The organism is Brachybacterium sacelli, from assembly GCF_017876545.1.
Classification (GTDB): domain Bacteria; phylum Actinomycetota; class Actinomycetes; order Actinomycetales; family Dermabacteraceae; genus Brachybacterium; species Brachybacterium sacelli.
Window position 1 is genome coordinate 508,105 of sequence record NZ_JAGIOD010000002.1, and the last position, 113,670, is coordinate 621,774.

At 71.2% G+C, this 113,670-nt stretch carries 102 protein-coding genes (1 of these 102 only partly in view); 57 read left to right on the forward strand and 45 right to left on the reverse strand.

Going from position 1 to position 113,670, the window contains the following annotated elements; genetic code table 11:
- Positions 1–40: 40 nt before the first annotated feature.
- The 3 genes from JOF43_RS16545 to JOF43_RS16555 form a co-directional block, all read right to left on the reverse strand.
- Positions 41–1,459 carry a sodium:solute symporter family protein gene (locus JOF43_RS16545; RefSeq protein WP_209904056.1) on the reverse strand — a complete coding sequence of 473 codons (1,419 nt, stop codon included), beginning with the start codon at positions 1,457–1,459 and terminating at the stop codon, positions 41–43.
- Positions 1,460–1,492: 33 nt separating this feature from the next.
- Entirely contained in the window at positions 1,493–2,731 is a 1,239-nt protein-coding gene (locus JOF43_RS16550; RefSeq protein ID WP_342592217.1) for a metal-dependent hydrolase family protein, read from the reverse strand.
- A gap of 106 nt (positions 2,732–2,837) precedes the next feature.
- A complete protein-coding gene (locus JOF43_RS16555; RefSeq protein ID WP_209904060.1) occupies positions 2,838–3,461 on the reverse strand; it encodes a TetR/AcrR family transcriptional regulator in 624 nt (207 codons plus the stop codon).
- A gap of 90 nt (positions 3,462–3,551) precedes the next feature.
- On the opposite strand from JOF43_RS16555, the gene JOF43_RS16560 reads away from it, so the two are divergent.
- Positions 3,552–4,514 carry a zinc-binding dehydrogenase gene (locus JOF43_RS16560; protein WP_209904062.1) on the forward strand — a complete coding sequence of 321 codons (963 nt, stop codon included), beginning with the start codon at positions 3,552–3,554 and terminating at the stop codon, positions 4,512–4,514.
- Entirely contained in the window at positions 4,511–5,764 is a 1,254-nt protein-coding gene (locus JOF43_RS16565; RefSeq protein WP_209904064.1) for an NAD(P)H-binding protein, read from the forward strand. Before JOF43_RS16560 ends, JOF43_RS16565 begins: the two co-directional genes overlap by 4 nt.
- Positions 5,765–5,893: 129 nt before the next feature.
- On the opposite strand, the gene JOF43_RS16570 is transcribed toward JOF43_RS16565, so the two are convergent.
- Positions 5,894–6,739 (reverse strand): SDR family oxidoreductase, encoded by an 846-nt coding sequence (locus tag JOF43_RS16570; protein WP_209904066.1) that lies wholly within the window; start codon positions 6,737–6,739, stop codon positions 5,894–5,896.
- Between the two features lie 273 nt (positions 6,740–7,012).
- Here JOF43_RS16570 and JOF43_RS16575 point away from each other — a divergent pair, with 273 nt between their 5' ends.
- The gene (locus JOF43_RS16575; RefSeq protein WP_342592218.1) at positions 7,013–7,927 is read left to right on the forward strand and encodes an NADP-dependent oxidoreductase; all 915 of its coding nucleotides are present in this window, start codon (positions 7,013–7,015) and stop codon (positions 7,925–7,927) included.
- Positions 7,928–8,076: 149 nt separating this feature from the next.
- On the opposite strand, the gene JOF43_RS16580 is transcribed toward JOF43_RS16575, so the two are convergent.
- The 3 genes from JOF43_RS16580 to betT all read right to left on the reverse strand — a co-directional run bounded on the left by JOF43_RS16580 (position 8,077) and on the right by betT (position 13,524).
- Positions 8,077–9,669 carry a GMC family oxidoreductase gene (locus JOF43_RS16580; RefSeq protein ID WP_209904070.1) on the reverse strand — a complete coding sequence of 531 codons (1,593 nt, stop codon included), beginning with the start codon at positions 9,667–9,669 and terminating at the stop codon, positions 8,077–8,079.
- A gap of 77 nt (positions 9,670–9,746) precedes the next feature.
- On the reverse strand, positions 9,747–11,231 hold the full coding sequence (locus JOF43_RS16585; protein WP_209904072.1) for an aldehyde dehydrogenase family protein: 1,485 nt from the start codon (positions 11,229–11,231) through the stop codon (positions 9,747–9,749).
- A complete protein-coding gene (betT, locus tag JOF43_RS16590; RefSeq protein WP_209904074.1) occupies positions 11,224–13,524 on the reverse strand; it encodes a choline BCCT transporter BetT in 2,301 nt (766 codons plus the stop codon). The genes JOF43_RS16585 and betT overlap by 8 nt, the downstream gene beginning before the upstream one ends.
- A gap of 315 nt (positions 13,525–13,839) precedes the next feature.
- On the opposite strand from betT, the gene JOF43_RS16595 reads away from it, so the two are divergent.
- On the forward strand, positions 13,840–14,214 hold the full coding sequence (locus JOF43_RS16595; RefSeq protein ID WP_209904076.1) for a hypothetical protein: 375 nt from the start codon (positions 13,840–13,842) through the stop codon (positions 14,212–14,214).
- Between the two features lie 199 nt (positions 14,215–14,413).
- Here JOF43_RS16595 and JOF43_RS16600 read toward each other — a convergent pair whose 3' ends face one another.
- Positions 14,414–15,913 carry a DHA2 family efflux MFS transporter permease subunit gene (locus JOF43_RS16600; protein WP_245354584.1) on the reverse strand — a complete coding sequence of 500 codons (1,500 nt, stop codon included), beginning with the start codon at positions 15,911–15,913 and terminating at the stop codon, positions 14,414–14,416.
- A gap of 250 nt (positions 15,914–16,163) precedes the next feature.
- Here JOF43_RS16600 and JOF43_RS16605 point away from each other — a divergent pair, with 250 nt between their 5' ends.
- The 4 genes from JOF43_RS16605 to JOF43_RS16620 all read left to right on the forward strand — a co-directional run bounded on the left by JOF43_RS16605 (position 16,164) and on the right by JOF43_RS16620 (position 19,038).
- Positions 16,164–17,216 carry a tellurite resistance/C4-dicarboxylate transporter family protein gene (locus tag JOF43_RS16605; protein WP_342592219.1) on the forward strand — a complete coding sequence of 351 codons (1,053 nt, stop codon included), beginning with the start codon at positions 16,164–16,166 and terminating at the stop codon, positions 17,214–17,216.
- Positions 17,217–17,308: 92 nt separating this feature from the next.
- On the forward strand, positions 17,309–17,935 hold the full coding sequence (locus tag JOF43_RS16610) for a dihydrofolate reductase family protein (RefSeq protein ID WP_209904079.1): 627 nt from the start codon (positions 17,309–17,311) through the stop codon (positions 17,933–17,935).
- Complete coding sequence (locus JOF43_RS16615) at positions 17,932–18,327, forward strand: cupin domain-containing protein (protein WP_209904081.1); 396 nt, start codon at positions 17,932–17,934, stop codon at positions 18,325–18,327. The genes JOF43_RS16610 and JOF43_RS16615 overlap by 4 nt, the downstream gene beginning before the upstream one ends.
- A 75-nt stretch (positions 18,328–18,402) precedes the next feature.
- A complete protein-coding gene (locus JOF43_RS16620; protein ID WP_209904082.1) occupies positions 18,403–19,038 on the forward strand; it encodes an HhH-GDP family DNA glycosylase in 636 nt (211 codons plus the stop codon).
- Between the two features lie 60 nt (positions 19,039–19,098).
- On the opposite strand, the gene JOF43_RS16625 is transcribed toward JOF43_RS16620, so the two are convergent.
- Positions 19,099–19,419, reverse strand: a complete 321-nt coding sequence (locus JOF43_RS16625; protein ID WP_209904083.1) for a putative quinol monooxygenase — start codon at positions 19,417–19,419, stop codon at positions 19,099–19,101.
- A 128-nt stretch (positions 19,420–19,547) separates the two neighbouring features.
- On the opposite strand from JOF43_RS16625, the gene JOF43_RS16630 reads away from it, so the two are divergent.
- The 3 genes from JOF43_RS16630 (at position 19,548) to JOF43_RS16640 (ending at position 22,598) form a co-directional block, all read left to right on the forward strand.
- Positions 19,548–20,339, forward strand: coding sequence for an IclR family transcriptional regulator (locus tag JOF43_RS16630; RefSeq protein WP_209904084.1), 792 nt, complete (start codon positions 19,548–19,550; stop codon positions 20,337–20,339).
- A gap of 106 nt (positions 20,340–20,445) precedes the next feature.
- Complete coding sequence (locus JOF43_RS16635) at positions 20,446–21,036, forward strand: hypothetical protein (RefSeq protein WP_209904085.1); 591 nt, start codon at positions 20,446–20,448, stop codon at positions 21,034–21,036.
- Entirely contained in the window at positions 21,033–22,598 is a 1,566-nt protein-coding gene (locus tag JOF43_RS16640) for a GMC family oxidoreductase (protein WP_209904086.1), read from the forward strand. Before JOF43_RS16635 ends, JOF43_RS16640 begins: the two co-directional genes overlap by 4 nt.
- Before the next feature lie 91 nt (positions 22,599–22,689).
- Here the strand turns inward: JOF43_RS16640 and JOF43_RS16645 are convergent, their stop codons facing one another.
- Complete coding sequence (locus tag JOF43_RS16645) at positions 22,690–23,034, reverse strand: universal stress protein (RefSeq protein ID WP_209904087.1); 345 nt, start codon at positions 23,032–23,034, stop codon at positions 22,690–22,692.
- Positions 23,035–23,187: 153 nt separating this feature from the next.
- On the opposite strand from JOF43_RS16645, the gene JOF43_RS16650 reads away from it, so the two are divergent.
- The 3 genes from JOF43_RS16650 to JOF43_RS16660 are packed head-to-tail and all read left to right on the forward strand — an operon-like array spanning position 23,188 to position 26,272.
- A complete protein-coding gene (locus JOF43_RS16650) occupies positions 23,188–24,204 on the forward strand; it encodes a tripartite tricarboxylate transporter substrate binding protein (protein WP_209904089.1) in 1,017 nt (338 codons plus the stop codon).
- Positions 24,201–24,764 carry a tripartite tricarboxylate transporter TctB family protein gene (locus tag JOF43_RS16655; protein WP_209904092.1) on the forward strand — a complete coding sequence of 188 codons (564 nt, stop codon included), beginning with the start codon at positions 24,201–24,203 and terminating at the stop codon, positions 24,762–24,764. Before JOF43_RS16650 ends, JOF43_RS16655 begins: the two co-directional genes overlap by 4 nt.
- Positions 24,764–26,272 (forward strand): tripartite tricarboxylate transporter permease, encoded by a 1,509-nt coding sequence (locus JOF43_RS16660; protein ID WP_209904093.1) that lies wholly within the window; start codon positions 24,764–24,766, stop codon positions 26,270–26,272. The genes JOF43_RS16655 and JOF43_RS16660 overlap by 1 nt, the downstream gene beginning before the upstream one ends.
- Positions 26,273–26,392: 120 nt before the next feature.
- Here JOF43_RS16660 and JOF43_RS16665 read toward each other — a convergent pair whose 3' ends face one another.
- Together JOF43_RS16665 and JOF43_RS16670 are read right to left on the reverse strand one after the other, a co-directional pair.
- The gene (locus tag JOF43_RS16665) at positions 26,393–27,184 is read right to left on the reverse strand and encodes a SurA N-terminal domain-containing protein (RefSeq protein WP_209904095.1); all 792 of its coding nucleotides are present in this window, start codon (positions 27,182–27,184) and stop codon (positions 26,393–26,395) included.
- A 190-nt stretch (positions 27,185–27,374) separates the two neighbouring features.
- Entirely contained in the window at positions 27,375–28,145 is a 771-nt protein-coding gene (locus JOF43_RS16670; protein ID WP_209904097.1) for a MerR family transcriptional regulator, read from the reverse strand.
- Between the two features lie 186 nt (positions 28,146–28,331).
- Between JOF43_RS16670 and JOF43_RS16675 the strand changes: the two genes are divergently transcribed.
- Positions 28,332–28,703, forward strand: coding sequence for a nuclear transport factor 2-like protein (locus JOF43_RS16675; RefSeq protein ID WP_209904099.1), 372 nt, complete (start codon positions 28,332–28,334; stop codon positions 28,701–28,703).
- A 173-nt stretch (positions 28,704–28,876) separates the two neighbouring features.
- Here the strand turns inward: JOF43_RS16675 and JOF43_RS16680 are convergent, their stop codons facing one another.
- The 5 genes from JOF43_RS16680 to JOF43_RS16700 all read right to left on the reverse strand — a co-directional run bounded on the left by JOF43_RS16680 (position 28,877) and on the right by JOF43_RS16700 (position 35,261).
- Positions 28,877–29,725 (reverse strand): sugar phosphate isomerase/epimerase family protein, encoded by an 849-nt coding sequence (locus JOF43_RS16680; RefSeq protein WP_209904101.1) that lies wholly within the window; start codon positions 29,723–29,725, stop codon positions 28,877–28,879.
- Between the two features lie 85 nt (positions 29,726–29,810).
- Entirely contained in the window at positions 29,811–30,992 is a 1,182-nt protein-coding gene (locus JOF43_RS16685; protein ID WP_209904103.1) for a Gfo/Idh/MocA family protein, read from the reverse strand.
- Between the two features lie 129 nt (positions 30,993–31,121).
- Positions 31,122–32,570, reverse strand: coding sequence for an MFS transporter (locus JOF43_RS16690; RefSeq protein ID WP_209904105.1), 1,449 nt, complete (start codon positions 32,568–32,570; stop codon positions 31,122–31,124).
- 446 nt (positions 32,571–33,016) lie between these two features.
- Positions 33,017–34,009: a transglycosylase family protein gene (locus JOF43_RS16695; RefSeq protein WP_245354585.1), complete on the reverse strand. Its 993-nt coding sequence runs from the start codon at positions 34,007–34,009 to the stop codon at positions 33,017–33,019.
- Positions 34,010–34,349: 340 nt separating this feature from the next.
- Positions 34,350–35,261 carry a macrolide 2'-phosphotransferase gene (locus JOF43_RS16700; RefSeq protein WP_209904109.1) on the reverse strand — a complete coding sequence of 304 codons (912 nt, stop codon included), beginning with the start codon at positions 35,259–35,261 and terminating at the stop codon, positions 34,350–34,352.
- A gap of 81 nt (positions 35,262–35,342) precedes the next feature.
- Between JOF43_RS16700 and JOF43_RS16705 the strand changes: the two genes are divergently transcribed.
- Together JOF43_RS16705 and JOF43_RS16710 are read left to right on the forward strand one after the other, a co-directional pair.
- Complete coding sequence (locus JOF43_RS16705; RefSeq protein ID WP_209904110.1) at positions 35,343–35,798, forward strand: globin domain-containing protein; 456 nt, start codon at positions 35,343–35,345, stop codon at positions 35,796–35,798.
- Entirely contained in the window at positions 35,795–36,490 is a 696-nt protein-coding gene (locus tag JOF43_RS16710; protein WP_209904112.1) for a lysoplasmalogenase family protein, read from the forward strand. Before JOF43_RS16705 ends, JOF43_RS16710 begins: the two co-directional genes overlap by 4 nt.
- A gap of 105 nt (positions 36,491–36,595) precedes the next feature.
- On the opposite strand, the gene JOF43_RS16715 is transcribed toward JOF43_RS16710, so the two are convergent.
- The 3 genes from JOF43_RS16715 to JOF43_RS16725 all read right to left on the reverse strand — a co-directional run bounded on the left by JOF43_RS16715 (position 36,596) and on the right by JOF43_RS16725 (position 39,873).
- Positions 36,596–37,987 carry a TerC family protein gene (locus tag JOF43_RS16715; RefSeq protein ID WP_209904113.1) on the reverse strand — a complete coding sequence of 464 codons (1,392 nt, stop codon included), beginning with the start codon at positions 37,985–37,987 and terminating at the stop codon, positions 36,596–36,598.
- A gap of 264 nt (positions 37,988–38,251) precedes the next feature.
- Positions 38,252–38,578, reverse strand: a complete 327-nt coding sequence (locus JOF43_RS16720; RefSeq protein WP_209904115.1) for a plasmid stabilization protein — start codon at positions 38,576–38,578, stop codon at positions 38,252–38,254.
- Between the two features lie 188 nt (positions 38,579–38,766).
- Positions 38,767–39,873, reverse strand: a complete 1,107-nt coding sequence (locus JOF43_RS16725) for a baeRF2 domain-containing protein (RefSeq protein ID WP_209904117.1) — start codon at positions 39,871–39,873, stop codon at positions 38,767–38,769.
- A gap of 326 nt (positions 39,874–40,199) precedes the next feature.
- Between JOF43_RS16725 and JOF43_RS16730 the strand changes: the two genes are divergently transcribed.
- The 3 genes from JOF43_RS16730 to JOF43_RS16740 all read left to right on the forward strand — a co-directional run bounded on the left by JOF43_RS16730 (position 40,200) and on the right by JOF43_RS16740 (position 45,804).
- Positions 40,200–41,783 carry a pyridoxal phosphate-dependent decarboxylase family protein gene (locus tag JOF43_RS16730; protein WP_209904118.1) on the forward strand — a complete coding sequence of 528 codons (1,584 nt, stop codon included), beginning with the start codon at positions 40,200–40,202 and terminating at the stop codon, positions 41,781–41,783.
- Positions 41,780–43,252, forward strand: coding sequence for a lysine N(6)-hydroxylase/L-ornithine N(5)-oxygenase family protein (locus JOF43_RS16735; RefSeq protein ID WP_209904120.1), 1,473 nt, complete (start codon positions 41,780–41,782; stop codon positions 43,250–43,252). The genes JOF43_RS16730 and JOF43_RS16735 overlap by 4 nt, the downstream gene beginning before the upstream one ends.
- A 173-nt stretch (positions 43,253–43,425) precedes the next feature.
- On the forward strand, positions 43,426–45,804 hold the full coding sequence (locus JOF43_RS16740; RefSeq protein ID WP_209904122.1) for a GNAT family N-acetyltransferase: 2,379 nt from the start codon (positions 43,426–43,428) through the stop codon (positions 45,802–45,804).
- A gap of 74 nt (positions 45,805–45,878) precedes the next feature.
- Here the strand turns inward: JOF43_RS16740 and JOF43_RS16745 are convergent, their stop codons facing one another.
- From JOF43_RS16745 to JOF43_RS16770, 6 genes are all read right to left on the reverse strand, one after another.
- Entirely contained in the window at positions 45,879–46,916 is a 1,038-nt protein-coding gene (locus JOF43_RS16745; protein WP_245354586.1) for an ATP-grasp domain-containing protein, read from the reverse strand.
- A 75-nt stretch (positions 46,917–46,991) separates the two neighbouring features.
- Complete coding sequence (locus tag JOF43_RS16750; protein ID WP_209904124.1) at positions 46,992–47,807, reverse strand: ABC transporter ATP-binding protein; 816 nt, start codon at positions 47,805–47,807, stop codon at positions 46,992–46,994.
- Positions 47,804–48,814 (reverse strand): FecCD family ABC transporter permease, encoded by a 1,011-nt coding sequence (locus JOF43_RS16755; protein WP_342592265.1) that lies wholly within the window; start codon positions 48,812–48,814, stop codon positions 47,804–47,806. The genes JOF43_RS16750 and JOF43_RS16755 overlap by 4 nt, the downstream gene beginning before the upstream one ends.
- Before the next feature lie 131 nt (positions 48,815–48,945).
- Positions 48,946–49,992, reverse strand: a complete 1,047-nt coding sequence (locus JOF43_RS16760; RefSeq protein ID WP_209904126.1) for a FecCD family ABC transporter permease — start codon at positions 49,990–49,992, stop codon at positions 48,946–48,948.
- A 19-nt stretch (positions 49,993–50,011) separates the two neighbouring features.
- On the reverse strand, positions 50,012–51,052 hold the full coding sequence (locus tag JOF43_RS16765; protein ID WP_209904127.1) for an ABC transporter substrate-binding protein: 1,041 nt from the start codon (positions 51,050–51,052) through the stop codon (positions 50,012–50,014).
- A gap of 364 nt (positions 51,053–51,416) precedes the next feature.
- The gene (locus JOF43_RS16770; RefSeq protein ID WP_209904129.1) at positions 51,417–52,775 is read right to left on the reverse strand and encodes an NtaA/DmoA family FMN-dependent monooxygenase; all 1,359 of its coding nucleotides are present in this window, start codon (positions 52,773–52,775) and stop codon (positions 51,417–51,419) included.
- Positions 52,776–53,003: 228 nt separating this feature from the next.
- On the opposite strand from JOF43_RS16770, the gene JOF43_RS16775 reads away from it, so the two are divergent.
- The 5 genes from JOF43_RS16775 to JOF43_RS16795 are packed head-to-tail and all read left to right on the forward strand — an operon-like array spanning position 53,004 to position 59,484.
- Positions 53,004–54,659 (forward strand): ABC transporter substrate-binding protein, encoded by a 1,656-nt coding sequence (locus JOF43_RS16775; RefSeq protein ID WP_342592220.1) that lies wholly within the window; start codon positions 53,004–53,006, stop codon positions 54,657–54,659.
- A gap of 1 nt (position 54,660) precedes the next feature.
- Complete coding sequence (locus JOF43_RS16780) at positions 54,661–55,710, forward strand: ABC transporter permease (RefSeq protein ID WP_209904131.1); 1,050 nt, start codon at positions 54,661–54,663, stop codon at positions 55,708–55,710.
- Entirely contained in the window at positions 55,707–56,597 is an 891-nt protein-coding gene (locus tag JOF43_RS16785; RefSeq protein WP_209904133.1) for an ABC transporter permease, read from the forward strand. The genes JOF43_RS16780 and JOF43_RS16785 overlap by 4 nt, the downstream gene beginning before the upstream one ends.
- Positions 56,594–58,210, forward strand: a complete 1,617-nt coding sequence (locus JOF43_RS16790; protein ID WP_209904135.1) for a dipeptide ABC transporter ATP-binding protein — start codon at positions 56,594–56,596, stop codon at positions 58,208–58,210. The genes JOF43_RS16785 and JOF43_RS16790 overlap by 4 nt, the downstream gene beginning before the upstream one ends.
- A complete protein-coding gene (locus JOF43_RS16795) occupies positions 58,207–59,484 on the forward strand; it encodes an acyl-CoA dehydrogenase family protein (protein ID WP_209904137.1) in 1,278 nt (425 codons plus the stop codon). The genes JOF43_RS16790 and JOF43_RS16795 overlap by 4 nt, the downstream gene beginning before the upstream one ends.
- Positions 59,485–59,527: 43 nt before the next feature.
- Here JOF43_RS16795 and JOF43_RS16800 read toward each other — a convergent pair whose 3' ends face one another.
- Entirely contained in the window at positions 59,528–60,190 is a 663-nt protein-coding gene (locus tag JOF43_RS16800; RefSeq protein ID WP_209904139.1) for a mismatch-specific DNA-glycosylase, read from the reverse strand.
- A gap of 284 nt (positions 60,191–60,474) precedes the next feature.
- On the opposite strand from JOF43_RS16800, the gene JOF43_RS16805 reads away from it, so the two are divergent.
- The 5 genes from JOF43_RS16805 (at position 60,475) to JOF43_RS16825 (ending at position 65,947) form a co-directional block, all read left to right on the forward strand.
- Complete coding sequence (locus JOF43_RS16805) at positions 60,475–60,810, forward strand: hypothetical protein (RefSeq protein WP_209904140.1); 336 nt, start codon at positions 60,475–60,477, stop codon at positions 60,808–60,810.
- Positions 60,807–61,136, forward strand: a complete 330-nt coding sequence (locus tag JOF43_RS16810; protein ID WP_209904142.1) for a hypothetical protein — start codon at positions 60,807–60,809, stop codon at positions 61,134–61,136. Before JOF43_RS16805 ends, JOF43_RS16810 begins: the two co-directional genes overlap by 4 nt.
- Before the next feature lie 408 nt (positions 61,137–61,544).
- Positions 61,545–62,075 carry an O-acetyl-ADP-ribose deacetylase gene (locus tag JOF43_RS16815; RefSeq protein ID WP_209904144.1) on the forward strand — a complete coding sequence of 177 codons (531 nt, stop codon included), beginning with the start codon at positions 61,545–61,547 and terminating at the stop codon, positions 62,073–62,075.
- 36 nt (positions 62,076–62,111) lie between these two features.
- Positions 62,112–62,720, forward strand: a complete 609-nt coding sequence (locus JOF43_RS16820; protein WP_209904145.1) for a thymidine kinase — start codon at positions 62,112–62,114, stop codon at positions 62,718–62,720.
- Complete coding sequence (locus JOF43_RS16825; protein ID WP_209904147.1) at positions 62,717–65,947, forward strand: GH92 family glycosyl hydrolase; 3,231 nt, start codon at positions 62,717–62,719, stop codon at positions 65,945–65,947. Before JOF43_RS16820 ends, JOF43_RS16825 begins: the two co-directional genes overlap by 4 nt.
- A 10-nt stretch (positions 65,948–65,957) precedes the next feature.
- Here the strand turns inward: JOF43_RS16825 and JOF43_RS16830 are convergent, their stop codons facing one another.
- From JOF43_RS16830 to JOF43_RS16845, 4 genes are all read right to left on the reverse strand, one after another.
- Positions 65,958–66,794 carry a YwaF family protein gene (locus JOF43_RS16830; RefSeq protein WP_245354587.1) on the reverse strand — a complete coding sequence of 279 codons (837 nt, stop codon included), beginning with the start codon at positions 66,792–66,794 and terminating at the stop codon, positions 65,958–65,960.
- A gap of 235 nt (positions 66,795–67,029) precedes the next feature.
- The gene (locus JOF43_RS16835) at positions 67,030–69,195 is read right to left on the reverse strand and encodes a PTS fructose transporter subunit IIABC (RefSeq protein ID WP_209904149.1); all 2,166 of its coding nucleotides are present in this window, start codon (positions 69,193–69,195) and stop codon (positions 67,030–67,032) included.
- Between the two features lie 61 nt (positions 69,196–69,256).
- Complete coding sequence (locus tag JOF43_RS16840) at positions 69,257–70,213, reverse strand: 1-phosphofructokinase family hexose kinase (protein ID WP_209904151.1); 957 nt, start codon at positions 70,211–70,213, stop codon at positions 69,257–69,259.
- Entirely contained in the window at positions 70,210–70,971 is a 762-nt protein-coding gene (locus JOF43_RS16845; RefSeq protein ID WP_209904153.1) for a DeoR/GlpR family DNA-binding transcription regulator, read from the reverse strand. Before JOF43_RS16845 ends, JOF43_RS16840 begins: the two co-directional genes overlap by 4 nt.
- Positions 70,972–71,317: 346 nt before the next feature.
- Here JOF43_RS16845 and JOF43_RS16850 point away from each other — a divergent pair, with 346 nt between their 5' ends.
- Positions 71,318–71,827, forward strand: coding sequence for a phosphoribosyltransferase (locus tag JOF43_RS16850; RefSeq protein WP_209904154.1), 510 nt, complete (start codon positions 71,318–71,320; stop codon positions 71,825–71,827).
- 41 nt (positions 71,828–71,868) lie between these two features.
- On the opposite strand, the gene JOF43_RS16855 is transcribed toward JOF43_RS16850, so the two are convergent.
- On the reverse strand, positions 71,869–72,876 hold the full coding sequence (locus JOF43_RS16855; RefSeq protein WP_209904156.1) for a DUF808 domain-containing protein: 1,008 nt from the start codon (positions 72,874–72,876) through the stop codon (positions 71,869–71,871).
- 235 nt (positions 72,877–73,111) lie between these two features.
- Here JOF43_RS16855 and JOF43_RS16860 point away from each other — a divergent pair, with 235 nt between their 5' ends.
- Together JOF43_RS16860 and JOF43_RS16865 are read left to right on the forward strand one after the other, a co-directional pair.
- Positions 73,112–73,759, forward strand: a complete 648-nt coding sequence (locus JOF43_RS16860) for an SDR family oxidoreductase (RefSeq protein ID WP_209904158.1) — start codon at positions 73,112–73,114, stop codon at positions 73,757–73,759.
- Between the two features lie 117 nt (positions 73,760–73,876).
- Positions 73,877–75,046: an MFS transporter gene (locus JOF43_RS16865; RefSeq protein WP_209904159.1), complete on the forward strand. Its 1,170-nt coding sequence runs from the start codon at positions 73,877–73,879 to the stop codon at positions 75,044–75,046.
- Positions 75,047–75,092: 46 nt separating this feature from the next.
- On the opposite strand, the gene JOF43_RS16870 is transcribed toward JOF43_RS16865, so the two are convergent.
- Positions 75,093–75,440: an acylphosphatase gene (locus tag JOF43_RS16870; RefSeq protein WP_209904161.1), complete on the reverse strand. Its 348-nt coding sequence runs from the start codon at positions 75,438–75,440 to the stop codon at positions 75,093–75,095.
- Positions 75,441–75,726: 286 nt separating this feature from the next.
- Between JOF43_RS16870 and JOF43_RS16875 the strand changes: the two genes are divergently transcribed.
- The gene (locus JOF43_RS16875) at positions 75,727–75,936 is read left to right on the forward strand and encodes a hypervirulence associated TUDOR domain-containing protein (protein ID WP_209904163.1); all 210 of its coding nucleotides are present in this window, start codon (positions 75,727–75,729) and stop codon (positions 75,934–75,936) included.
- A gap of 124 nt (positions 75,937–76,060) precedes the next feature.
- Positions 76,061–76,933, forward strand: coding sequence for a GNAT family N-acetyltransferase (locus tag JOF43_RS16880; protein ID WP_209904165.1), 873 nt, complete (start codon positions 76,061–76,063; stop codon positions 76,931–76,933).
- An 84-nt stretch (positions 76,934–77,017) separates the two neighbouring features.
- Here JOF43_RS16880 and JOF43_RS16885 read toward each other — a convergent pair whose 3' ends face one another.
- On the reverse strand, positions 77,018–79,483 hold the full coding sequence (locus JOF43_RS16885) for a phosphoketolase family protein (RefSeq protein ID WP_209904166.1): 2,466 nt from the start codon (positions 79,481–79,483) through the stop codon (positions 77,018–77,020).
- A 247-nt stretch (positions 79,484–79,730) separates the two neighbouring features.
- On the opposite strand from JOF43_RS16885, the gene JOF43_RS16890 reads away from it, so the two are divergent.
- Positions 79,731–80,456 carry a PepSY domain-containing protein gene (locus tag JOF43_RS16890; protein ID WP_209904168.1) on the forward strand — a complete coding sequence of 242 codons (726 nt, stop codon included), beginning with the start codon at positions 79,731–79,733 and terminating at the stop codon, positions 80,454–80,456.
- A gap of 33 nt (positions 80,457–80,489) precedes the next feature.
- On the opposite strand, the gene JOF43_RS16895 is transcribed toward JOF43_RS16890, so the two are convergent.
- Positions 80,490–81,662 carry an amidohydrolase gene (locus JOF43_RS16895; RefSeq protein ID WP_209904170.1) on the reverse strand — a complete coding sequence of 391 codons (1,173 nt, stop codon included), beginning with the start codon at positions 81,660–81,662 and terminating at the stop codon, positions 80,490–80,492.
- Between the two features lie 84 nt (positions 81,663–81,746).
- On the opposite strand from JOF43_RS16895, the gene JOF43_RS16900 reads away from it, so the two are divergent.
- The 4 genes from JOF43_RS16900 to JOF43_RS16915 all read left to right on the forward strand — a co-directional run bounded on the left by JOF43_RS16900 (position 81,747) and on the right by JOF43_RS16915 (position 84,621).
- Positions 81,747–82,616 carry a polyphosphate kinase 2 family protein gene (locus JOF43_RS16900; RefSeq protein WP_209904172.1) on the forward strand — a complete coding sequence of 290 codons (870 nt, stop codon included), beginning with the start codon at positions 81,747–81,749 and terminating at the stop codon, positions 82,614–82,616.
- Positions 82,617–82,669: 53 nt separating this feature from the next.
- Positions 82,670–83,167, forward strand: coding sequence for a thiol peroxidase (tpx, locus tag JOF43_RS16905; protein ID WP_209904174.1), 498 nt, complete (start codon positions 82,670–82,672; stop codon positions 83,165–83,167).
- Positions 83,168–83,270: 103 nt separating this feature from the next.
- Positions 83,271–83,651, forward strand: a complete 381-nt coding sequence (locus tag JOF43_RS16910) for a DUF488 domain-containing protein (protein ID WP_209904176.1) — start codon at positions 83,271–83,273, stop codon at positions 83,649–83,651.
- 67 nt (positions 83,652–83,718) lie between these two features.
- Complete coding sequence (locus JOF43_RS16915) at positions 83,719–84,621, forward strand: sulfite exporter TauE/SafE family protein (RefSeq protein ID WP_209904178.1); 903 nt, start codon at positions 83,719–83,721, stop codon at positions 84,619–84,621.
- A gap of 28 nt (positions 84,622–84,649) precedes the next feature.
- On the opposite strand, the gene JOF43_RS16920 is transcribed toward JOF43_RS16915, so the two are convergent.
- The 4 genes from JOF43_RS16920 to zupT all read right to left on the reverse strand — a co-directional run bounded on the left by JOF43_RS16920 (position 84,650) and on the right by zupT (position 90,088).
- Entirely contained in the window at positions 84,650–85,438 is a 789-nt protein-coding gene (locus JOF43_RS16920; RefSeq protein ID WP_209904179.1) for an alpha/beta fold hydrolase, read from the reverse strand.
- Between the two features lie 103 nt (positions 85,439–85,541).
- Entirely contained in the window at positions 85,542–87,770 is a 2,229-nt protein-coding gene (locus JOF43_RS16925; RefSeq protein WP_209904181.1) for an NADP-dependent isocitrate dehydrogenase, read from the reverse strand.
- Positions 87,771–87,959: 189 nt separating this feature from the next.
- Positions 87,960–89,180 (reverse strand): hypothetical protein, encoded by a 1,221-nt coding sequence (locus JOF43_RS16930; protein WP_209904183.1) that lies wholly within the window; start codon positions 89,178–89,180, stop codon positions 87,960–87,962.
- 77 nt (positions 89,181–89,257) lie between these two features.
- Complete coding sequence (zupT, locus tag JOF43_RS16935; RefSeq protein WP_209904185.1) at positions 89,258–90,088, reverse strand: zinc transporter ZupT; 831 nt, start codon at positions 90,086–90,088, stop codon at positions 89,258–89,260.
- Between the two features lie 103 nt (positions 90,089–90,191).
- On the opposite strand from zupT, the gene hisD reads away from it, so the two are divergent.
- Complete coding sequence (gene hisD, locus JOF43_RS16940; protein ID WP_209904187.1) at positions 90,192–91,526, forward strand: histidinol dehydrogenase; 1,335 nt, start codon at positions 90,192–90,194, stop codon at positions 91,524–91,526.
- 117 nt (positions 91,527–91,643) lie between these two features.
- Here the strand turns inward: hisD and JOF43_RS16945 are convergent, their stop codons facing one another.
- The gene (locus tag JOF43_RS16945; RefSeq protein WP_209904189.1) at positions 91,644–92,171 is read right to left on the reverse strand and encodes a DUF3054 domain-containing protein; all 528 of its coding nucleotides are present in this window, start codon (positions 92,169–92,171) and stop codon (positions 91,644–91,646) included.
- Between the two features lie 151 nt (positions 92,172–92,322).
- Between JOF43_RS16945 and JOF43_RS16950 the strand changes: the two genes are divergently transcribed.
- From JOF43_RS16950 to JOF43_RS16980, 7 genes are all read left to right on the forward strand, one after another.
- Positions 92,323–93,456: a histidinol-phosphate transaminase gene (locus tag JOF43_RS16950; protein ID WP_209904191.1), complete on the forward strand. Its 1,134-nt coding sequence runs from the start codon at positions 92,323–92,325 to the stop codon at positions 93,454–93,456.
- Positions 93,453–94,088 (forward strand): imidazoleglycerol-phosphate dehydratase HisB, encoded by a 636-nt coding sequence (gene hisB / locus JOF43_RS16955; RefSeq protein WP_209904193.1) that lies wholly within the window; start codon positions 93,453–93,455, stop codon positions 94,086–94,088. The genes JOF43_RS16950 and hisB overlap by 4 nt, the downstream gene beginning before the upstream one ends.
- Complete coding sequence (locus JOF43_RS16960) at positions 94,085–94,720, forward strand: hypothetical protein (protein ID WP_245354588.1); 636 nt, start codon at positions 94,085–94,087, stop codon at positions 94,718–94,720. Before hisB ends, JOF43_RS16960 begins: the two co-directional genes overlap by 4 nt.
- Positions 94,717–95,418 carry an imidazole glycerol phosphate synthase subunit HisH gene (gene hisH, locus JOF43_RS16965; RefSeq protein WP_209904194.1) on the forward strand — a complete coding sequence of 234 codons (702 nt, stop codon included), beginning with the start codon at positions 94,717–94,719 and terminating at the stop codon, positions 95,416–95,418. The genes JOF43_RS16960 and hisH overlap by 4 nt, the downstream gene beginning before the upstream one ends.
- On the forward strand, positions 95,415–95,573 hold the full coding sequence (locus JOF43_RS16970; RefSeq protein ID WP_209904196.1) for a hypothetical protein: 159 nt from the start codon (positions 95,415–95,417) through the stop codon (positions 95,571–95,573). The genes hisH and JOF43_RS16970 overlap by 4 nt, the downstream gene beginning before the upstream one ends.
- A gap of 180 nt (positions 95,574–95,753) precedes the next feature.
- Positions 95,754–96,488, forward strand: coding sequence for a bifunctional 1-(5-phosphoribosyl)-5-((5-phosphoribosylamino)methylideneamino)imidazole-4-carboxamide isomerase/phosphoribosylanthranilate isomerase PriA (gene priA, locus JOF43_RS16975; RefSeq protein WP_209904197.1), 735 nt, complete (start codon positions 95,754–95,756; stop codon positions 96,486–96,488).
- Entirely contained in the window at positions 96,485–97,495 is a 1,011-nt protein-coding gene (locus tag JOF43_RS16980; RefSeq protein ID WP_342592221.1) for an SseB family protein, read from the forward strand. The genes priA and JOF43_RS16980 overlap by 4 nt, the downstream gene beginning before the upstream one ends.
- A 66-nt stretch (positions 97,496–97,561) precedes the next feature.
- Here the strand turns inward: JOF43_RS16980 and JOF43_RS16985 are convergent, their stop codons facing one another.
- On the reverse strand, positions 97,562–97,936 hold the full coding sequence (locus tag JOF43_RS16985) for a DUF1844 domain-containing protein (protein WP_209904199.1): 375 nt from the start codon (positions 97,934–97,936) through the stop codon (positions 97,562–97,564).
- Between the two features lie 102 nt (positions 97,937–98,038).
- Complete coding sequence (locus JOF43_RS16990) at positions 98,039–99,109, reverse strand: DUF4352 domain-containing protein (protein ID WP_209904201.1); 1,071 nt, start codon at positions 99,107–99,109, stop codon at positions 98,039–98,041.
- A gap of 370 nt (positions 99,110–99,479) precedes the next feature.
- Between JOF43_RS16990 and infC the strand changes: the two genes are divergently transcribed.
- The 5 genes from infC to JOF43_RS17015 are packed head-to-tail and all read left to right on the forward strand — an operon-like array spanning position 99,480 to position 103,747.
- The gene (gene infC, locus JOF43_RS16995) at positions 99,480–100,058 is read left to right on the forward strand and encodes a translation initiation factor IF-3 (RefSeq protein ID WP_245354758.1); all 579 of its coding nucleotides are present in this window, start codon (positions 99,480–99,482) and stop codon (positions 100,056–100,058) included.
- A gap of 22 nt (positions 100,059–100,080) precedes the next feature.
- Positions 100,081–100,275, forward strand: a complete 195-nt coding sequence (gene rpmI, locus JOF43_RS17000) for a 50S ribosomal protein L35 (RefSeq protein ID WP_209904202.1) — start codon at positions 100,081–100,083, stop codon at positions 100,273–100,275.
- 58 nt (positions 100,276–100,333) lie between these two features.
- Positions 100,334–100,714 carry a 50S ribosomal protein L20 gene (gene rplT / locus JOF43_RS17005; RefSeq protein ID WP_209904204.1) on the forward strand — a complete coding sequence of 127 codons (381 nt, stop codon included), beginning with the start codon at positions 100,334–100,336 and terminating at the stop codon, positions 100,712–100,714.
- 19 nt (positions 100,715–100,733) lie between these two features.
- Positions 100,734–101,618 carry a TrmH family RNA methyltransferase gene (locus JOF43_RS17010; protein ID WP_209904206.1) on the forward strand — a complete coding sequence of 295 codons (885 nt, stop codon included), beginning with the start codon at positions 100,734–100,736 and terminating at the stop codon, positions 101,616–101,618.
- 14 nt (positions 101,619–101,632) lie between these two features.
- Positions 101,633–103,747: a bifunctional copper resistance protein CopD/cytochrome c oxidase assembly protein gene (locus tag JOF43_RS17015; RefSeq protein WP_209904208.1), complete on the forward strand. Its 2,115-nt coding sequence runs from the start codon at positions 101,633–101,635 to the stop codon at positions 103,745–103,747.
- Between the two features lie 93 nt (positions 103,748–103,840).
- Here the strand turns inward: JOF43_RS17015 and JOF43_RS17020 are convergent, their stop codons facing one another.
- The 3 genes from JOF43_RS17020 to JOF43_RS17030 form a co-directional block, all read right to left on the reverse strand.
- Entirely contained in the window at positions 103,841–105,433 is a 1,593-nt protein-coding gene (locus tag JOF43_RS17020) for an HNH endonuclease signature motif containing protein (RefSeq protein ID WP_209904209.1), read from the reverse strand.
- A 311-nt stretch (positions 105,434–105,744) separates the two neighbouring features.
- Positions 105,745–106,365, reverse strand: a complete 621-nt coding sequence (locus JOF43_RS17025) for an MBL fold metallo-hydrolase (protein ID WP_209904211.1) — start codon at positions 106,363–106,365, stop codon at positions 105,745–105,747.
- Entirely contained in the window at positions 106,362–107,462 is a 1,101-nt protein-coding gene (locus JOF43_RS17030; protein WP_209904213.1) for an S-(hydroxymethyl)mycothiol dehydrogenase, read from the reverse strand. The genes JOF43_RS17025 and JOF43_RS17030 overlap by 4 nt, the downstream gene beginning before the upstream one ends.
- A 225-nt stretch (positions 107,463–107,687) precedes the next feature.
- Between JOF43_RS17030 and pheS the strand changes: the two genes are divergently transcribed.
- The 4 genes from pheS to argJ form a co-directional block, all read left to right on the forward strand.
- On the forward strand, positions 107,688–108,794 hold the full coding sequence (gene pheS / locus JOF43_RS17035) for a phenylalanine--tRNA ligase subunit alpha (protein ID WP_209904215.1): 1,107 nt from the start codon (positions 107,688–107,690) through the stop codon (positions 108,792–108,794).
- 1 nt (position 108,795) lies between these two features.
- Positions 108,796–111,396 carry a phenylalanine--tRNA ligase subunit beta gene (gene pheT / locus JOF43_RS17040; protein WP_209904217.1) on the forward strand — a complete coding sequence of 867 codons (2,601 nt, stop codon included), beginning with the start codon at positions 108,796–108,798 and terminating at the stop codon, positions 111,394–111,396.
- A 78-nt stretch (positions 111,397–111,474) separates the two neighbouring features.
- Positions 111,475–112,599, forward strand: a complete 1,125-nt coding sequence (gene argC / locus JOF43_RS17045; protein WP_209904218.1) for an N-acetyl-gamma-glutamyl-phosphate reductase — start codon at positions 111,475–111,477, stop codon at positions 112,597–112,599.
- A gap of 101 nt (positions 112,600–112,700) precedes the next feature.
- Positions 112,701–113,670, forward strand: the 5' portion of a protein-coding gene (argJ, locus tag JOF43_RS17050; protein WP_209904220.1) for a bifunctional glutamate N-acetyltransferase/amino-acid acetyltransferase ArgJ. 200 nt of this gene lie beyond the right edge of the window; only the first 970 of its 1,170 coding nucleotides appear in the window; it begins with the start codon at positions 112,701–112,703; its stop codon lies beyond the right edge, outside the window.

Here is a 113,670-nt window from a genome sequence, read left to right on the forward strand (position 1 = left end):
GGCGCGCCTGGCCGACCGATCGGGCGGGCCGGCGAGGAGGTCAGCGGCTTGGCGCCGCCATGGACTCCGGCTCATCCACCCGTCCTCGAGTGGTCAGCAGTGACACCCCGACCAGGGAGAGGACGGCGAGCGGCAGGGCGACCAGGACCGAGTTCAGCTCGTCGGAGCGACCGGTCACCTCCCAGACGATCGTCGCGAGAGCTCCGACCGCCATCGCGCTCAGCGCACCGGCCGCCGTGGCGCGCTTCCAGAACAGACCGGCGAACAGCACGGGCGTGATGGTCGCGCCGTACATCGTGTAGGCGTACATCTGCAGGGCGAGCACGCTGGGGAAGAAGCTCACCATCACGAATCCGAGCGTCGCGACGACCAGCACCGCGATCCGGCCGATCCAGAGGTTCTGCCGGTCCGTCGGGGGCTGTGAGCGTCGCACCTGCCCCACGAGATCGTGGACCACGTTGGCCGAGCAGGTCAGCAGGTAGGACGAACCCGTGGTGACGATCAGGGCGAAGGCACCGGCCAGCAGCGCCCCGCCGATCACTCCGGGGGTGAACGCCCCGTCCGAGAGGGACAGGACGGCCATGTCGGGCTCGATGCCGGGCTGCAGGACCGAGCTTGCGACGCCGAGCACGGCGATCGGGATGATCATGACGACGGCGCCGAGGATGAAGACCACCGCCCCCTGGAATGCGGCCTTCGGGCTCTTGGCCGCTGCCAGGCGCTGGTACATGTTCTGGTCCCCGAGCAGCAGCACGAAGGCGGGCAGCGCGAACCCGAGCATCTGCAGGGCGCTCAGGCCCCCGAGCGGGCCGAGGTCCGTGCGGGCGCGGGAGATCTCCCCGGCGTCCGATCCCATGTCCACGCCGACGACGAAGAAGACGGTGACCCACAGGGCGAACACGATCATCACGGACGAGAGGAAGTCGGTCCAGGCCACCGACTTCAGCCCACCCGAGAGGGCGAGGAAGGTGATCAGCACCGCGGCGAGGACGGCTCCGGACTGTTCACCGAGCGGGGTGATGAGGCTGATGATGTAGCCCGCCCCCGTGAACTGGTAGGCGGTGATGCCGATGAAGGCGATCAGGATCGTCACGGTCCCGGCGACCCGCACCGCCTTGCCGTAGCGCCTGTCGAACAGCTCGGGGACGGTGTGCCCGGCGCGCTCGCGCACCCGCCGGGCCAGGAACACCAGGATCAGGGAGCCGGTGACGGTGCCGGAGAAGAACAGCAGCCCGGCCGTGAGCCCGTAGGTGTAGGCGAAGTTCGCGGCGCCGATGATCGACCCGGAGCCGACGAACGTCGCGAGCATGGTCCCGCCGAGGACCGGGGCGGGCAGCGAGCGGCCGGCGAGGACGAAGTCCTCCCCCGAGGAGGTCTCCTTGGCGCGACCGAACCAGGCGCCGACGGCGACCATCACGATGACGTAGCAGATGAGGACGGCGATGTGCGCAATGTTCATGCGGATGCTCCGGGAGCGTCGGGGGAGTCGTGGTCAGCTCTCGCCGCGACGCGAGACGATGTGGCCGCCCTGGACGACCATCACGGGATCAGGGTCGGAGAGGAGAGCGATGTCCTGCAACGGGTCACCGTCCAGGACCACGAGGTCCGCGCAGGCGTCCTCTCGGATCACCCCGAGCTCGCCGTCGCGCTGCAGCAGCTTCGCGGCGGTGACCGTCGCGGCGCGCAGGATCGCCAGCGGCTCCTGGTGGCGGGCCCGGATCTCGAACTCCTTCGACTGGTGGACCTGCATGCCGCCCAGCAGGTCCGTGCCGAAGCACAGCTGGAGCTCCTCCTCGTCGGCGATCCGCAGGGCGTTCTCCCCGGCGGTCAGCACGTCGTCGACCTTCCGCTGGCTGGCCTCGGGCAGTCCCATGGACGCTCCGAACTCCTTCAGCGCCCAGTAGGTCACCAGGTTCATGGTGACGAAGGCGCCGGCCTCCCGGATCTTCCGTGCAGTCGGGCGGTCCATGAGGTTCGCGTGCTCGATCGAGCGGACCCCGGCCTCGAGGGCGCGGGAGATCGCTCCCGGGGTGTAGGCGTGGGCGGCGACGTAGCGGTTGGCGTCGTGCGCCTCCTCGACGGCCGCGCGCATCTCGGCCGGGGAGTACTGGATGGAGTCCACCCGGTCGGTGGGGGAGGCGACACCGCCGCCGGCCATGATCTTCAGGTGATGGGAGCCGGTGCGCAGCTGATCACGCGCCGCCCGTCGCACGGCGTCGGGGCCGTCGGCGAGGAGCCCGAGACCTGTGCAGCACGATGCCCCGAGGGACTTCTGCTGGCCGGGACGTCGGTTGTCCGCGTGTCCGCCGGTCTGGGAGAGCGACTTGCCGCCGTAGAACAGGCGTGGTCCGCGCAGCAGGCCCTCGCTCTGGGCGGCGGCCAGGCCGTGGTCGGCGCCGCCGGTGTCCCGCACGGTGGTGAAGCCGCGGTCCAGCATGTCGCCCATCAGCCGCGCCGCCTGGAGAGCCGCGTAGGACGGCGCCTCGGTCTCGAGCTCCGCGAGGTTCGCCGTCATCGCGTACACGTGGACGTGACAGTCGATGAGGCCAGGGATCACGTGGCGGCCGGAGAGGTCCACGACGTCGACGTCCTCACCGGCGCTGCGGGCGGCGCGTTCCGCACCGTCGATCCGTGCGAAGCGGCCGTCGGCGACCTCGAGATCTCCGGTGCGCCACACCCCGCTGTCGACATCCAGATACCGGGCGTTGGTGAAGACCGTCGAGGGGGTCACGCAGATTCTCCTGAGCGTCGGGGGTCGCGCGGTGCATGCCACGGTATACGCTCTCCTGCCCCCTGGGGGAACCGTGCGATATCCGGCCCGCTGCGGGCTGCGCGGCTCAGCGGCCCTCGCGCCAGGGCGCCTCGAGCTCGGCGGCGTCGGGCGCGGGTCCGGCCAGTGCGGGCGCGTCGGTCGACGCCAGCGCGTGCAGGGCGAGGTCGACATACCGTCGCCGCAGCGTCGCGGCGCGATCGGGATCGGCGGCCTCCACCCCGGCCACCATGGTCGCGATCAGGGTGAGGTCCGCGCCGGTGATGTCCGCGCGCGCCCGATGCGATGCGATGGCACGGTCCACGAGCTCCTGCATGGCCACGTTCCCCCGGTGCGCGACCTCGAAGAGCTCCTCGGGCGGGTCGAAGGTGCCCAGCAGACCGCCGGTCCGGAGGGTGCCGGAGCTCGCGTACCAGGCGAGGAATCCCGCCAGTCCGTCCCAGGGGTCCGGGACCGACAGGGCCGAGCACGCTTCGTCGGCGATCGAGGTCAGGGCGTGCTGCGCCACGGCCACCAGCAGGGCGTCCTTGGAGGGATAGCGCCGGTAGAGCGTCGCCTGACCGACACCCGCCCTGCGCGCGACGGCCGACATCGCAGCGGCGGGGTCGTGGCTGAACACGTCGAGGGCGGCATCGAGCACCAGGGTGTCGTTGCGGCGGGCTTCTGCCTGTCGTCCACGGGGAGCGGTCATCCTCGAATCGTATCGGACAGAGTCAGTCCGGTTGTGGTACGTTCAAACGGACAAAGTGAGTCCGATCAAAATTCCCAGGAGTGATGCACCATGCGCAGCGTCGAGGTGACGGCCTTCGGCAGCCCGGAGGTCCTGCAGGTCCGCGAGTCCCCACGGCCGGACCCGGGGCCCGGCGAGGTGGTGATCGCGGTCGAGGCGGCGGAGATCCTCTTCCTCGACACCCAGCTGCGAAGCGGCTGGGGCCGTGAGTACTTCACGGTCGAACCGCCCTTCGTCCCCGGCGTCGGGATCGCCGGCACCGTGATCGAGCTCGGGGACGGGGTCGACGCGGCCTGGCAGGGTGCCCGGGTGGCGGCGAGCACCTCCTCCGTCGGCCACTACCGTGGCGGCGGCTACGCCGAGTTCGCCCTCGCCGGGGTCGATCGTGCCCTGCGGGTCCCTGCCGGAGTCGAGCCCGCCGAGGCGCTGGCCGCTCTCAGCGACGGCGCCATGGGCGTCAGTCGAATCGAGCGCTCCGGGCTGTCGGCCGGGGACCGGGCTCTGGTGACGGCCGCCAGCGGCGGCATCGGCATCTGGCTGATCCCGCTGCTGGCCGCCGCCGGCGTCGAGGTGATCGCGGCGGCCCACGGCCGGCAGAAGGTCGAGCTCGCACGCGAGCGGGGAGCGACCGTGGCGGTCGATTACGGGCAGGAGGGCTGGGCCGACGGGCTGGACGAGGTCGACGTCGTCTTCGACGGCGCCGGCGGCCGGCTCGGCGAGCAGGCGGCGAGCCTGCTGCGCCACGGCGGTCGCTTCTTCGCCTACGGAGCCGCCTCCGGCGAGTTCGTCGACACCGATCGCCTCGCCGCCGAGCGGGGAGCGCAGGTGATCGGGCTGCACGAGGAGTTCACGGACGAGGACGCACACCGCTACGCCGGCCAGGCGCTGCACCTCCTGGCCGCGGGCACGGTGGCGCCGGTGATCGGCCAGAAGCTGCCCCTCGAGAGCGCCGCGGAGGCGCATGCGGCGATCGAGGATCGCCGCATCGTCGGGAAGTCGGTGCTGGTCCCATGAGCACACGCGAGCGCACCGGGCCGCGGACCGTTCTGGTCATCGGCGCGACCGGCCGGACCGGCCGACAGGTGGTGGACGGGCTCCTCGCAGCAGGCGTGGCGGTCCGCGCGCTGGTCCGGCATCCTCTGACGGCGGGCCTGCCTGCCGAGGTGACCATGATCGAGGGCACGCTGCAGGATCCCGGCGCCGTGCGGCAGGCCGCCACCGGGGCCGACTCCGCCTTCCTGCTCTGGATCGGCGACGACCCGGCGGAGATCCCGCCCGTGATCGATGCGCTGACCTCGTCCGTGCGGCACGTCGTCTACCTGTCGGCCGCGGACCTCCGCAGCGGGCTCGGTGCCGGCAGCGCCGTGCAACCGGGGATCCATGCCGAGGTCGAGCGTGTGCTCGAGGCGTCCCCGAGCACGTGGACCTTCCTGCGCGGCGGCGGGTTCGCCGCCAACACCTTGGAGTGGGCCGGGCAGATCCGAGCCGGTGACACCGTGAGCGTGGTCCATCCAGGGGCCGGCCGGTCCCTCGTGGACGAGCGAGATCTCGGGGAGGCCGCGGTCCGGGCGCTGAGGGATCCCTCGCTGGTCGGCCGTGCCCTCTCCCTCACCGGCCCGGAGACCCTCACCCAGGAGGAGCAGATCGCCGTCCTCGGTGACGTCCTCGACAGGGACCTGACGGTCCAGGAGCGGGACACCGACGAGGCGCGCGCGGAGTACGCGACGCTCATGGGCGTCGATCTCGCCGACCGGGCCCTCTCCTACTGGGCGACGCTGATCGAGGATCCCGAACCGGTCACCAGCGGCATCGACGAGATCCTGGGCCGACCACCGCGGTCCTACCAGGACTGGGCGCGCCTGCACCGCCTCGACTTCGAGTCCCTCACCACCGCAGAAGTGGCTCACCGGTACGCCGAGGCCTTCCGCAGCGGCCGGATCGCGGACGCCACGCGGATGCTGGACCCGGACGTCGTGCGCGTCGCGCCCCTGGAGGAGGGCGGCGTGGAACGGGAGGTGCGGGGGCTCGCGGCGATCATGGAGAACGCCGCGCGCCAGACCGAGGACGGCGACATGGAATCCGTCGAGGTCGGCGACCCCCTGGTCGGCGACGACAGCTTCGCGATCCGCTTCACCTTCGGCATGCGCGCCCACGGGACGGGGGAACGCTTCCGCACCGTGAAGCTCTCGCTCTGCGCGGTGGCCGCTGGTCGGATCGTCCGTGAAGAGGTCTTCTACCACCTCAATCCCTCGATGAATCCGTAGGATCCCCGCAGGCCGGACCCTCTTCCGGAGCCGGGACCACCGGCGCGCTCCCGGCTCCGGAGGGGTCTGCGGTCCGCTGTCTGGGTCCTCCGGATCAGGATCGCAGCGGCGCCGGCCCGCCGGGGCGGCTCAGCTGAACTGGATCCCGCCGTCGACGAGCATCGTCTGGCCGGTGACGTAGTCCGAGTCCTCGCTCGCGAGGTAGGAGACCATCTTGGCGACGTCGGCGGGGACGGAGACCCTGCCGAGGTGGATCGAGGCCGCGTTCTCCGCGAGGGCCTCGCCGCGCTGCTGGCCGTTCTTCGCGGCGAGCTTCTCGTCGATGAGATCCCACATCGCCGTGCCGACGATGCCGGGGCCGTAGGCGTTGACCGTGATCCCGTGCTCGGCCCACTCCATCGCCGCGGCCTGGGTGAGTCCGCGCACGGCCCACTTCGTGGCCGAGTACGCCCCGAGGAACGCGAAGGGGCGGAAGGCGACGATCGAGGCGGCGCCGATGATCTTGCCGCCGTGACCCTGCGCGACCATCTGCTTCGCGGCCTGGCGGTACGAGTTGAACACGCCGGTGATGTTCACGTCGAGGATCTTCTGGAAGTCCTCCGCGTTGTAGTCCAGGAGCTCCTGGACCTGGGCGATCCCGGCGTTGGCGACGAACACGTCGAGGTGCCCGCCGGCCTCGACCGCCGCGGCGACCAGGGCCGCGACCGAGTCCTCCTCGGTGACGTCGACGCTCACCCCGGTGGCAGTGCCCCCGGCGAGGATGATCTCGTCGACCGTGGAATCGATCCCCTCCTGCGTGATCGGCAGGTCGGCGACGATCACGTGCAGGCCGTCGCGTGCGAGACGCCGGGCGATGCCCTCGCCGATGCCGCGTGCCGCGCCGGTGACGACGGCGACGCGCTGCCCCTGCGGTGCTGACCGCCGGGCCGCCTCGACCGTCGAGGGGCTCTCGGTTCCGGTGCTCGTGGTGTTCATGGCTACTCCTCATCGAGTGACGACATCGGTGACCCGTGGTTCAGGTCACGGATTCAGCACAGCAGTGGATCGGCAGCAGCGGCAACGCCCCTTCTCGCGGACCGAGAACTGCAGGTAGGCCGCCTCCTGCTCCGGGCACGGGGCACTCCAGGACGGTGCCTGCGTCGGTCGGCGGCCCCGGGGCGGACCGGCGCCGCGGGGAACGGATCCGGGGCCCACACCGGTGGCGGGAATGTTCGCGCGGCGTGGCGTGTTGTCCCGGACATGCGAGCGATGACCTACGCCGAGTACGGCGACCCCAGCACCCTCGAGCTCACCGATGCCCCGACCCCCAAGGTCAGCCCGGGAGCCGTGCTGATCCGCGTGGAGCGGGCGTCCGTGAACCCCGTCGACTGGAAGGTGATGGCCGGCGGTCTCGACGGGCTCATCGAGACCGTCTTCCCCGTGATCCCCGGCTGGGACGTGGCCGGCGTCGTCGAGGCGGTCGGCCCCGACACCCCGGAGTTCACGCCCGGTGACCGCGTCGCCTCCTACGGCCGCACCGACGTCATCCATGGAGGGACCTACGCCGAGTTCGTGGCGCTGCCGGTCACCTCCGTGGCGGCGATCCCGGAGAGTGTGGACGTCGAGGCCGCGGCGGGACTGCCGCTGGCGGGCCTGACCGCGCTGCGCAGCCTCGAGACCCTGGAGCTGACCGGTGACGACACGCTACTGATCCACGCCGCCTCGGGCGGAGTCGGCCACCTCGCCGCACAGCTGGCCCGCGAGACCGGCGCCCGCGTCATCGGCACCGCCTCGACCGGCAACCACTCGGCGCTGCAGGCCATCGGCGTCACGCCGGTGAGCTACGGCGACGGCCTGGTCGAGCGCGTGCGCGAGATCGCGCCCGATGGCGTCACCGCGGTCGCCGACTTCGTGGGCGGTGTCCGGGAGGACACCCTCGCCCTGCTGGCCCGAGGCGGGCGCCACGTCTCGATCGCCGATCCCTCCGTCGAGGAGGCCGGCGGGCGCTGGGTGTGGGTGCGCCCGGACGGCCCGCGACTGCGGACGCTGCTGGAGAAGGTCGCCGTCGGCAGCCTGCAGGTCGAGATCGATCGCTCCTTCGCACTCGCAGACGCCGCCGAGGCCCTCGAGGTCAGCAAGGCGGGGAAGGCGAACGGGAAGCTCCTGGTCGACGCGACCCGCTGAGCGATCGGGCCCGCGGGTCCTCATGGAGCTGTGCCAAGATCTCAGCCACTTTCGCGCCAGAAATGGCTGAGATCGAAGCTATCTCTCGCGACCCGCGGGAACGCGGGGGTGGGGGCGGGCGCCGCGGGTCGCTGGCCGTTGGCCGCGGGTCAGGCGCCGCGCGCCTCGCGGATCAGGTCGGCCGCGCGCTCGCCGATCAGCATCGTGGTGATGTTCGGGTTCACCGCGACCAGCTGCGGCATCACAGAGCCGTCGACCACGCGCAGACCCGTCACGCCCTTGACCCGCAGCTGCGGGTCCAGCGGAGACATCGGATCGTCGACCGCGCCCATCCGGCAGGACCCGGCAGGGTGGTAGACGGTGTTGTGGGTCCGGGCGACGTAGTCGGCGATCTCCTCGTCGGACTGCACGTTCTCCCCGGGGAACAGCTCGCGGCCCCGGTAGGCGTCCATCCCGGGCTGCGCGACGATCTCGCGGGCCCGGCGGATCCCGGCGACGGCGACGGCCATGTCGTGGCCCTCCTCGTCGGTGAAGTAGCGCGGATCGACCCGCGGCTTGTCGCGGTAGTCGATCGTGCGCAGCCGCACGGTGCCGCGCGAGCGGGCGTGGGTGACGTTCGGGGTCAGCGCGAAGGACTCCGGGGAGGTCGGGTAGCCCTGCCGGCGGGTGTGCATATCGAAGGGCACCGAGCCGTAGTGCATCATCAGGTCCGGCAGGTCCAGGTCCTCCTGGGTGGGGGAGAAGATCCCGATCTCCCACCACTGGGTGGAATCGCGGGTCATCGGCTGCGCGGACTCCCAGGAGATCACCGCCTCCGGGTGGTCCTGCAGGTTCGAGCCGACGCCGGGGGAGTCGACCCGCACGTCGAGTCCGATCTCGCGCAGGTGATCGGCAGGGCCGATGCCCGAGAGCATCAGCAGCTTCGGGGAGTCGATCGCCCCGGCCGAGAGGATGACCTCGCGACGCGCCTGCATGATCGAGGAGCGGTCGAAGGCGTTGTCGACGTACTCGACGCCCGTGGCCCGCTGGTCCTCGTCGAACAGGACCCGCATTACCTGCAGACCCGTGAGGACGTGCAGGTTCTCGCGCTCCAGGTTCGGATGCAGGTAGGACACCGACGAGGAGGCGCGGGTGCCGTCGGCCTGGCGGTTGACCTGGAACCAGTTGGCCCCGTTGACGACGGTCTCGAAGTCGTTGAACGTGGCCTTCGGGATCCCGGCCTGCTCGCAGGCCTCCAGCAGGGCGACGCCCACCGGGTCCTCGGCCGGGACGTCCATCAGGTGCACGGGCCCGTCGGCGCCGTGGCCCTTCCCCGTGCGGTCCTTGTTCGTCTCCAGCCGCGCGATGAGCGGGAGGATCGTCTCGGAGTTCCAGCTCTCAGCGCCGAGGCGCTCCCACAGGTCCATGTCCTCCGCCGGCGGGTGGAAGGCGATGCAGGAATTGTGGGAGGAGCAGCCGCCGAGCACCCTCGCCCGGGCATGGCGCATGAAGGAGTTGCCGTTCTCCTGGGGCTCGATCGGATAGTCCCAGTCCAGTCCGGATTCCAGCAGCTCGGGCCAGCGCTTGAGCTGGAGCACCTCCTGGTGCTCGAGGTCGGAGGGGCCGGCCTCGAGCAGGGCGACGTCGACGCTCGGGTCCTCGCTGAGGCGCGAGGCCAGCGCGGCACCGGCGGAGCCGCCGCCGACGACGACGTAGTCGAATGCGGCCAAGGGGTTCTCGGACGTGAGGTCCTGCGTGGACATGTCTCCTGCTTCCAGTCGAGGGGTGGGGGAGGGGTCGTCCCGTCGGCGTGGGACGGGGCGACCCCGGAACGGCACGGTCAGGACGTGCGCGGGAACCAGCCGGTCACGGCGGGCTCTGTGTTCTCGTAGATGTGCTTGGCCTCGGTGTACTCCTCGAGACCGGTGGCGCCCAGTTCACGGCCGACGCCGGACATCTTGAAGCCGCCCCATTCCGCCTGTGGAAGGTAGGGGTGGTAGTCGTTGACCCAGATCGTGCCGTGGCGCAGACGCCGCGAGACGCGGTTCGCGGTCCCGGAGTCCGAGGTCCACACGCCGCCGGCCAGGCCGTACTCGGTGTCGTTGGCGATCGCGATCGCCTCGGCCTCGGTGGAGAACGTCTCCACGGTGATCACCGGGCCGAAGCCCTCTTCGACCACGGCCGGGTTCTCGGAGGTGCAGCGGTCCAGCACGGTCGGGGCGTAGAAGAAACCCTGCTCGTGCTCCGGACCGCCCCAATGACCCCCGATGCGCAGCCGCGCCCCGGCCTCGACCCCGCGCCTCACGTAGTCGGTGACCTTGTCACGGTGCTGCTGGGAGATCAGCGGGCCGGTCTCGGCCTTCTGGTCGAAGGGACCGCCCATGACGATGCCCTCGGCGCGGGCGACCAGGTCGTCGACGAAGCGCTCGGCGATGGTGTCCTGCACGATCAGACGGGTGCCGGCCGAGCACAGCAGGCCTGAGTCCATGAAGCCGGCGTTGAGCGCGTTGTCGAGCGCCGCCTCGTAGTCGGCATCGGCGAAGACCACGTTCGGGTTCTTCCCGCCGAGCTCGAGGGCGACCTTCTTGATGCCCTGCGCGGCTGCCCCTGCGATCTTGCGACCGGTGACCAGTCCACCGGTGAACGAGACCAGGTCGATCTCCGGGTGCGAGGAGAGCGGGGCGCCGACCACGCCGCCGTCCCCGAGCACCAGGTTCGCGACCCCTGCGGGCAGGCCCAGACGGTCCAGCACGTCGATGATCAAGACGGTGGTGTGCGGGGTGAGCTCCGCCGGCTTGATGACGAAGGAGTTGCCCGCGGCGATGGCCGGAGCGATCTTCCAGGACGCCTGCAGCAGGGGGAAGTTCCAGGGCGTGATCATGCCGCACACGCCGATCGGCTCGTGCACCACGCGCGAGATCACGCTGTCGTCGCCGGCATCGATCAGGCGGCCGGGATGCTGGTCGGCGATCTTGCCGAAGTAGCGGAAGCAGGCGGTGATGTCGTCCATGTCGCCCTCGGCCTCGACCAGGCGCTTGCCGGTGTCGAGCGCCTCGGCGCGGGCGAACTCGTCCTTGCGCTCCTGCAGCTGGTCGGCGACCTTCAGCAGGAGATCTCCGCGGGCGGAGGCGGGTTCGTCGGCCCACACGCGCGACTCGAACGCGCGACGGGCCGCGAGGATCGCCCGCTCGACGTCCTCGCCGCTGGCCTCGGAGACGACGCCGACCTCGCGCTGATCGGCCGGGCAGGTGACGGTGCGGGTCTCGCCCGTGGACGAGGGCACCCAGGCGCCGTCGATGTACAGGGTGGCGGTCGGGTCAGTCATGACGCTCCTTCGACTCGTGGGTCTTGGTGTTCTTGGTGGGCTCGGTGTCCTCCGCGGTCCTGGGGGACTCCGCCGGCGGGGTCGATCCGGCCTCGTGCAGGGCGGCGGCTGCCTGACCCGTGCGCTGGTCGGGAGCCTGATCGGTGTCGATCCAGGTCTCGGGCGCGGTGACCGGGATGGTCCCGGTCGCGGTGCCGAGCTCCTGGCTCATCGTCAGATACATGATGTGGGCGTCGTAGGCGTCCAGGACATCGGTGATGACCTGTTCCTTCGTGAAGCCCATGATGTCGCGGCCGCGGGACCCGAGCAGCGAGAAGATCTCGATGCGGTAGTAGACGTCCCGCACGGTGGAGAGGTTCGCGGCGAAGCTCGGCACCGAATAGGCCACGGGATAGGCCTGGTACTTGAAGTCCTCGGCGTCCGGGAACGAGACGACGAGGTCCACGAAGGGGACCGAGCTGTCCGGGTGGGCCCCACGATGGCAGGAGACCTCGGCCCCGAGGGTGGTGAGCTCGGCGGCGACCTCCTCGACCGCCGGTGCGGCGACGGTGTCCACGAAGGTTCGCGCCCGCTCCTCGTCGGCGTAGGACATCCGCTTGTGCAGCCGCTGGCGCCAGGAGCCGCGCTCCCCGCCTTCGCGCACCCGGCTGGTCAGCAGTGCGGGCAGCGCAGCCTGCCGGGACTCCAGACCCGCCTTCTCGGTCCGCAGCACCTTCCAGAGGCTGAACATCACCAGGTAGACCAGCACTGACAGCGGCAGGCCGATCATGACCGTCGCCGCCTGCAGGGTGTACACGCCGTCGATGAACAGCATCACCAGCGTCAGCGCACCGGTGATCACGGCCCAGACGATGCGCAGCCACGGCGCCCCGTCGGAGTCGGTCCGCGAGGGCTTCGAGGTCATGTTCGCCATCACCAGCGAACCGGAGTCGGCGGAGGTGACGTAGAAGAACAGTCCGGTCAGCAGCGCGAGGGAGACGGTGAAGATCGCTCCGGGGTACTGCTCGAGCAGATTGAAGAACCCGGACTCGGGCTGGTTCACGGCGAGGTTCAGGAACTTCTCGTCGTCGAAGAAGCTCATCGCCGCGTTCCCGAAGATCGAGACCCACAGCAGGATGAACGCGAAGGGGATCAGCAGCACGCCGACGACGAACTGACGCAGGGTGCGACCGCGGGAGATGCGCGCCAGGAAGAGGCTCACGAAGGGTGACCAGGCGATCCACCAGGCCCAGAAGAAGAGCGTCCAGTCGGCCATCCACTGGTCCGAGGCGTACCCCAGCTCGGCGGCACCGTCGGTGTAGGCGAAGGTGTTCATCATCATCGACGGGAAGCGCGAGAAGAAGTCGCCGATGTTCTGGACCAGGGCGTTGAGCAGGTGGTGGGTCTGACCGGAGAACAGCACCCAGAGCATGAGGATCAGAGCGAGGACGACGTTGAGCTCGGAGAGCCGACGGATGCCCTTGTCGACGCCGGAGACCGTCGAGAGGATCGTGATGAACACGGCCAGCGCCATCAGTGCGATCTGCACGGCCATCGAGTTCGGGATGCCGAACAGCGCCGAGAGCCCGAAGTTGAGGAAGACGACCCCGATGCCGAGGGAGACCGAGATGCCGAAGATGGTGCCGATGGTGGCGCCGATCTCGGCCACGTGGCCGACGGCGCCGTGGATCCGCCTGCCGAAGATCGGGGCCAGCGCCGAGCGGATCGACAGCGGCAGGTGGTAGCGGTAGGCGAACAGACCGAAAGCCATGCCCATCAGCGCGTACATCGCCCAGCCGGGAATACCGTAGTGGAAGATCGTCCAGATGGTGGCCATCCGCGCGGCCTCGTCGGAACCGGCCGGGACGTCCGGTGGGGTGAGGTAGTTCGTGGCCGGGCCGGAGATCCCGAAGAACATCAGGTCCACGCCGATGCCCGCCGCGAACAGCATCGCCGCCCAGGTGAACAGGTTGTACTTCGGCAGCGAATGGTCCGGGCCCATCTTGGTCCGCCCGACCGTGGAGAACGCGACGATCAGCACGAACACCACCACGATGGTGGCAGTCAGGACGTAGTACCAGCCGAAGTTCGCCGCCACCCAGGCCATGGCACCGAAGATCACGGTCTCCGCGGTGCTCGGCCAGATCGCGGCGAACAGCACGAACGCGACGATGAGTGCTGCGGTGCCGCCGAAGACCGGCCAGTTCACGGGGGAGGGGGACGCGCTGGTCTCCGAGGCCGAACCGCCGCCGCCGGGGTCCCTCCCGGGGTCGGGAGTCTCAGCAGGGCGAGGGATCGGGGTGGCCTCGGCCATCAGGGTCCTTTCGGTCGACGGACGGACGGGCCGCGTCCGAGCGCGAGGCGATCGGACCCGGCCAGGGCACATGCCCACAGCCGCGCATACCGAGGAGCCGCAGGCAGTACTCGACCTTAGAGTTACTTGGCTCTAGGGTCCACTATGTCCTGAAGGGGCGTGACGTACCCGTCAGGTGGAGCATACCTGTGCCGTGCGTCACACTGTGGGTGACGGGGTGCGGAGCCGCCGGACCCCGCGGCGAACGCACCGGAGGATATCCATGGCCGCAGACCGAGTTCGAGCCGGAGACCGCGCCCACACCGGAGGGCGACCGTGACCGCAGCCCGTGTGCGCCCCGGAGGCCGAGGTCGAGCGCGCACCGGGGCCTTCGTCGCGGGGCTGCTGTGCGCCAACAGCCTGCCGCACCTGGCGACCGCCGCGGCGGGAAGGTGCCACCTCACGCCGATCGGTGGGGCAGAGTCCTCCCGTGGGATCAATGCCGCCTGGGGCGCCGCCAACCTGATCGGCGGTCTCGCGCTCATCGCCCACAGCGCTCGCGGTGAGGGGCTCTCCGCCGGCAGCGTCCGCGGTGAGGAGCGGTGGGACTCCCGCCTGGTGGCCTTCGATCTCGGAGCCGCCGTGTTCGCGGCGTGGATGGCGGCCAGCGAAGCCACCCTGCAGGTGAACTGGAGCCCACCGGAAGACTGACAGCTGCGCGCCGGGCGGGCGACGCCGCGCCACGTCCGAGTCGAGCGCCGCCCCGACCGATGCTGATCGCAACATCGGTCGAGGCGGCCCGGAACTTCATGTGCCATCCCGCGGGCGCACGGCTGCCGTGCGGAGATGCGGCACGGGCTGCCGTGCGGAGATGCGGCACGGGCACGCAGCCCGGGGGTGGGCGGAGCGCTCAGGAGGCGGCAGCGCCCTCCACGGCCGACGGCACGGTCTCGACCTTCGGTGGCTTGGTGCCCCGCAGGAAGAGCGCTCCGATGACGCCGAGCGCACCGATCGCGCCTGCCACGAGGAAGGCCACGTTCACCCCATGGATCTGGCCGGCCATCCCGTACTTCTCGGGGTCCCGGGCGGCCTCCGCCATGACCGTGACGAGCACCGCGGTGCCGACCGAAGCGGCGACCTGGCGCAGCGTGTTGTTCAGCGCCGTGCCGTGAGGGATCAGGTGCGGTGGCAGCTGGTTGAGCGCTGCCGTGGTCACCGGCATGATCACCATCGCCGTGCCGAACATCCGCACGGCGTTGACCACGGCGATGTAGACCAGCGACGTCTCGGTGCTGAGCACCGCGAACATGAACGTCGTGACGGTGACCAGGGTGAAGCCGACCGTCGCGAGCACCGTGGCGCCGAAGCGATCGAAGATCCGCCCGGTCACGGGGGACATCAGGCCCATCACGACCGCGCCGGGCAGGAGCACCAGCCCGGACTCCATCGCGGTGTAGCCGACCATGTTCTGCATGTACAGCGGGATCAGGAGCATTCCGCCGATCATCGCCATGAAGACGAGCATGCCCAGGACGGTGCCGAGGGTGAACATGCGGTAGCGCAGCACGCGGAACTCGAGGATCGGCTCCGGGAGGCGCAGCTGGCGATGCACGAACCACACCAGGGTCAGCGCGCCGATCACGAGAGGCGCGAGGGCCTGCGCGCTCGTCCACCCGGAGTTGCCGGCGTTGCCCAGCCCGAACAGCAGGCCGCCGAAGGCGAAGGTGGACAGGATGATGGAGAGCACGTCCAGGCGCGGGAACGTGCGCTCGGTGACGTTCCGGAGGATGAAGAAGGCGACGATCATGTCGATCACGGCGATCGGCAGCATCATCAGGAAGAGGGTCTGCCACGGGAGGTGGTCGACGATCCAGCCCGAGAGGCTGGGGCCGATCGCCGGGGCGAAGGCGATGACCAGTCCGAAGGTGCCCATCGCGGTGCCGCGCTTGTCGACGGGGAACACCGCGAACAGGATGGTCTGCATGAGCGGCATGATGATCCCGCCGCCGGCGGCCTGGATCACGCGGCCCAGCAGCAGCACCGGGTAGACGGGCGCGACGGCGCACACCAGCGTTCCGACCGTGAACAGCCCCATCGCTGTGAAGAACAGGGTCCTGGTGGAGAACTTCTGGATGAGGAACGCCGTCACCGGGATCATGATCCCGTTGACCAGCATGAAGGTCGTGGTCACCCACTGTGCGGAGATCGCTGTGATGCCGAATTCGCGCATGAACGCCGGCAGCGCCGTGTTCAGCAGCGTCTGGTTCAGGATGACGATGAAGGCTCCGGAGACCAGGGTCGCCAGGACGACATTGCGATTGACGGCCTGCGGTGTGCGGTGCTCGGAAGCCCCCTCGGTCGCCTCGTGTGCGGTCGTTCGGTCCGTCGTGTCCGTGGTCTCGCTGGTCAAGCGACCTGGCCCCTCTCGTGCGTCATGGGTTCCGGCTCTCGCGCGCCATGGATCCCGGCTCTCGTGCGTGATGGATTCCGGCCGCTCGTGGCTGCGGGCATGACTCAGCGCCCCCGACGGTCGTCCGTGTACGACAGTAGGCCTGAAGTTGCAGTGAGTGCAAACAAATGTCCGGGGTCTCACGGTCGGAGAAGCACGGGGGAACCGCGCTCTGCTCGTGCCGCCACGGGGTCGAGGTGACAATGGGGTCGTGACCAGTGCCCCCACCACCCTCGCCGCCCGCACGGACCAGGCCCTCGCCGGACTGTCCCCGGGATACTTCGCGCTGGTGATGGGCACGGGCATCGTCTCCATCGGCCTGCACGAGGCGGGCGCCTCGACGGTCGCGGTCATCCCCCTGGTGCTCGCGGCGATCGCCTTCGTCGTCCTGGTGGTCCTCCTCGTGGCCCGCGGGTTCCGTCACGGCGACCGCCTGCGTGCCGATGCCCGCAACCCCGAGACGGCCTTCGCCTTCTTCACCGTCGTGGCCGGTACCGACGTGCTCGCCGTCGGACTGCACCAGCACGGCCTCGGCACGGTCGCCACGGGGCTGCTGGCCACGGCCGCGGCGATCTGGCTGGTGCTCGGGTACGTGCTGCCGTGGCAGGTGCTGATGACCCGCGACGGCGAACCGATCCTCGCCCGCACCAACGGGACCTGGTTCATCTGGTCGGTGGCCTCCCAGTCCCTCGCCGTCGGCCTGTCCGGTCTGCACCCGGCGACCCCGCGCCTGGCCGATCTGCTCGGCGTGCTCACGGTGCTGTCCTGGTCGGTGGGGACCATCCTCTACGTCGGGATCGCCGTGCTGGTGATCCTGCGGATCCTCCACCACGGGATCACGCCCGAGCAGTTCGAGCCGACGTACTGGGTCGCGATGGGGGCGCTGGCGATCTCGGTGGTCGCCGGGGCGAGCATCGTGGACATGGCGTCGGTGCCGATGGTCGATGCGGCCCGGGGCCTCATCGGCGGGACCGTCGTGGTGTTCTGGTGCTTCGCTGCCTGGCTCGTCCCACTGCTGGCGGGCGCCGGTTTCTGGCGTCATCGCCTCCACCGCGTGCCGCTGCGGTACTCCCCGTCGCAGTGGTCGATGGTCTTCCCCCTGGGGATGTTCGCCGTGGCCTCGATGCGGTTGGGTCGGGTCGAGCACCTGCCCATGGTCGAGGCGGTCGGCGTCGGCTTCCTCGGCGTCGCCCTGCTGGTCTGGGCCCTGGTCGGTGCCGGACTCGTGCTCACCCTCGTGCGCCTGGCCCGCGGCAGCGCCTGAATGATCTGCGCCGAGGGGTGGCCGGAGCTCCCTCCTCGTCGTAATGTGGCACAGGCACGCACACGAACCGATCTCGACGACGAGGACGACGCATGAGTGCCACGCCATCACCCTCCGCGGCCCAACCGCTGCTGGTCGACTTCATCCTCTCGCTGGACGGCTGCGCCGCCGGGGAGGGCTGGCCTGGCTGGTGGGGGCTGCAGAGCCCCGAATACCTCGACTGGCTGGGGCAGGAGCCCGAATACCTCACGCTGATGGGCGCGACCACCTACCGGCTCATGTCCCAGATGGCCGAGCACGCTGAAGGGGTCGATGTCACCGAGGAGGAGAAGGCGAGCTTCGCCGAGATGGCCCAGATGCCGAAGGTGGTCTTCTCCTCGACCCTCGAGGAACCGCTGAGCTGGGCCAACACCACACTGGTCAGCACCGATGCGGTCGAGGCCGTGCGGGAGCTGAAGCAGACCTCGACCCGCGCGCTGACCACCACCGGCAGCATCCGGCTCAGCAACTCACTGATGAAGGCCGGTCTCGTCGACCGCTTCCGCGTCATCCTGTTCCCGGTGATCACCGGGCGTACGGGCCTCGAACGCATCTGGGAGCAGTTCGCCGACTACGGTCTCGAGCTGACCGCCTCCCGCACCTTCGAGGGCGGACTCCAGCTGCTCGAGTACGTGCCGACGTATCTGCCGCGGCCGCCCGGGACGGAGTGGGAGCGATGAGCGCGAGCGGCTCGGTGGGCGGCGCCGGACCCGACGGGGGGACCGCGGCGGCTGATCTGGTGATCAGCCGGTCCGACGGTCGTGAGGACGGCGAGGACTGGGCAGAGAACTACGAGCATCTGCCGGGCGCTGCCGGGGTCTCGCTGATCCTCGAGTCCACGACCCGGGAGGGGCAGGGGCCGCGCCTGCACCTCCACCCCTATGCCGAGACCTTCCTGATCCGGCGCGGCAGCGCGACCTTCACCCTCGGCGACGACACCGTGGTCGGGCGGGCAGGGCAGGTGCTCATCGCCCCTGCGCGCATGCCGCACACGTTCCGCACCGGACCCGACGGCTATGAGGCCGTCCACATCCATCCCGCCGAGGCCATCGAGACCGAATGGCTCGAATGACGGGGCACCCGCTAGGAGCATCTGGGTGGGCCGGCCCGCCCGGCACCGACTAGGCGACTCCGGAAGGAGGCACTGATGGCCCGATCGCACCGTGAGATCGCCGCGGCCCTGCTGGACGCCCACGGCACCACCTACGCCGCCCAGGCCGGCATCGACCTCGCGGACAAGCCCTCCCCGCTGTACCGCCTGCTGGTGCTGGCGACCCTGCTGTCCACCCGCATCGGCGCCGACATCGCCGTGGCGGCGGCGCGGGAGCTGTCCGCGGCCGGGTTCCGCACCCCGCAGCGGATGGTCGACTCGACCTGGCAGGAACGGGTCGACGCGCTGGGCCGGGGTCACTACCGCCGCTACGACGAGTCCACCGCGACCCGCCTGGGAGACGGAGCCCGCCTGCTGCTCGACACCTACCGCGGGGACCTGCGACGACTTCGCGACGCCGCCGAGGATCCCGAGGACGTGCGAGAACGACTGCAGGACTTCCCGGGCATCGGCCCCACCGGCGCGGCGATCTTCGTGCGCGAGGTGCAGAGCATCTGGCCGGGCGTCGCACCCTTCGTCGACCGCAAGGCGCTCGACGGCGCACGACGCCTCGGCCTGCCCCGGGACCCGGAGGAGCTCGACGGGCTCGTCGACCCTGCGGACCGCGCCCGGCTCGCCGCGGCGCTGGTCCGTGCAGAGCTGGGCGGCCTGGACCGTACCGATCTGTCGTGAGACGGTCACGGCGCCCGAGCGGGCGCTCTCGGGAGCGGCGGGCCCGCTGACCCGAGCGGCTCAGTCCACCTGCACCTCGCCCATCGGGCCCCAGCCGTCGCCCTCGACCTGGTGGGAGACGATCTGCGGGGTCGCGGAGAGGTACTGCGGGAACTCCTCCTGCATCGCGGCGAAGTGCGGGGAGTTCACGTGCGGGCCGGCCCCCTCGTCGGTGAAGGCCTCGATCAGCACGTAGGTGTTGGGCTCCTTCACGCTGCGCGACCACTCGAACCAGAGGTTGCCGGGCTCCGCCAGCGTGGTCTCGGTGAACTCGCGGGAGATCTCCGGCCAGCGGTCGGCGTACTCGGGCTTCACAGGGAACTTCACGTTGATGAGGATCATCGTCGGGTCCTTTCTCCTCGTGCGGGTGGGCACAGCCTGCCCCGCCCGCGACATGTGCGGTAGGGCGATTCTCGCAAGGCAAGAACGGATCCTGCTGCACAATGGGAGCGAACCGTGGGAGGGGATGCATGACCACTACGCAGGACCGGGGCGACGAGGCCCCGACCGGGCAGATCGCCCGCGCGCTCGCCGTGCTCGAGGCCGTCGCCGCCGGCGGCAGCAGCACCGCCCGCACCATCGCCGACGCCACGGCGATACCGCTGCCCACCGTGTACCGGATCGCACAGGAGCTGATCCGCGCCGGATACTTGGTCCACCTGCGCGACGAGCAGCGCTTCGCCCTCGGCTACCAGCTGCACCTCCTCGCGGTCGGCCTCCACGAGGATCTCGGGATCCCTCGCGCGGTGCGCGAGGAGGTCCACGCGATGCACCGGGATCTCGGGATGGCCTCCTACCTCGCCATCCACCGCGGCACCGACTTCGTGGTCGTCCACGTCTCGGACTCCCCGCAGAGCCCGCGGCTGTCGCCGATGGGGTTCGGCTTCCACGAGAGCCCGCACGCGACGGCCTTCGGCAAGGTGGGGCTCAGCGCGCTCGGGCTCGAGGAGCGAGATGCCTACCTCGACGGCCGTGTGCTGCGCGCCCACACCCCGAACACGCTCACCGATGCCCTCGAGCTGCGTCGCCAGCTCGAAGAGATCGCGGAGCGCGGTATCGCCTGGGAGCACGAGGAGTTCCGGGCCGGCACGGACTGTCTGGCGGCGTCGATCAAGGCCGACGACGGGATGCTCATCGGCTCGGTCGCGGTCTCGGCGCCGGTCACCGCCTATGCCGGCAGGGTGCGGCACGTCGAGGACCGGGTGCGCGCCTGCGCCTCCCGGGCCGGTCGCGCCTACCGTCTCGGGGCGCATCATGCCTGAGCCCCCTCGTGCTTCTCGTCCGGCGATAACGCGGATTGTGGGCACCCCGCGCCACTCCTAGGTTGTGCTCCAGGTCACTGGCGAGGACGCCAGGGAAGGAGAAGTCATGAGTGCAATGCACGGCAGCGACGCCGTCAATGACGTCGAGGGCACACCGGAGGCGCAGAGCACCCTGGTCGCCCTGATCAAAGCCGCATTCCCGCACGAGACGGTCCCGGACTCCGCTTACGAGCGGACCGCGGACATCGTGCAGAAGCAGGCCGAGGAGAGCGCCTGGTTGCGGCTCAAGCTCGCGCAGGGGCTGGATTCCCTGCAGGCGCTGGCAGGAGGGCGGTTCCACGAGCTGACGACACTGGAGGCGCTGCCGCTGCTGCTGCGCATCCAGCACACCACCTACTTCGGTTTCGTCCGGCAGACGGTGGTGGTCACCCTCTACGAGGACGAGGAGGTGTGGGAGGCGCTCGGCTACGAGGGCCCGTCCTTCGACAAGGGCGGTTACATCGACCGCGGCTTCGACGACCTCGACTGGTTGCCCGAGCCGCGGATCGAGGAGTACGACGGCGAGCCGCTGCAGGAGGTCGTCTCCGACCTGCCGGCCTCCGCCAGCACGTCCAGCACCCGCGGCGCCGCGGTGCCTGCCGGACAGAGCAGCGCGCGAGCAGGGCGCGTCGGGAACCGCAGGAAGGGCCAGGCATGAAGACCATCGACCACGACACCGAGACCGTCGTCATCATCGGCTCCGGCGCGGGCGGCGGCACCCTCGCCTACGAGCTCACCCGCCAGGGCATCGAATGCGTCGTCCTCGAAGCAGGCCCGTACCTGCACAGCGAGGACTACATGAACCTCGAGTGGGAGGCCTTCAACCAGATGGCCTGGACGGATGCCCGCACCACGTCCGGCAGCTGGCGGGTCGCGCGGGACTTCCCGAACCTGCCCGCCTGGATCGTCAAGGCAGTCGGCGGCACCACCACGCACTGGTCCGGCGCGACCCCGCGGCTGAAGGCCCACGAATTCGCGGCCCGCAGCACCTACGGCCGCATCGACGGGGCGAACCTGCTGGACTGGCCGATCACCCTCGAGGAGCTGGAGCCCTATTACACCCGCGCGGAGGACGCGATCGGCTCGACCCACCGCGGGGGACGCCCGCCGCTGCCGGCGAACAACAACTACAAGGTGCTCGCCGCGGGGGCCGAGAAGCTCGGCTATCGCCACTACGCGACGGGCCCCTACGGCACCAATGCGGAGCCCTACGACGGCCGCCCGGCCTCCATCCAGGACGGCTTCAACTTCCAGGGGGACAAGAACGAGTCGAAATGGTCGACGAAGGTGCGGGAGATCCCCCGTGCGCTGGAGACCGGCCTGCTCGATCTGCGCCCCGAGTCGCACGTCGTCCAGATCATGCATGACCGGGCCGGCCGGGTGGACGCGGTGATCTACCTGGACAAGGACGGGAACTTGCACCGTCAGGCCGCGAAGGTGGCGTGCGTGGCCGGCAACTCGATCGAGACGCCGCGCCTGCTGCATCTCAGCTCGTCCTCGATGTTCCCCGACGGGCTCGCGAACTCCTCCGGGCAGGTGGGGCGCAACTACATGCGCCACATGACCGGCAGCGTGTACGCGCAGTTCGACAAGCCGGTGACCATGTACCGGGGCGAGACGATGGCGGGGAACATCTCCGACGAATCGGTGCACAACCCCGCCCGCGGATTCGCCGGTGGCTACTACATCCAGACGATCTCGCTGGGGCCGGCCTTCCTGGCCAGCTTCGCCGAGCCCGGCGCCTGGGGGCCGAGCTTCACCAAGCTGCTGGACGCCTACCAGAACACGGCGGGCTGCTGGCTGGTGGGCGAGGACATGCCGCAGGAGTCCAACGCCATCACGCTGAACTCCACGGTCACCGACCAGCACGGGCTGCCGGTGGCGAACGTCCACTTCGATGACCACGCCAACGACCAGGCGATGCGGGAGCACGCCTATTCGACGGCCGAGCGGCTGTACAGCGCCGTCGGCGCGGTCGGCACCCATCGCACCACGCCGTACCCGTCCACGCACAACCTCGGCACCTGCCGCATGAGCGAACGGCCCGAGGACGGCGTGGTCGACAAGTGGGGCAGGGCGCACGACGTGCCGAACCTGTTCGTCTCCGACGGTTCGCAGTTCACCTCCGGCGCCGCGGCGAACCCGACGCTGACGATCGTGGCGCTCGCGATCCGTCAGGCGGAGTACCTCGCCGAGCAGCTGAAGAAGGGCGAGATCTGACCGCCCGGCCCCACTGACCGGACGCACGGCGGCCCCGCTCGCAGATCGCGAGCGGGGCCGCCTTCGTGAATGCGGCGTGAGGTCCGCCGCGTCAGGCCTTGATGCAGAGGACCGGTTTGTTCGCCTCGAGGATGATCTGCTGGGCGGAGGAGCCGAGGAAGAGCTTCGCGACCGCCGTGCGGTGCCGCACGCCGATGACGACCGCCGAGATGTCGTCCCGTTCCGCCCGGTCGATGAGGTCGCCGGTGGGGGAGTGGGTGCGGTCGTCGGGGTGCTCGAGAGTCTCGCCCACCTCACCGAGATCGGAGGCGGGGGTGTGCTCGCCCTCCATCAGGAACACGATCAGGTCCTCGCCGCGCCGGCGGGCCTCCTCGATCCCGAAGCGGTACGCGGCCTGACCGGCGGGAGTGGGGGTACCGGCGACGAGAACAGACATGGGCGCTCCTTTGCGGGGGTCGATTGCGGGAACCCTAACCGATGCGCGGACCGATGGCGCAAGCAGCCTCCGGGACGTGTTTCCATTGACGGGTCAATCGCATCGGTGCGCAGACCTGCGCTGTGCTGCGCCCCCGACGAAGGAGTCGTCCCCATGGCACACGCGGAAGAAGCAGAGCCGCCGGCGCCGAACCCGAGCCGCCGCCGCGCGCTGAGCATCGGGTTCGGCGTCCTCGCGGTCCCCGTCATCGGGGCCGCGTCCTACCAATCGATCCGCACGGCGGCCGGTGGGTCCAACGTGCGGGCGAACCTGACCCTGATCGCGCCGGCGGCCGCCGGCGGCGGCTGGGACGCCTTCCAGCGCGAGATGCAGCAGACGATGCGCACCAACGGCCTGGTCGGCAACGTGCAGGTGCTCAACATCCCCGGCGCCGGCGGAACCATCGCCATCGGCAGCCTCAGCCAGCAGAACGAAGCGAACAACCTCATGGTCGGAGGCACCGGACAGATCGCCGCGCAGATCCAGTTCGACACCGCCTCCGTGGTCTCCGACGTCACGCCCGTCGCCCGCGTGGTCGAGGAGTACGCCCTGGTCACGGTGCCTGCGGACTCCCCGCACCAGGACCTCGACTCCTTGGTCGCCGCGTGGCGGGAGGACCCGGAGGCGTTGCCCTGGACCGGAGGCGGATCCTTCGACCAGCTGGTGATGACCGATCTGGCCCTGAGCGCCGGCATCAGCCCGAAGGAGACCACCTACATCCCCTCCGACGGCGGCGGCGAGGCGATCCAGGCCCTGCTGAACGGCACCGCCCAGGCGACGGCCGGAGGGTTCGCGGACATGTATCCGCAGATCGAGGCCGGGCGTCTGCGGGGACTCGGGGTGGTGGCGCCGGAGCGCCTGGACGGCATCGACATGCCCACCCTCGTCGAGCTCGGCTACGACGTGACCCTCACCAACTGGCGGGCGATGTTCGCCCCGCCTGTGGTGACCGACGAGGAGATCGCCGAGCTCGAGCAGCTCATCGCCGAGGCGGTCGCGACCCCCGAATGGAAGGACGCCGTGAAGCGGTACTACTGGAAGGAAGTCCCCCTGGGCAGCGAGGAGCTCGTCCAGTACGTCGCGGACGAGACCGAGCGGATCAGCGCTCTGTTCGAGGAGATCCGAGGATGACCGGCGCCGGCACCACCGACGATCCCCGACGCCCCGAGGAGACCGGGGAGGGAGCCGTGGCCACGGACGAGCAGGATCACGGGTTCTGGCACGGCCGCTCGGCGTTGCTGATGCCGGCCCTGCTGGCCGCCTTCAGCCTGTTCCTGCTCCTCGGAGCGGGTCTCCTCGAAGCCGGTGACACCGAGTTCCCCGGCCCCCGTTTCGTCCCGATGATCCTCGGCGCGGTCGGGCTCGTCCTGGCCGTCCTCCTGGCCCTCGGCGTGCTGCGCACCCCCGAACCGGTCAGCGAGACCTCGGGCCGCCCCTATCGCACTCACTCCGACTTCGTGGCCCTGGCCTGGGTCGCCGGCGGCTTCCTCGCCTTCGCGCTGCTGCTGCCCTGGCTCGGCTGGATCCTCGCCGGCGCTCTGCTGTTCTGGTGCGCCGCGCACGGGTTCGGCTCGCGTCGTCCGCTCTTCGACATCCTGATCGCGCTGTTCCTCAGCTCGGTCGTCTACCTGATCTTCGGCACGGGGCTGGGCCTGATCCTGCCCTCCGGCATCCTGGGAGGAGGATTCTGATGGAACAGCTCGACCTGCTCGTGCAGGGCTTCGCAGGAGCCCTGTCCCCGATCAACCTGCTCTGGGTCGTCGTCGGCTGCCTCCTGGGCACCGCCGTCGGCGTGCTGCCCGGCCTCGGCTCCTCCATGGCGGTGGCGCTGCTGCTCCCCATGACCTTCGCGCTCGACCCCACCGGCGCGTTCATCCTGTTCGCCGGGGTGTACTTCGGCGGCCTGTTCGGCGACTCGACCATGGCGATCCTGCTGAACACTCCCGGTCAGGCCTCGGCCATCGCGTCCACCTTCGAGGGCCACAAGATGGCGAACGACGGCCGTGCCCCGCAGGCGCTGGCCACCGCCGCGATCGGCGCATTCGTCGGCGGCATGGTCGCCACGATCCTGGTGGTCTTCGTCTCGCCCACCCTGGTGAAGCTCTCCTCGAGCTTCGGGCCCGCCGAGTTCTTCGCGCTGGCCCTGTTCGCCTTCGTCGCCACCTCCTCGGTGGTGGCGGACAACGTGCTCAAGGGGTTGTCCTCCCTGGTGGTCGGCATCGGCATCACGCTGGTGGGGACCGACGGCATCTCCGGCCTGACCCGCTTCACCCTGGGCTCCCCTCAGCTGTTCGACGGGATCTCGCTGGTCACGGTGACCGTCGCCGTGCTCGCCCTCGGCGAGGTGCTGTTCGTGGCCTCCCGAGTGCGTCGCGACCGGGAGGACCTCCGGGTCCGCGGCGGGGGCGGGCGTCCCTTCCTCAACCGGCGGGAGCTCGCCGAAGCCGCCCCGGCCTGGGGGCGCGGCACCCTGATCGGTCTGCCGTTCGGCGTGATCCCCGCCGGAGGCGCCGAGGTCCCCACCTTCCTCGCCTACGAGGCGGAGCGTCGGCTGGACCGGCGCCGACGCATCCCGAAGTTCGGCAAGGGGGCGATCCGCGGTCTCGCCGCTCCTGAGGCCGCGGGCAATGCCACCACGGGCATGGCCATGGGTGCGCTGCTGGCGCTCGGCCTGCCGGTGTCCTCGACCGCGGCGATCATGCTCGCCGCGTTCGGGCAGTACGGTCTGCAGCCCGGGCCGCTGCTGTTCGAGAACAGCGCTGACCTGGTGTGGCCGCTGCTGGCGAGCTTCTTCCTGGCCATGATCGTGCTGCTGGTGATCAACCTGCCGTTCGCCCAGCTGTGGGCGAAGCTGCTGCTGATCCCCAAGCCGTACCTGTACGCCGGGATCACGCTGTTCTGCGGGCTGGGGATCTGGGCGACCTCGGCAGCCGTCTTCGATCTGGTGCTGCTGCTGGCGATCGCCGTGCTCGGCTTCCTCATGCGCCGGTACGACTACCCGGTGGCGCCGCTGATGATCGGCATGGTGCTGGGACCGCTCGCGGAGACCTCGCTGCGCGATGCCCTGCTGTCCTCCGTCGGGGATCCGCGGGTGCTCGTCTCGAGCCCGATCACACTGGTGATCTACGGCCTGTTGCTGGTGGTCATCGCCCTGTCGGTGCGCAGCGCCGTGCGCAAGCGCACCAGGCGGGACCTCTGAGGGGACGTCCTCGACAGCGACAGGCCCCGCCGGCCGAAGCCGACGGGGCCTGTCGCTGTCCGCGGCCGGAGCGTCAGCAGGGGAAGGGGATCCTCATGAACGGCCGGGCCGGGACGGTGCTCAGAGGTTGACCGTCACATCGCCCTGCTCGCGCAGCTCCGTGACCATCTGCATGGCCGCCTCGTTCTGCTGCTTCGAGACCGCTTCCTGGGCGAGCTGCTCCTTGGAGTCCTCGAAGGACGGCGTCTCGCCCTGCTGGCCGCCGGCCTGGGACTGCTGCTCGACGGCCTGGTCGTACTGCTTCTTCAGCTCCTCGTCGCTGGGCTCCTCGACGTCGGCCTCCTGCTCGACGTACGCGGTCAGGGCGTACTGATCGGCGGCGTCCTGGCGCACGTCCTCCTCGCTCATGCCCTGCTGCTCGAGCGCGGCGACGACCTCGTCGGCCGATTGGAGATCGTTCTGCTTGGCGACGTCCTCGAGGATCGAGTCGACCTGCTTCGTGGTCGGTTCGATGCCGGAGTCATGGGCCGCCTGCAGGAGCAGCTCGTTGCCGACCAGCTGATCCGCGACCTGCTTCTTCAGCTCGGTCTGGTCGAGCTCCTGACCCGAGCCCTGCTGCTGTTGCTGCTGCATCGCCTGCTGGAACTGCGATTCGTAGTTGGTGACGAACTCGTCCTTGGAGATCTCCTGGCCGTTGACCTCGGCGACCACGTCCGGGACGTCCGAGGTGTCGGGCTCGGGCATCGCCTGCTCGCCGCCACCATCGCTGGCCGCGGGCTGCTGCTGCTCACCGCCGGCGTCGCTGGCGCCCGAAGCGCCCTGATCGTCGCTGCATCCGGTCAGCGCCACGATCGCGGCGAACGAGACGGCGGCGACCGTGGTGCGGAGCGCCTTGGTGCTGGGGACCTTCACTGTGCCTCCTGAGGTTGACGGCGCGGGCGACGCTACGCCCCGAATCCTGGAATCGCGTTGCAGAAGCGTCCAGGAAGCGACCAGGACATCGGATTCCGTGGGCCGTATCACGAAACGATAACAGTGACGAGTGGGGGTGCGGGATGCCCGCGCGCGTCGGCAGGCGGGCATCCCGCCGGACCGTGCCCGATCACTCGAGGTGATCGAGGGCGTAGACGGTCATGGCATCACGCACATAGGTCGCGAAGGCCCGGCCGTCGGCGAAGAACGTGGCCCCGAAGCGCGGGTCGGCGACGTACATGTCGCCGAGGCCCACGAAGGCGTCCGCTCCCGGCGCGGTCCCGCCCCATCCGGCGCCCACCCAGGTGTGCAGGCGGCCGGTCAGGGCCTGGACCTCCTCGCCGCCGACCGGCAGCTCGCGCGCCGAGGCATCGGCGTAGCCTGCCACCAGCGCGTCGATCTCCGCACGGAAGTCCAGCTTGTCGGCGTCGCTGAGCGAACGCCACCAGCGATCGGCGTCGGCGTACGCCTGGGCGCCCCACCGCTGCTCGACCTCCTCCTGGTACTGCGTGTGGTCGAATCCGTTGAACATCGTGTCCGTCATCAGTTCTCCTCCTGTCTCGATCATCGAAAGGGTGGCGCGCACCGAGGCGGCGACCCGGGCGAGGCGTTCGCGCTCGCGCTCCAGCTGCTCGGCGTGCTCTCGCAGCGCGGTCGCGGTGGCCACCGACTCCTCGAGCACCTGGCTGATCTGCGGCAGTCCGAGACCGAGCTCCCGGAGCACGAGGATCCGCTGCAGCCGCAGCAGGCCGTCGCGGTCGTAGAACCGCTGCCCACCGTGACCCGTCCGGGACGGCAGGAGCAGCCCCACCTGCTGGTAGTGCCGCAGGGTGCGGCTGGTCGCGCCGGTGATCCGGACGATCTCCTGCATCGGCCATTCGTCGCGGGTTCCGACGTCCATGGCATCTCCTTTCCGTCGTCGCGATCGGTGCATGGACCACTGTGGCGCTTGACGCTGCGTCAAGCGCAAGGACTTCCTCGCCCTGATTTCCGAGATGGCGATCCGGGGTCGCTGCCGGGCCCTGCTCTCGAGCGCGCAGGCACTGGCGGGTGCGTACGTGCGAGCGTGGGCCTAGGGTGTCGAGCCATGGAAATGACGATTCCGGAGGACTGCGGCAACTCCCCGCGGATGGCGATCGTCGCCGATTTCGTGACGGCCTGGGCCGCCGGGGAGGCGGAGACCGTCCGCGAGTGGTTGCGTGAGGGTGCCGGCTGGGAACTGGTCGGTGATGGTCAGGACGCGGTGATCGAGGGCGTCGTGCCGCCGCCCTTCGCCGCCGAACGCGGAGAGATCCTCACCGTCCTGAGCCACGGTCGCCTCGCGGCGTGCGACGGCTACCTCGTGCGCGGCGGGCAGCGGGTGGACTTCTGCCACGTCCTGCGCTTCGCCGGCACCACGAAGACCGCGAGGATCCGCGAGATCCGCACCTATCTGCAGCCCGACGCGGCGCAGGACTGACCACAGTGGGAGGGCCGGCGGTCGCTCGACCGCCGGCCGCACTCTGGTCCCGACGCTCAGGGCTGGACGCACGCCAGCCGACGCCCGCCGGCCTGGCGCCCCGGCGCCCGCCGCCCTGTGCTGCGGCAGGGGACGGCGGGCGCCGGGGGAGGAGACGGTGGTGGCGTCGGCTCTCAGTAGCCGATGGACCTCAGGTACTGACGGGACTCGCGGATGCAGTCGATCGGATCGCGGCCGTAGGTGTCGTCCTGTTCGATGAGGAAGTACTCGGCGCCTGCCTTCTCGGCGGCGGGGAGCAGCGCGGGCCAGTTCATGTTGCCCTGGCCGACCTCGGCGAACTGGGCGAGCGACAGGAAGACCCCGAAGAACTCCTGCATGTCCATCTCCTTCGCCGCGAGCTTCCGAGAGGCCTCCTCCGGGAGCGGGGCGATGCGGAAGTCCTTGACGTGGATGAGCTTGCAGGCCCCCTCGTAGGCGGCCAGCATGTCCAGCGGGGCCATGCCGCCGCGCTGGACCCAGTGCAGGTCCACCTCGAACAGCAGCGAGGGGGCGACGCGGCGCACGATGTCGAAGATCCGCTCGCCGTCGAACTGGATGAGGTCGACGTGATGGTTGTGGTAGCACAGCGTGATGCCCTGCTCGGCCAGGCGGGCGGCATAGGGCTCCACCGAGGCGGCCCACGCCTCGCAGGCCTCCTTCGAGGTCATGGCGTCGAACGGCATCATGCCGATGCGCAGGAAGCGGGTGCCGGTGCGGGTGGAGGCCTCGACGGCGCGGTCGAACTCGGTCTCCAGGGCGAATCCGTTGCCGCCCGGAGCGATCGAAGCGCTCATCGCGGCGATCTCGACCCCGAAATCCTCCTTGCCGCGCACGAGGTCCTCGATCAGCTCATCGGTCATCTCCACCTGGGAGACCTCGACGGCGTCGAGGTCGAGCTCGCGCACCTGGCGCAGCACCTCGTACATCCCCTCCTTCTCGATCCGGTCCTTCAGCATCATCAATTGCAGTCCGAGAACGGGCATGCCTGTCTCCTTCGAGTGGTCAGCAGGGTGGTCGGGAGCCGGGGACGGGCGCGGTGCGCGCAGGTCCCCGGCTCCCGGGCAGGGATCAGGAGCGCACGGGGTAGGTGCCTTCGGCCTCGATGCGGGCGTTCAGCTCGGCGAGGTACTCCTCGGCCGGATAGTCGACGAGGTCGATCTCCCGCCCCGTCCAGGCCGAGAGCTGCATGCCCGAGGCCAGGCGCACGCCGTTGATGCCCTCGGCGCCGTCGGCGATCAGCTCGGTGCCGTCGTTGATGTGCGCCGCGAAGTTGGTGAGCACGGCGACGTGCTGTGAGCCCCACGCCGAGTCGTAGTCCTTGACCTCGGTGGTGTAGACGTCGGAGGGGTCCCCCTCGCCGCGGAACAGCTTGCCGACGTCCTGCATGCTCATCTTCGCGCTCAGATCGCGCTCGGGCTCCGTGAGGCGGGTGATGGTGACCGTCCTGGAGGCGTCGACGACGACCTTGCCCTGGTCGAACAGCATCTCCAGGCGGTCGGTGCCGACGATGTCGTTGGTGGAGGTCATGAAGTGGCCGGTGGCGCCGTCGCCGAAGTCGACGAGCGCATTGACCTCGTCCTCGGTGGCGATCTCGCGCTGGAAGCCGAAGGCGAGCTTCGCGAAGACCTTCTTCGGGGTGCCGCACAGCCACTGCCACAGGTCCAGCTGGTGGGGGGCCTGATTGACCAGGACGCCGCCGCCCTCGCCGCCCCAGGTCGCACGCCACGCCGACTGGTCGTAGTACCCCTGCGGGCGCCACCAGGTGGTGATGATCCAGGAGGTGTGGCGCAGCGCGCCGAGCTCACCGGAGTCGATGAGCTCCTTGAGGTCGGTGTAGACCGGGTTGGTGCGCTGGTTGAACATGATGGCGAAGGTGGTCTCGGGATGCTCGGCCGCGAAGGAGTTCATCTCCTCGACCTGCTTCGTGTACACGCCGGCCGGCTTCTCGGTGAGCGCGTGGATCCCCTTGCTGATCGCCGTGATCGTCATCTCCGCATGCAGGAAGTGCGGCACCGTGGTGACCACCGCGTCGACGTCGCCGGAGTCCAGCATCGCGAGGTAGTCGTCGTAGAAGGGCACGCCCGGGTGCTTCTCGGCAGCGAGCTCCTGCTTGGCGGGGTCGACGTCGGCGATGGCGCCGAGCGTCATGCCTGCGACCTCGCCGGCGGCGATGACGCGTGCGTACATGCCGCCCTGGGCTCCCAGCCCGATGATCCCGAGTCGTACGGTCTTCTCTGGCTTCTCTGACATGGTGTCTCCTGTCTGCGGTGAGAGGTGCCGGCCCGCGGTGCGGGCCGGGTGCCGAGGGCGGTGCACGGTGGCGTCCCGCCGAGGCGCGGGTGTCGGCGGGCCCTTGGGCGGAGCCGCCGACCTCCCGGGTCAGTCCTGGATGTCCTGCGCGGAGCGCTTCCGCTCAAGTGTCGCAATATTCTCGTCGACGCGCTTCTTGGACAGCGGATACCACAGGAGCAGCGCCAGCAGCGACAGCAGCAACAGCGTCGCCGGGAGCAGGGTCGCGAGGGTGTAGATCCCCTCGAGCACGTCGTCCGTCTGGACGGTGTGACCGCCGGCAGCGGACTCGTAGCCGATCCATCCGAGCGCCCAGCCGGTGAGTCCGCCGGCGATGGCCTGTCCGAGCTTGCGGGCCCAGGAGTAGGTGGCGTAGACGGTCGCGTCGTTCCGCTCGCCGGTGCGGATCTCCTGGAAGTCGATCACATCGGTGATGAATGCCCAGATGAGGATGTTGAGGCAGGCGACTCCGAACATCAGCACCGCGTAGCCGACCATGAACAGGACCGGGCTGTCGGTGCGCACGACGAACAGCACCAACCCGGCGACGACGGCCAGCAGCAGGCCGGCCGCACCGATCTCCTTCTTGCCGACGGTCTTCGCGAGCGTGGACGCCACGGGGACCAGCAGCAGGGTCGGCGCGAGGCCCACGAAGTTCACGACGCTGAGCAGCTGACCGTTGTTGAAGTACTCGTTGAAGAGGTACGGCATCATGCCGCCCATCAGCATGAAGGCGATCAGCATGAACAGTGAGCTGGCGATCATGCCGGTCAGGGCGCGGTTGGTGACCAGGGTGGACATCGTCTGCGCGAAGCCCATGCGCTCCGCCTTGGGGGTCGGGGTGGTCGCGACACGCTCCTGGACGTTCGCGAAGCACAGGAGGTAGCAGAGGACGGCGAGGATCCCGCAGCCGCCCGCCGCCAGCATCATCCGGGTGCCCGAGAGCTCGGAGCTGCCATCGATCTGGACGAAGACGATCAGCGGCAGGATCACGGAGATGCCGATGTTCGCCAGGGTGGCGCCGAGCGAGCGGAACACGGACAGCGAGGCACGGTCGCCGGCGCGGTGGGAGATGACCGAGGCCATCGAGCCGTAGGGGGTGTTGATCAGGGTGTAGAAGACCGAGCCCCACAGGATGTAGGTGACGACCATCCAGGCCAGCCGTGCACCGTAGCTGCCGTCCTGGAGGAACGGCGAGAACATCAGGAAGGCGGCGCCGGCGACCGGGATCATGATGCGCAGCAGCCAGGGCTTGAAGCGTCCGCTCCGACCGGGCTTCAGGACGTCGATGAGGCGCCCGGCGCCGACATCGGTGAAGGCATCGAGGAGGCGCGCGGTGAACATCAGGGTGCCGACGTGGGCGGCGCTGATCCCCATCACGTTGGTGTAGAAGATCAGGAAGAAGGTGGACTGCAGGATGAATGTGAAGTCGTTCCCGAAGTCGCCGAACATGTAGCCGATCTTGTCGCGCCGGCCGAACGGGCGAGTCGACGGTCTCGAGTCCTGCGTGGGAGCAGGCGCTCCGATGGTGCTCAACATTGTGCTCCTTGCGTCTCATCCTTGAGTGGCACAGGCCGGCCCGGTGCGGGTGTGGTGCGGGCCGCTGCGTCGCCCTCGTCGCGACGGCGGGTGGCGGCCGGGCGGAACGGGTGGCCCGAGTCTGGCCGGGGCGTCTCCTCGTCGAACCTTCTTGCCACCTGTTGCACGAAAGCGGGGTGCGCGACGTTGGTGGCGGTGAAGGAAGCGTTGTCGGCGACAGCTCTGTCACCTGGGCTGTCGAGGTCGCCCTCGTGCACGGATCCCTCGGTCGTGTTGCGGAACGCGTCACAGGGGCCAGCGTGTTGCCATCTGTTGCCGTGCTGGGAGCAGGGATGTGCCGGCGCCGGAGCGGTGGCACGAGGAACGGCCGGGCCACCTCGGGGGTGGCCCGGCCGTCCGGGTGATGCGGTGCGTGACCGCGGGTGCGGCGTGTGGCCGCGTGAGGATCAGTAGAGGTTGAGGAAGGTCTGCAGGACCTCCACGGTGTCCGCGTCCTCGATGCTGTCGGAGCCGTTCTGCTGAGCGCCGATCTCGTGCTGGAGGCCGGCGACGGTGTTCTCGCCGATCTCGCCGTCCTCAGCGGTGTTCGCCCAGCCCTGCAGCGCGTGGGTGGTCTCCTCGTTCAGCTCGCCGGTCTGCTCCACGCCCAGCCAGTCCTGGAGAGCGGTGATGGTGTCCGGGCCCAGCTCGCCGTCCACGGCGAGGGTGCCGGCGACCGCGAGGTCACCGGTGGCCTGGGAGCCGGCCTGCTCGGCGGGCTGCTCGGAGGGCTGCTCGGTCTCGGGCTGCGGCGACTGCTCCGGAGCGGGCTGCGAGTCCTGCTCGTCCTGCTCCTGCTGGTCGTCCTGCTCGGTCTCCTTGGTGAAGCCGTTGTCCGTGCAGTTGTCGGCGATGCCGTCTCCGTCGCAGCTCCAGTCGCCCTGCTCCTCGGCGGGCTGACGCTGCGAGGAGCGGTCGGCCTGCTGCTCGGGCTCACGGGCGGCGGTGGAGTCGTTGCCACCGGAGGAGTCCTGCTCGCTCTGCTGCGAGTCGGACTCCTGCTGATCCGAGCTGTCCTCCTCGGCGGGGGCGCCGGAGGTGTCGGCACCGCCGGAGAGGGGGCCGCCGCAGTTCGGCCAGGCACCCTGGCCCTGCTGGGCGAGCACCTTCTCGGCGACGGCGATCTGCTGGCTCTTCGAGGCCTGATCGGCGCTCGAGGCGTACTCCGAGCCGCCGAAGGCGTCCCAGGTCTGCTGGGAGAACTGCAGGCCGCCGTAATAGCCGTTGCCGGTGTTGGTCGACCAGTTGCCGCCGGACTCGCAGGCGGCGACCTCGTCCCAGCCCGTGGCGGCGTTGGCCGCGGTACCGGTGGCGAGCATGCCGGTGGCGACGACGGCGCCTCCGGCGAGGGTGACAGCAGTACGGGCGAGGCCGCGGCGTGCGGCTGTCCGGGTTCTCATGGCGTGCGTGTTGTGCCGGGGCATGAACACGTCCTTTCGCATTTCGCGGTTCTCGCGACCCGTGGGGCCACGGGGCGCACGTCGCGTATCTCGCGTCTCGAACGGCCGCCACGCTAGGGGCGCACTCCCCCCACGGGGCAAGGGGCATGGTGGAGGAGTGGCAGGACCTTTACGTCGTCCTGCCCGATCGATGACGAGCGACCGTCTCCTGGGTGACCCGGTGACCTGCAACGATGTGGTCGCTCAGGCGTGCACGTGCAGGTCGTGTGAGCTACGGCGCTCGTGTTCCTCAGGTCACGGAACGATTACGCGGTGCGTGACCCACGCCTCCGGGCGCGGGTCACGCCTCCGACGACGGATTCAGGGCGGCCGCAGCCGCCTCCCGGTGGGCGCTCTCGCCGGTCTCCATCGCGTAGAGGCCGTAGCCGACGGCGCCTGCGGAATACATCTGCGCGCAGTGCTCCGCCAGACGCGGCCACACCTGGCCCCCGCCGCGCACATAGTGGTCCACGGCGATCTCGAACGCCTGTGGCGGGGCGCTGACCTGCTGAAACATCAGATCTTTGGCGGGGTCCCCGACGGAAGCCGTGGTCCAGTCGAGGATCGCGGAGATCCGCTCGCCCTCGACCAGCGTGTGGCCCGGGTAGATCTCCCCGTGGGTGAGCACGGTGCGGGAGGGCCAGTAGCTGTCCTCGTCCACCCAGGCGTTCCAGCGGTCCCACAGGTCCGGCGCGATCCGGAAGGAGTCCGCCACGCGGTCGAGGTCACGACGCCAGGCCTCCCGCACCTGCTCGGGGCTGCGGACGTCGATACCGGTCTCGGCCGCCGCGTCGGCGTCGATCCGGTGCAGCTGGGCGACGGCATCCCCGAGGGACGCCGCATAGGCGGCGGAGGACATGTCGATGTTCCAGGTGAGATCGCCGTCGGCCTCGACCGAGAGGCCGGGGACGCCCGGCAGCAGGGGATAGGCGATGAGCTCGGGGGAGTGGACTCGCCAGTCGGGCACCGCCACGTCGAGTCGAGGGGCGACGAGCGCGAGCAGGCGCCCTTCGACGTCGGCCCGGGAGAGCACGTCCTCGCGGCGCGGGATCCGCAGCACCCAGTCGGTCCCGTCGGCCTCCCTCCCGAAGGCGACGCGGAAGTCCAGACCGATCTCCTCGGTGCGGAGCGAGGAGCGCTCGAGGTCGAGGCCGTGCGCGGCGGCCAGTCCGAGGAGATCGTCGAGATCGGCGGGCGGGGTCGTCGAGGCCATGGCGGCAGTCTCGCATCGCGGCGGCGGGCCCGGCCAGGGGATTCCTGCACGGGACCGGAGGTGCCCGCGTACGATCCCGGCATGGACCGCAGCATCTACGAGGTCGCCGGCGGGATGGACGCGATGAGGCGTGTCGCCCGGTGCTGGCATGACCTCGCCCTCGTCGATCCCGTGGTCGCACATGCGTTCTCCCATGGCTACGCCGAGGACCACGAGGAGCGTCTGGCGGCCTATCTCGCCCAGGGGCTCGGCGGGCCGCCCGCGTACACCTCGCGCTTCGGCTCCGCGGCGCACGTGGATCGGATCCATGCGGGGAACAGGGTCCACGAGGACTTCGACCGTGCCGGGATCGCGGTGTTCGCTCGTGCCGTCGATGACGCGATGATCCCCGAACCCGCCGCCGGTGCCCTCAAGGACTACTGGGCGTGGGCGACGACGACGGTGGTGAACGCGTTCCCGGAGTCGGCCGACGACGTCCCCGCGCAGCGCCCCGTGCACACCTACGACTGGGACGGACCCGTCGGGTCCGAGCAGTGACGGGCCGAGGCCGCCGCCCGCGCACCGAGGCGGGGCACCGACGTCGGACGCTGCTGATCCTCGTCGTGGTCTGGGCTGCGCACCTGGCGGCGCAGCTGGGCGACGTCGCCGTCCTGGCCGGCTTCACCCAGACGCTGGCGATGCCGGCTCTCGCCGCGGTTCTGTGGACCTCCACCAGCTCGCCGCGCGGGCCCCTGGTGCGCCTCGCCCTGGGCGCCCTGGGTCTGTCCTGGCTCGGGGACTCGGCGCCGCGCCTGGCACCGGAGAGCCTCTCCTTCCTGGTGATGGTCGCGTTCTTCCTGGGTGCGCAGGTGGTCTACGCCCTCGCGTTCTGGCCGTACCGGCACCGCTGCCTGCTCACCCGCCCGGTGCTGGCGACGCCCTACCTGCTCGCCGCGGCGGCGATCGTCCTGGTGTGCGCGCCGAGCGCAGGCGTGCTGCTGCCTGCGATCGCCGTCTATTCGGCGGCGATCGTGATGATGGCCGTGCTCGCATCCGGGCTCGGCCGTCTCGGCACGGTCGGGGGAGCGGTCTTCGTCGTCTCGGATTCGCTCATCGCGCTGGACGTCTTCGGCGTGCTCACGCTCCCGGCCCAGGGATTCTGGGTGATGATCACCTACCTCCTGGCCCAGCTGCTGCTGATGCTCGCGGTGCGAGGGGCCGCCGCGGAGGACCGCATACCTCGGGGCTGAGCTGACTGCGGCGGTCACGGCCGACGCGGAACGGGAACGGCGCCCCTCGGAGATTCGAGGGGCGCCGTCCTTCCGGTGCGAGGGGCCGGTCCGTCCTCCGGCGTTTCAGCCCTTGCGCGCCACCGAGTGCGCGGCACGGGCCTCCTCGCGCTCGCGGCGCTTGGCCTGCGACCTGGCGAGAGCGGCCTCCTCCTCGGAGACGGTCACGACGTTGCCGTTGGGGTCCGTCGCGATGGTGCCATCGGTCCGGGTGACGATCAGGCCCTCGGGCTGCTCGTCGGAGCGTTCGCCGCGGTCGTTGAACCCGACGCGCATCTCGTGGATCCGGTGCGCATCGGCGAGCAGCTCACGCACGTTCTGCTCGGAGACCACGATGTCCTGGAACCTCGCGGGCAGGCCCTGGAGGGTCTTCTCGTCCTCGAGCATGCGTTCGTACATCGCGTCCCGCCGCGCCTCGAAGCCTGCATAGGTCATCTCCACGTAGGCGACGGCCTCGCGGTGGGCGTTGTTGACGGCCGCCTGTGCGCGCCCCTTCGGGGACAGCAGCGACACCAGCACGGTGACGACGAGGACGGAGATGATCACGGTGAGGGACAGTCCGGTGGTGACCTCGGGGACGTCCAGCGGCTCACCTCCGTTGACGAAGAAGAGCTCATTGGTGTGCAGTGCGTGCAGCACCAGCTTCACGCCGATGAAGGCGAGGATGATCGACAGCCCATAGGACAGGTACACGAGGCGATCGAGCAGTCCGTCGATGAGGAAGTACAGCTGCCGCAGGCCCAGCAGCGAGAAGGCCGTCGCGGTGAACACGATGTACGTGTTCTGGGTGAGGCCGAAGATCGCCGGGATGGAGTCGAGGGCGAACAGCAGATCGGTGCCGGCGATGGCGATCATGACCAGCAGCATGGGGGTGAGGACGCGCTTGCCGTTCTCGATCGTGAACAGCTTGTCGCCGTCGTACTCGTCGGTGGCCGGCAGGACCTTCTTGACCAGGCGGACGAAGAAGCTGTCCTTCTCCTCTGCGTCGGGGTCGCCCTCCTTGGCCTCGTCGCGGATCATCTTGACGGCCGTGTACAGCAGGATCGCCCCGAAGATGTAGAAGGCGAAGGAGAGGCGATCGATCGCGACCGCGCCGATCGCGATCATGCCCGAGCGGGAGATGATCGCGAAGGTGATGCCGAACAGCAGCACTTTCTGCTGGTCCTTGCGGGGTACGGCGAAAGCCCCCATGATCACGAGGAACACGAAGAGGTTGTCGACCGAGAGTGCCTTCTCGGTGACGTAGCCGGCGAAGTACTCGGCACCCATGGTGGTTCCGCCGAGAGCGAAGACGCCGACGCCGAACACGAGGGCGATACCCACGTAGATCGCGGACCACACAGCGGCCTCGCCGATGGTGGGGATGTGCGCCTTGCGCACGTGGAAGATGTAGTCGAAGGCGAGGAGCCCGACGATCGCGATGATCGTGAGCAGCCAGATGAGGGGAGAGACTGTCATTGAGCTTTCCTGGGTCGCGTGGTGGACCCGGGTCTCTCCGCCCATCGAATCACTCGATGGGCCGACGCGCCCGGAGGACTACTCGTGAATCCTCGTGGTGACGTGCGCGGCGTGGCGGATACTCCCCCGTCGTCATTCCAGATCGTACACAACGTCCCTGGGTACGGGGGAAGTCTGCCGTCACCGGGGGTGGGCGGGATCACGTCCGTCGACGTGCCCCGGGCGGCTCGAGCGCTCGGTGGCCGTCCGCGGTGAGCACGGGCCTCAGCGGTCCTCGACGGCGTCCTTCAGCTCGTCCTTGTCCATCGTCGAGCGGCCCTCGACGCCCTCTCGCTTGGCGTCCTGGTAGAGCTGGTCCTTGGTGCGGCCCTGGGGACCGGAGCCCGAGCGCTCACCGCCGCGCTCGGAGGGGGACTTGTCCTGTGTGGAGGTCTTGCTGGCCTCCTCGGACTCGCCCTCCTGGGCCCGGGCCTTGTTGACGGTGCGAGCGGCGATCTCCTCCGCCTCGTCCTCCGAGCGGCCTTCGTCCAGCTGGCTCTTCTTCACGTGGTCGTACTGCCGTTCGCGCTTGGCGCTCCATGCCTCGGGCACGATGCCTCACCTCTCTCGACGACGTTCGTGTGCACTTTCTCGTGCCTCTCCATCGTGGGCACGGGCACCGGTCCTGTCGAGGGCGCGGACCGTCCGGTCCCGGGCGTGACAGGCCGGCGATCCCGGGCCCGTCGTCCGATCCCGGTAGCCCTCCGGTCCCTGTGGCCCGTGCCGTGTGGCCCGCGCCGTCACTCGCGCCGGGAGTCTCCGGTCATGCTGCCGATGCTGTTGGACGGGGTGGTCCCGTCCCGCCAGCGCAGCAGGGCACCGACACCCTCGGGGATGCCCTCGGCGTCCTCCGGCAGGGCGGAGACCGCGGCGTCGGTGAGCAGGGCCTGGCGCAGCAGGTGCTCGATGGAGTCCGGGACGTTCGCGGTGACGAACATCAGCTCCTCGACCTGCCCGCGGGTCAGGGCCTGCGAGACCTCGGCGGCTCCTCCCACCGAGGCACCGTCGCGGGCCTGGCTCTCGCGGAAGCGCTCCGCCAGGTCCTGTTGACGCCGGGCGACGAATTCTTCCGTGACGCGCACCAGCTCCTCGCGGAACGGTCCGCGGTCGAAGGCCACGCCGCGGGTTCCGCCGGGCACCTCGATCACTCGCTCCCGCGCGTCCTGGCCGAGCGCCTCCTTCAGCAGACCGATGGCGCGCACGTCGCCGCTGAGCATCAGCATGTCGGGGTCCTTCTCGCGCAGGATCCGCTCGACCGTGCCCGCCACGGCATCGGCGTTGCGGTCCCAGGAGTCCTCGACGCGGGCTTCGAAGTTGCTGCCGCGCCACCCGTGCTGGGTGCCGCCCCCGGCGTGCGCCTTGTGGAGCTCGTCGTGGCCGCCCTCGACGCTCGCGTCCTCGCCCAGGTCGTTGGGGCCGTGCGCGATCGAGGGATTGTCGGGGGCGCGCAGGTGGAGATCGGCCCCGGCGCGGTCGACGACGATCAACAGCTGGGTGACGGCGAAGGGCGTCAACTGCAGGAGCGGGAGCAGCTGCGGATGCTCCCCGCGCCGGGCGGACTCCGTCAGTGGGGGAGCGGGCAGCACCCGGTCCACGAGGATCTCGGTGTCGCTCGCCAGGAGGGTCCGGCCGTGCCGTCCGCCGATCGGGGAAGGGCTCAGCACCGTCTCCTCGATCCGGTCCAGCAGCGGGGCCGGAGCGCCGTCGACCGTGAGGGTGGAGCGCATCCGTCCCCATCGCGCCTCGAGCTCGCCTGCGGCGTGCGGATCGGTCCGGGTGGTGTCGATGTGGACCGACGTGAGCGGACCGGGGACCTCGAGGGCGGGCTTCAGCCAGGGCAGTTTCACGGATGACCTCCTGCGTGCTCGACGTGCGGGGGACCGAGCTCCCAGCTCGGCCTCGGTGCACCGCGTGGGTCACCTCACCTTTCCACGCGGACGGGGCCACCGCAAGCAAAGTCCCGGACCTCGACCTCGGGGCGCATGCGGTCGGCAGGACGAGGAGACCACCGGAGATTCTGGACATCTGACCTGCTCAGGAAGGGGTGGCCTATCTCATGTGCGGCCCGGGGAGGGGTTGCGCTCGGCGGAATCAGCGTACTTAGGGTAGGCATGCCTAAATACGGAGAGGGTGTACCGCGGTGCGCCCCACGAGCCAGGAAGGTCCTTCCTTCATGTCAGATCTGCTGCCCCTCCCCTCGGGGACCGAGGACACCGCGAACTCTGCAGGCGCGCGCACCGCCCTCCTCGGCGGCGCGAGCGCCGACGAGTACGCCGCCCTCCTCCACGAGGTCGTCGACGCGGTCGCCGATCGCTTCCGCACCGTCACCTCGCCGTCGGTCGGCCCCGATCGTCAGAGCCTGCGGGCCATGGTCGAGGAGGTAGAGCTCGACACCGCCGGGATCGGTTCCCGTGATGCGCTGCGCGAGGCGGACCGGCTCTACGCGGGGCACGCGGTGTGGTTCCACCACCCGGCGTACACGGCGCACCTGAACTGCCCCGTGGTGGTGCCGGCCGTGGCCGCCGAGACGATGCTCGCCGCGATCAACACCTCCGTCGACACCTACGACCAGTCCCTCGTCGCGACCTACATGGAGCGCCGGCTCATCGACTGGACCGCACAGCGGATCGGTCTGCCCGGGGGCGACGGTGTCTTCACCTCCGGCGGCACCCAGTCGAACCTGCAGGGTCTCTTCCTGGCGCGGGAGCGGGCGCTGCGTGGTCTCGACGGGCCCCGGCGGGAGAACCTCCCGCGGCTGCGCCTGCTCGCGGGGGCTGCCGGGCACTTCTCCGTGGCGCGCTCCGCGCTGCTGCTGGGCCTGGACGAGGACGCGGTGGTCACCGTGGCCGACGACGAGGACGGCCGGCTCGACCCGGCGGCGCTGGAGCAGGAGATGGCCCGCCTGGACGCGGCGGGTGACGTGGTCATGGCCGTCTCGGTCACCGCCGGCACCACCGATCGCGGGGTCATCGACCCGCTCGGGCCGGTCGCACGGCTCTGCGCGGAGCGCGGCGTGTGGCTGCACGTGGATGCGGCCTACGGGGGAGGTCTCCTCCTCTCACCGAGTCGTCGCCACCTGCTCGCCGGCATCGAGCACGCCGACTCCGTCACCGTCGACTTCCACAAGACCTTCTTCCAGCCGGTCTCCTCGAGCGCCCTGCTCGTGCGCGACGGGGCGGACCTCGCCGCGGCCGCCTGGCACGCCGACTACCTCAACCCCGCGGCCGAGGCGGGCGGCGAGGAGGCCGAGCCCAACCAGGTCGACAAGTCCCTGCAGACCACGCGTCGCTTCGACGCGCTCAAGCTCTGGACGACGCTGCGCTCCCTCGGCCCCGACCGGCTCGGGACGATGGTCGACCAGGTCTGCGACCTCGCCGCCGAAGTGACCACGCTGCTCGAGTGCGACCCGGATTTCACCGTGCTCGGGCGCAGCGATCTGAGCACCGTCCTGTTCCGCTTCCACCCCGCTGCGATCCCGGCCGCGCGTGCGGATCGTCTGGTGCCGCTGATCCGCCGGGTGCTGTTCGACTCGGGGCGGGCCATGGTCGCCCGCACCACCATCGACGGCACGCCCTGGCTGAAGCTCACCCTGCTCAATCCCGGCGCCACGCTCGCGGACATCACCGCCGTGCTCGACCTGGTCCGCGCCACCGGTCGCGGGCTGCTGGCCGGTGTCGACCTCGCTGCCTCCGCCCCCGCTCCCGCGACCGCCCCCGAGCCGGTCGCGACCGCGGACGCCGCAGGGGTGCAGCGATGAGCGCCCCGGACACGACGGGCACCACGGGCACGGGGGACGCCGCGGCCGCCGCGGCCACGAGAGCCACGTCAGGCGCGAACGTCGCCACGGAGACCCCCGCCCCGGAGGTCGTCCACGACCTGGTCGGGATCGGGATCGGCCCCTTCGGCCTCGGCATGGCGGCCCTCGCCGAACCCCTCGAGGACGTCGATGCGCTCTTCCTCGACCAGGCCGAGGAGTTCCGCTGGCACCCCGGGATGATGCTCGAGAGCGCCACCATCCAGGTGCCCTTCCTCGCCGACCTGGTCACCCTCGCGGACCCCACCTCGCCGTACTCCTTCCTCGCCTTCCTCAAGGCCACCGGTCGGCTCTACCCCTTCTACATCCGCGAATCGTTCTACCCGCTGCGGTCCGAGTACGACGCCTACTGCCGCTGGGTCGCCGAGCAGCTGGACTGCCTGCGGTGGCGACGCCGTGTGATCGCCGTCGAGCCGGCGTACGACGACCAGGGCCGCGAGCACTTCGCGGCCACGGCGGAGATCCTCGACGCACAGGGCGAGGTCACCGGCCACGAGGTGCATCGCGGACGGCACCTGGTCCTCGGCGTCGGCACGCAGCCGACCCTGCCGCCGGCCCTGGCGTCCCTCGCCGGGAGCGCGGCCGAGGACCCGGCACCAGCGCCCGTGATCCACAGCGCCCGATACCGCTTCCATCGCGAGCAGCTCCTGGAGCACGAGGCGATCACCGTGGTCGGCAGCGGCCAGTCCGCCGCCGAGATCTACCGCGATCTGCTCGAGGACGCCGTCGCGCGGGGCGTCCGGCTGGACTGGATCACCCGTTCCCCGAGGTTCTTCCCGATGGAGTACACCAAGCTCACCCTCGAGATGACCTCCCCGGAGTACACCGACCACCATCGCAGCCTGCCCGAGGAGCTGCGCGACGAGCTGGGCCGTACCCAGCGCGCCCTGCACAAGGGCATCAGCAGCGATCTGCTCGATGACATCCACGAGACGCTCTACCGCCTCAGCCAGGGAGGGCGGGAGCTGCCGACGACGCTGCTGACCGACGTCGCCGTCACCTCGGCCCATCGGGATCCCACCACCGCGGAGATCGTCCTCGGCCTCCGGCACGGCCAGCTCGGCACCGAGCGCGCGCACCGCACCGGCGCCGTCGTGGCCGCGACCGGCTATCGCTCCGGCGTGCCCGGCTTCCTCGCCCCGCTCGGGGACCGGATCCGGCGCGACCGCGCGGGACGGCTCGACGTCAGCCGCGAGTACACCGTCGATGTCGACGAGCGCATCCATGTGCTCGGCACCGAGGTCCACACCCATGGCGTCACCGCCCCGGACCTCGGCTTCGGCCCGTGGCGGGCGAGCGTCGTCCTCGCCGCGCTGACCGGACGCGAGCCCTATCCGATCGAGCGCCGCATCGCCTTCCAGACCTTCGGACTGCCACCCCAGGACGTCGCATCGGCGGGAGCGGACACGTGAGCCTCTGGCCCGCCGTGCCGACGCGTGACGTCCCGCACCGCCCGGCCCCGATCCGGCCGGCGTCGACCAGACCGGCCTCGACGCGGCCGGCGTCGGTCCACGCGGCCTCGATCCGGCCGGCCTCGACCCGACAGTCCCCGTCCACCCAGTCCCCGTCCACCAGGAGCTCCGCCATGCCCACCCTCACCCTCGAGCCCGTCGACCCGGCCCGCGACGCCCCCGACGTCCACCGCTGGCTCACCCATCCCCGCGCGCACTACTGGAACCTGCTCACGAGCACCGAGAACCAGATCCGCGACCACCTCACCGTGCTCGCCAGGGACGAGCGCCAGGATGCCTGGCTGGGACGCGCCGACGGCGTCCCGGCGTTCTACGTCGAGACCTACCGCCCCGAGGTCCTGCTGGAGCCGACGCAGTTCGCGACCCGGGCCGGGGACCTGGGCATGCACCTGCTCGTCGCCCCGCCGGAGTCCGAGGGCAGCCACGGCTTCACCACCGCCGTCATGGCAGAGACGGTCTCCTTCTGCCTGCGGGAGGACGACGGGCTCGGCGCGCTGCGCCTGGTGGTCGAGCCCGACTCGGCCAACACGCCGATCCTGGCCAAGAACGCCGCGGCCGGGTTCCGCGTGCTGCGGGAGATCGACCTGACCGCGGACGGGCACACCAAGCGCGCCGCCCTGAGCGTCTGCACCCGCGAGGACTTCGCCACCAGCCCCCTCGGCGCCCGGCACCTCGTGCGCACCGACCCCACCTCCCACCTCGAGGCCGACCTCGGCGCCGCCGCACACCGCCGCCTCGTCACCAAGGCCATCTCCGAGTTTTCCCACGAACGCCTGATCACCCCGGAACAGGCCGGCGAGCACATCTGGGAACTGACCGCGGGACCGTCACGCTACACCTTCCGGGCCGGCGTGCTGCCGCTGGAGCACTGGGTGCTCGAGGAGGATTCGCTTCAGCGCACTGTCGACGGGACCCCGCGAGACCTCGACGTCCAGGAGCTCGTCCTGGAGCTGCAGGAGGCGCTCGGCCTGCCCGACGCCCTCGTGGCCACCTACCTCGAGGAACTCGCCTCGACCTTCGCCGCCCGCACGGCCACCCTCGAGCAGGCACGCCGCGGCGCGCGACCCACCTCCGCCGAGCTGCTCACGTCGGGCCTGCAGAGCGTCGAAGCGGCCATGACCGAGGGGCATCCCGGCTTCCTGGCCAACAACGGCCGCATCGGTTACTCGCTGTCCGACTACCGCGCCTACGCCCCCGAGTCCGGTCGCACCACCCGCCTGGTCTGGGTCGCGGCCCGCCGGGAACTCAGCCACCTGTCCCTGGGAGAGGGGATGGACGAGACCGCTCATCTCGAGCTCGCACTCAGCCCCGAGGAACGCGACGCCTTCGCCGGCCGCCTCTCCGGGAGTGGCCTGGACCCCGCCGACTATCACCTGCTGCCCCTGCATCCGTGGCAGGCCGAGCACCGGCTGCCCATCACCTTCGCCCCGGACGTGGCCCGCGGTGACCTCGTGGTGCTCGGGCAGGGTGGGGACGAGCACCAGCCGCAGCAGTCCCTGCGCACCTTCTTCAATCGCACCCGGCCCGGCGCCCCGTACGTCAAGGTCGCCCTCGCGATCCAGAACATGGGCTTCCTGCGCGGCCTGTCCCCGCACTACATGCGTGACACCCCGGCCGTGAACGACTGGATCCAGGATCTCGTCACGCACGATCCCGAGTTCGCCGCCTGCGGCTTCTCCCTGCTGCGGGAGCGCTCGGCGCTCGGCTACACGGGCGATGCCTACCATCGCACCGCCGCGACCAACCCCCAGCGCAAGATGCTCGCGGCGCTGTGGCGGGAGAACCCGCTGCCGCACCTCGGGGAGGGCGAGCAGGCCGTGACCATGGCCGCCCTCCTGCACCGAGATCACGAGGGAACCGCCTTCGCCTCCGCCGCGATCCGTGCCTCAGGACTCGAGCCGCGCACGTGGCTGACCGGCTACCTGCACGCCTACCTGCGCCCCCTGGTGCACGCCCTGCTCGCCCACGACGTGGTGGTCATGCCCCACGGCGAGAACCTCATCCTGCGGATGCGGGGCCACGCGGTGGTCGGCGCCTTCCTCAAGGACATCGGCGAGGAGATGGCCGTGGTCGGGCCACGCGCGCTGCCCGCGGGGGTCGAACGGGTCCGGGCCCGCGTGGACGGGGACGAGAAGGCGCTGTCGATCTTCACCGACGTCTTCGACGGGGTCCTGCGGCACCTCAGCGGGATCCTCGCGGCCGACGGGCTGCTGTCGGCCGGGACCTTCTGGCAGGTCGTCGCCGAGGTGCTGGACGGCTACGAGGCCGAGCATCCCGGCACCGCGCGGGGACTGGCCGGCGACGTCGACCTGCGCGCGGAGAGCTTCGCGCACTCCTGCCTGAACCGGCTTCAGCTGCGCAACACGCTGCAGATGGTCGATCTCGGCGACCAGGCCTCCTCGCTGCTGTACGCAGGGCGGATGGACAACCCGGTCGCTCGGGAGGCGACGCCCGTCGAGCTCGCCGCACCTCCGATCGCCCGCACCGCCTGAGCCGCGCCGCGACCCGACCGGACTGCCCGCCTGAACCGTCTCGCGACCGGGCCGTCCGCCGCCCGGTCGCGGCGTCAGGCTCCGTCGGCCGCCTGCTCCTCGCGCAGCAGGGTCCCCAGATAACGGGCGATGCGGCGGGCGGCGGGGACCTCCAGCGAATCCTCGACGTCGGGGTTGTAGTTGGTGTTCGTGTTGAGGTCGTAGGTGACGGTGCGTCCGTCGACGGTGGTCATGTACTCGATCCCGGCGATCTCGATACCGAGCTCCGCCAACAGCGCCCGGTACCGGCCGATCAGCGGGGTCCGCGCCGTCACCTCGGGGCGGATCCGGAACATCGGCTCCGCCGCGTCGTCCTCGCCGGGCACGGCGCAGGCCTCCGCGGGGCACAGTTCGAAGGCCCCGCCGGAGGTGTCCACCCGCACCGCGTAGACGAACTCGCCGCCGACGAACTCGGCGCGGGTGATGGCGGGCTCATCCGCCACCAGCAGCTCCTGCAGCAGGGTGATCCCGTCGGCGGCGTCCTCGAAGTCGTCCCCGCTCACGTAGGCGGCGAAGGCCGCGTGGTCGTCGAAACGGCGCACGCCGAGACCCTTGCCGCCCTGGTTGTGCTTGGTGAGGAAGGGGGCTCGGAAGCCCTCGGCCGCCTCGACCAGACCCTCGCGGCCGAAGACGGCGAGGGTGCGGGGCACGTCGAAGCCGGCGCGGCGCAGTTGGGCGTGCTGGAGCACCTTGGAGACCTCGAGGTCCGCGACGTGCTGGCCGTTCACCACTCGCCGGCCCCAGGAGGCGGCCCAGGCAGTGATCGAACGGGCGGCGTCCTTCGCCAGCGGAGCGCTGCGAGTGTGCGAGGAAGCGCTCAGACGCGACCAGATCACCCCGCGGGGCGGCTGCGCGTCCAGGTCGAGAGAGCCTTCGCCGAGGCGCCATTCGACCAGCGGCACCCCCTCCGCCTCGAAGGCCCGTCGGAAGGGCGGCAGCCACTCGGGATTGTCGTGCAGCACGTGCACGGCGTGGTCGACCGGGCGCTCCCGGGGCGACGGAGCCGCGGGGGCGTCGGGAGCCAGGCGCACGGCGGGCACCACCGAGACAGGAGGGACGGGCGAGGCAGACATCAGCAGCTCCTGGGAGGGTGCAAAGTACTGCTTCAGGCTAGCTCCCCGCGACGCCCGCGCACAGGGTCGCTCGCCTCACGAGACCTCGGCCGGGTGCACCCGGTGACGGCCGATGGGCACCATCAGCGGCAGGCCGGAGACGGGATCGGCGATCACGCGGGAGCTCAGACCGAACACCTCGCGTACTCCCTCCTCGGTGAGCACCTCGGCCGGGGCCCCGCTCGCACGCACCCTGCCGTCTGAGATCATGACCAGCTGATCGCTGTAGCGGGCGGCGAGGTTGAGATCGTGCAGCACCATCACGATGGTGATGCCGCGGGCCCGATTCAGATCGGTGAGCAGGTCGAGAACCTCCACCTGATGGGCCACGTCCAGGAAGGTGGTGGGCTCGTCGAGCAGCAGCAGATCGGTGTCCTGGGCCAGCGCCATCGCGATCCACACCCGCTGACGCTGCCCGCCCGAGAGCTCGTCGACCGGACGTTCGGCGAGCTCAGCGGTGCGGGTCGCGTCCAGGGCGGCGGCGACCGCCTCGTCGTCGGCCGTCGACCAGCGGCTCAGGATCCCCTGGTGGGGGTGCCTGCCGCGGCCCACGAGATCCGCGACGGAGATCCCCTCCGGGGTCAGTGGGGACTGAGGGAGCAGCCCGAGCAGTCGCGCGAGCTTCTTCGCGGGCATCCGGTGCACCTGCTGACCGTCCAGCAGCACCTGGCCGTGGCGCGGGGTGAGCAGTCGCGACATCGAGCGCAGCAGCGTCGACTTGCCGCAGGCGTTGGCGCCGACGATCGCGGTGACCTTCCCGGGCAGCAGCTCGAGATCGAGTCCCTCGATGACGGTGCGGTCGGCGTAGCCGACGCTGAGCGCCTCGGCGGTCAGGGTGTGGGTGGCGGTCACAGGGAGCTCCCTCGACGGTTCACGCGGATGATGAGGTAGATCAGGTACGGGGCGCCGAGCACGCCGGTGACGACGCCGACGGGAAAGCGGGTGCCGGTGGCGTACTGCCCCACCAGGTCCGCGACCAGCACGAGCAGAGCGCCGACGAGCGCGGCCGGCACCAGCGGCGAGGTGCCGGGCCCAACGAGCCGGGCGGCGATCGGCCCGGACAGGAAGGCCACGAAGGCGATCGGTCCGCAGGCCGCGGTCGCGAAGGAGATCAGGCCGACGGCGGCGATCACGACGATCAGCCGAGTGCGGTCCACGCGCACGCCGAGGGCTTGGGCGGCATCGTCCCCGAGCTGGCCGGCCCGCAGGTCCCGGGACCGCGACAGCAGCAGCGGTCCGAGCACGCCGAGGGCGCCGAGCACGGGCCACACCTGCTGCCAGGAGGTGTTGTTCAGGCTGCCGGTCAGCCAGCGCATCGCCTCCTGGAGGTCCCACTGCCCGGCTGAGGAGAGCACCCAGTCGATGACGCTCTGCAGCATGGCGGCGATGCCGATTCCCACCAGGATCAGCCGGGTCCCGGCCGTCCCGCCCCGTCGGGACAGCAGGAAGATCACGGTCGCCACCGCCAGCCCCGCGAAGATCGCGATCAGCGAGACGGAGGTCCCGGACAGTCCGAGCACGACGATCGAGAACGCTGCCGCGGCGCTCGCGCCGGAGGAGATGCCGATGATGTCGGGGCTCGCCAGCGGGTTGCGCAGCATGGTCTGGAAGGTGACCCCGCCCAGCCCGAAGCAGGCGCCCGCGAGCATCCCGAGCACGGCGCGCGGCAGCCGCAGCCGGCCCACGGTGAAGCTCGCGCCGGGCACTTCCTGGCCGGAGAGCACCCGCAGTACCTCCCCGGGCGGGTAGAACGTCCGCCCCACCATCAGCGAGGCGCAGAACATCACCGCGATCGCCAGCGCGAGCAGCGCGATCACGGCGGCGGCCCGGGTGCTGCGACGTCGACGCGCCGACCGCACCCGCTGGAGGGTCGCGGTGGTGGCGGCCCCGGCGTCGTCCGGGCCGTGGGAGACGACAGAGACGCTGGCGATGCCGTCGTCGACGGAACCGGGGCCGGCCGCGGTCAGCGCGTCCTGATCGGGGGCGGGATTCACAGGCTCACCAGCTTCTGCCGGCGCACGATGGCGATGAAGACCGGGGCGCCGATGAGGGCGGTGACGATGCCGACGTCGAGCTCGGCGGGCCGTGCGATGATCCGGCCGAGCACGTCGGCCGCTGTCAGCAGCACCGCTCCGGTCACTGCGCTGAAGGGCAGCAGCCAGCGATGGTCCACCCCGATCAGCAGGCGGCAGGCGTGCGGGACGACGAGGCCGACGAAGCCGATCGGGCCGGTCACGGCGGTGGCCGCGCCGCACAGCACCACGGCGCCGAGGGCGGCAACGGCTCGGGTGACCGCCACCCGCTCGCCGAGGCCGGCGGCCAGCTCGTCGCCCAGCGCCAGCGTGTTCAGCCCGCGCGAGCACAGCAGCGACAGCACGAATCCGGCGAGCAGGAACGGCGCGACCTGCTGCAGGGAGGCGTAGGTGCCGCCGCCCACGCCGCCGATCTGCCAGGAGCGCACGCTGTCGCCGATGTCGGAGCGCGGCAGCACCACGGCGCTGATGAACGAGGTCAGCGCCGCACCGGTTGCGGCGCCCGCCAGGGCCAGCTTCAGCGGGGTCGCCCCGCCCTGGCCGAGGGATCCCAGGACGTAGACGGCCGTGGCGGTCGCGGCGGCACCGAGGATCGCCACCCAGATGAACGTCGAGGCGGCGGTGAGCCCGAAGTGGGCGATACCGATCACCACGGCGAGGGAGGCGCCGGTGTTGATGCCGAGGATCCCGGGATCGGCGAGGGGATTGCGGGTCACACCCTGCATGACCGCCCCGGAGACGCCGAGCGCGGCGCCCGCGAGCACGGCGAGCAGGGTGCGCGGGATGCGCTTGGCGACCGCGGCCGGGCCGAAGCCGTCCGTCGAGCCCCCGAAGGCGGCGAGGATGTCCTGCCCCCCGACGTCGCGGGAACCGATGGTCACTGACAGCGCGATGATCCCGGCGAGCACCACGAGGCAGAGCGCCAGCCAGAGGGATCGAGCACGGGCCGACCGTCGCAGCGTGGCGGCGGTCGATCCGGGGGCGGCGCGGGTGGTCGAGGTCATGGACGAGCGGGAGCCGTGATCAGGCCGACGCCGAGGCTGCGCGGTCCAGCTCGGCCAGGTAGTCCTCGAGGATGTAGGGGATCGCCAGCGGGGTCGGGTTCGCGGCGGTGCCCAGAGGGCTGTCACCGGGCAGGTTCACCACCGCGCCGCTGGCGACCGCGGGCATCTGGGACAGCAGCGGATCGGCCGCCAGCGCCTCCAGCAGCGACTCGTCGCCGTAGGTCACGATGATCTCCACGTCGCCGAAGACGTCGGCGTTCTCGGCGCTCACCGTCGAGGAGAACTCCTCGGTCTCCTCGGAGGCCTTGACCACGCTCGGCGCGATGGTCATGCCGAGGTCCTCGAAGAACATCGTCCGGGTGTCGTGGGCGGTGTAGAAGCTGACCTCGGAGAGGTCGGTGGTGTCCACATGGGTCAGGAACATGACGTTCTTCCCGGCGATCGCCGGATGCGCGGCCGCGGCCTGTTCGATCTGGCCCTCGAGCTCGGCGACCAGCTCCTCGCCCTCGCTCGCCATGCCCATCGCGGTGGCGTTGACAGTGATCATGTCCCGCCAGGGCGTGCCCCAGGCGACCTCGGGATAGGGCACCGTGGGTGCGATCTGGGTGAGTGTGTCGTAGTCCTCCTGCGTGAGCCCGGAGTACGCCGCGAGGATCACCTCGGGGCCGGTGTCGGCCACGCCCTCGAAGTCGATGCTGTCGGACTCGTCGAACAGCACCGGCGCCTGGGCGCCGAGCTCCTCGAGCTTCTCCTGGACCCAGGGCAGCAGCCCGTTGCTGTCGTCGTCGCCGAAGTTCGCCGCGGCCATGCCGGCCGGGACCACGCCGAGGGCCAGGGGGACCTCGTGATTGGCCCAGGCGACGGTGGTGACCACCGCGGGATCGGCCGGGACGGTGGTGGAGCCGAAGGCGTGCTCGACGGTGATCTCGGAGCCCTCGCCCGCCGGCTCCTCACCGTCCGAGGCCCCGGTCCCGGATGCGCCGCCGGAGGAGCAGCCGGCCAGGGCGGCGGCGAGGGCGAGCGAGGAGCCGGCGAAGAGTCGGCGGGAGATCTGAGCCATGAGGGGCCTTTCGGGATGCCGCGGGGACGCGGATCAGGGCACGGGCCGGGCGAGGGCCCGGGCGGAACGGGTGAGGCGATCCGTCGGAGGGTGCGGACGCCGCATGGACCCCGGTCGAGACGGCGGAAGGAGCCGGTGCCCGGCGCTGCCGGGACTCGTCGACCAGGGACTAAGGGTTGCCTCACCAAAGTTACGGCGCGGACGCCCCGGATCGCAAGCACGATCAGGTCACGGTCGCACTGGCGTCCTGGCGTCCTGGCGTCCTGGCGTCCTGGCGTCCTGGCGTCCTGGCGTCCTGGCGTCCCGGACCCGTTCGCGGCCGGAGCGCCTCTCGTCGGCCCCGTTCTCCCGCAATCTCCCGCGATCAGACCCCGACGCCCTCGAACGCCCCGCGGTACTGGGCGGCGGGATGCTCCGCGGGCAGCCGGTCCTCTCCGGTGAGCTGATGGCGCATCGTGCCGCGCCCCTCCGGGAGCCGGCCGCGCTCCCGGAGGATCGGCGAGACCAGCTCGGCGAAGTCCCGGACCGTGTCGAAGGAGTGGTACTGGCGCAGGTTGATCCCGTCGATGCCGTCGACGTCGAGCCAGTGCTCGATCGCGTCGGCCACGACCTCCGGGGTCCCGGCGACGAAGAAGCGGTCCTGCCAGGCCTCGTCGACCGCGTCCAGGAGGTCCCCGACGGTCTGCTGGCCGCCTCGGCGACCCACGGGCGTGTCGGCCGGGAGCCCCTCGACCTCGAGCGCCTCGGCGATGGTCCGCTCCCGCGGGTGCTCGAGGGCATGGATCGGCACCGACTGGTGCACGAGCATCCCCTCTTGCGAGCGGTGCTCCTGATACTGCGCGAGCTTCTCGTCGACCTCCTGCTGGGTCCGTCCCGTGATCACGGCTGCCTGCACCACGAACTTGGGCTCCTGCGGGTCCCGGCCCGCCTCCTCCGCGGCGGCGCGCACCGCGGGCACGGTCCTCTCCAGCAGCGGACCGTGGGTGAACACGAGCTCTGCGTTCTGCCCCGCCCGGACGGCGCCCGCCGGGGACGCGGTGGCGAGGATCAGGGTCGGGGTGCGCTGCGGTGAGGGCTCGGAGAGATGGGGGCCCGCGACGGAGAAGTTGGCGCCCGCATGGTCGATGCGGTGCACCTTTGCCGGGTCGCTGTACAGGTTCCCCGCGGCGTCCCGCACCACGGCGTCCTCGTCCCAGGAGCCCTCCCACAGCTTGTAGAGCACCTCGAGGTACTCGTCGGCGAGCTCGTAGCGCCGGTCGTGCTCGATCTCCTCGGCCAGCCCGAAGTTCCGCGCCGCATTGGGGAGGTAGGAGGTGACGATGTTCCAGCCCACGCGGCCGCCGGTGAGGTGGTCGAGGGTGGACATCCGGCGGGCGAAGGCGAAGGGCGGCTCGTAGCTGGTGGAGAAGGTGATCCCGAAGGTGAGCCGCTCGGTGACGGCGGCCATCGCCGGGACCACCAGCATCGGATCGTTGTTGGGGATCTGCAGCCCTTCCCTCAGCGCGGCCTCCGCCGAGCCCCCGTAGACGTCGTAGGCGCCGACCACGTCGGCGAGGAAGATCGCGGTGAAGCCGCCCTCCTCGGCCAGGCGCGCGAGCTCGGTCCAGTAGCTCACGTCCGTGTAGCGATGCCGATTGTTCTCCGGGAGCCGCCAGAGGCCGTGGGTGATGTGCCCGACGCAGTTCATCTCGAAGAGGTTCAGGATCAGCGGCTTGGGGGTCATGGGGGTCCGATCGCGGTGAGGGGGCGGTGTCCCCTGCACGATCTGCCGTCGCGCCGCGTCGGCGCATCCCGTGTGAACTCCGGTGACGAGAAAAGGGCCCACGTCCCACGACGTGGATGGACCTGTTCGTGGACCGTCACAAAACTTCGGCCAGTCCAAAGCGGTGCTTAGGGTGCTCGAGGGTCGTTCCACCCGAGGAGACCGACGAGAAGACCGAGGAGGACCACCGTGCGCCGACGCCAGCTGTGCGCCGCTCTCGCCGCGGCCTGCGCGAGCCCCGGGCTCGCCGCCTGCGTGACGCCCGCGCCGTCCGCGAACCTTCCGGCGGGGACGAAGAAGGGAGGGGAGCTGGTGTACGCCACGGATCGCGAGCCCACCTGCCTCGACCCGCACAACAACGGGGACTTGCCGCAGACGTACATCGCGCGGCAGTACCTCGACTCGCTGGTCTCGATGCAGGAGGACGGCTCGGTGGTGCCCTGGCTCGCCGAGTCCTGGGAGATCTCCCCGGACGGGCTCACCTACGACTTCAGCCTGAAGCAGGGCGTCGAGTTCACGGACGGGGAGCCCTTCGACGCCGAGGCCGTGGTCGCCAACTTCGAACAGATCATGGATCCCGCGACGCAGTCCTCGACCGCCCTGCTCTACCTCTCGCCGTACTTCGAGTCCGCGGAGGCGGTCTCGGAGCACGTCGTGCGGATCAGTCTGAAGCGGCCGTACTCCCCGCTGCTGACGGTCCTCTCCCAGGCCTTCTTCGGGATCGAGTCCCCGCGGGCGATGGCGAGCGGCCTCGACGAGAACTGCCTCGCCCCGGTCGGCACCGGCCCGTTCATCGTCACCGAGTGGAAGCGCAACCGCGAGGTCGTCATGGTGCGCAACGAGAACTACAACTCGGCCCCCGCCGATGCGAAGCACCAGGGACCCGCCTACCTCGAGAAGGTGACCTGGCGGTTCCTCAAGGACAACACCGCCCGCTTCGGCGCGCTGCAGTCCGGCAAGGCGCAGGCGATCTTCAACCTCCCGCCCGAGTCGGTCCCGGCGGCGACGGCCGACGACTCGATCGAGACCGACGACTTCGTCCACGCGGGTGTCCCGTTCGCCCTCGACCTCAACACGACGAATGCGGCGCTCGGCGACGTCCGGGTGCGCCGCGCGATCGTGCACGCCTCCGATGCGGAGGGGATCGTCGAGAGCGCCTATGCGGGTGTCTTCCCCTACGAGGGCAATGGGATCTCCTCGGGGACCCCGGCCTACGACGAGCGGTTCCACGAGCCCTACCCCTACGACGCCCAACGGGCCGACGCCCTCCTGGACGAGGCGGGATGGACCGGGCGTGACGCGGAGGGGTACCGCACCAGGGACGGGGAGACCCTCGCACTGCGCCTGCCCTATGCCTCGGACCCGGGGGAGACCCCGCCGGCGGACCTCACGATCTTCCAGAACTTCCAGGCCATGCTGAAGCGGGTGGGGGTCAGGATCGAGCTGATCCCCTCCGACGCCGCCACGATGACCGCGATGAAGAACGACCCGACGCGGTACGACATCCAGGGGCGCTACTGGAACAGCCCCACCCCGAACGTCATGTACATCAAGTTCTCGCAGGAGACGCTCGAGATCGGCAACGGCCAGAACGTGTCCCAGGACTACGACGAGGAGCTCGACGAGACGCTGCTCGCCGCCGCGGCGACCACAGATCCCGAGGAGCAGGCCGCCCTCTACTCGAAGGCGCAGGAGAACCTCGTCGCCCAGACCTGGCACGTCACGCTCTACCCGATCCAGACCCGTCTCGCCATCCGCTCCGATCTGGTGCGGGACATCTGGATCGAGCCGAGTGAGGGCGAACCCGTCCTCCACGACGCCTATCTGGTGCGAGAAGGGCTCTGAGATGACCACCGCTGCGCCCACTGACACGTCCCCGCCGGCCGGTCCCGTCACCGCGCCGGGCGACGCCTCCGGCGACCCCGCCCCCGCCCGCCCTCGTGCCCGAGCTCGCCGGCTGCTGCGCCGGATCGCCTCGAAGCTGGGGTCCTCGCTCCTGCTGCTGTGGGCGGTCGCCACGATCGTGTTCTTCCTCCAGCACATGGTCCCCGGAGACACCGCCCTCGCGATCCTCGGTGGCGCCTCCGCGAACCCGCCCGAGGAGACCCTGCAGGCCGTTCGCGAGCAGTACGGCTTCGACGATCCTCTCCTGGTCCAGTACGCCGCGTTCCTGGGCGGACTGGTGCAGCTCGACCTCGGCGAGTCCTACACGATGAAGGAACCGGTGGTCGACATCATCGGCGCACAGATCGCGCCGACCCTGCAGCTCACCGCCGCAGCTCTGGCCGTCGCCTGGGTGCTCGCCCTCGCCCTGACGCTGCTCACCGCCGGTCGCTCCGGCATCGTCGGCCGGCTCGGATCAGGCATCGAGGTCGTCCTGGCCGCCCTTCCGCACTTCTGGCTGGGGGTGCTCCTCCTGGTCGTCTTCGCCGTCATGCTGGGATGGCTGCCGGTCGTCGACGGCGGGCCGTTGGGCATGATCCTGCCCTCCCTGACCCTGGGCATACCACTGGGCGGGTTCCTCGCGCAGGTGACCCGCGACGAGTTCGAGACGGCCCAACGACAGCCCTTCGTGCTCTCGGCGCTCTCCCGCGGGGCGGGCATCGGGGACGTGCGCTGGCGTCACGTGCTGCGGCACGCGGCGCTGCCCGGCATCGCCCTGTCGGGATGGGGGCTGGGCTCGCTCATCTCCGGGGCGGTCGTGGTCGAGGTGATCTTCTCCCGCCAGGGGATCGGCCAGGTGCTGGTCTCCGCCGTGACCTCCCAGGATCTCCCACTGGTCGTCGGCGTCACCTTCGTCGTGGCCCTCGTCTACGTCGTCGCCAACGTCCTCACGGACATCGCCTACGTCGCGGTCGATCCCCGGCTGCGCAGCTCGATCGGAGACGCCTCATGACCGTCCTCGCCCCCGCTCCCGAGGTTCCCGCGCTCGAGGAGGGCCGGCGGCCCGCACGTCGGGCCCGACGGCGCCCTGCACTGGGCGGTCCCAGTGTCTGGGCCGCCGCCGCGGTGGTCGTGCTGGTCCTGATCGCAGCGGTGTTCCCCGGTCTGCTGGCCCCGCAGGACCCGCTCGAGATCAGCCTGTCGGAGAGCTTCGACCCGCCCAGCGCACAGCACGTCTTCGGCACCGACCAGTCGGGGCGCGACGTGTACAGCCGGGTGGTGCATGGGGCGGGTCAGTCGCTGGCCATCGGCCTCGGCGCCACGGCGATCGGCCTCGTCGGCGCGCTCGTGCTCGGCCTCGCCGGAGGGCTGGCGGGACGGTTCGCCGATGCCGCCGTCACCCGGGTGATCGAGGTGCTGTACGCCTTCCCTGGGATCCTGCTCGCGATGATCCTCATCGCCGTCTACGGCAACAGCGCCCTGACCCAGATGGTCGCGGTCGGGGTCGCCACCATGCCCGGGTACGCGCGCATGGTCCGCGGCCAGGTGCTCGCCGTGCGGGGATCGTTGTACGTGGAGGCCGCCCGCGCCCTCGGCCATTCTCCCGCCCGGATCCTGGTGCGCACCCTCCTGCCCAACGCCTTCCGGCCGCTGACCGTGCTGATCACCCTGGGGATCGGCCAGGCGATCGTCTGGGCGGCGGCGCTCGGCTTCCTCGGCATGGGGGTCCAGCCGCCCACGGCCGAATGGGGGGCGATGCTCAACGCGGGGCGCACCTACATCCAGCAGGCCTGGTGGATGGACTTCTTCCCGGGGATCACGATCGTCCTGTTCACGCTCTCGCTCACCGTGCTCGGCCGGCACCTGCAGCGCACCACCGATTCCGGAGCCGCCCGATGAACGCGCTGATCACCGTGGAGAACCTCTCGGTCGCCTTCGACGGGAACCCCGTGGTCCAGGACGTCTCCTTCACGGTCCGGGCCGGCAGCTGCCTCGGGATCGTCGGCGAGTCGGGGTCCGGCAAATCCGTCACGGCGCGCTCCCTGCTGGGCCTCGACGGTGACCGGGCCGAGGTCACGGCGACGACCCTCGAGGCCGGCGAGGACCTGCTCACCTGCTCGCAGGAGCAGCTTCGTCGGCTGCGCGGGAGCAGGATCGGGTACGTCCTCCAGGATGCCCTGGTCTCGCTCGATCCGCTGCGGACCGTCGGCGCGGAGATCGCGGAGCCGCTGCGCATCCACGGTGTGCCCCGTGTGGACCGGTTCCCGCGCGTGCTCGAGCTGCTCGAGGCGGCGGGCGTGCCCGAGCCGGAGCTGCGCGCCCGACAGTTGCCGGGCGAGCTCTCCGGGGGCCTGCGGCAGCGGGCACTGATCGCCGCGGCGCTCGCCCTCGGACCGGAGATCCTCATCGCCGACGAGCCCACCACGGCGCTCGACGTCACGGTGCAGGCGCAAATCCTCGCGCTGCTCGAAAGGAGCCTCGGGGACGGACGGGCCGTCGTCCTGATCAGCCATGACCTGGCCGTGGTGGAGCGTCTGGCCGACCACGTCCTGGTCATGAAGGACGGCCGCGTCGTCGAGCAGGGTCCCACGCGCGAGGTCCTCACCCGGCCGCGCGAGGATTACACGAAGCGGCTCATCGCCGCGGTCCCCTCGGTCCACTCCCGCGGTGAACGGCTCTCGGACGCCCCACCGGCACGGATCCCGGCCGCCCGGACGGAGCAGCCATCGGCCGACGGACCGGTCCTGACGCTCGAAGGTGTCTCCAAGCGGTTCCGCGGGCCGGACGGCACCGCGCGCACCGTCGTCGACGACGTCTCCTTCGAGCTGCGGGCGGGGGAGACGCTGGGCATCGTCGGCGAGTCCGGCTCCGGCAAGTCGACGACCGCCCGCATGGCGCTTGCGCTGACCGAGCCGACCCACGGCCGGGTCCTCCTCGGCGGCCGGCCATGGTCGGAGCTGCCTGAGCGCCGGCGCCGTGAGGGACGACGGCGCATCGGAGTCGTGCATCAGGATCCGCTGGGGTCCTTCGACCCCCGGTGGACGGTCGGCCGCACCATCGCCGATGCCGTGCCCGGCACCGTGAGCCGGGTGGAGCGCGCCGCACGGGTCGACGAGCTCCTCGTCGCCGTCGGCCTCGGCCCGCAGCACGCCGCACGCCATCCGCTCACTCTGTCGGGGGGTCAGCGCCAGCGCGTCTCCATCGCGCGCGCCCTCGCCCCCGGCCCCGAGATCCTCGTCCTGGACGAGCCCGTGTCCGCCCTCGACGTCTCGATCCAGGCGCAGGTCCTCGATCTGCTCGAGGATCTGCAGGACGCGCTGGGCACCGCATTCCTGTTCATCTCCCACGACCTCGGCGTCGTGCATCACGTCAGCGATCGGGTGCTGGTGATGCAGGGCGGCCGGATCGTGGAATCCGGCACGGCGGACGAGGTGTTCCTCGCCCCCGAGCACCCCTACACCCGGGAGCTCGTCGCCGCGCTGCCCCGACCCGAACTGGAGGAGATCGCATGACCGCGACCGATACCCGCAGGACCGAATCGTCGGTTCAGACCATCCCGGCCGTCCCGAGCGCCGTCGAGCATGCCGAGCTGCGGGAGCGGTTCGCCCCCGTGCTCGCCACGATCGCGGAGGGAGCCGCCGAGCGCGACCGGGAACGGCGCCTCCCGCACGCCGAGGTGCGAGCGCTCGCCGAGGCCGGATTCACCGCCGTCACCGTGCCGACGGCGCACGGTGGGGCCGGGGCGGGCGTCGAGACCCTGTTCCGCCTGCTCCTCGACCTCGGCGAGGCGGATTCCAACCTGCCGCAGCTGCTGCGCGCCCATTTCGCCTTCGTCAACGACATCCTGATCGGTGTGGAGGACGGTGACACGGACACCTGGCTGACCGCGATCGCCGAGGGGGCCGTGTTCGGCAACGCCAGCCACGAACGCAGCACCGCGACGGTCGGGGACCTCGCGACGACCGTGACCCCCGATGGGGACGGCTTCCGACTCTCCGGTGAGAAGCACTACTCCACGGGCTCGATCTTCGCGGACTGGATCAACGTCTCGGCACGGTCTCCCGACGGTCGCCGCGCCCGCGTCACCATCGCGGCCGACGACCCGGGGGTGGAACTGCGCGATGACTGGGACGGCTTCGGCCAGGTCCTCACCGGCAGCGGCTCGACGCTGCTGCGCGAGGTGCCGGTCCCGGCCTCCAGGGTGCGGGTCCTCGAGGGGCGCGGCGAGGGCGCCACGACGACGCAGACCGCGTTCCTCCAGCTCGTCCTGCTCGCCTCCCTCGTGGGAGCCGGACGCGCGGCGCTCCGCGAAGCCGTCGGGTTCGTGCGCTCGCGCACCCGCGTGTACTCGCAGGGCAGCGGGTCGACGGCTGCGACGGACCCCCTGGTCCAGCAGGTGGTGGGGAGGTTGTCGGCCGATGTCGCCTCCGCGCAGGATTCAGTGCTCGCAGCCGCTCGTGCCCTCGGCGACGCGCAGGCCTCCCTCGGCGGGCCACGGGCGCAGGAGCTCACCGACGCGGCGGAGCTGCGCACCGTCCAGGCGCAGATCACGACGGTCAAGGACGTCCTCCACGTCACGACGGAGTTGTTCGAGGTGGGCGGTGCATCCGCCACCTCCCGTGGACGCGGACTGGACCGGCACTGGCGCAACGTCCGGACCCTCGCCTCGCACAACCCGGTGATCTATCAGCAGCGGGCGATCGGGGATCGCCTCCTGAACGGGACCGACCTGCTGTACTTCTGGTCCACCGGGGAGAAGAAGCCGACCACGGGAGGCAACGGCTGAGCAGCGCCACGAGTCTCTCGGAGGGCGTGACGCCTGTCCCGGGTCATCCCTGCTCGGACGGAGGGCGCGAAGTAGGCACGCCCGCGTCTGCCGCGACCTCGCTCCAGGTTCGGGCGAGGGTCTCCACGGTCGCGTGCGCGTTCAGCCCGCTCGGTTGCGGCACCACCCACAGCGTCACGTCCCCCGGCCACCGGCGGACGGTGGCCGGGTCCTGGATCCCCAACTGCGCCCGCCGTGCGTCGAACGCCGTGCGGAAGGCCGTGATCCCGGCGATCGCCACCACAGCGGGCCGCAGCGCATCGGCGCGTCGCACCAGCTCCTCGCCCGCGGACTGAAGCTCGGCCCTGGTCAGCTCGTCGGCCCGGGCGGTGGCGCGACCGACGAGGTTCGTGATCCCGATGCCGCGCTCGCGCAGGTTCTCCTCGTCCTCCTCCTGAAGACCGCGGGAGGCGTCGACCGGTCGCGCGGTGAGTCCGGCCCGGTGCAGCGAGGGCCAGAACCGATTGCCGGGACGGGCGAAGGGCGCGTTGACCGCCGCGGTCCACAGGCCCGGATTGATGCCGACGATCAGCAGGCGCAGCACCTGCCCGCGGGTGGGATCGGGCAGGACGTCCTGGAGGGCGTCCTGTGACAGGGTGGCGAAGGTCGGCAGATCCGTCCGGGTGGGACGTCGGTCTGCCAGGGGAGAGGAGCGTCGAGTGCTCATGGCGGTCACGGTACGACACGACTGGCTATCGTCGACGTCGTCATTCCGCTGTCTCCACCGTCTCCACCGATGCCGATTCCTGTGCCCCCCTCGAGGTGGGTTCAAGCATCGGTCATTCCTTCATAATTCGGTGTTATCCGCAATTTTACGCTGCTTTCAAGTGCTTCCCTATGGACGGGCATTGCAGACCTCCTTCCCGCCATGTATGGTCTTTCGACCAACGTTGCGTGGTGCGCCTCACACTCGGGCGTGTGTATCCGCGTAGCGATCAACGAGGGGAACCCATGGATTCTTACATCAAGACCAGAACTCTGGGGACGCGTCTGACCGTTCTCGTCGGCGCCGCGGTCTGCGCAGCCGGCTTCATGGTCGCTGGCGCCGGATCTGCCGACGCGGCCAGCTGCGGGGACGCCATGGTCGACAAGATCGGAAAGCAGGACGTGGTCGTCCAGTCCTGTCCGAAGGGGAAGCAGGTCGTCTACACGGTGACTTGCGGGTTCGGGGGCGGAAACAGCACTAAGACCGCCTCAGCCTACTTCGATGCCTTCGAGAGTCGGATCACCGAGATCGACTGCGGTCGCGGTCTGAATGCCACGGATGTCGATTGGGAGTACGCATGAGCCGTCAGAACATCATCACCAAGCCGATCGTCTCCGCGGCCGCCGCGCTTGTGGCTGCGGGTGGGATTCTTGCAGCTGGGGCTGCGCCGGCAACGGCAGGCGGAGCCACGTGCCCTCCAGCTGAACTCACCAGCGGTGGGCATGCCGCGAAGCATTCGTGCAAGATCACTGATGGCCCGGTGGAAATAATGTACACGTTCAAGTGCTACGGGATTCCTCCGAAGGAGAAGAACAAGGCGGTCACGTGGAACAAGAGTGACACCAAGACGATTCAGAACCCCTGTACGGGCGCTAGTGCCTACGCGGTGTCGTACAAGATCGTCTGACCTCGATGTTTCATGGGGCCCGTGATCGGGGCCGCGGGGCGTCTTTGCCCGCGCTCGTGGAGAGATTCTGGTATGCAGGTGCGACGGGGTGCCGCGTGTCGTCGCGGTGGTCGGGTCTGGGACCGACGCACGCTCAGGTGTCAGTTGGTGTCGGGCCGCGAGGCTCACGGCCGGGTTCATGATGGTCTCGTAGCCGATGGGGGTTGATCGATTTGCGGCGAGATCGACTACGTCTTCGACACCTCCCAACGCCCACACCGACCCACCTGACAAGAGACCCACCTGACAAGACCCGCCGACATCCCCGCCCGACGTCGAGCACGCCAGAGTTCACGAGAGTCCGTCACCCTCGCGAGCCGCCCTCGCCACGGTCTCGTCGGAACCCTGGACCGTCGCTACGGTGGAGGGATGCATCTGCGCATCGCCCCCGGGGACCTCACAGAGACCGTCGTCGACGCCGTCGTCAACGCCGCCAACTCCTCCTTGCTCGGCGGCGGGGGCGTGGACGGCGCCATCCACCGCCGCGGCGGACCCGACATCCTCGACGAGTGCCGCCACCTGCGTGAGACGACCCTGCCCGAGGGACTGCCCGCCGGAGAGGCCGTCGCGACCACGGCCGGGCAGCTCCCGGCCCGCTGGGTGATCCACGCCGTCGGCCCCGTGCATTCCACCCGCGAGGACCGCTCGCCGACCCTGGCTTCGTGCTATCGCGAGGCGCTGCGCGTCGCCGGGGAGATCGGTGCCCGCAGCGTCGCGTTCCCTGCCATCTCCGCGGGCGTCTACGGCTGGCCGATGGACGATGCCGCCCGGATCGCCGTCGAGACCGTCCGCGACGTCGCCTCCCGGCAGCCGACGGAGGCCTCGGGAGTCGAAGAGGTCGTGTTCGTGCCCTTCGGCGCCGACGCCGAGTCTGCGTTCCGGGAACATCTATCCGACTGAGCCAATGGGCGCCGGCCCCGCGCGTACTGTGTCCCCATGCGCACCGGTGAGGCAGGTCCACTGCACGTCATCGCCGGCCCCATGTTCGCCGGCAAGACCGAAGAGCTGCTGAGGCGCGTCCACCGGGCACGACTGGCGGGGCTGCAGGTCGACGTCGTGGGCCATCGGCTCGACGACCGCGGAGGCCCCGAACGGCTCAGCACCCACATCGGCCGCACCGAGCCCGCTCGCATGCTCGAATCCGCCGACGCCGTGCGTGACGTCCTGTCGGGCAAGAGCCCGGACCTTGTCGCGATCGACGAGGCGCAGTTCTTCGGCCCCGCGATCGTCCCGGTGATCGAACAGCTGCTCGCCGACGGTATCCAGGTCGAGGTCGCGGGGCTCTGCGTCACCTACGACGGCGGCCCCTTCGAACCGGTCCCGAGCCTGATGGCGCAGGCGGAAGAGGTCGTGAAGCTGACCGCCGTGTGTGCCGTCTGCGGCGCGGATGCCGCCTTCCACGTCCGCCTCCTCGCCGACGGCGGGGACGCGCTGCGGGCCACGGCCGAGCAGGTCGGAGGCAGCGAGTCCTATCAGGCGCGCTGCCGGGCGCACCGGCGACTCCGCCACCCCGGTCAGGTCCAGTCGATAGCCTTATCACCATGATCCTCACCGCAGACCCGGGCCCCGTCGGATCCCCCACCAGCAAGGACTCCGCGGGATTCCTCGCCCCGTCCGCGCTGCGCTATGCAGCTCGCGCCGGGGAGAGCGCCGAGAGGACGCTTCCCGTCCTCGAGGGTCTGTCCCCGCTCGTCGGGCGCACGGTCGCACGCGAGGACGTGCTGCGCACCTACGTCCACCCCCGACTGGACGCGGCTCAGACCTGGGGGGCGACCTACGTCGCCGTGGAGCTGGTGTTCGAGGACGGCAGCAGGCTGTCCGAACTCGATCCCCGCGACCAGTACGGCACCTCCGCGACCGCACAGGGCATCGGCGACGGCAGGATCCTGTACGCCGATCAGTGGAACGACGTGCAGGTCCCGCTCGAGCCCGCTACGGGCCGCACGATCGTCGAGGTCCATCTGAGGGTGGACATCCCCGAGGACGTGGAAGCGGACCTCCTCGAGACCGCCGAGGAGGATCTCGCGGCCCCGCGGCCCGAGCCCGAGGAGCTCGTCGGCTGGATCGATGGCCCCTACCTCGCGCCCCGTCCCGCGGACCCGTCGCGAGAAGACCCCGTGGCCTGGGTCGATACCCGTCGCGGTACGCACGCCTCCGGAGACTTCTCCCGCGGCAACAATCTGCCGCTGACCGCCGTCCCCAATGGTTTCGCCTTCTTCACCCCGGCCACCGATGCCCGTACCCGGCGCTGGGTGTACGAGTACCACCGCCGGGGAGGGGACGACAACCGCCCTCGCCTGCAGGGCATGGCGATCTCTCACCAGCCCAGTCCCTGGATGGGGGACCGCAACCAGTTCGTGCTCATGCCCCTGCGGGGCGAGGACCCGGATGCGTCCCCGGCGGCCCGTGCCCTCGGCTTCGACCATGACGCGGAGACCGCTCGCCCCGATCTGTACGAGGTGGCGCTGGACGGCGGGACCTCGCTGCGCCTGGCCCCCACCGACCACGGCGCGATCTGTGAGATCGAGGCCTCCGGCGACGCCGGGGAGCTGCACCTGCTGCTCGAGGGCATCGACGAGCACAGCCGGATAGACGCCGCCGGCGCCGTCTTCGACGGGACCCTGCGTGCCTGGGTCGATTCCGGACTCGCCCAGGGCTACGACCGCGCCGACGGCGCCACCCGCATGTTCGTGCTCGCCGAGGTCGATCCGGCCCCGATTGCCGTCGCCGCCGCCCGCGGCGAATCCACCGGCAGCGTGCTCACCTTCGCCCCCGGCACCGAGCACGTCACCGTCCGCCTGGTCACCAGCTTCCTCGGCATCGAGCAGGGTCGACGCACCTTCGCCCAGGAGGTCGAACGCCGCAGCCTCGAGGACGTGCGCGAGGCCGCCCACAACGCATGGACCCAGCGCCTGCGCGTGATCGAGCCCGGCACGGCCACTCCGCCCCAGCTGCGCACCCTGTACGGGAACCTCTACCGGCTGAACCTCTACCCCAACTCGCACTGGGAGAACTCCGGGACCCCCGAGAGGCCCCGACCCGTCCACGCCAGCCCGGTCCGTCCGGTCAAGGGCGAGGCCACCGACAGTCGCACCAATGCCCAGGTCATTCCCGGGAAGTTGCATGTCAACAACGGGTTCTGGGACACCTACCGCACCGCCTGGCCCGCGTACGCCCTGCTGTACCCGGAGCTGGCCGCGGAGCTCGCCGACGGATTCGTCCAGCAGTACCGCGAGGGCGGCTGGATCGCCCGCTGGTCCTCACCGGGCTACGCCGACTGCATGACCGGCACCAGCAGCGACATCGCCTTCGCCGATCTCGCCGTCAAGGGCGTTCCGCTGCCGGATCCTTTGGCCGCCTACGAGTCCGGGCTGCGCAATGCGACCGTCGCCCCGGAGCGGACCGAGGTGGGCCGCAAGGGCAATGAGCGCGCCGTGTTCACCGGATACGTCGACACCGACACCGCCGAGTCCGTCTCCTGGACGCTCGAGGCGCACATCAACGACTTCGGCCTGGCCGCCCAGGCCGACCTGCTCGCCGGGACCCTCGAGGACGAGGAGCACGCTGCACAGCTGCGCGAGGAGGCCGCGTACTTCCGGGCCCGCTCGGCCAATTACCTGCTGCTGTTCGATCCCGCGATCGGTTTCTTCCAGGGCCGCCGCCCCGACGGCGGTTTCGCGAAGCACCCCGAGGAGTTCGACCCGGCGGAGTGGGGTGGTGACTTCACCGAGACCGACGGCTGGAACTTCGCCTTCCACGTCCCCCACGACGGCGAGGGCCTGGCGATGCTGCACGGCGGCCGCGACGGTCTGCGCGCCAAGCTCGAGGAGTTCTTCGCGACCCCCGAGCGCGCGGACCGCAAGGGCACCTACGGGCACGTCATCCACGAGATGGACGAGGCGCGGGCAGTGCGGATGGGCCAGTTCGGCGTCTCCAACCAGCCCTCCCACCACATCCCCTTCCTGTTCCACCACACCGGGGCCCCGGAACGGGCCTCACAGGTCGTGCGCGAGGTCCACCGGCGCTTGTTCGTCGGCGAGCAGATCGGCCAGGGTTACCCCGGCGACGAGGACAACGGCGAGATGAGTGCCTGGTGGCTGCTGACCGCGCTCGGCCTGTACCCGCTGCAGCTCGGCACCGGGCGCTATCACCTGGTGGCACCGCTGTTCGACCACGCCCACGTCAAGCCCCTCGGCGGGGAGCCCTTCACCGTCACCACCGACGGACAGGACCCGCAGCACCCCTGCATCACGGGCTTCACGGTCGACGGCGAGGAGCACCGCGACGCCTGGATCGACCACACGGACCTGCGCGGGCGGCTCCAGTTCACCCTCGGCGCCGAGAAGAGCGACTGGGGCGAGGTGCCACCGTCGGCCGGCGAGCCGGGCCGTCGCCCGAGGCCGCTGCGCGACCTGTTCGCCGCGGACCCCGCGGACCCGCTGCGGGACGACGACTCCCGCACCGAACGCACCTGGGAGTCCGCGAGCGCCGTGATCGAGCTTCCCGAACTGGGCGAACCGCTCCAGGCCCGCTTCCTCACCCTGACCTCGGCGGCGGAGACCGGCGGGGATCCGATCGCCTGGCGGCTCGAGGGCTCGGACGACGCGGAGACCTGGGAGGTGCTCGACGAGCGCTCCGCCCAGAGCTTCCGCTGGCGCCGCCAGACCCGCCCGTTCCAGGTCTCCTCGCCGCGGCCATGCCTTCACCACCGGCTCGTGATCACCACCGCCGAGGGGCCGTTGCGCCTGGCCGAGCTCGAGGTGCTGGCGTAGTCCGACCGGATCAGGTCCGCGGAGGAACCGGGGCGGCGGGTCGGGTTCCGACGGCGTCGGTCTGCTCCGGCCGCGCCGGTGCGGGCCGACGCAGCAGCGCTCCCGCGCCGGCCGGAGGCGTGCCCCGGCGACGGTCCGAGGCCACCCACGGCCAGGTCATCAGTGCCCACACCGCGGCGATCGCGGCGGCCTCGACCAGCAGGTAGAACGGCCACGGCCCCATCACGTCCAGCAGGCTCGGCCCAGCGGGCGCGCCGTTGAGATAGCCGTAGTTCGTGCCCGCCAGGAGATTGAGGGAGAAGGCCAGTGCCGCCCACCCGAGAGTGGCCGCGTAGGCGAGGGCGTACCCGCGCCACGTGGGACGGAAACCCAGCCCCCAGGTCAGCACGATGGGTACGAGGACGCCGCTGAGGTGCGCGACCCAGTACTCGGCGAACTCCAGCGGGATCCACAGGAAGTAGTTCACGTCCGGGGTGAGCACCGACTGCATGTTCAGCGTCAGGCCCCAGAAGTAGGTGACCACGATCGCCCAGCGCGCCCGCGTGATCAGGGCGATCGGCGCGATGAAGCGCAGGACGTCGGAGAAGTGCAGCGGGAGCGACTCGTGGATGTTCCAGATCCACGGCATGAACCCCCAGATGGTCCAGAACACCGAGTTGGCCAGCAGCACCCAACCGACCAGGCGCAGCGTGTGGTCGACCTGCGCCGCATCGCTTCGCCGGGCCCAGCGGATCAGGACGACGGCGGCGACCACGAGCAGGGCGAGCATGCTCAGGTGCGCCGTGCCGTAGGCGGGCATGTGCCCCAGCGGGGCCTCCGCCAGGACGAGACCGTCTCTCTCCTGCATCGCAGCCTCTTTCCGCTGGGATCCCCGCGAGCCCTGAGCCGAACGGCCGCGGTGGCCGGCTCGGTGTCGACCTTGTCCGGGCCGAGCATACGAGAAGCGCCCCGCCGTGGCGGGGCGCTTCTGCGTGTTGCGGGTGAACCGGGTGGAGCCGAAGGAACTGAGCGGCCCGGGTGGATCCGAGCGAACCGCGAGAGAGCCGGGTGTCCGGCAGCGGTCGCGAGCGGGTCGCTGCGGGTCAGGCCGTCAGGGTGTGCTTGCGGTGCGCGGCCTCCTTGAGGGCGGTCACGACCAGTGCGGAGATCAGGGTGCCGACCCCGATCGCGAGGACGAATCCCCACACCGGGCTGATCGCGAAGGCGACGAAGATGCCGCCGTGAGGCGCCTGGGAGCCGGCGCCGAAAGCCATCACCAGGGCGCCGGTGACAGCGCCGCCGGTCATCATCGAGGGGATCACGCGCAGCGGGTCCGCGGCGGCGAAGGGGATCGCCCCCTCGGAGATGAAGGCCGCCCCGAGCAGCCAGGCGGTGGTGCCGTTCTCCCTCTCCACGCTCGAGTAGAGCTTCCTGCGGACCACGGTCGACAGCGCCATCGCCAGCGGCGGCACCATGCCGGCGGCCATCACGGCCGCCATGATGTGGAAGGACGCCTCGGTGCCCTGGGACAGGCCGGCCGTGGCGAAGAGATAGGCCGCCTTGTTCACGGGCCCGCCCAGGTCGACGCACATCATCAGCCCGATGATCACGCCGAGCAGGACGGCGGAGGTCCCGGACATGCCGGTCAGGCCGTTCTGCAGCGCGGTCATCAGGGAGGCCAGTGGGCGGCCGAGGAACAGGAGCATGAGTCCGCCGACCACGAGGGAGGTGATCAGCGGGATGATCACCACGGGCATCAACCCGGCGAGCCACCGCGGCGGCTTCAGGGTCGTGAACCACACGGCGATGAGCCCCGCGAGCAGACCGGTGATGAGGCCGCCGAGGAAGCCGGCGCCGACGAGCACGGACACCGCGCCGCCGACGAAGCCGGGAGCGATGCCGGGGCGCCCTGCGAGACCGAAGGCGATGTAGCCCGACAGTGCCGCGACCAGGAAGCTCATCCCGAGGCTGCCCAGGGTGTACAGCACGGCGCCGAGATAGAGGGCCAGGCCGGAGCGTTCGGTCTCCGTCATGCCCGTCGCGGCCTCGTAGGCCTGGTGTCCCGGCAGGTCGGTGAGCGAGAAGCCGGTGGCGACGTCCTGGGCGACGAAGGCGACGTCGAAGCCCGCGAGGAGGAAGCCCAGAGCCATCAGCAGGCCGCCGGCGGCGACGAACGGGATCATGTAGGACACGCCGGTCATGACGGCGGCCTGCAGGCGCGACGGCCAGGACTGCCGGGCGCCGCCGTCGGTCGCGGCTTCCCGCCCGGCGCCGCCGTCGCCGGCGGGGACGCGCCGCGCGGAAGGGTCCGACGCCGCCGCGAGGGCCTCGTCGATCATCTGCGGGCCCTGGGAGATGGCGCGCTTGACGGGATGCTCGACCAGGGGCAGCCCGGCGAAGCGCTCCCGCCCCGAGACGGTGACGTCGGCGGCGACGATGAGGGCGCCGGCCGCAGCGATCTGCTCCTCGGTGAAGGGGGTGATGCCGCCGGATCCCTGGGTCTCGACGCGGAGCTCGATGCCCTTCTCCGCGGCGGCGTTCTCGAGGGACTCGGCGGCCATGTAGGTGTGGGCGATGCCGGTGGGGCAGGACGTGATCGCCAGCAGTACCGGGGAGGCCGTCGCAGCGGCTGCTCCGGCAGCGGTGCTCTCGTCGGCGCCGACGTCCACCCCGCCGTCGTCTGCGGCTGCTGACCGGGCGTCACCGGCGGGGTGGGCGGCGGGTTCGGTCCCTCCGGCGGCGGAGCCCTCCCCGGTGGCGGGGTCCTCGCTCGTCGGCGCCGCGGAGCGGGTCCCCGCCCCGGGAACGGTCTCCGGCTCCGGTTCGAGCACGCTCATCACCAGTTCGGAGACCTCATGGGGTTCTTCGGCTGCGCGCAGCTGTGCGAGGAAATCGGGACGGATCAGCGCACGGGAGAGCTGGGCGAGGAGCTTCAGATGCTGGTCGTCCGTCCCCGCGGGGGCGGCGATGCCGATCACGAGGTCGGCCGGCCCGTCGCTCGAGCCGAAGTCGACCGGTTCGGCCAGGCGCAGGAAGCCCAGGGCCGCCTCGTGCACCGTCTCGGTGCGGCAATGGGGGATCGCGAAGCCGCCGGGCATGCCGGTGGCGAAGGATTCCTCGCGCTTGAGCAGACCTGCCTCGAGTCCCTCGCGGTCCGCACGGCCGGTCGCGGCGATGAGATCGGCCAGCAGGCTGATCACGGCATGCTTGTCGCCAGGAGGGGTCACCTCGAGGCGGACCAGCTCGGGGGTCATCAGTGATCCGGACATGGTTCTCCTTCGGCAGGGCACTCCCGGGACGCCGGGAGGCAGAGGGGTCAGAAGCGGAGGGTCAGAGACGGACGACGCGATCCGGCTCGGGATGGACCTGCTCGGGGCGAGGGATGGTGGTGCCCGGAAGGCCGACGGCGGCCGTCCCGTAGGCAAGGGCGCGCGCCAGACGATGCGCGGGATCCTCGCCGCGGGCGCGGGCGATCAGATAGCCGGCGGTCGCGCAGTCCCCGGCGCCGACGGTGGAGACGACGGGCACGACGGGAGCAGGGGAGTACCAGGCCTCGCCCTCTGTCGCGAGCAGAGCGCCCGACCCGCCGAGGGTCACCAGCACGGTGGCGACGCCGCGATCGTGCAGCATGAGCGCGGCGTCACGGACCGCCTCGAGATCCCCGACCGCGGCCTGCTCCTCGAGCCGCTCGCCGCCGATGCCGACGATCTGGCCGAGCTCCTCGGCATTGGGCTTGAGGAAGTCCGGGGCCGCGGTGTCCAGAGCGGAGGCGATCGCCTCGAGCGGGCCGTCCGAGGTGTCCACACCCGCCCGGGCACCCAGAGCACGGAGCCGATCGATCAGACGCACGTACTCGTCCACCGGCATGCCGGTGGCGAGCGATCCGGAGAGCATCACGAGGTCGCCCGGACCGACGGCGTCCAGCAGCAGCTGCTCCAGGTCGGCGATCTCGGCGGCCGACAGCGCGTCGCCGGGCTCGTTGAGCTTGGTCGTCAGCTGCGGCGTGGACAGCACGGTGAGATTGGTCCGGACCCTCCCCGCGACGGGGCTCGCTCGATGGGGGAGACCCTCCGCCGCGAGCAGGGAGAGCAGGGGATCGCTCGGTGCCGCCGGCAGGATCGCGGTGACATCGAGTCCTGCCCGGTGCACGCCGAGGGCGACGTTGACGCCCTTGCCACCGGGCTGCATGGTCTCGCCCGCGATCCGGTGCACGCCGCCCGGGGTGAGGGCACCGCCCAGATCGATGGTGCGGTCCCGCGAAGGGTTCGCGGTCAGGGTGATGATCACGCCAGGAGCACCTCGATCCCGGCCTCGACCAGGCGACCGCGGATCTCCTCCGGCAGACCGTCGTCGGTCACCAGGGCATCGACCTCGGCGGCACCGGCGAAGGTCACCAGGCGACGTGCGCCGGCCTTGGAGGAATCGGCCAGGACCACCCGTCGCCCGGCCGAGCGCACCACGGCGGATTTCACGGCGGCCTCGTCAGGGTCGGGTGTGGTGAAGCCGTCCTCGTCCAGACCGTTGCACCCGAGGAATGCGATCTCGGGATGGAGAGCGCGCACCGCGTCCACGGTGGAGGAGCCGACCGCGGCCTGCGTGGTGGGACGGACCCGACCGGGCAGCAGATGCACCTCGAGCTCCGTGTGGACCAGCGCTCCCTGCGCGATCGCGGGGGCATTGGTGATCACCGGCCCGCGCCGCTGGGCGAGGTGGGGGAGCAGTTCGGCGGTGGTGCTGCCCGCATCCAGCAGGACTGCGGCCCGTGGATCGGCAGGGAGCAGGTGGGAAGCGGCGAGGGCGATTCGGCGCTTGCGCTCGACGTGGGTCGTGCGGCGGGATTCCAGATCGGGCTCGACCTCGGTCGTGCTCCTCGGGACGGCGCCGCCGTGGACACGGACCAGGAGCTCCTGGCCGGCCAGCTGGTCGAGATCGCGGCGCACGGTCTCGGTGGCCACGTCGAACTGCTCGGCCAGCGCCGTGACGGTGACGCGTCCGGACTGCGCGAGGACCTCGAGGACCTGGCGCTGGCGTTCACGGGCGTACATGGGGTCACCTGCCTCGTCGAAGGGAGAGTCCGCCCCGCTCCGGGACCCGCCGTGCGGGATCCGACGCCCGGGACGCTGTTCTCGAGCCGTGCTTCAGGCTCTCTGGCCCCAGGGAGCGGCGGATACCTGGACTCTACGCGACGAAGCCACAGATAACAACATCCGAATGTGTGGAAGTCTGTGGCTCATCGTGGGGTCAGTCCGTCCGATGCGGGGACGGAGGGGAACGCGGCGCGGCGTGTCCGAGACCTCCCTCGCGCGGACCCGGTGCGGGCTCCGGACGGGGTCCGACGGCGGATACCATCGGAGCACTCTGCGCTGACCGCACCCGAGGAGAAGTGAACCGATGTCCCAGGCCTTCCATGCCGACTCGTCCGACCTGCCTGCCAAGGAGGTCCTCGGCTGGGAGCTGTTCGGCACCGCCTCGAGGGAACTCGCGCAGACCATCGCCGACTCCGACTTCGCCCCGGAGATCGTCATCGCGGTGGCGCGGGGCGGTCTGCTGCCGGCCGGGTCGCTGTCGTACGCGCTCGGTCTGAAGCTCGCCGATGCGATCAACGTCGAGTTCTACACCGATGTGCACGAGACGCTGCCGGACCCGGTGCTGCTGGCCCCGATGCTGGACACCGAGTCGATCCAGGGCAAGCGCCTGCTGGTCGTCGACGACGTCGCCGACTCCGGGCGCACCCTCGCCCTCGTCCTCGATCTGCTGCGCGAGCAGGGGGCCGACGCGCGCAGCGCCGTGCTCTACGCGAAGTCCGCCTCCGTCGTCTCCCCGGACTACGTGTGGCGCCGCACCGACGAGTGGATCGTCTTCCCCTGGTCGGCGGAGCCCCCGGTCACCCCCAACGCCTGAGCTCCGGGGCCAGGGCCGCCGGAGCTCGGACCGTCAGAGCCTCAGGGCGTCCCGTCGGGCCTGTCCGCTTCGGGAGCACCTGTGGCCCTCTCGTGCTCCCCGCCGCCGTCTTCGCCCTCCTCGCCGTGATGGCCGAACGGCAGGAAGTGCACGATCACGGCGACGACCGCCCCGATGATCAGGCCGAACACGAACGAACAGGCGGTGTTGATCAGCCAGGCGAGGACGGCCCCGATCCCGGCGATGCCTGTGACAGCGCCCTCGAGGTGGTGCACGAGACCATAGGGCTGGGCGAGACCCAGGTCATGGGTCCCCACCAGCAGGATGTGGCCACCCACCCAGAGCATGGCGACCATGCCGACGTAGCTGATCACGTCCATGACCTTCGGCATCGCGCCGACCAGACCGGCGCCGAAGCGCTGCTTGAGGGCGGAGTCCTCGTCATCGGCCATCTTCAGGCCGACGTCGTCCATCTTCACCAGGATCCCGACCGCGCCGTAGACGAGGGCGGTGATGCCGATCGCGACGACGACCAGCACCGCGGCGCGCGCCCAGAGCGACTCCGCGTCGATCGAGTTCATCGAGATGACCATGATCTCGGCGGAGAGGATCAGGTCGGTGCGCACGGCGCTGGAGACGATCTTGTCCTCGGCGTCCGCACCCTGCGACGTGGCCGGTGCCTTCTTGGGCGCCCCGCGCACCAGCTCCCAGATCTTCTCCGCGCCCTCGAAGCTCAGATAGAGGCCGCCGAGCATGAGGATCGGGGTGAGCAGCCACGGGGCGAAGACGCTGAGCAGCAGCAGGACCGGGAGGATGAAGATCAGCTTGTTGCGCAGCGACCCCTTGGTGATGCGCCAGATGATCGGCAGCTCGCGCGTGGGCTTGATGCCCCGGACGTACTGCGGGGTGACGGCGGCGTCGTCGATCACGACGCCCATCGCCTTCGAGCCGGCCTTCGCCGAGGCAGCGGCCACGTCGTCGGCGCTGGCGGCGGCCAGGCGTGCGAGCGCGGCGACGTCATCGAGCAGTGCGGCGAGGCCACCGGCCATGATGAGGTTCCTTCCCCGAGGTCCCGACCGTCCGGTGACGGTCCGGGACAGGATAGCGGGAGAGATCTGGAGAATTCGGGGCGCGATGGCCGGGAGACTTGCCGTCCCCGCTGGGACGGGAGGGGTCGACGACGGTCCGTCGGTGGCGTCTCGGCCGACGACGAGGGGTTCCCCCACCAGCGAACCGTGCTCGGCGGGTCTCGACGTGCAGCGGCGACGGTGCAAGGGTGGGGGCATGGATATCGCACTCATCGGAGGACATGGCAAGATCGCGCTGCTCGCGGAGCCGCTGCTGACCGAGGCGGGCCACACCGTCCACGCGGTGATCCGTGATCCCGATCAGACCGCGGAGATCGAGGCCACCGGCGCGAAGGCGGTCGTGGCGGACATCGAATCGCTCGACGCCGCCGGCTGGGACGAGCTGCTGCGCGGCAAGGACGCGGTCGTGTGGTCGGCCGGTGCCGGCGGCGGGAACCCGCAGCGCACCTGGGCCGTCGACCACGACGCGGCGATCGCGTCGATGGACGCCGCCCAGCGGGTCGGCGCGGACCGCTACCTGATGGTCAGCTACTTCGGCGCCTCCCTCGACCACGGAGTGCCCGAGAGCGAGCCCTTCCACGTCTACGCCGAGGCGAAGGCGCGGGCCGACGCCCACCTGCAGGACTCGCAGTTGGCCTGGACCGTCCTCGGTCCCTCGGGGCTCACCCTCGAGGAACCCAGCGGCCGCATCGACCTGGAGGCGGCCGAGAGCGGCACCGTCTCGCGCGGGAACGTCGCGCGCGTGATCGCGGCCGTGCTCGAGACTCCCGGCACCGCCGGGAAGTTCCTCGCCTTCAACGACGGGGAGCAGGAGATCACCGCGGCCGTCTCGGCGGTGAGCTGACCCGAACCCGACGCGACCGGCCCCGGCACCCCGCGGGATGCCGGGGCCGGCGTCGGTCAGAACCGAGGCGGTGCCCTCGCGGGCAGGGCGATCGAGACAGTGCAGTGAGGAGCAGTCGTGGACGGCGCACGTCGGTGGGGAGCGGTCCTCGCCCTTGCGGTGGGGATCTTCGTGCTGGTCACGATCGAGGAGCTGCCGATCGGGGTCCTCAGTGTGATGGCACCGGACCTCGGGGTCAGCGAGGGCGTGGCCGGCCTCGCCGTGACCGTCCCGGGCATCCTGGCCGGTGTCGTCGCCCTGCTCACCCCCGTGATCGTGCGGGGACTCGACCGCCGGCTGGTGCCGGTGATCGCCATGGCCTCCGTGGTCGTCTCCTGCGTGCTCAGCGTGCTGGCCCCGACGTTCGCCGTACTGCTGCTGGCCCGGCTGTTCGCCGGGATCTCGATCGGCCTGTACTGGGCGGTGATGGCGATCGTCGCGATCGGACAGGTGCCCCGTGAGCACACCGCCCGGGCCCTGACCCTGGCCTTCGGCGGAGCGGGCGCCGCCCTCGTGCTGGGCGTCCCCGTCGGCGCCTGGATCGGCACCCATCTGGGCTGGCGCTCGGCCTTCGCGGTGGTCGGCGCCGCGGCGGCGGTGGTGACCGTGCTGCTGCTGGTGCTCGTGCGGCCCGTGCGCACGGAGGCACGGGTGACTCCCGCGATGATGCTGGCCGCCGCCCGCACCCGCGGCGTGCGCTACGCCCTGGCCTTCGCCGTGCTCGTGGTCGTCGCGCAGTTCATCACCTACGCCTACATCAGCCCGATCCTCCTGGAGCGCGGCCAGGTGCCGGTCACGCGCGTGGGCGGGATGCTGCTCGCCTACGGGATCGCCGGGCTCATCGGCAACTTCGCCGTCGCCCCGCTGCTGCGGCGCAGCGCCCCGTGGGGCGTGCTGGTGGTCTCCTCCGGCATCGGGGCCGGTCTGCTCGCCGTGCTGGTGCTGATGCGTGGTCCCGTCTCGGCTCTGCTGGTCATGCTGCTGTGGGGACTGTTCGTCGGGGCGGTCTCCGTGACGGTGCAGGCCTTCGTCAACACCCAGGCCAGCGAGGTCATCGAGGAGGGGACCGCGCTGAACAGCGCCGTCTTCAACGCGGCGATCGCGAGCGGCGCCCTGATCGGCGGACTGCTCCTGGACAACGCCGGCCAGAGCGCCCTGATCCTGACCTCGACGGTGATGGTGATCGCGGGCGCCCTCGTCGCCGCGCACTACCTGCGCACCACGCCGCGGGATCGCGCCGCGGTCTGAGCGGCGCACGGGCGGGTCGTCGAGCGCCCGCACCGTCCGGCTCGTCTCAGCCGGTGACGCGGAAGGTCTCCGCCCGGCGCGGGCTCTCGGAGCGCGTATCGATCCCGCTGACCTGCGCCCCGGGCGGTCCCTGCCGCAGCCAGCGCAGCATCTCCTCGACCGCGTCGGCGGTGCCCTCGACGTCGGCCTCCACCGAGCCGTCCCACAGATTGCGCACGGTACCGGTGACCCCCAGACGCGTGGCCTCGGACGACGCCGACATCCGGTATCCGACGCCCTGCACCTGTCCACGCACGCGGACGATACGGCGCACCGTGTCCACAGCGTCGGCGGGGCCGCTGTCGGCACCATCGCCGGGGTCGATCTCGTCCGGACTGCCGTGGTCGGTCGTCATGACCTGCGCCTCCAGGTGCTCGGATGCTCGAACTCTCCGTTGTGCTCCATATCGTGATCGTAACGGGCGGGCCCGCTCGAGCGGCGGCCCTGACCGAGCGCTTCGGTCTCTTCGGCTCCGGCACGCCCCCGCCGCGGACGCGGCGCGAGCTGTGCCGACCAGAGAACCGGTGCCGGCCCGACACCGGTCCTCGCAGTACATTTCCGCCCTGATCGCTGCCACGGCTCCGCGAGGAGGGCCGACCGATCGCTCGGACCACCTCGCGGAGCCGTGGCAGGATCGGGCCATGACGGAATTCTCGGTGGGCGACCACGTGCAGTGGAACTCGGAGGCCGGCGTCGTCAGCGGTGTCGTCACGGCCACGCACACGAAGGACGTGCAGTTCAAGGGCCACACCCGGCACTGCAGTGCCGACGACCCGCAGTACGAGATCGCCAGCGATACGACGGATCACGTCGCCATGCACAAGGGCAGCGCCCTGCGCCGGGCCGACTGACCAGTGCGGCGCCCGACGACCTGACCGACGTGCGCCGGCCCGATCGGCGCACTGCCCGGACACTGCGCCGGTCGCGCCGCACAAACCGGTGGACGCGGCCCACCACCGGTGATGGGATCGGCCCATGGCGACGTCGCTGACCACCCCGGGTCCTGGTGAGCTGGAGCGCGTCCTCGCCGTGCTGAGCAGCTGGCAGACCGACGACGCCCCGCTCCACCTGCACCCCGGTGACGTGGGCTGGCATCATGCCCGCGGAGCAGAGCGGACCGCGGCGGACCTGCGGGTCTGGAGCCGGGACGGTCGACCCCTCGCCGTCGGGATGCTCGACGGGCGGGACCTGCTGCGCACCGCCGTCGACCCCGACCGGGTCGAGGACCCAGAACTCGCCGCCACCATGGCCGGGGACCTCGCGGACCCCGGGAGGGGTGTCCTGCCCGCGGGGGAGGCCTTCGTGGAGGCGAGCTCCGCGAGGCGATTGCGCAGGGAGCTCACCACCCGCGGCTGGACCGTCGGCGACCCCTGGGTGCCGCTGCGACGCGACCTCACCGCCCCGGTCGAGGATCCTGGACTCGACATCGAATGCGTCGGGCCCGGCACCGTCCGCGAGTACACCGCTGTGCACCGCTCCGCCTTCGCCGGGGACTCCCTCACCGACGAGCGCTTCACCACCCTGACCGCCGGACCCGCGTACGCCGAAGCCGTCTCCCTGATCGGCCGCGACGCGAACGGCACGGCCGTCGCCGTGATCACCGTGTGGTCAGCGGGGCCGGGACGCCCCGGACTGATCGAGCCACTGGGCGTGCACCAGGATCACCGCGGGCACGGGTACGGGCGGGCGCTCTGCGTGGCGGGGGCCTCGTCGCTGCGTGCCATGGGTGCGTCGAGCGCCGCCGTGTGCACCCCGCGTTCTCTGACGGGAGCGGTCGCGACGTATCTCTCTGCCGGGTTCCGTCGCTTCCCCGACGTCCCCGACCTGCAGCGGAGCGCGACCGCCTGAGCACGCCCCGCCGAACGAGGGACGATCCACCCGCCGGGCACCCTCCGCCGATGGTCCGACGAGGAGTCAGCAGTCAGGAGCCGCTCACTCGTTGTCGCCGCCCGTCGCGGAGACGGTCCCGACCTCCTCGGCCTCTTCGTCCCACTGCCAGCCCGAGATCTCCGGCAGGTCCTCGCCATGTTCGTAGGCGTAGGCGCGGGCCCGGATCCGCTCGTCCTCCATCTGCTGTCGCAGTCCCGCGTACCGGGTGGTCAGGCCCTCGACACGGTCGATCACGTCCATCACCAGGTGGAAGCGGTCGGTGTCGTTGCGCATCAGCATGTCGAAGGGCGTCGTGGTGGTGCCCTCCTCCTTGTACCCGCGCACATGGATCCTCGAGGTGCGATCGTGCCGGTAGGCGAGGCGGTGGATCAGCCACGGATAGCCGTGATAGGCGAACACCACCGGGATGTCCTCGCCGAAGAGCCCGTCGAAGTCGCGCTGGGCGAGCCCATGAGGATGCTCGGAATCATCCTGCAGCCGCATCAGGTCCACCACGTTGACCACCCGCACCTTCAGCCCGGGGACCTGCTCGCGCAGGATCTTCGCCGCGGCGAGGGTCTCGATCGTGGGGATGTCACCGGCGCAGGCCAGCACCACGTCAGGTTCCTCGCCGTCGGCCTCGGTGCCGGCCCATTCCCAGATGCCCAGGCCGCGCGTGCAGTGGACGATCGCCTCATCCATCGACAGCCAGGTGGGGTTCGGCTGCTTCCCGGCCACCACCACGTTCACGTACTGGCGCGAGCGCAGGCAGTGGTCGTAGGTCGAAAGCAGCGTGTTCGCATCCGGCGGCAGGTACACCCGCACGATCTCGGCCTTCTTGTTGACCATGTGATCGATGAAGCCGGGGTCCTGATGGGAGAAGCCGTTGTGGTCCTGGCGCCACACATGGGAGCTGAGGAGGTAGTTCAGCGAGGCGAGCGGTCGCCGCCACTCCAGCTCGTTGGTGACCTTCAGCCACTTGGCGTGCTGGTTGACCATCGAGTCGACGATGTGGACGAACGCCTCGTAGGAGGAGAACATGCCGTGGCGGCCGGTCAGCAGGTATCCCTCGAGCCAGCCCTGGCACTGGTGCTCCGAGAGCACCTCCATCACCCGACCGGCCCGCGCGAGGTGCTCGTCGCGGTCGTGCGATTCGAAGTCGGCGTTCCACTGCTTGTCGGTCTCCTCGTAGACGGCCTGCAGCCGGTTCGAGGCGGTCTCGTCGGGCCCGAAGATCCGGAAGGACCTCGGGTTCTCGCGCACCACGTCGCGCAGCCAGGTCCCCAGCACCCGGGTGGCCTCGGAGATCGCGCCGCCCGGCCGCGGGACCTCCACCGCGTAGTCGCGGAAGTCGGGCAGGCGCAGCGGTCTCAGCACGGACCCGCCGTTGGTGGACGGATTCGCCGACATCCGGTGCTCCGCGCGGGGGGCAGTATCGGCGATCTTCTCCAGCAGGCGGCCGTCCTCGTCGAACAGCTCCTCGGGACGGTACGAACGCAGCCAGGTGTCGAGATCGGCGAGGTGCTCGTCGGTGTCGCGGGCGCTGGCCAGGGGCACCTGGTGCGAGCGCCAGGAGCCCTCGGTCTGCTTCCCGTCGATCGTCTCCGGCCCGGTCCAGCCCTTCGGGGTGCGGAAGACGATCATCGGCCACGCGGGCCGCTCGGTCTCGCGACCGGCGGCGGCATCCTCCTGCGCCTGCGCCTTGATCTGTGCGATCTGGTCCAGCGCCGTATCGAGCACCCCGGCGAAGCGCTCGTGCGCAGTCATCGGGTCCTCGCCGTCGAAGCCGCCGGTGAAGAACAGCGGGGTGTGGCCGTAGCCGCGCAGGAGCGCGGCGAGCTCCTCGTCGCCGATGCGGGCCAGCACCGTGGGGTTGGCGATCTTGTAGCCGTTCAGGTGCAGGATCGGCAGCACCACCCCGTCCTGCTGGGGGTTGACGAACTTGTTCGAGTGCCAGGAGGTGGCCAGCGGCCCGGTCTCCGCCTCGCCGTCGCCGATCACCGTGATGGCGATCTGATCGGGGCTGTCGAACATCGCGCCGTAGGCGTGGGAGAGGGCGTAGCCGAGCTCGCCGCCTTCGTGGATCGAGCCGGGAGTCTCCGGGGCCACGTGCGAGGGGATCCCGCCGGGGAAGGAGAACTGGGTGAACAGGCGTTTCAGGCCGTCCTCGTCCTGGGCCACGGCAGGGTAGACGTCGGAGTAGGTGCCCTCGAGATAGCTCGCGGCGACCAGGCCCGGTCCGCCGTGACCGGGACCGGTGATGTACATGGCGTTCAGGCCCCGCTGCCTGATCGCCCGGTTCGCGTGGGCGTACAGGAAGGTCAGGCCCGGGGTGGTCCCCCAGTGGCCGAGCAGCCGGGGCTTGACGTGCTCGCGCTGCAGCGGCCGGCGCAGCAGGGGGTTGTCCATCAGGTAGATCTGCCCGACCGAGAGGTAGTTGGCGGCTCGCCACCAGGCGTGGAGGGCTGCGAGCTCGTCCTCGGTGGGGGCGTGGGCGGGGGAGTTCGGCCAGGTCGCGGTGGTGGTCATGACGCCTTCCTGCAGGTGGGTGACATCGAGGTCCCCGGAGGGGCTGCCCTCACCGTACGGCGAGGCCGGGGACGTGAAAAGGGACTCCCCGGCCCGCTCCCGGGCCCCGGTTCGGGGCGGGCCGGGGAGCCGCGGATGAGAGGGCGATGAGAGTGCTCTCAGGAAGCTCGCCGGGACCTCGAGGTCCTCTTACGCTGGAGTCATCGACCGAGATACCGGGGCCACCGCCCCCAGGAGGAGACCGACCATGACACGCACCGCACGCTCTCGCAGCACCGTCCGCGCCGCCGCTCTCGGAGCGTTCGTCATCGCCCTTGCCGCCGGCTGCGGTGGGCAGGGCGACGAGAACGGTGAGGGCATCACGCAGGGCGAGGGCTCCGGCGGCTCCGCGAGCGACGGCGGTGGCTCCGACGGCGCGAGCGATGGTGGTGCGTCCGGCGGCGCGAGCGATGGTGGTGGGTCCGACGAGGCCAGCGACGGGGGCGGCAGCGACGATGCGGCGAGCGGTTCGGGGCAGGCCTCCGCCCTTCCCGCGGACGCTGACCTCGCCTCGGAGCAGCTGCCTGTCCCCGCCGAGGAGGCGGTCGGCATCGCCGTGCAGACCGCCGGCGGCGGCGAGACCGAGTCGGTCTCGATCGATCACGACGACGATCGCGGCTGGACCTGGGAGATCGAGGTGGCGGTCGACGGCTCCGAGCACAATCTCGACATCGACGCGACCACCGGGAAGGTCCTCGAGCACGAGGAGGACGACGACCGGGTCGAGGACCCGGTCGTTGACGTCACCTCGCCGATGACTCCCCAGGAGGCCATCGACCTCGCGGTCGCGGAGCGGGACAGCCGGGTCTCCGGCTGGGACCTCGACTCCGACGACGGCGCGATCCGCTACCAGGTCGACATCCAGTCCTCGGGCGACGACGACGTGGAGGTCGGCGTCGACGTCGAATCCGGTGAGGTCCGCGTCGAGGACTGAGTGTCGGGGACCGTCAGGGCCGGGCGGCGGGGCTCACCGCGCGGCGATGACCGGCTCGCCCTCGGCGTCGCGGTGCATGACCTCGGTGCCGCTCTGCCACACCCGCAGGGTGCGATGGCGCGTATCGAGCGGGTCGCCCTCCCACAGCACCAGGTCCGCCTCCTTCCCCACCTCGATCGACCCGACCCGGTCCGCCAGGCCCAGCACCTCGGCGGGATGCAGGGTGATCGCGCGCAGGGCGTCGGCCGGCTCCATGCCGTGCTTGACCGCGAGGGCTGCCTGCTGGACGAGGAACTCGATCGGCACCACCGGGTGATCGGTGATGATCGAGACCTTCACCCCGGCGGCCGTGAGGATGCCGGGTGCCTTCGGGGTGCGGTGGCGCACCTCCACCTTCGAGCGGGACACGATCAGCGGCCCGTACAGGACCGGCACCCCGGCGGCGGCGATCCTGTCCGCGATCAGGTACGACTCGGTGCCGTGGTCCAGCACCAGCTCGTAGCCGAACTCCTCGGCGATCCGCAGCGCGGTGGCGATGTCGTCGGCCCGGTGGGAGTGCTGGCGCCAGGGGATCTCGCCCGTGAGCACCTGCGCGAGCGCCTCGGAGACCAGGTCGGCGTCGCGGTCCGCCTCGTCCTTGGCCATCCAGGCGCGGGCCGTGGCGAAGGCTTTGCGGATGGTCAGGGCCACACCGAGGCGGGTCGAGGGAGTCTGCGTGCGCTCGCCGTAGACGCGCTTGGGATTCTCTCCGAGGGCCGCCTTCAGCCCGGAGGGGCTGCGCAGCACCATCTCGTCGACCACGCGGCCATGGGTGCGGATCGCGACGGCCAGCCCGCCGATCGGATTGCCGGAGCCGGGATTGACGTTCACGGCGGTGACGCCGCCGATGATCGCGTCGTCGAAGCCGATCTCGACCGGATTGATCGCGTCGATCGCCCGAGCGGCGGCCATCACCGGATCGGTCATCTCGTTGGTGTCCTGACCGGCCCATCCCTCCCCCTCCTCGTCGACGCCGAGGTGGACGTGGGCGTCGATGAATCCCGGCAACAGCCAGCCGCCGTCGGCGTCGACGACATCGGCCTCCGCGGGGACGGCGACGTCGAGGCCGGCGGCGGTGATCCGGCCGTCCTCGACCACGACGGTGCCGTCGAAGGCGGGCGAGGAGACGGGAAGGACATGGGCGTCGGTGATGGCGGTGATCGTCATGCCCTGACACTCTGCCGACCGATCGGTGGAGTCAAGTGCGCCGGATTCGCGGTGCGCGAAGGCTGCCCGCGCTAGCCTGCCTCCATGGCGAAGAAGCGCGATCCCGCAGACCAGAAGCCAGTGGGCTTCCCGCTCGCGACGGACTGGCGAGGGAAGGTCACCGAGTTCGATCCCCGCGCGACCCCCGGGTTCGAGGGGAAGAAGGCAGACGGCAAGAAGCTGCTCGCCGCGCGCGACAGCGCCCTCGACGAACTCCAGGAACGGCTCTACGCCGCACATCACGGGCACCAGGAGGGACGCTCCGTCCTGCTGATCGTGCAGGGCATGGACACCTCCGGCAAGGGCGGCATCATGCGCCACGTGGTCGGTGGCGTCGACCCGCAGGGCGTGGACATCGCCGCATTCAAGGCCCCCACGCCGGCGGAGAAGCGTCACGACTTCCTGTGGCGGATCCGCAAGCACACGCCGGGGCCCGGGATGATCGGCGTCTTCGACCGCTCCCACTACGAGGACGTGCTCATCCACCGCGTGCACGGCATGACCGACGCGAAGGAGATCCGCAGCCGGTACGCCGCGATCAACGCCTTCGAGCGTGAGCTGACCGACGCCGGGACCGTGATCGTGAAGGTCATGCTGCACATCTCGCGCCAGGAGCAGGGCGAGCGGCTGATGGAGCGGCTCGAGCGCCCCGACAAGCACTGGAAGTTCGACCCGGGCGACGTGGACGAGCGGGCGTACTGGGACGACTACATGGACGCCTACACGCGAGCACTGCGGGCCACCTCGACCGCGCGGGCCCCGTGGACCGTGGTCCCGGCCGACCGCAAGTGGTACGCCCGGATCGCCGTGCAGCAGCTGCTGCTGAATGCGCTGACCGGCATCGATCCGCAGTGGCCCGAGGCCGATTTCGACGTCGAGGAGCAGATCGGGCGCCTGCGGGCGACGATGGACTGACCGCTCCCAGGCACCCGTTTGCACCGTGGGAGCGGGAGGGCGAAGATGGGCCCATGGCTTCCATCACCTTCCAGAACACCCCTGTCACCACCGTCGGCGAGCTGCCCGGCACCGGCTCGGCGCTGCCCGCCTTCGAGCTCGTCGGCGCCGATCTCTCGCCCGTGACGAGCGCCGACCTCGCCGGCAAGCGCATCGTGCTGAACATCTTCCCCTCGCTCGACACCGGCACCTGCGCGATGTCGGTGCGGAGGTTCAACGAGCTGGCCGCCGGTCTCGAGAACACGGTCGTGGTGTGCGTCTCGAAGGACCTCCCCTTCGCCCAGGCGCGTTTCTGCGGCGCCGAGGGCATCGAGAACGTCGTCACCGGCTCCGCCTTCCGCTCCAGCTTCGGGGAGGACTACGGCCTGACCATGGCCGACGGGCCCCTGGCCGGTCTGCTCTCCCGGGCGGTCGTGGTGACCGACGAGAGCGGCAAGGTCGTCCACACCGAGCAGGTGGCCGAGATCGCCGAGGAGCCCGACTACGACGCGGCCCGGGCGGCGCTGTCCTGACGGCCACCCCGCACGCCACGTGATCCCGGGACCCGGCCCGCCTCGCGCGGGCCGGGTCCTGTCGCATCCGCCGCCGCACGGCGCCGAACAGGGAGGCCGGGAGATGAGCGAGATCACGATCATCCGGGAGCGCGTCCACGACGTGCTCGACGACGAGGGCTCCGCGACCGGTGAGTACCGCGTGCTGGTGGACCGGCTGTGGCCGCGCGGGGTGAAGAAGGAGCGGCTCGCGCACGACGACTGGGACAAGGACGTCGCGCCCGGCCCCGACCTGCGCACCGCCTTCCATGCCGGTGAGCTCGGCTTCGAGGAGTTCGCCCGGCTCTATCGGCGTGAACTCGACGACAGCGATGCGCCGTCGGCCCTCCTGGAGCGAGCCCGGACGGTGAAGGCGACCCGGATCGTGCTGCTCTTCGCGGCGAAGGACACCGAGCACAACCACGCCCTGGTGCTGCAGCAGGCGCTCGAGGAGCTCCTGCGCTGAACCGCGACGGCCGCGCGCCCGTGGACGTCCCCCCGCGCGCCTCCGGACGACAGTAGGGTCATCGCTCGTGGAACCCGTGAGTCTCGTCGTCCTGCTCGTGATGGGCACCCTCGCCGGAGCCATCAATGCGGCGGTCGGGTCGGGCTCCCTGCTCACGCTCCCGGTGCTGATGGCGCTCGGCATCCCGCCGGGCGTCGCGGTGCGCACCAACACGGTGGGGATGTTCTTCTCGACCCTCGGCTCCTGTCTCGGATACCGCCGGGAGATCGCCGCCGAGAAGCAGCACCTCATGCCGCTGACGGTCACCGCGACGGTGGGCGCGACCGCGGGAGCCCTGCTGCTGCTGGTCTCCCCGGCGTCCGCGCTCGACGTCGTCGTGCCGGTGCTGATCGTCGTCGCCCTGGTGATGGTCGTCTTCCAGAAGCGCCTGACCACCGCCATCCGCGCCGGCAAGGACCGACGGGCGGAGCGTGAGGGACCGCGAGAGCCGGGCGGGACCTCGAGCTCAGGGGTGACGGACCCGGCGGCTTCCCCGGGCGGGGAGTCGAGGACAGGCATCGGGGCCGAGGGCGCAGGGGAGGACCGGACCGCGGAGCCCAGCCCGCTGCGTTCGCCGGCGCTGATCGGATCCCTGGGCGCCGCCTCCGTCTACGGCGGCTACTTCACCGCCGCCCAGGGAGTGCTGTACCTGGGTATCCTCGGCATCTTCACCGGTCGCACGATGGGGTCGGTCAACAGCATCAAGAACCTCCTGAGCCTTGCGGTCAACCTCTCCGCCGCCGCCGTGTACGTGATCGCGTTCTTCGTGCTCGACGCCGAGATCGTCTGGCTCGGCAGCGCAGCGATCGCGCTGGGCGCGCTGCTGGGCGGATTCTTCGGGGCGCACCTGGCCAAGCGGATGCCCGAGTGGCTGCTGCGCGGGATCATCGTCGTGGTCGCCCTGATCGCCCTGGTCCGCCAGGTGCTCTGAGCGCGCAGCGGAGGGGCCGGTCGCCTCCTCAGCGCAGGAACGGCAGGGCGTGGGCGAGGACCTCGTCGGGCGGGAACAGCGTGCCGCCGTGGTCGCGACCGGGCAGCGGCACGAACTCCGCGTCGGCCATGGTCCCCGCCGCGTGCCGCGACTCCTCGTAGCGCGGATGGTCCTCGGTGCCTGCCATCCACAGGGCCGGCACCGTGCAGGCGGCGAGGGCCTCGTCGGGGACGCCCTCGGCTGCATCCGTGGCGGTCAGCAGAGCGGAGACCGCCCGGTGGTCCGCGGCGAGGAATGCCGTGCGGGTGGCGCGGGCGCGCCGGGAGGTGACTTCCGGGCCCAGCCCCTGACCGGCGCAGAACGCCTCCATCCCCTGGTCGCGCACGGTGTCGATCACGCCGGGGAAGAACACCGAGTCCACGGCGCCCTGCTGCGGGGAGGAGGAGCCTCCGAGGCAGACCAGGCGGGTGACGCGTCCGGGATGCTCCAGCGTCGTGGTCAGCGCGATCCGCGCTCCCAGCGAGTAGCCCAGCAGCGCTGCGCGGCCGATGCCCTCGGCATCGAGCACCGCCAGCAGATCGGCGACGAAGATCTCCTGGGAGTAGGCGGCCGGATCGTGCGGGGCGCCGGAGCGACCGTGGCCGCGCAGATCGACCCGGATCACGGTGTGCTCGGCGGCCAGCGGCTCGAGATAGCCCAGCCCCCGCCAGATCGCGCGGGAGAGCACGGAGCCGTGCAGCAGCACCAGGGCGGGGCCGCTGCCGGTCACGTCGTAACGCAGGTCGATGCCGTCGACGGGGGAGGGGATGACGGTCACGGTGCTCCTCGTGGTGTTCCAGGACGCGGAAGCGACCGACGCCGGCCCGCTCCGCACGGGGCGGTCGGGCCGGCGCCGGCCGGGGCTCAGGGGAGCCGTGGACTCACAGCGCCGCGGAGATCTCCTCGAGGATGCGGTTGAAGGTGCTCGAGGGGCGCATCACCGCATCGGCCTTGGTCCCGTCGGGGCGGTAGTAGCCGCCGATGTCGGCCGGGGAGCCCTGCACGGCCAGCAGCTCGCCGGCGATGGTCTGCTCGCCGTCGGTGAGCTCCTTCGCGATCGGGCCGAAGGCCTGCGCCAGCTCCGCGTCCTCGCTCTGCCGGGCCAGCTCCTGGGCCCAGTACAGGGCCAGGTAGAAGTGGCTGCCACGGTTGTCGATGCTGCCGAGCTTGCGCTGCGGGGACTTGCCCTCGTTCAGCAGCGTCTCGGTGGCGCGGTCCAGCGCGTCGGCGAGGACCGCGGCGCGCGGATTGTCCGCGGTGCGGGCCAGGTGACGCAGCGATTCCGCCAGGGCGAGGAACTCGCCGAGGGAGTCCCAGCGCAGGTAGTTCTCCTCCACCAGCTGCTGGACGTGCTTGGGAGCGGAGCCCCCCGCGCCGGTCTCGAACAGGCCGCCGCCGTTCATCAGCGGCACCACCGAGAGCATCTTGGCGCTGGTGCCGAGCTCCATGATCGGGAACAGGTCCGTGAGGTAGTCGCGCAGCACGTTCCCCGTCACCGAGATCGTGTCCTCGCCGCGGCGCACGCGCTCGAGCGTGTGCTTCGTGGCCTCCACGGGGGAGAGGATGCGGAGGTCCAGGCCGTCGGTGTCCTCCTCGGCCAGGTACGCCTCGACCTTCGCGATGAGGTTGCGGTCGTGCGCGCGGGTCTCGTCGAGCCAGAACACCGCGGGCATCCCGGACTCGCGCGAGCGGCGCACGGCGAGCTGCACCCAGTCGCGGATCGGCGCGTCCTTGGCCTGGCAGGCGCGGAAGATGTCCCCGGCCGAGACCTCGTGGCTCGTCAGCACCGCACCGGAGGCGTCGCGCACCTCGACGCGGCCGTCGGCGGCGATCTCGAAGGTCTTGTCGTGGGAGCCGTACTCCTCGGCCTTCTGCGCCATCAGGCCGACGTTGGGCACGGTGCCCATGGTGGTCGGGTCGAAGGCGCCGTGCGCCTGGCAGTCCTCGATCGTGGCGGCGTAGACGCCCGCATAGGAGGAATCCGGGATCACCGCGAGGGTGTCCTGCTCGGCGTCGTCCTTGTTCCACATGTGGCCCGAGGTGCGGATCATCGCCGGCATCGAGGCGTCGATGATGACGTCGGAGGGCACGTGGAGGTTGCTGATGCCCTTGTGGGAGTTGACCATCGCCAGGTCCGGGCCGTCGGCCAGATCCTGCTCGATGGCGGCCCGGACGCCGGCGCGCACCGACTCCTCGAGGTCCTCGACCCCGGCGAGGATGCCGCCCAGGCCGTGGTTCGCGGACAGCCCCGCCGCGGCGAGCTGATCGCCGAACTGCGTGAACAGGGTGGGCAGGAAGGCGCGGACGGCGTGACCGAACAGGATCGGGTCCGACACCTTCATCATGGTCGCCTTGAGGTGCACGGAGAACAGCACCCCCTGCTCCTTGGCAGCGGCGATCTGCTCACGCAGGAACGCATCCAGCGCCTCGGCCCGCATCACCGTGGAGTCGACGACCTCGCCGGCGAGCACGGGGATCGACGGCTTGAGCACGGTCTCGGCGCCGTCGGCCGCGACGTGCACGATCGACAGCGTGTCCTCGTTCTCCAGGACGACCGACTGCTCGTGGGAGCGGAAGTCGTCCGCACCCATGGTCGCCACGGAGGTCGCGGAGTCCTTCGACCACTCGCCCATGCGGTGGGGGTGGGCCTTGGCGAAGTTCTTCACGGCGGCAGGGGCGCGACGATCAGAGTTGCCCTCGCGCAGGACGGGGTTGACCGCGGAGCCCTTGACCGAGTCGTAGCGGGCGCGGACGTCCTTCTCCTCGTCGGTCTCCGGAGACTCCGGGTAGTCGGGCAGGGCGATGCCCTGCCCCTGCAGCTCCGTGATCGCGGCTTTCAGCTGGGGCACGGAGGCGGAGATGTTCGGCAGCTTGATGATGTTCGCCTCGGGGGTCTTCGCGAGCTCGCCGAGCTCGGCGAGGGCGTCGGCCTCACGCTGCTCCTCGGGCAGCAGGTCGGAGAAGGCTGCGACGATGCGGCCGGCCAGGGAGATGTCACGGGTGGTGACGTCGATCCCGGCGGTGTTCGAGAAGGCGTCCAGGATCGGCAGGAACGATGCGGTCGCCAGCAGCGGTGCCTCGTCGGTGTGGGTGTAGATGATGCGCGCCATGTGTCGCGGGGCTCCCTCGGGTCGGTGCGGCATGTGTCTTGACGTCAAGACTAATCGACGGCGGGAGCGGGCCCGCGACGTCGATGCGGATGCCTCCACGGTACGTGACGAGCCCCTCGTCCCGCGCCTCGTGCCCGAGCGGTCGGGCGAGCGGGCACGGGCCGGGGCGACGTGCCCGGACGGACCCGTTCAGGGGGTGGCGCCCTCCTCGACGACGTCCACTGTCCAGGGGTCCGAGAGCACGATGTGGGTCGCCCCCTCGTCGTCGACCGTCACCGCGAAGCCGTGCGCCTCGTAGCCACCCGGATCCAGCGGGGCGCGGGTGCAGGTCGACCGGGTGGTCCAGGCGGTCTCCGCGGTGCTGACGCCGTCCTCGCCGATCCACTGCAGGCCGACGGACCCGGCATTGCGCGCCCCCGCGACCACGGTGCCGGTGGAGGGGTTCGTCAGCACGACGCCCTGCAACAGGGCACGGGTGCCGAGATCCTCGGAGGTGACGCTGACTCGGGCGTCGACGGAGACGCCGGCCTCCTCCTCCGGCACCGTCGTGGACACGCTCGTGTCCTGCCGGGACACGGCGACGCTCAGCCCGTCACCGTCCCCGACGGACGACAGCGGGGCGCGGCACTCCAGAGGGGAGAGATCGGCCGGGACCTCTCCGTCGGTGGCGTCGGTGGCGCCGGGCACCGTCTGCAGCTTCCCGTCGACGACGTCGAGCATCACGTCCCGTGAGGAGCTCCAGCCGTCCTCGCCGCGGCCGGGTCCGTCGACCCCGCCGCCCTGCAGGGACAGCAGATACTGGCCGTCGGGCATCGGGGCGTCGTCGCAGGTGCCCAGCGTCAGCCGTGCCGTCGCCGCGGAGGGTGCCGCTCCCTCACCCGTGACCTCCACCCGTTCGCGCACCACCAGCGGCGGGGCCGGGGCGTCCTCGGTGCCCAGCTGCCTGTCGTAGCCGTCCGCCGGGGTGCCTCGGTGCGCGGGATCGGCGGGGACGACCACCCCGTCGGGCGCGAAGCCCCCGTAGTCGTAGTCCTCCGCGAGAGCGAAGGGGCCGGAGACCGTGACCGCATTGCCCTCGGCCTGCACCGTCTCGGGGGTGAAGACCCCGGGCTCCGGGGTGTAGGCGGGGGCCTCGGAGTCGCCGCCGGGCGCGCACAGCCAGGACGGGTCCACGGCCGTGGTCCCCGCCTCCGCCACCTCGGTGGGGTCCATGGAGGGCGCAGGAGCGGCCGATGTGGGCTCCTCGCCGCGAGGCGCACCGTCGCAGGCGGCGATGGTCAGCACCAGGACGCAGGCGGCGAGGGGGCGCGCGAGACGGTCCGGTCCGGCCACGGCGCGGGCGGCGGCACCGCGTTCTCCGCCGGACGAGCGGCGACGTCCTGCGCGCACGCCGATGCTGCCGATCCGCATGCGATCCCTCCCCGGTCGTCTCGGTCCCGGGTCGTTCCGGGGCCTCCCCTGAGGCAGGAACGTACCCGAGGGCCCGCTCAGAGCACCAGAAGGGTGAGGGCCATGATCGCCATGCCCGCGATGAGAGAGTAGATCACCGTGTGGTGCTCACCGGTCTCCTCCGCCGCCGGCAGCAGCTCGTCGAGGGAGACGAACACCATCACTCCGGCCACTCCCGCCAGGATCGCGCCCATCGCCCCGCCCTCGAGCAGCGGAGCCAGCAGCAGGAACCCGATCACCGCCCCGACCGGCTCGGCGAGCCCCGTCATGGTCGCGAGCCAGAACGCCTTGGCCCGCGAGCCGGTCGCGCGGCGGACGGGCACCGCGACCGCGAGCCCCTCGGGGATGTTGTGCACCGCGATCGCCGCCACCACGGGGACCGCGATCTCGGGGGCCTGCAGTGCGGCCACGAAGGTCGCGAAGCCCTCGGGCACGTTGTGCAGGGCCAGCGCCGCTGCGGTCACCGTCCCGGTGCGCAGCAGACGCGCCCGCAGGGCCCGGTCCGCGGCCTGCTCGGCCGCGTCCCGCACCTCGGCGTGGCCCACGCTGCCGGTCATGCGTCCGGCGAACTCGTGCGGGCTGACGGACTCGGGCACCAGGCGGTCCAGCACGGCGATCAGCGCGATGCCGACGAAGAAGGAGATGACGGCCAGAGTCGTGCCCCGGGTGGTGACGGTGTCGCCGCCGGAGAGGATGTGCGCACCCTCCGGCATCAGCTCGACGAAGGAGACGTAGAGCATCACCCCGGCCGAGAGGCCGAGACCGCCTCCGAGCACCTTGGGGTTCGTCCCCCGGCCGAGGACGCCGAGGGCGGCACCGATGCTGGTGGCAGCACCGGCGAGGAGAGTGAGGAGGAAGGCGACGAGCACGGGGACGACCCTAGCCGTCGAGGCGCGGCCATCCGGGACAGAGGTCCTTTCGCGAAGTGGGCACGGCGCGCCGCGCGGAGGAGGGCGCTCGTAGACTGTCCCCATGCCCGAACCCGCCTCTTACCTCGCCGTCACCGACCTGCGCTCGCGGACGCTGACCGCTGCCGAGCTCACGGCCGCTCTGCCCCGGCCGGAGCTCGACGTCGAGGCCGCAGCCGTCGCCGTGCGCCCCGTGGTCGAGGACGTCGCGGCCCGCGGCGCCGACGCCGTGCTGGACGCCTCCGAGCGCTTCGACGGGGTACGGCCCGAGCATCTGCGGGTCCCGCAGGCCGAGCTGCAGCGCGCGCTCGAGGAGCTCGACCCCGCGATCCGTGCGGCGCTCGAGGAGTCCGCGGACCGGGTGCGCCGGGTCGACGCGGCCCAAGGACGCCCGACGGAGAGCGTCGAGGTCGTGCCGGGTGGGACGGTGTCCCAGCGCTGGGTGCCGGTGCGCCGGGTGGGCCTGTACGTGCCGGGCGGGCGCGCGGTGCTGCCCAGCTCCGTGGTGATGAACGTGGTGCCCGCCCAGGTCGCGGGCGTCGAGCAGATCGTGCTCGCCTCCCCGCCGCAGAAGGAGTTCGGCGGCCTGCCTCACCCCACCATCCTGGCCGCCTGTGCCCTGCTCGGGGTCACCGAGGTGATCGCCGCCGGCGGCGCCCAGGCCATCGCCCTGCTCGCCCACGGTGCCGACGATCTCGGAGCGGGGGTCCCGCTGGAACCGGTCGACCTGATCACGGGGCCGGGCAACGTGTACGTCGTCGCCGCCAAGCGCCTGGTGCGCGGACGGGTCGGGATCGACGCCGAGGCAGGCCCCACCGAGATCGCGATCCTCGCCGACGCCACCGCGGATCCCGCCTACGTGGCCGCGGACCTCATCTCGCAGGCCGAGCACGATCCGCTCGCCGCGAGCGTGCTGGTCACCGACGACGACCAGCTGCCCGCCGCGGTCGAGGCGGAGCTCGCGACGCAGGTGCCCAGGGCGTTGCACCACGAGCGCATCGCGGAGGCCCTGCGTGGTGAGCAGAGCGGTGTCGTCCTCGTGGACGACCTCGACCAGGGGCTCGCCGTGGTCGACGCCTACGGGGCGGAGCACCTCGAGATCCAGACCGCCGACGCCGCGGCGGTGGCCGCTCGGGTGACGAACGCGGGCGCGGTGTTCGTCGGTCCCCACAGCCCCGTGAGCCTGGGTGACTACGCCGCCGGCTCCAACCACGTGCTGCCCACGGGCGGGAGCTCGCGCTTCAACGGCGGTCTCGGCGTGCAGACCTTCCTGCGCGGCATCCACGTCGTCCAGTACGACCGCGACGCCCTCGCCACGGCGCGCGACGCCGCCACCGCCCTGGCCGATGCGGAGGGCCTGCCCGCCCACGGCACGGCGATCGACATCCGCTTCGACTGAGCACGCCCGTCGCCCCGGCGCTCGCTGCTGCGTCGCGTGGTCGACGACTGGCGCTATGGCATGCGCTCTGGCGATATGACCAGAGCGCATGCCATAGCGCCAGTTACGGACCTGCGCTCAGCGGGAGGCGTCGCGCTCTGACGACGGGATGTCGGCCTCGGTCGGATCGCCTGCCTCGGTCTCGCTCGATGCGATCTCGTGCGACTCGTCCCCGTCGATCCCCGCCGCCTTCGCCCCGGCCTGGTCCACCTCGGCCGCCTCCGCACCGGTGACGACCTTCGGTCGCCTCCGCTCACCGCGGGTGAGGAACAGGGCGACCGCGCGCCAGCCGAGCATGCCGACGGCGGTGATGATCGCGGTGGTGATGATGAACGACACCTCAGTGCCGGCGGCGAAGAGCGTGCGGATCGCCATGGTGGCCGCCAGCGTGATCGCCCACACGAACAGGCCGTGCGGCCAGATCCGGAAGGGCGCGTTCCACGCCCGGATCGCGAGATGGCCCAGCAGCACGCCGAGGGCGAACGGCCACCCGACCAGGACGATGTTCTCCGAGGTCAGCGGCGTGCCATGCTGCAGGAAGCCGATCGTGACGAAGAGGATGACGACCAACAGGTCGCCGACCAGGGCACCCAGGGAACGGAACATCGCCCTAGGCTACGTCCGGCAACCGGTGCACGCTCCCAGCCGCCGCCGAGCCTGTGAAGGGTGCCACGTTCGCGACGGGGCGAGGAGTCCGGCCGGTCTGGACGGTGGGCGCGCGGATCCTCGGGGCCGAGCCCGAACTACCATGGGGGCCATGCCTGAGACCTCTGCTCCGACCACGGCCCCTGTCGCGCTGCCCGTGCCGCGCGACGGCATCGTGGGCGCCGCTCCCTATGGCGCCCCGCAGCTCCAGGTCGAGCATGCGCTCAACGTCAACGAGAACCCCTACGGGCCCTCTGCGGAACTGGCCGCGGCGATCGGCAGCGCCGCCGCCGAGGCGGCCGCCGGCCTGAACCGCTATCCGGACCGCGAGGTGCTCGCACTGCGCGCCGACCTCGGCGACTATCTCGCCGCCGAGTCCGGCGTCCCCGCTCCTGCCCCCGAGGCGGTGTGGGCCGCCAACGGGTCCAACGAGGTCATGCACCAGCTGCTGCTGGCCTACGGAGGGCCCGGACGCACCGCGCTGGGGTTCGCCCCCCACTACTCCATGTACCCCGAGTACGCGCGCGACACCTACACCGGGTGGGAGATCGCCGCACGGGGCCCGGCCCCCGAGTTCACGCTGACCGCGCAGGCCGTCACCGAGGCGATCGCCGCGCACCGGCCGAACATCGTGGTGCTGACCAGCCCGAACAACCCCACCGGCACCGCGCTCACGCTCGACGTGGTCGAGGCCGCTGCGAGCGCCCTGGCCGGGACCGGTGGCCTGCTCGTGGTCGACGAGGCCTACGGCGAGTTCCGCCGCGACGGCGTGCCCAGCGCGCTGACCCTCCTGGAGACCCACCCGAATCTCGTGGTCACCCGCACCATGTCCAAGGCCTTCGCCCTCGCCGGGGCGCGCCTGGGATATCTGGTGGCCCACCCTGCGATCGTCGACACCGTGCGGGTGGTGCGCCTGCCGTACCACCTCTCGGCCGTCACCCAGGCCGTCGCCCGCACCGCTCTCGCCCACCGGGAGGAGCTGCTGGGGAAGGTCGCGCTGCTGCGGACCGAGCGCGACGCCCTGGCCGAGCACCTGGCCGGGCGCGGCCACGCCGTCGCGCCGTCCGACGCGAACTTCATCCTGTTCCGCACGTTCGCGGACCGTGACGCCGTGTTCGAGGATCTCCTCGAGCGCAGCGTGCTCGTCCGGGCCGTCGGCCCGGACGGATGGCTCCGCGTGTCCGTCGGCACGCCCGAGAACAACGCCGCATTCCGCTCCGCCCTCGAGGAGGCCGACCCCCGATGACCGCTGCCGATCCCACCGCCGTCCCCGTGCGACCGTCGCGTCGGGCGAGCATCGCCCGCACCACCCGTGAGTCCTCCGTCGAGGTCACCGTCGATGTCGACGGCACCGGCCAGGTGGACGTCTCGACCTCCGTGCCGTTCTTCGACCACATGCTCACGGCCCTGGGGACCCACGCCCGCTTCGACCTGACCGTGAGGGCGAGTGGTGACACCGAGATCGACGCCCACCACACCGTCGAGGACACCGCGATCGTGCTCGGCCAGGCGCTGCGGGAGGCGCTCGGCGACAAGAAGGGCATCGCTCGCTTCGGCGACGCCCTAGTGCCGCTGGACGAGTCGCTGGCCCAGGCCGTCGTGGACCTCTCCGGGCGCCCCTACTGCGTGCACACCGGTGAGAGCGAGGCGCAGGCCCTGCACCTCATCGGCGGTCACTTCACCGGCTCGCTGACCCGTCACGTCTTCGAGTCCCTCGCCCACCATGCCGCGATCTGCCTGCACATCCGGCTGATCGACGGGCGCGATCCCCACCACGTCGTCGAGGCCCAGTTCAAGGCGCTCGCCCGCGCGCTGCGCGCCGCCTGCGCCTACGACGACCGGGTGCTGGACGTGCCCTCCACGAAGGGAGCGCTGTGAGCACCTCCGACCCCCGTGACCCGCACCGGGATCCCCCCGAGGGACCCGACGACGGGCAGGATCCCGGCCGGCCCGCCGACGACATCGACGCCGAGTTCGCCCGCCTCACCGAGGGGCTGTCCCTCGACGACGCCCCGTTGACCGTCGAGGACGTGCTCACCGACGGGACCGAGGACGAGCAGGAGCCCACCATCGCCGTGGTCGCGACCTCCGTCGCCTCGGCCACGGCGCTCGCCGGCGCGATCCGCCTGGGCCGGGAGGCCCGCACCGACGGGATCGACATCCCCACCGGCAGCCGCACCCTCGACACCCGCACCGGCGCGATCGCCGTCGGCGCGCTGACCGAGACGGCTGCCCACGATCTCGCGGCCATCGCCTCGGCCGCTCTGCAGCGCAACGGCATCGTGCTGTTCTGGCGCCGCGGCGACCGCATGACCGCCTCCCGCTATCGCAACGGTCAGCGCGGAGAGGACATCTCGCCCGCGATCGTGCTCGGCGCGGTCGACGACCTGGTCGAGGAGCTGCTGCTCGGCGCGACGGACCTGGGGGAGCTCGACGAGGGCATCGACCCCTCGACGATCACGCGTGCCGAGGCGCTGTCTTGGATCGCCGGGAAGGGGAAGAACAAGTGAGCGCGGAGGCCACCGCCCCGCGCGTCGTCGTCCTGGACCACGGATCAGGCAACGTCCGCTCCGTGGTGCGCGCCCTCGAGGCCGCCGGGGCCGAGGTCGAACTCACCGCGGACCGGAAGTCGGCGCTGGCCGCCGACGGTCTCGTGGTCCCCGGCGTCGGGGCGTTCGCTTCCACCTGCGAACAGGTCCTCGCCGTCGGCGGGGACCGCCTCATCGAGCGCCGCCTGGCCGGCGGGCTGCCCGTTCTCGGGATCTGCGTCGGCCTGCAGATCCTGTTCGACGCGGGCACCGAGCACGGCGTGCGCAGCGCGGGACTGGGCCAGTGGCCCGGCGAGATCACCCGGCTCGAGGCGTCCGTCGTGCCCCACATGGGCTGGAACACCGTCGAGGCGCCGACGGAGACACGGCTGTTCGCGGGCATCGAGGAGGAGCGCTTCTACTTCGTCCACTCCTACGCCGCCCGCACCTGGGAGATGGAGCCGATCGGCTCCCTGCCCGCGCCGCTGGTGACCTGGGCCGAGCACGACGGCGACCGCTTCATCGCGGCCGTCGAGAACGCCGCGCTGACCGCGACCCAGTTCCACCCCGAGAAGTCCGGTGAGGCCGGGGCGGCGCTGCTGTCCAACTGGCTGCGCACCCTCCCGCGCCGCGGCACCGCGGCGGGAGCGGCGGAGGGCCTCGAGGAGCCGGTGCGATGATCTACGCCTTCCTCCTGCTGTTCGCCGGCGGCATGGTCCTCGGCGGCGCCTGGTCCTTCTACCGCTCCCGGAAGCCCTGGTGGGCGGTCGCGGGCATGGCCCTGGCCGGTCTCGCCTGCGTGGCCGTGTCGATCTGGAGGCTCCAGAGCGGCTGACCTCGTCGGCCCTGCGCCGCCCCCCGGCAGCGCGCATGACCGTCCCACCGGCCGCCTACAGGCCCGGCCATCGGCCGCCGCATCGATCCCTCCCGAGCCTCGTCCCACCGAACCCGCCCGACTCCTCGATCCCCCTTGCGGGCATCGACCCCGTTCCACCCCGCCGCCAGGAGGCACCCCATGACCGCTCCCGTGCTCGAGCTGCTCCCCGCCGTCGACGTGCAGTCCGGCCAGGCCGTCCGCCTGGTGCAGGGTGAGGCGGGCTCCGAGACCGCCTACGGCGCACCTCTGGACGCCGCCGTCACCTTCCAGGAGGGCGGGGCGAACTGGCTCCACCTCGTCGACCTCGACGCGGCCTTCGGACGCGGATCCAATGCCGGCCTGCTGGCCGAGGTCGTCGCCGCCGTCGACATGAACGTCGAGCTCTCCGGCGGCATCCGCGACGACGAGTCCCTCACGGCCGCACTGGCCACCGGGTGCCGTCGGGTCAACCTCGGCACCGCTGCGCTGGAGAACCCCGAGTGGACCGCGGAGATCATCGCCGAGCACGGAGACCGGATCGCCGTCGGCCTCGACGTGCGCGGATCCACCCTGGCCGCCCGAGGCTGGACCCGCGAGGGCGGCGACCTCTGGGAGACCCTGGAGCGCCTCGACGAGGCCGGCTGCCAGCGCTACGTGGTCACCGACGTCACCAAGGACGGCACGCTGCGCGGCCCCAACGTCGACCTGCTGCGCGAAGTGTGCTCGCGCACCGACGCCGCGGTCGTCGCCTCCGGCGGCATCTCCTCGCTCGAGGATCTGCGCGCCCTGCGCGAGCTGGTTCCCGAAGGCGTCGAGGGTGCGATAGTCGGCAAGGCCCTGTACGCCCGGGCCTTCACGATGGGCGAGGCGTTGGACGTCGCGGGGCGGCCGTGACCGAGGGGCCTGGGCGCCCGCAGGACGCCGAGGGGGCCGGCGGGGTGACCGGGGCCGAGGCGGAAGGCAGGGCCGGTGGAGTCAGCGGAGAGACCGGGGCCGACCTCGCAAGCGGGGCCGACGCAGCGGGCAGCGCCGACGCAGCGGGCAGCGCCGACGCAGCGGGCAGCGCCGACGAGATGCACCGGCCAGAGGGCACTGACCGCTCCGCGCGCGTCGAGCAGGCGCATCGCGCGCTGCCCGCCCACTTCCGCGAGAAGTCCCCGCTGACCGACACCGCCGGCGTGCCCTGGGCAGGGCGGGACTACACCGTCAGTCCCTTCCCGGGCGATGACGGTTCCGCGCCACCCGAGCTGGCTCGGGCGCTGAGCGCTCACCGCGGTGGCGAGGACCCGCACCGTCAGGCCCTGGTGGCGGCCCTCGCCGCCGGCCGGGTGCTGGTGCCGATCATGGCGGTCGCCACCGGGACCGACACCACGGCGCACGGGGTGACCGGCGACAACGGGGCCGACATGGCGATGGTCTCGATCACCGCGCCAGACGGGTCGACGGTGCTGCCGATCTTCACCTCCGTCGCGCAGCTGGCAGCGTGGCGCACCGACGCCCGTCCGGTGCCCGTGGTGGCGCCCCAGGCGGCGCAGGCGGCCGTGCAGGAAGCGTGCACCGCTCTGCTGGTCGACGCCGCGACCGCAGAGGACGAGGGTGGCCCGATCCTGCTGCCCCGCTCGGTGCTGTGGGCGCTGGCGCAGGGGCGGGAGTGGATCCCGCCCCATCTCGACCTCGAGCTCGTCGGGGTGCTGAGCCGCCTGGCCGAAGCGACGGACCAGGTGGCGGAGCTCGCCGCCCGGGCGGGGGAGCGCAGCGAGATCGACCTCCACCTGCGGCTGGCCCCGGGACTCACCAAGGGCCAGGTCCGCGCGGTGGTCGACGAGGTCTCCGCGCGCCTCGGCGCCGAACCGCTGGTCGCCGAACGCATCAGCTCGCTGCGACTCGTCCTGGGGTCCTGACCGGTTCGAGCGACAGGAGCGCCCGCGACGGCGGGGGATGGGCCGCGGGCGCGGGCGTCGGGTGCGTCAGGAGACGCGGCCGGTGTACTTCTCTCCGGGGGCCTCTCCCGGGGCGTCCGGGAAGGGGAGCGCCTCGGCGAAGGCGAGCTGCAAGGAGCGCAGTCCGTCGCGCAGCGAACGAGCGTGCTCGTTGCCGATCTCGGGAGCGGCGGCGGTCACCAGACCGGCCAGCGAGGTGATCAGCTTCCGCGCCTCGGCGAGGTCCTGGTACTGACCGGTCTCCTCGTCCTCGGCCAGACCGACCTTCACCGCGGCGGCGCTCATCAGGTGCACGCAGGCCGAGGTGATGATCTCGACCGCCGCGACCTCGGAGATGTCGCGCAGCGCCTCGGCGGAGTCCTCGGCCTGGCCTGTGATGTCGTGGTCGTGCGTGACGTTCATGGAAGTCCTTCGTGCTCAGGGGTGCGTGGTCACCGGCGGTGACCACGGCGGGAACAGGTGATGGCCGCTCGTGCGACGGTCGGTCGTGCCGTGATGCCGGGCTCAGCCGCCCAGCGGGAGGATGCCGTCGCCGGCGGAGGCGTTCTCGGCGAAGTCGATCTCCACCTCGGCCGGCTCGGAACCGATCGGGACGTCGTAGACGAGGTGGAAGGTGGCGCTCTCGCCGGGTCCGACGGTGCCATAGGCCTTGCCCTCGCCGATGTGCTTGCGCGAGGCGTCGGAATCGGTCTCGTAGGTCTCGCCGTCGGCGGTCCGCAGCGTCTCGTGGCCGTCGATCGAGACCGTGGCGTCGGTGGCGTTGTCCACCTCGAGGGTGACGACGACGAACTCGCCCTCTGCCTCGACGGCCCCGGCACCCGCGTCGCCGACCGACTGCACGCCCGGCTCGGTGCTCACCTCCCGGACGGTCACCTCTCCGATCGCGACCTCGCCGGCGGCGCTGTCGCCACCGTCCGCGGTGGCCTCGGGGGCTGCGCCCTCGGAGGGATCGGGACTCAGCGCGCGATAGGCGAGGATGCTGCCACCGATGGCGACGACCAGGATCAGCGCTGCGACCACGGCGAGGGAGGCGATCAGCACGCGAGGTCGACGGGAGTCGGGATCCGCCTCGGTCTTCGGGGCGGGGCGACGATTAGGCCGCGCCGGGCGCGGGGGAGGCGTCGGGAACCCCTCGGGCACCGGCCGCAGCACGGCGCGCGGTGCCGTGCCGGGGCGCAGGCCCGTCTCCGGGTGCAGGCCGGACGCCGGAGGCGTGCTGGTGCGGGGACCCTGGCCCGGGGCGTTGCCGGCAGCGACGCTGTCGGCGTCCTCGACGATGCCGTGGTCGGCGACGCCCTCGGGCGTGGCGCCGGAATCGGCTCCGCGGCCGGGATCGGGGTCGGTGGCGTAGCCGGCGCCGGTGCTTCCCGGGGGAACCGGATACGCCCCGTCGGTTCCCGTCGGCGGCGTCTCCTCGTTTCCCGCCGGCGGCGGCGCCCCGTATCCGTACTCCTGGGTGGCCCCCGATGACGCACCGGGCCCGCCTGACCTGGACGGATCCGAAGCATCGGCCGCCGAGGGGGACGATCCGTCACGCGGATCGGGCTCCCCGGAAGTGTCGCGGTCGATACCCACCCGATCTCCTCGCTGGTCGCAGCACGTGGACGCGACGCACATCACCTGGACTGCGCGGACGCTCCTGCTAGGATAGACGACTGGAACAGGTCGAAACCCTCGTCACGTCGTTCCTCAAGTGGAGTCCCTTCCCACCTCGCAGCAACCAGCTCGCGCTTCCGGGCCGAGCGAACCGCAGCCGGGTCAGTATCGCCGTCGGGCCATCGTGCCCGATCGTCGGGCCGCAGTGCCCGACAGACGCTCCGGCGCCCGGCACCTTGGGGCCTCCGCATGAAGCGGGGGCCTTCGTCGTGTCCGACTCGAACCAAGGTGAGGAGCCAACATCAGCGAACAGCGCATCAACGGTCAGATCAGGGTCCCCAAGGTCCTGCTGGTCGGGCCCGCCGGCGAACAGGTCGGCGAGGTCCGTGTCGAGGACGCCCTGCGTCTCGCCGCGGAAGCAGATCTCGACCTCGTCGAGGTCGCACCCGGCGCGAACCCGCCGGTCGCCCGCCTCATGGATTACGGCAAGTACAAGTACGAAGCCAACCTGAAGGCCCGCGAGTCGCGGAAGAACCAGGCGAACACGGTCCAGAAGGAAATCCGGATGGGCCTGAAGATTGACACCCACGACTACGAGACCAAGCGCCGCAATGTTGAGAAGTTCCTGGACGGCGGCGACAAGGTCAAGGTCATCATCCGCTTCCGCGGGCGTGAGCAGTCCCGTCCCGAGCGGGGCGTGAAGCTGCTGCAGCGTATGGCCGAGGACGTCGCCGAGTACGGCTTCGTCGAGTCCCATCCGCGGCAGGACGGCCGCAACATGGTGATGGTCTTCGGGCCTCACAAGAAGAAGGCCCAGGCCATGGCCGAGGCCCGCAAGCGCAAGACTGACGCCGAGAAGGCTGCCGCCCGGAACAAGGACGACTCGTCCGACTCCGCGGCCGATGCCGGCTCCGGCACCGAGTCCTGAACGTACGAAGGAGAACAGGCACATGCCGAAGAACAAGACCCATTCGGGGACCAAGAAGCGCGTCCGCGTGACCGGCTCGGGCAAGCTCATGCGGGAGAAGGCGAACGCTCGTCACCTCCTGGAGCACAAGTCCTCCTCGCGCAAGCGCCGTCTCGGCAGCGACACCTCTGTCGACAAGGCCGACGTCAAGCGCATGAAGAAGCTGCTGGGCCGCTGATCGCCCACGCGGGAGCACGCCTCCCGCGCCCCTGAACTTACGATCGAAGGAGTATCACGTGGCACGCGTGAAGCGGGCGGTCAACGCCCAGAAGAAGCGTCGGGAGATCCTCGAGCAGGCCAGCGGTTACCGTGGCCAGCGCTCTCGTCTGTACCGCAAGGCGAAGGAGCAGGTCCTTCACTCGCAGACCTACAACTACCGTGACCGCAAGAAGCGCAAGGGCGACTTCCGTCAGCTCTGGATCCAGCGCATCAACGCCGCCTCGCGCGCCAACGGACTCACCTACAACCGCCTCATCCAGGGCCTCGGCCTCGCGGGTGTCGAGGTCGATCGTCGCATGCTCGCCGAGCTCGCGGTCAACGACGCCCCGGCGTTCGCCGCCCTGGTCGAGGTCGCCAAGAACGCCCTCCCCAAGGACGTCAACGCGCCGGCAGCCTGACATCGCGTCGCACCACGCGATGACCGAGCGCCCGGATCAGTCGCCGATCACCTCCCCCCGCTCCGAGCGGGTGCGGACGGTGGCGGCACTGGCCGGGCGCTCCGCGCGTCGCAAGCTCAGCCGGTTCCGCATCGAGGGACCGCAGGCGGTCCGCTCCCTGCTCAGGGACCGCCCTGATCTGGCGCTCGAACTCTTCGTCACCGCCCGCGCCGCGGCGGACCACCCCGAGCTGGCCGATCTCGCCGGGGCCGCGAGCGTCCCCGTGCACGAGGTCGAGGACCGCATCCTGCGTGCCATGGTCCGCGAGAGCGGCGACGGCGGCGAGGCCCCCGACGGCGCCGGAGCGCTGGTCAGCCCGCAGGGAGTGCTCGCTGTGGGCACCCTTCCCGCGCCCGACCCGTCCTTGGCCCTCACCGCGGTCAGGGACCTCCCATCGCTGCAGCCCGTGATGGTTCTCGTGCTGCACGAGGTGCGCGATCCCGGCAACGTCGGGACCCTGATCCGCACCGCCGACGCCGCGGGCGCCGATCTCGTGGTGCTCACCCGCACCAGCGCCGACCCCTACGGGCCGAAGGCAGTGCGCGCCTCGGTGGGCAGCCTGTTCCACCTCCCCGTCCTCACCGGTGCCGACGGCTCCGAGATGCTCGCGGCACTCGCCGATGCCGACATCACCGCGGCCGCCACCAGTGGCTACGCGCAGGCCGAGCTGTTCACCGCCGACCTTCCCGAACGTATCGCCTGGATCCTGGGCAACGAGGCCCGCGGCCTGGATAGGGCCACCCTGGACGCGGCGCCGCTGTCGGTCCGCATCCCGCTCGCAGGGCGCGCGGAGTCCCTGAACGTCCACACCGCGGCGACGGTCTGCCTGTTCGAGTCCCTGCGACGTCGGCAGGCGGGGGCATGAGCAGAGGCGGGAGCATGAGCAGTCGCGCCCTCCGGATCGGCGCTCTCGCCCTCCCCTTCCTGCTGGTCCTGACCCTCGCGAGCGCCCTCATCGGTCTGCTCGCCACCGGGGCCGCCCGACCTGCGACCCTCGTTCCCGCGTCGCCCCTGGTCACCTGGGGGACGCCCGTCGTGCGCGCCCTGCATCATCTCGGGCTGCTGCTCGCCGTCGGGGCCGGCGGCACCGCCGTCCTGCTCCTGCCCGGGCCGTCCCGTCGCGAGGTGACGACGCTGGATCCGGTGCGCCGCCGCACGGTGCGGCTCGGCGCGGCCGGTGCCCTGCTGTGGGCCGCGGCCTCGGTGACGCTGGTCCCGTTGGGCGGTCTCGAAGCGGCCGGGGCGGACTCGGGCCTGAACGTGTGGGACATCGCGCTGGGCGGGGACCTCGGCCGGGTGCAGCTGATCATCGGCATCGCGGCGGCGCTGTCCGCCCTCGCCTATGCGCTCGCCCGCTCTACCGTCCTGGCCTGCTGGGGTCTGGCCTTCGCCGGGATCGGCGTCGCCTCCCTGGGCCTGGCCGGTCACGCCGGCGCGAGCCTTGACCACGTCAACGCCGTCAACGCGATGGTGCTCCATCTGCTCGCCGTCTCCGTCTGGGTGGGCGGGCTGCTGCTGATCGGTCTGATCGCCCCGTGGCTCGGCGACGAGCGACTGTCGACGACGGTGCACCGCTTCTCCCCCTGGGCGCTGGCCGCGGTCGCCTCGCTCGCGATCAGTGGCCTGCTCAGCGCCTCGATCCGGATGTCCACCTGGGGCGAGCTGCTGACCACCGGCTACGGCCGCGTGGTGCTGGCCAAGGCCGTCGGCCTGATCACGCTGGCTTGCCTCGGAGCCGTGCAGCGGCGCCGGCTCGACGACCGGCTGCGCTTCCGCCACCTGGCCGCGACCGAGGGCGTGGTGATGGCGGCGGTGATCGGCGCCTCGATCGCGCTGGGCCGTTCCGCGCCGCCGGTGCCGCAGGAGATCCCTGCCGAGGGCGACCTGAGGATCCTGTCGCTGGTCGGGTACCTGGCGCCGGAGCAGGAGTTCGGCCCCAGCACGATGTTCACGCTGTTCCAGCCCGACTGGATCGCGCTGGCGCTGGCCGCGTCCCTGGCCGCTCTGTACGTGACCGGCGTGGTGCGGCTGGCCCGTCGCGGGGACTCCTGGCAGTGGCACCGTACGCTCGCCTTCGTGCTGGGCTGTGTGGCCCTCGCCTGGGTGACGAGCGGGGGAGCGGCCGCCTGGGGTCGGTTCCGCTTCGACGCCCACATGGTCCAGCACATGGCGATGATGATGATCGTGCCCCCGCTGTGGGTGCTCGGCGGGCCCGTCACCCTGCTCTCGCGGGCCGTCGCCCCGCGCACCGACGGCTCCCGCGGGATCCGGGAATGGGTGCTCGCGGGCCTCCACTCCCGCTACTCGCGGCTGGTCTCCTCGCCGCCGGTGGCCGGCCTCCTGTTCGCCGGATCCCTGGTGGTCTTCTACTTCTCGCCGCTGTTCGAGGCCGCGATGTACACCCACGTCGGCCATGTGCTGATGGTGGTGCACTTCTTGGCCACGGGCTACCTGTTCGCCTGGGTGCTGATCGGGGTGGATCCGTCCCCCAGGCCGATCAACCCGATACTGAAGCTGATCACACTGCTGGTCACCCTCGCCTTCCACGCCTTCTTCGGGGTGGCGCTGGTGTCCGCGACCTGGTTGATCGCCCCGGACTGGTACGGGGAGCTCGGGATGTACTCGGCCGAGCAGCTCCAGCTGATCCAGGTCCGCGGCGGATCGATCATGTGGGCGGTCTCCGAGATCCCCACCCTCGGCTACGCGATCCTGATGGCCACGATGTGGATGCAGTCCGAGGACCGTCACGCCCGCCAGTACGACCGCAAGGCCGACCGCGACGGTGGGGCCGAGCTCGAGGCCTACAACGCCTATCTCGCGCGGCTGCGGGGAGAGGTACCGCCGACTGCGGAGGCTCCGCGGTCCGGGCAGGGGGCGCAGGCTGCCGCAGGTTCTCCGACGGTCGCCGTCCAGCAGGACGCGCAGGACCAGACGGATCCGTCCGTGACCCCCGACCAGCAGGGTGAGAAGGACCCCACGGACCCACCCGCGTGACCTGCTCCAGGGCAGCGCCGTGCCAGACGTGAACGGCCGGGGATCGGCCCCGGGGACGAGACGCCGACGCGCTGATCGGGTCCCGTAGGCAGGTCAGAACGGCGGCGGCTTCTCGGGCGGATGGAGCTCGCCGCCGCGGCCGATCCACCATCCGGCCTCGCCATCGGGCCCGGCGGCCTCGTCACCGGGGGAGAGTCCCCGTTCCTGGACCTCGCGTCGTCCTCGCGCGCTCTCCTCGCGCATCCGTCGCCTGGTCTCGAACTGCTCCCAGGCGGCGGTCATCTCCGCGATGACCTGATCGGTGGCGAGGTCGCGTGCGTCCTCCTGCATCGTCATGAGCATCCCCGACACGTCCCACCAAGTCTTCCCGGCCGGGTCATCGCGCACGGGATCGAGCAGGCCCAGGGTCTTGAGCCGGTGGTGCTCGCGGCAGAGGTCGTGCAGGTTCTCCACCGCGGTCCGCCCGCCGGTGGACGGGTCCTCGTGGTCGAACTCCTCGAGGTGGTCCGTCTCCGCCAGCCACGAGGTGGGTCGGTTGCAGCCCGGCACGGCGCAGACGGGATGGCGAAGGCGGAGGTGCTCCAGCTGCTCGGCGCTCGGACGGTAGCGATCCGCAGCGAGGGGCAGGAAGCGGCCGGAGGTCGGGTCGGTGAGCACCCTGTACCAGGTGCTCTCGCGCCCGGCGAGGTCGCGCGCCATCGCAGCCGGGATCGGCGTGGTGCCGTCGAGCACGCCGGGAGCGTCGGATTCCCCGAGCAGCGTCATGAACGGGACGGTCACGTTCACGCGGAACCGGGTGGTGGGCACCTCGACCCCGTCGGTGTCGAGAACGGCGCCCATCAGCACCGTGTAGCGGGTCCCGGAGATCGTCGGGACCTCCCCGGTGCTCTCGATGACGCCCCCGGGGTCCGCGGGCAGCGGGGTGCCGTCCTCCAGGGCGGCCAGCTGGGAGTTCTTCACGGCGTGCGCGGCCTGATCGAGACGACGGCTGAGATCCAGCACCTCGGGGATGGGACCGATGACGCGCAGGCAGCCGGTGCCATCAGGGCGCGGCGGATCGAGGACCACGCGGCGTCGGGCCTCGGGCGATGCGTGCTCCGGGAGCGCGCTGTGGGAGGTCGCCGCGGTGATCAGGTGGCCCAGGCGGAGGGAGAAGGCCTCGGGGCTCACGGCGAGGTCCGCCAGCGTGAGCGCCTCGTCGACCTCCCGCACGGCATCGTCCTCGAGATCCCCGGTGCGCTCGAGAAGTCGCTCGAACCACGCCACCGGGAAGTCCCCCTCGCCTAATCGCTCGAGGCTGCGGTGGAGGAGGACCCCGACACGGTGCGATTCGCGGATCATGCGGGCGGCCTGCACCCTCGTGCAACGCAGGGCGAGGGAGACGTGCAGCTCGTCCATGGCGGCGCCGTCCCTGTCGAGCTCGGGACCCAGCGGATCCTGCGAGGACTCGATCACGACGCGGTATCGCTCGGCGAGACGGCAGGAGTCCTGCCTGCCGCTGTCCCACAGCTCCGCCAGCTTCTGCGCCGTGTGCGGGGAGCGGTCCAGGCCGGCTCGGCGGACGCTGTTGCGGGAGATCGCCGCACGGCGTCGCGTGCGCGCCACGGCCTTCTCCCGCGCTGCATCCGCCTCGGGACCGGCAGGCGCGAGGAGGAACGGGGCCGAGCTGTCGTCGAACTCGCCCATCGCCTCTCGCCTCCTCGCAGTCCTCGGCGGGAGCTGCCCCGCCGCCTCGTCGAATATGTGACCTATTCTACCGCGAGGGGTGTGACGACTGAGCGATTGTGGAAAACCCGTCACGGGTTCTGACCTGCTGCGACAGGCGATCGAACACCTGGACGATCGGCGCGGCGCATACATATCCGCCGCAGGGAGGGTGAGGTGCTGACCGACCCGACGTCGTACGGCGGCGGTCGCGCTTCTGCGACCGCCGCCGTACGACAGCAGGCGTGCTCATCAGGAGCGAGGTCCCTGAGCCCTCGCATTCATCGGGCCCCTCACAGCCATTCGCCGCGAGCGGCCTCCTTCTCGGCGCCGATCGTGGTGTCGGGGCCGTGGCCCGTGTGCACCACCGTGTCCTCCGGCAGTGCGAAGAGGCGCTCGCGGACCGACTGCTCGATCGTCTCGCGCGAGGAGAAGGAGCGTCCGGTGGCCCCGGGTCCGCCCTGGAACAGCGTGTCCCCGCTGAACACCGCGCCGAGCTCCGCGACGTAGTAGCAGGTGGAGCCGGGGGAGTGGCCAGGGGTGTGCAGGGCCTCGAGGTCCACGCCGGCGATGGTGAACATGTCGCCGTCGGTGACGTCGCCGTCCCAGGGGAGATCACCGTGGGTGAGCTGCCAGACCTCGCGATCGGCGGGGTTCAGCAGGATCGGCGCCTCGAGCGCCTCGGAGAGCTCTGGGGCCATCCGGACGTGGTCGTCATGCGCGTGGGTCAGCAGGATGCCGACGCACTCGCGCTCTCCCACCAGGTCACGGACCGTCGACACGTCGTGCGGGGCGTCGAACACGACGCACTGCTCGTCATCGCCGAGCACCCACACGTTGTTGTCGACCTCATGGGTCTCCCCGTCGAGGCTGAACGTGCCGGAGGTGGTGGCGTGGTCCAGGCGAGCGCTCATCGGCCGACCACCGCCACGGTGCGCAGGGTGTCGCCCTCGTGGAGGGAGTCCAGGGCCGCGTCGACCCCGGGCAGGTCGGTGCGTCCGGTGACGAAGCGGTCCAGCGGCAGACGGCCCTGCAGGAACAGGTCCGTGAGGTAGGGGAAGTCGCGCTCGGGCAGGCAGTCTCCGTACCAGGAGGACTTCAGCGCGCCGCCCCGGCCGAACACGTCCAGCAGCGGCAGCGTGATCTCCACGTCCGGCCGCGGGACCCCGACCAGCACGACGCGACCGGCGAGGTCCCGCGCGTAGAACGCGGTCTCGTAGGTCTGCGGGATGCCGACGGCGTCGACGACGAGGTCCGCGCCGTTGCCGCCGGTGAGCTCCTGGACCTTCGTGGCGACCTGCTGCGGGGAGAGGTCCTTGGTGGCCAGGGTGTGGGTGGCGCCGAGCTCCTCGGCGGCCGCGAGCTTCTTCTCGTCCACGTCCAGACCGATGATCGTGGTGGCGCCGGCGAGCTCCGCTCCGGCGATCGCCGCGCAGCCCACGCCGCCCAGGCCGATCACCGCGATGGACTCCCCGCGCTGGACGGCACCGGTGTTAAGCGCGGCGCCGATGCCGGCCATGACGCCGCAGCCGAGCAGTCCGACGACCTCTGCCGGGGCCTCCGGCGAGACCTTGGTGCACTGGCCCTCGTGGACCAGCGTCCTCTCGGCGAAGGAGCCGATGCCCAGCGCCGCCGTCAGCTCGGTGCCGTCGCTCAGCGTCATGGGCTTCGACGCGTTGTGGGTGGCGAAGCAGTACTGCTGCACACCCTTCTTGCAGGCACGGCACTCGCCGCACACGGCGCGCCAGTTCAGCACGACGTAGTCGCCGACTTCCACATGGGTGACGTTCTCGCCGACCACGGAGACGCGGCCGGCGGACTCGTGGCCCAGCAGGAAGGGGAACTCGTCATTGATGCCGCCGTCGCGATAGGCGAGATCGGTGTGGCAGACGCCGGTGGCCTCGATGTCGACGACGACATCGTTCGGCCCCGGGTCCGGCACGACGATGTCGACCAGTTCGGCGGGCTGCTTCTCGGCGTGGGCGACGACGCCCTTCACGGTCCAGGACATGCTGGCCTCCTTCGAGGTCGGGGTTCCCGGTCAGCCTATCCGTGAGCGGTGGTGCGGTGCCCGTCGTCGGCCGGGATCCGGGGCGGCGCGAGCGGTGGCCGCGGGCCCGCTGCAGGCATGGCCGTCGTCCGGGCCCCGGGGCTCCTAGAATGGTCCGCGGTGCCCGCCTTCCGGTGCCCGCGCACCCGTGACCACTGAGGACCTCAGCCGACGAAAGCGATGCCCGTGTCCGACACATCTCCCACGCCCGAGGCGCCCCAGATCGACGAGGCGACCATCACCGCCGCGATCGATGCCGCGCTCGCGGCGATCGCCGCCGCCCCCGACACCGCCACCCTGAAGCAGGTCCGGACGGAGCACGTCGGCGATGCGAGCGTGCTGACGTCCGCGAACCGCGCGATCAAGGATCTGCCCAAGGACCAGAAGGCGGCAGCCGGCAAGCTGGTGGGCCAGGGCAAGGGTCGTGTGCAGAAGGCGCTGGCCGCCCGCCAGGCGGAGCTCGCGGCCGCCGAGGAGGAGGCCGCGCTCGCCGCCGAGACCGTCGATGTCACGCTGCCGACGGATCGGCGGCCCCGCGGTGCCGCGCACCCGTTGACGACGCTCACCGACCGGATCGACGACTTCTTCGTCGGGATCGGCTGGGAGGTCGCCGAGGGCCCGGAGATCGAGTCGTCCTGGCTGAACTTCGATGCGCTGAACGCGGATCCCGAGCATCCGTCCCGTTCCCTGCAGGACACCCTGTACGTCGCGCCCGAGGGCTCGGGGATGCTGCTGCGCACCCAGACCTCGCCGGTCCAGATCCGCGCGATGCTCGAGCGCGGCGCCCCGCTGTATGTCATCTGCCCCGGCACCGTATACCGCGCGGACGAGATCGATGCCACCCACTCGCCGATGTTCCACCAGGTCGAGGGGCTCGCGATCGACGAGAACCTGACCATGGCGAATCTCGTCGGGACCCTGGACGCCTTCGCGGCCCATCTCTTCGGCGGGCAGCCCATCACGCGGCTGCGCCCCAACCACTTCCCCTTCACCGAGCCCAGTGCCGAGATGGATTTCCGCTGCTTCAACTGCGAGGCACGGCTGGGTCCGGACCATGACGCCGACCCCGCCTGCCGGGTCTGCGGCGGCACCGGCTGGATCGAGATGGGCGGCTGCGGCATGGTCCACCCGAACGTGCTGCGCGCCGCGGGGGTGGACCCCGACCGGTACCAGGGTTTCGCCTTCGGGCTCGGGATCGAGCGCCTGCTCATGCTCCGCAACGGGGTGGCGGACATGCGCGACATGGTGGAGGGCGACGTCCGCTTCTCCCAGCACTACGGGACGGAGATCTGAGATGCCACGCATTCCCCTGACCTGGCTCGCCGAGCACGTGAGCCTGCCCACCGGCGCCTCGGCCCTGCAGGTGGCCACCGACCTCTCGCGGGTCGGCCTCGAGGAGGAGGCGATCATCGGCGCGCAGGTGACCGGCCCACTCGTCGTCGGCCGCGTGCTCGACCTCGCGGGCGAGCCGCAGAAGAACGGCAAGACCATCAACTGGGTGCGTGTGGACGTCGGGCCCGAGCACGACGAGGCCGCCGACGACCCCGAGGACCCCCAGCCCGGGCAGGAGCGGCCCAGCCGCGGCATCGTCTGCGGCGCGCACAACTTCGAACGCGGCGACCTGGTCGTGGTCTCCCTGCCCGGCACGGTGCTGCCCGGGGACTTCGCGATCGCTGCCCGGAAGACCTACGGGCACACCTCCGACGGCATGATCTGCTCGGGCCAGGAACTGGGACTGGGCGAGGACCCTTCGGGCGAGGACGGCATCATCGTGCTGGGCCGCGGCCACGCCGAGGGCGTGACGGCGGAGCCCGGGGACGACGCGATCGCCCTGCTGGGGCTCGCCGACGAGATCGTCGAGATCAACGTGACCCCGGACCGCGGGTACTGCTTCTCGATGCGCGGGGTGGCTCGTGAGTACTCCCACGCCACCGGCGCCGCCTTCACCGATCCGGTCACCGCGGTCGACCTCGCCGCTCCGCACGGGACCGGTGTCGACGTGCAGCTGCGCGATGATGCTCCTGTCCGCGACCGCCCTGGCTGCAGCCGTTTCGTCGCCCTCGAAGTGCGCGGCGTGGATCCGAGCGCGCAGACGCCCCGCTGGATGGCGCGCCGTCTCACCCAGGCGGGGATGCGACCCATCTCCCTGATCGTGGACGTCACCAATTACGTGATGCTCGATTTCGGCCAGCCGCTGCACGCCTACGACGCCGAGCAGGTCGTCGCCCCGATCGTGGTGCGCCGCGCCCGTCGTGGGGAGAAGCTCACCACGCTCGATGACGTCACTCGCACCCTCGATCCCGAGGACCTGCTGATCACCGACAGCGACGGCGGTGAGGGCGCGCGAGTGCTCGGCATCGCCGGCGTCATGGGCGGCGAGGACACCGAGGTCTCCGGAGCCACGAAGGACATCATTCTCGAGGCCGCGACGTTCGAGCCGGTCACGGTGGCCCGCTCCGCACGTCGGCACCGTCTGCCCTCCGAGGCCTCCAAGCGCTTCGAGCGGGGCGTGGATCCCCGGCTGCCGCTGGTGGCCGCCTCCCGGGCCGCCCAGCTGATCGCGCGATTCGGCGGCGGCGAGATCGCCGCGCGGAGCACCGACGAGGGAGCGGTCCAGGAGCCGGACGCCATCCGCCTCGACGTCGGCGACGCCGAGCGCGTGGTGGGCATCGAGTACTCGCCGGCGCAGGTGCGCGGGGCCCTCGAGCGGATCGGCTGCACGGTCGACGACGGCGGGGAGGGCGTCCTCGTGGTCACGCCCCCGAGCTGGCGCCCGGACCTCACCCTCCGCGAGGACCTGGTCGAGGAGATCGCGAGACTGGTCGGCTACGAGAAGATCCCCTCGGTGCTGCCGACGGCTCCCGGCGGCCGCGGACTCACGGTCGCCCAGCGCGCTCGCCGGCACGCCCACCGGGCGCTCGTCGAGGCGGGCCTGACCGAGGTCGCCTCCTACCCCTTCGTCGCCTCCGGCGTCTTCGACACCCTCCGTTACGAGGCCGGCGACGTGCGGCGCGACGCGGTGCGTCTGCTGAACCCGCTGGCCGACGACGAGCCTCTGCTGCGCACCTCGCTGCTGCAGTCCCTGCTGCCGGTGGCACGGCGCAACCTCGGCCGTGGTGAGGAGTCGGTCGCGATCTTCCAGGTCGCCACCACCTCGATCGCCCGGGGCGGCGAGGCGCGCGCGCCGATCCCGCCGGCCGCGCAGCGCCCCACCGATGCGGAGCTCGAGGAGCTCCTGGGCGCACTTCCCGCGCAGACGCGCGCACTGGGCGCGGTCGTCGGCGGCGCCTCCGGGCCGGATTCCTGGCAGGGCGAGCCCGCAGCCTGGGGCTGGGCGGATGCCTTCGATCTCGCCCATCGCGCGGCCGCGGCCGTCGGCGCCCGGCTCGAGGTGCGCCAGGTCGAGTCCGCGCCCTTCCATCCCGGTCGCGCCGGCGAGCTGCGCATCACCGGGGCCGACGGGGAGCCCGCCGTCATCGGCCACGCCGGTGAGCTGCACCCCGCTGTGGTCAAGGAGTTCGCGCTCCCGGCGCGCGCGAGCGCACTCGAGCTCGATCTCGAGGCGCTGATCGCCTCGGCGCCGGGCGTCGTGCGGGCCGCCCCGGTCTCCACGTACCCGCTGGCCAAGGAGGACTTCGCCTTCGTGGTCGAGGATTCGGTGCCGGCGAGCGCGGTCGAGGCCGCGATCGTGGTGGGCATCGGCGACCTCGCGGAGGACGTCCACCTCTTCGACGTCTACACCGGGGACCAGATCGGCGACGGCAAGAAGTCGCTGGCCTTCGCGGTGCGGCTGCGTTCGTCCGAGGGCACCCTGAGCGCGGAGGAGATCGGCGAGGCCCGTGCGCGCTGCATCGCGACGGTCGGTACCGCTGTCGGGGGAGTGCTGCGGGCCTGAGCGAGGCGCCGCCCGGTGTGACGGCGCCCGCAGACTTTGCATTGGCTGATCATGCACTCAGCTGTATATACTTCCGGTATGTCGTCTGCACCGGGTGTCCCCTCCACCGCCGCCGCGTCCTCGACCGCGGGCGCCGCCCCCTCGCGCCTGCCGCGGGCGGCCGTCGTCGGGGCCTCCGGCTACGCCGGCGGGGAGGCCCTGCGCCTGCTGGCCGGCCATCCCGGCATCGAGGTCGCGACGGTCACCGCGCACTCGAGCGCCGGCAAGCGTCTCAGCGAGGTCGCCCCGCACATCGATCTCGGCCGCGATCCCGTGCTGCAGGAGACCACGGTGGAGACCCTGCGCGGGCACGACGTGGTGGTCCTCGCCCTGCCTCACGGGCAGTCGGGACAGATCGCCGCCGCCCTGCGGGCCGAGGACCCCGACGTGCTGGTCCTCGACCTGGGCGCGGACCATCGCCTCGAGAGCGCCGAGGACTGGGCCGAGTACTACCGCAGTGAGCACTCCGGCACCTGGACCTACGGGATGCCCGAGCTGCCGCTGGCGGACGGCACCCGTCAGCGCGAGCTGCTGGTCGGCGCCCGGGAGATCGCCGTCCCCGGCTGCAACGCGACCGCGGTCTCCCTGGCCCTCGCCCCGCTCGTGCGCGCCGGGCTGCTCGATGCCACGCAGCTCAGCGCCGTGCTGCCCGTCGGCCCCTCCGGTGCGGGCCGCTCACCCAAGCAGCACCTGCTGTTCAGCGAGATCTCCGGCGCCGCGTCCGCCTACGCGGTCGGCGGCACCCACCGCCACATCCCCGAGGTGCTCCAGAACCTGCGTCGCGCCTCCGGCCGCGAGGACGTCCGCCTGAGCTTCACCCCCGTGCTGGTGCCCATGAGCCGCGGCATCCTCGCGGTCATCACCGCTCCGGTCAGCGACTCGGCCACCACCGCGGACCTGCTCGAGACCCTCCGCGCCGACTACGCCGAGGAGCACTTCGTCACCGTCCTCGAGGAGGGCGTCTTCCCCTCGACCGGCGAGGTGGTCGGGGCGAACACCGTGCGCCTGGGCGCCGCGACGGACCGACGCAGCGGCCAGGCCACCGTGATCGCGGCGATCGACAACCTGGTCAAGGGAACCGCCGGAGCCGCGCTCCAGTCGCTGAACCTCGCGCTCGGGATCCCCGAGACCACCGGCCTCACCCGGACCGCGATCGCCCCCTGACCCGCCGGCGACGATCTCGCCGATCCTGCTGAGCACAGCCCCTTGTCACCCTCCAGCCCACGGCCCCGCACCGTCGGCCCCGTCCCGCCCGAGGAGACCTCGTGTCGATCACCCGCCCCCGCGGCTTCCGTGCCGCCGGACTCGACGCCGGCATCAAGTCCGCCGACGCCCCGGACCTCGCCCTCGTCGTCAACGACGGCCCTCGCGACACCGCCGCTGCGGTGTTCACCGCCAACCGCGTGCAGGCCGCACCCGTCCTCTGGTCGCGCCGCGCCGTGGCCGACGGCCGGGCCCGCGCCGTGGTGCTCAACTCCGGCGGCGCCAACGCTTGCACCGGCCCCGACGGCTTCGCCGACACCCACCGCACCGCCGAGCACCTCGCCGGCGTCCTCGACGTCTCCGCGCAGGACGTCCTGGTCTGCTCTACCGGGCTGATCGGCGAGCGGCTGCCGATGGAGCCGCTGCTGACCGGCGCCACCGCCGCGGCCGTGCAGCTCGCAGCCGGCGCGGAGGCCGATACCGCTGCTGCCCGGGCGATCATGACCACCGACTCGGTGCCGAAGACCGCCGAGGCCACGACCGGATCCGGGGTCGTCGTCGGCGGCATCGCCAAGGGTGCCGGGATGCTCGCGCCCCAGCTCGCGACGATGCTCGTGGTGCTCACCACCGACGCGGACGTCGACGCCGAGATCGCGCGGACCGCGCTGCGCACCGCGACCTCCACCACCTTCGACCGGGTCGACTCCGACGCCTGCATGTCGACCAACGACACCGTGATCCTGCTGGCCTCCGGGGCCAGTGGCCTCACCGTGGGTGTCGAGGAACTCACCGAGGCGGTCCGCGCGGTCAGCGCGGACCTCGCCCGCCAGCTCGTGGCCGACGCCGAGGGCGCCGGCCACGACGTCCACGTCGTGGTCCGCTCCGCGAGCACCGAGGACGCGGCCCTCGCCGTCGCCCGCGAGATCGCGCGCTCCAACCTGGTCAAGGCCGCGATCTTCGGCAACGACCCGAACTGGGGCCGGATCGTGGCGGCCGCCGGGTGTGTGAGCGAGGCCGACGCCCCCTTCGACC

Coding starts and splice junctions, on each gene's coding strand:
- JOF43_RS16545 (WP_209904056.1), bottom strand. CDS start 1,459: ATGAACATTGCGCACATCGCCGTCCTCATCTGCTACGTCATCGTGATG.
- JOF43_RS16555 (WP_209904060.1), bottom strand. CDS start 3,461: ATGACCGCTCCCCGTGGACGACAGGCAGAAGCCCGCCGCAACGACACC.
- JOF43_RS16560 (WP_209904062.1), top strand. CDS start 3,552: ATGCGCAGCGTCGAGGTGACGGCCTTCGGCAGCCCGGAGGTCCTGCAG.
- JOF43_RS16565 (WP_209904064.1), top strand. CDS start 4,511: ATGAGCACACGCGAGCGCACCGGGCCGCGGACCGTTCTGGTCATCGGC.
- JOF43_RS16570 (WP_209904066.1), bottom strand. CDS start 6,739: ATGAACACCACGAGCACCGGAACCGAGAGCCCCTCGACGGTCGAGGCG.
- JOF43_RS16575 (WP_342592218.1), top strand. CDS start 7,013: ATGACCTACGCCGAGTACGGCGACCCCAGCACCCTCGAGCTCACCGAT.
- JOF43_RS16580 (WP_209904070.1), bottom strand. CDS start 9,669: ATGTCCACGCAGGACCTCACGTCCGAGAACCCCTTGGCCGCATTCGAC.
- JOF43_RS16585 (WP_209904072.1), bottom strand. CDS start 11,231: ATGACTGACCCGACCGCCACCCTGTACATCGACGGCGCCTGGGTGCCC.
- betT (WP_209904074.1), bottom strand. CDS start 13,524: ATGGCCGAGGCCACCCCGATCCCTCGCCCTGCTGAGACTCCCGACCCC.
- JOF43_RS16610 (WP_209904079.1), top strand. CDS start 17,309: ATGAGTGCCACGCCATCACCCTCCGCGGCCCAACCGCTGCTGGTCGAC.
- JOF43_RS16615 (WP_209904081.1), top strand. CDS start 17,932: ATGAGCGCGAGCGGCTCGGTGGGCGGCGCCGGACCCGACGGGGGGACC.
- JOF43_RS16620 (WP_209904082.1), top strand. CDS start 18,403: ATGGCCCGATCGCACCGTGAGATCGCCGCGGCCCTGCTGGACGCCCAC.
- JOF43_RS16625 (WP_209904083.1), bottom strand. CDS start 19,419: ATGATCCTCATCAACGTGAAGTTCCCTGTGAAGCCCGAGTACGCCGAC.
- JOF43_RS16630 (WP_209904084.1), top strand. CDS start 19,548: ATGACCACTACGCAGGACCGGGGCGACGAGGCCCCGACCGGGCAGATC.
- JOF43_RS16635 (WP_209904085.1), top strand. CDS start 20,446: ATGAGTGCAATGCACGGCAGCGACGCCGTCAATGACGTCGAGGGCACA.
- JOF43_RS16640 (WP_209904086.1), top strand. CDS start 21,033: ATGAAGACCATCGACCACGACACCGAGACCGTCGTCATCATCGGCTCC.
- JOF43_RS16645 (WP_209904087.1), bottom strand. CDS start 23,034: ATGTCTGTTCTCGTCGCCGGTACCCCCACTCCCGCCGGTCAGGCCGCG.
- JOF43_RS16650 (WP_209904089.1), top strand. CDS start 23,188: ATGGCACACGCGGAAGAAGCAGAGCCGCCGGCGCCGAACCCGAGCCGC.
- JOF43_RS16655 (WP_209904092.1), top strand. CDS start 24,201: ATGACCGGCGCCGGCACCACCGACGATCCCCGACGCCCCGAGGAGACC.
- JOF43_RS16660 (WP_209904093.1), top strand. CDS start 24,764: ATGGAACAGCTCGACCTGCTCGTGCAGGGCTTCGCAGGAGCCCTGTCC.
- JOF43_RS16670 (WP_209904097.1), bottom strand. CDS start 28,145: ATGGACGTCGGAACCCGCGACGAATGGCCGATGCAGGAGATCGTCCGG.
- JOF43_RS16675 (WP_209904099.1), top strand. CDS start 28,332: ATGGAAATGACGATTCCGGAGGACTGCGGCAACTCCCCGCGGATGGCG.
- JOF43_RS16680 (WP_209904101.1), bottom strand. CDS start 29,725: ATGCCCGTTCTCGGACTGCAATTGATGATGCTGAAGGACCGGATCGAG.
- JOF43_RS16685 (WP_209904103.1), bottom strand. CDS start 30,992: ATGTCAGAGAAGCCAGAGAAGACCGTACGACTCGGGATCATCGGGCTG.
- JOF43_RS16690 (WP_209904105.1), bottom strand. CDS start 32,570: ATGTTGAGCACCATCGGAGCGCCTGCTCCCACGCAGGACTCGAGACCG.
- JOF43_RS16695 (WP_245354585.1), bottom strand. CDS start 34,009: ATGAGAACCCGGACAGCCGCACGCCGCGGCCTCGCCCGTACTGCTGTC.
- JOF43_RS16700 (WP_209904109.1), bottom strand. CDS start 35,261: ATGGCCTCGACGACCCCGCCCGCCGATCTCGACGATCTCCTCGGACTG.
- JOF43_RS16705 (WP_209904110.1), top strand. CDS start 35,343: ATGGACCGCAGCATCTACGAGGTCGCCGGCGGGATGGACGCGATGAGG.
- JOF43_RS16715 (WP_209904113.1), bottom strand. CDS start 37,987: ATGACAGTCTCTCCCCTCATCTGGCTGCTCACGATCATCGCGATCGTC.
- JOF43_RS16730 (WP_209904118.1), top strand. CDS start 40,200: ATGTCAGATCTGCTGCCCCTCCCCTCGGGGACCGAGGACACCGCGAAC.
- JOF43_RS16735 (WP_209904120.1), top strand. CDS start 41,780: ATGAGCGCCCCGGACACGACGGGCACCACGGGCACGGGGGACGCCGCG.
- JOF43_RS16740 (WP_209904122.1), top strand. CDS start 43,426: ATGCCCACCCTCACCCTCGAGCCCGTCGACCCGGCCCGCGACGCCCCC.
- JOF43_RS16745 (WP_245354586.1), bottom strand. CDS start 46,916: ATGTCTGCCTCGCCCGTCCCTCCTGTCTCGGTGGTGCCCGCCGTGCGC.
- JOF43_RS16760 (WP_209904126.1), bottom strand. CDS start 49,992: ATGACCTCGACCACCCGCGCCGCCCCCGGATCGACCGCCGCCACGCTG.
- JOF43_RS16765 (WP_209904127.1), bottom strand. CDS start 51,052: ATGGCTCAGATCTCCCGCCGACTCTTCGCCGGCTCCTCGCTCGCCCTC.
- JOF43_RS16770 (WP_209904129.1), bottom strand. CDS start 52,775: ATGACCCCCAAGCCGCTGATCCTGAACCTCTTCGAGATGAACTGCGTC.
- JOF43_RS16780 (WP_209904131.1), top strand. CDS start 54,661: ATGACCACCGCTGCGCCCACTGACACGTCCCCGCCGGCCGGTCCCGTC.
- JOF43_RS16785 (WP_209904133.1), top strand. CDS start 55,707: ATGACCGTCCTCGCCCCCGCTCCCGAGGTTCCCGCGCTCGAGGAGGGC.
- JOF43_RS16790 (WP_209904135.1), top strand. CDS start 56,594: ATGAACGCGCTGATCACCGTGGAGAACCTCTCGGTCGCCTTCGACGGG.
- JOF43_RS16795 (WP_209904137.1), top strand. CDS start 58,207: ATGACCGCGACCGATACCCGCAGGACCGAATCGTCGGTTCAGACCATC.
- JOF43_RS16800 (WP_209904139.1), bottom strand. CDS start 60,190: ATGAGCACTCGACGCTCCTCTCCCCTGGCAGACCGACGTCCCACCCGG.
- JOF43_RS16805 (WP_209904140.1), top strand. CDS start 60,475: ATGGATTCTTACATCAAGACCAGAACTCTGGGGACGCGTCTGACCGTT.
- JOF43_RS16810 (WP_209904142.1), top strand. CDS start 60,807: ATGAGCCGTCAGAACATCATCACCAAGCCGATCGTCTCCGCGGCCGCC.
- JOF43_RS16815 (WP_209904144.1), top strand. CDS start 61,545: ATGCATCTGCGCATCGCCCCCGGGGACCTCACAGAGACCGTCGTCGAC.
- JOF43_RS16820 (WP_209904145.1), top strand. CDS start 62,112: ATGCGCACCGGTGAGGCAGGTCCACTGCACGTCATCGCCGGCCCCATG.
- JOF43_RS16825 (WP_209904147.1), top strand. CDS start 62,717: ATGATCCTCACCGCAGACCCGGGCCCCGTCGGATCCCCCACCAGCAAG.
- JOF43_RS16830 (WP_245354587.1), bottom strand. CDS start 66,794: ATGCAGGAGAGAGACGGTCTCGTCCTGGCGGAGGCCCCGCTGGGGCAC.
- JOF43_RS16835 (WP_209904149.1), bottom strand. CDS start 69,195: ATGTCCGGATCACTGATGACCCCCGAGCTGGTCCGCCTCGAGGTGACC.
- JOF43_RS16845 (WP_209904153.1), bottom strand. CDS start 70,971: ATGTACGCCCGTGAACGCCAGCGCCAGGTCCTCGAGGTCCTCGCGCAG.
- JOF43_RS16850 (WP_209904154.1), top strand. CDS start 71,318: ATGTCCCAGGCCTTCCATGCCGACTCGTCCGACCTGCCTGCCAAGGAG.
- JOF43_RS16855 (WP_209904156.1), bottom strand. CDS start 72,876: ATGGCCGGTGGCCTCGCCGCACTGCTCGATGACGTCGCCGCGCTCGCA.
- JOF43_RS16860 (WP_209904158.1), top strand. CDS start 73,112: ATGGATATCGCACTCATCGGAGGACATGGCAAGATCGCGCTGCTCGCG.
- JOF43_RS16870 (WP_209904161.1), bottom strand. CDS start 75,440: ATGACGACCGACCACGGCAGTCCGGACGAGATCGACCCCGGCGATGGT.
- JOF43_RS16875 (WP_209904163.1), top strand. CDS start 75,727: ATGACGGAATTCTCGGTGGGCGACCACGTGCAGTGGAACTCGGAGGCC.
- JOF43_RS16880 (WP_209904165.1), top strand. CDS start 76,061: ATGGCGACGTCGCTGACCACCCCGGGTCCTGGTGAGCTGGAGCGCGTC.
- JOF43_RS16885 (WP_209904166.1), bottom strand. CDS start 79,483: ATGACCACCACCGCGACCTGGCCGAACTCCCCCGCCCACGCCCCCACC.
- JOF43_RS16890 (WP_209904168.1), top strand. CDS start 79,731: ATGACACGCACCGCACGCTCTCGCAGCACCGTCCGCGCCGCCGCTCTC.
- JOF43_RS16895 (WP_209904170.1), bottom strand. CDS start 81,662: ATGACGATCACCGCCATCACCGACGCCCATGTCCTTCCCGTCTCCTCG.
- JOF43_RS16900 (WP_209904172.1), top strand. CDS start 81,747: ATGGCGAAGAAGCGCGATCCCGCAGACCAGAAGCCAGTGGGCTTCCCG.
- tpx (WP_209904174.1), top strand. CDS start 82,670: ATGGCTTCCATCACCTTCCAGAACACCCCTGTCACCACCGTCGGCGAG.
- JOF43_RS16910 (WP_209904176.1), top strand. CDS start 83,271: ATGAGCGAGATCACGATCATCCGGGAGCGCGTCCACGACGTGCTCGAC.
- JOF43_RS16925 (WP_209904181.1), bottom strand. CDS start 87,770: ATGGCGCGCATCATCTACACCCACACCGACGAGGCACCGCTGCTGGCG.
- JOF43_RS16930 (WP_209904183.1), bottom strand. CDS start 89,180: ATGCGGATCGGCAGCATCGGCGTGCGCGCAGGACGTCGCCGCTCGTCC.
- hisD (WP_209904187.1), top strand. CDS start 90,192: ATGCCCGAACCCGCCTCTTACCTCGCCGTCACCGACCTGCGCTCGCGG.
- JOF43_RS16945 (WP_209904189.1), bottom strand. CDS start 92,171: ATGTTCCGTTCCCTGGGTGCCCTGGTCGGCGACCTGTTGGTCGTCATC.
- JOF43_RS16950 (WP_209904191.1), top strand. CDS start 92,323: ATGCCTGAGACCTCTGCTCCGACCACGGCCCCTGTCGCGCTGCCCGTG.
- hisB (WP_209904193.1), top strand. CDS start 93,453: ATGACCGCTGCCGATCCCACCGCCGTCCCCGTGCGACCGTCGCGTCGG.
- JOF43_RS16970 (WP_209904196.1), top strand. CDS start 95,415: ATGATCTACGCCTTCCTCCTGCTGTTCGCCGGCGGCATGGTCCTCGGC.
- priA (WP_209904197.1), top strand. CDS start 95,754: ATGACCGCTCCCGTGCTCGAGCTGCTCCCCGCCGTCGACGTGCAGTCC.
- JOF43_RS16985 (WP_209904199.1), bottom strand. CDS start 97,936: ATGAACGTCACGCACGACCACGACATCACAGGCCAGGCCGAGGACTCC.
- rpmI (WP_209904202.1), top strand. CDS start 100,081: ATGCCGAAGAACAAGACCCATTCGGGGACCAAGAAGCGCGTCCGCGTG.
- JOF43_RS17010 (WP_209904206.1), top strand. CDS start 100,734: ATGACCGAGCGCCCGGATCAGTCGCCGATCACCTCCCCCCGCTCCGAG.
- JOF43_RS17015 (WP_209904208.1), top strand. CDS start 101,633: ATGAGCAGTCGCGCCCTCCGGATCGGCGCTCTCGCCCTCCCCTTCCTG.
- JOF43_RS17020 (WP_209904209.1), bottom strand. CDS start 105,433: ATGGGCGAGTTCGACGACAGCTCGGCCCCGTTCCTCCTCGCGCCTGCC.
- JOF43_RS17025 (WP_209904211.1), bottom strand. CDS start 106,365: ATGAGCGCTCGCCTGGACCACGCCACCACCTCCGGCACGTTCAGCCTC.
- JOF43_RS17030 (WP_209904213.1), bottom strand. CDS start 107,462: ATGTCCTGGACCGTGAAGGGCGTCGTCGCCCACGCCGAGAAGCAGCCC.
- pheT (WP_209904217.1), top strand. CDS start 108,796: ATGCCACGCATTCCCCTGACCTGGCTCGCCGAGCACGTGAGCCTGCCC.
- argC (WP_209904218.1), top strand. CDS start 111,475: ATGTCGTCTGCACCGGGTGTCCCCTCCACCGCCGCCGCGTCCTCGACC.